Annotated in this window: 93 protein-coding genes, 1 tRNA gene and 2 pseudogenes (1 of these 96 running past the window's edge); 35 read left to right on the top strand and 61 right to left on the bottom strand. The window is 72.5% G+C overall.

Annotated elements, in window-relative coordinates; genetic code table 11:
* Positions 1–61 precede the first annotated feature (61 nt).
* The 13 genes from ACSDG8_RS22860 to glyA all read right to left on the bottom strand — a co-directional run bounded on the left by ACSDG8_RS22860 (position 62) and on the right by glyA (position 11,013).
* Positions 62–517 (bottom strand): DUF2550 domain-containing protein, encoded by a 456-nt coding sequence (locus ACSDG8_RS22860; RefSeq protein ID WP_210893828.1) that lies wholly within the window; start codon positions 515–517, stop codon positions 62–64.
* 12 nt (positions 518–529) lie between these two features.
* Positions 530–808, bottom strand: a complete 279-nt coding sequence (locus tag ACSDG8_RS22855) for a F0F1 ATP synthase subunit epsilon (protein ID WP_210893826.1) — start codon at positions 806–808, stop codon at positions 530–532.
* A 110-nt stretch (positions 809–918) separates the two neighbouring features.
* Positions 919–2,058 carry an LCP family protein gene (locus tag ACSDG8_RS22850; RefSeq protein ID WP_439428071.1) on the bottom strand — a complete coding sequence of 380 codons (1,140 nt, stop codon included), beginning with the start codon at positions 2,056–2,058 and terminating at the stop codon, positions 919–921.
* Between the two features lie 222 nt (positions 2,059–2,280).
* On the bottom strand, positions 2,281–3,726 hold the full coding sequence (atpD, locus tag ACSDG8_RS22845) for a F0F1 ATP synthase subunit beta (protein ID WP_439427232.1): 1,446 nt from the start codon (positions 3,724–3,726) through the stop codon (positions 2,281–2,283).
* A complete protein-coding gene (locus tag ACSDG8_RS22840) occupies positions 3,726–4,655 on the bottom strand; it encodes a F0F1 ATP synthase subunit gamma (protein WP_210893822.1) in 930 nt (309 codons plus the stop codon). Before ACSDG8_RS22840 ends, atpD begins: the two co-directional genes overlap by 1 nt.
* 4 nt (positions 4,656–4,659) lie before the next feature.
* On the bottom strand, positions 4,660–6,309 hold the full coding sequence (gene atpA, locus ACSDG8_RS22835; RefSeq protein ID WP_210893820.1) for a F0F1 ATP synthase subunit alpha: 1,650 nt from the start codon (positions 6,307–6,309) through the stop codon (positions 4,660–4,662).
* 85 nt (positions 6,310–6,394) lie between these two features.
* The gene (locus ACSDG8_RS22830) at positions 6,395–7,216 is read right to left on the bottom strand and encodes a F0F1 ATP synthase subunit delta (RefSeq protein ID WP_439427231.1); all 822 of its coding nucleotides are present in this window, start codon (positions 7,214–7,216) and stop codon (positions 6,395–6,397) included.
* Positions 7,216–7,743, bottom strand: a complete 528-nt coding sequence (locus tag ACSDG8_RS22825) for a F0F1 ATP synthase subunit B (RefSeq protein ID WP_210893816.1) — start codon at positions 7,741–7,743, stop codon at positions 7,216–7,218. The genes ACSDG8_RS22830 and ACSDG8_RS22825 overlap by 1 nt, the downstream gene beginning before the upstream one ends.
* A 29-nt stretch (positions 7,744–7,772) precedes the next feature.
* Positions 7,773–7,997 carry an ATP synthase F0 subunit C gene (gene atpE, locus ACSDG8_RS22820; protein ID WP_018789141.1) on the bottom strand — a complete coding sequence of 75 codons (225 nt, stop codon included), beginning with the start codon at positions 7,995–7,997 and terminating at the stop codon, positions 7,773–7,775.
* 93 nt (positions 7,998–8,090) lie between these two features.
* Positions 8,091–8,870 (bottom strand): F0F1 ATP synthase subunit A, encoded by a 780-nt coding sequence (gene atpB / locus ACSDG8_RS22815; RefSeq protein ID WP_073828662.1) that lies wholly within the window; start codon positions 8,868–8,870, stop codon positions 8,091–8,093.
* Between the two features lie 42 nt (positions 8,871–8,912).
* The gene (locus tag ACSDG8_RS22810; protein ID WP_210893812.1) at positions 8,913–9,134 is read right to left on the bottom strand and encodes a hypothetical protein; all 222 of its coding nucleotides are present in this window, start codon (positions 9,132–9,134) and stop codon (positions 8,913–8,915) included.
* Between the two features lie 158 nt (positions 9,135–9,292).
* Positions 9,293–9,730 (bottom strand): hypothetical protein, encoded by a 438-nt coding sequence (locus ACSDG8_RS22805; RefSeq protein ID WP_210893810.1) that lies wholly within the window; start codon positions 9,728–9,730, stop codon positions 9,293–9,295.
* Positions 9,727–11,013 (bottom strand): serine hydroxymethyltransferase, encoded by a 1,287-nt coding sequence (gene glyA / locus ACSDG8_RS22800; protein ID WP_210893808.1) that lies wholly within the window; start codon positions 11,011–11,013, stop codon positions 9,727–9,729. The genes ACSDG8_RS22805 and glyA overlap by 4 nt, the downstream gene beginning before the upstream one ends.
* 35 nt (positions 11,014–11,048) lie before the next feature.
* Between glyA and ACSDG8_RS22795 the strand changes: the two genes are divergently transcribed.
* Complete coding sequence (locus tag ACSDG8_RS22795) at positions 11,049–12,515, top strand: SDR family oxidoreductase (protein ID WP_210893806.1); 1,467 nt, start codon at positions 11,049–11,051, stop codon at positions 12,513–12,515.
* Here the strand turns inward: ACSDG8_RS22795 and ACSDG8_RS22790 are convergent.
* Entirely contained in the window at positions 12,512–13,354 is an 843-nt protein-coding gene (locus tag ACSDG8_RS22790; protein WP_439427230.1) for an SDR family NAD(P)-dependent oxidoreductase, read from the bottom strand. The two genes, ACSDG8_RS22795 and ACSDG8_RS22790, sit on opposite strands and share 4 nt — an antisense overlap.
* Positions 13,355–13,416: 62 nt before the next feature.
* Between ACSDG8_RS22790 and ACSDG8_RS22785 the strand changes: the two genes are divergently transcribed.
* Positions 13,417–14,043 (top strand): TetR/AcrR family transcriptional regulator, encoded by a 627-nt coding sequence (locus tag ACSDG8_RS22785; RefSeq protein WP_210893804.1) that lies wholly within the window; start codon positions 13,417–13,419, stop codon positions 14,041–14,043.
* Between the two features lie 10 nt (positions 14,044–14,053).
* On the opposite strand, the gene ACSDG8_RS22780 is transcribed toward ACSDG8_RS22785, so the two are convergent.
* The 4 genes from ACSDG8_RS22780 to prmC form a co-directional block, all read right to left on the bottom strand.
* Entirely contained in the window at positions 14,054–16,162 is a 2,109-nt protein-coding gene (locus tag ACSDG8_RS22780) for a transglycosylase domain-containing protein (protein ID WP_210893802.1), read from the bottom strand.
* A 112-nt stretch (positions 16,163–16,274) separates the two neighbouring features.
* Positions 16,275–16,886, bottom strand: coding sequence for an arsenate reductase/protein-tyrosine-phosphatase family protein (locus ACSDG8_RS22775; protein ID WP_210893800.1), 612 nt, complete (start codon positions 16,884–16,886; stop codon positions 16,275–16,277).
* Complete coding sequence (locus ACSDG8_RS22770) at positions 16,887–17,531, bottom strand: L-threonylcarbamoyladenylate synthase (protein ID WP_073829317.1); 645 nt, start codon at positions 17,529–17,531, stop codon at positions 16,887–16,889.
* On the bottom strand, positions 17,531–18,421 hold the full coding sequence (gene prmC / locus ACSDG8_RS22765; RefSeq protein ID WP_210893963.1) for a peptide chain release factor N(5)-glutamine methyltransferase: 891 nt from the start codon (positions 18,419–18,421) through the stop codon (positions 17,531–17,533). Before prmC ends, ACSDG8_RS22770 begins: the two co-directional genes overlap by 1 nt.
* 130 nt (positions 18,422–18,551) lie before the next feature.
* Between prmC and ACSDG8_RS22760 the strand changes: the two genes are divergently transcribed.
* A complete protein-coding gene (locus tag ACSDG8_RS22760) occupies positions 18,552–20,105 on the top strand; it encodes a GGDEF domain-containing protein (RefSeq protein ID WP_210893798.1) in 1,554 nt (517 codons plus the stop codon).
* Positions 20,106–20,172: 67 nt separating this feature from the next.
* Here the strand turns inward: ACSDG8_RS22760 and prfA are convergent, their stop codons facing one another.
* From prfA to argS, 12 genes are all read right to left on the bottom strand, one after another.
* Positions 20,173–21,261 carry a peptide chain release factor 1 gene (prfA, locus tag ACSDG8_RS22755; RefSeq protein WP_210893796.1) on the bottom strand — a complete coding sequence of 363 codons (1,089 nt, stop codon included), beginning with the start codon at positions 21,259–21,261 and terminating at the stop codon, positions 20,173–20,175.
* A gap of 88 nt (positions 21,262–21,349) precedes the next feature.
* Complete coding sequence (gene rpmE / locus ACSDG8_RS22750; RefSeq protein WP_046563792.1) at positions 21,350–21,574, bottom strand: 50S ribosomal protein L31; 225 nt, start codon at positions 21,572–21,574, stop codon at positions 21,350–21,352.
* A 382-nt stretch (positions 21,575–21,956) separates the two neighbouring features.
* Positions 21,957–25,409, bottom strand: a complete 3,453-nt coding sequence (locus ACSDG8_RS22745; protein ID WP_210893793.1) for a phosphodiester glycosidase family protein — start codon at positions 25,407–25,409, stop codon at positions 21,957–21,959.
* A 142-nt stretch (positions 25,410–25,551) separates the two neighbouring features.
* Complete coding sequence (rho, locus tag ACSDG8_RS22740; protein WP_210893791.1) at positions 25,552–27,735, bottom strand: transcription termination factor Rho; 2,184 nt, start codon at positions 27,733–27,735, stop codon at positions 25,552–25,554.
* A gap of 338 nt (positions 27,736–28,073) precedes the next feature.
* Entirely contained in the window at positions 28,074–28,976 is a 903-nt protein-coding gene (gene thrB, locus ACSDG8_RS22735; protein ID WP_210893789.1) for a homoserine kinase, read from the bottom strand.
* A 64-nt stretch (positions 28,977–29,040) separates the two neighbouring features.
* On the bottom strand, positions 29,041–30,285 hold the full coding sequence (locus ACSDG8_RS22730; protein ID WP_439427229.1) for an MFS transporter: 1,245 nt from the start codon (positions 30,283–30,285) through the stop codon (positions 29,041–29,043).
* Positions 30,286–30,294: 9 nt separating this feature from the next.
* Positions 30,295–31,113 (bottom strand): polysaccharide deacetylase family protein, encoded by an 819-nt coding sequence (locus ACSDG8_RS22725; RefSeq protein ID WP_439427228.1) that lies wholly within the window; start codon positions 31,111–31,113, stop codon positions 30,295–30,297.
* 116 nt (positions 31,114–31,229) lie between these two features.
* Positions 31,230–34,469 carry an efflux RND transporter permease subunit gene (locus tag ACSDG8_RS22720; RefSeq protein ID WP_439427227.1) on the bottom strand — a complete coding sequence of 1,080 codons (3,240 nt, stop codon included), beginning with the start codon at positions 34,467–34,469 and terminating at the stop codon, positions 31,230–31,232.
* Positions 34,470–35,591: 1,122 nt separating this feature from the next.
* Complete coding sequence (gene thrC / locus ACSDG8_RS22715) at positions 35,592–36,641, bottom strand: threonine synthase (protein ID WP_210893781.1); 1,050 nt, start codon at positions 36,639–36,641, stop codon at positions 35,592–35,594.
* Between the two features lie 112 nt (positions 36,642–36,753).
* Positions 36,754–38,058: a homoserine dehydrogenase gene (locus tag ACSDG8_RS22710; protein WP_210893779.1), complete on the bottom strand. Its 1,305-nt coding sequence runs from the start codon at positions 38,056–38,058 to the stop codon at positions 36,754–36,756.
* Entirely contained in the window at positions 38,055–39,440 is a 1,386-nt protein-coding gene (lysA, locus tag ACSDG8_RS22705) for a diaminopimelate decarboxylase (protein WP_210893777.1), read from the bottom strand. The genes ACSDG8_RS22710 and lysA overlap by 4 nt, the downstream gene beginning before the upstream one ends.
* A gap of 2 nt (positions 39,441–39,442) precedes the next feature.
* Positions 39,443–41,110, bottom strand: coding sequence for an arginine--tRNA ligase (gene argS, locus ACSDG8_RS22700; protein ID WP_210893775.1), 1,668 nt, complete (start codon positions 41,108–41,110; stop codon positions 39,443–39,445).
* 99 nt (positions 41,111–41,209) lie between these two features.
* On the opposite strand from argS, the gene ACSDG8_RS22695 reads away from it, so the two are divergent.
* From ACSDG8_RS22695 to ACSDG8_RS22675, 5 genes are all read left to right on the top strand, one after another.
* Complete coding sequence (locus ACSDG8_RS22695) at positions 41,210–42,046, top strand: DUF3105 domain-containing protein (RefSeq protein ID WP_439427226.1); 837 nt, start codon at positions 41,210–41,212, stop codon at positions 42,044–42,046.
* Positions 42,047–42,059: 13 nt separating this feature from the next.
* Complete coding sequence (locus tag ACSDG8_RS22690) at positions 42,060–42,734, top strand: DUF305 domain-containing protein (RefSeq protein WP_439427225.1); 675 nt, start codon at positions 42,060–42,062, stop codon at positions 42,732–42,734.
* A 610-nt stretch (positions 42,735–43,344) separates the two neighbouring features.
* A complete protein-coding gene (locus ACSDG8_RS22685; RefSeq protein ID WP_073828686.1) occupies positions 43,345–44,040 on the top strand; it encodes a winged helix-turn-helix domain-containing protein in 696 nt (231 codons plus the stop codon).
* 75 nt (positions 44,041–44,115) lie between these two features.
* Positions 44,116–44,190: transfer RNA gene (locus ACSDG8_RS22680), tRNA-Arg, on the top strand.
* 150 nt (positions 44,191–44,340) lie between these two features.
* Positions 44,341–46,368, top strand: coding sequence for a LuxR C-terminal-related transcriptional regulator (locus ACSDG8_RS22675; RefSeq protein ID WP_439427224.1), 2,028 nt, complete (start codon positions 44,341–44,343; stop codon positions 46,366–46,368).
* A gap of 44 nt (positions 46,369–46,412) precedes the next feature.
* Here the strand turns inward: ACSDG8_RS22675 and ACSDG8_RS22670 are convergent, their stop codons facing one another.
* Both ACSDG8_RS22670 and ACSDG8_RS22665 read right to left on the bottom strand, forming a co-directional pair.
* The gene (locus ACSDG8_RS22670) at positions 46,413–47,564 is read right to left on the bottom strand and encodes a cupin domain-containing protein (RefSeq protein ID WP_282100794.1); all 1,152 of its coding nucleotides are present in this window, start codon (positions 47,562–47,564) and stop codon (positions 46,413–46,415) included.
* Positions 47,548–47,892: a hypothetical protein gene (locus tag ACSDG8_RS22665; protein WP_439427223.1), complete on the bottom strand. Its 345-nt coding sequence runs from the start codon at positions 47,890–47,892 to the stop codon at positions 47,548–47,550. Before ACSDG8_RS22665 ends, ACSDG8_RS22670 begins: the two co-directional genes overlap by 17 nt.
* Positions 47,893–47,980: 88 nt before the next feature.
* Here ACSDG8_RS22665 and ACSDG8_RS22660 point away from each other — a divergent pair, with 88 nt between their 5' ends.
* Positions 47,981–48,712, top strand: coding sequence for a DUF1275 family protein (locus tag ACSDG8_RS22660; protein ID WP_439427222.1), 732 nt, complete (start codon positions 47,981–47,983; stop codon positions 48,710–48,712).
* Positions 48,713–48,724: 12 nt separating this feature from the next.
* Here ACSDG8_RS22660 and ligD read toward each other — a convergent pair whose 3' ends face one another.
* Entirely contained in the window at positions 48,725–49,684 is a 960-nt protein-coding gene (ligD, locus tag ACSDG8_RS22655; RefSeq protein ID WP_439427221.1) for a non-homologous end-joining DNA ligase, read from the bottom strand.
* A gap of 90 nt (positions 49,685–49,774) precedes the next feature.
* On the opposite strand from ligD, the gene ACSDG8_RS22650 reads away from it, so the two are divergent.
* On the top strand, positions 49,775–50,176 hold the full coding sequence (locus ACSDG8_RS22650) for a winged helix-turn-helix transcriptional regulator (RefSeq protein ID WP_210899493.1): 402 nt from the start codon (positions 49,775–49,777) through the stop codon (positions 50,174–50,176).
* A gap of 1 nt (position 50,177) precedes the next feature.
* Here the strand turns inward: ACSDG8_RS22650 and ACSDG8_RS22645 are convergent, their stop codons facing one another.
* Complete coding sequence (locus ACSDG8_RS22645; protein ID WP_439427220.1) at positions 50,178–51,356, bottom strand: FAD-dependent oxidoreductase; 1,179 nt, start codon at positions 51,354–51,356, stop codon at positions 50,178–50,180.
* A 56-nt stretch (positions 51,357–51,412) separates the two neighbouring features.
* Between ACSDG8_RS22645 and ACSDG8_RS22640 the strand changes: the two genes are divergently transcribed.
* The 3 genes from ACSDG8_RS22640 (at position 51,413) to ACSDG8_RS22630 (ending at position 54,850) form a co-directional block, all read left to right on the top strand.
* Complete coding sequence (locus ACSDG8_RS22640; RefSeq protein WP_439427219.1) at positions 51,413–52,003, top strand: PadR family transcriptional regulator; 591 nt, start codon at positions 51,413–51,415, stop codon at positions 52,001–52,003.
* Positions 52,004–52,095: 92 nt separating this feature from the next.
* Complete coding sequence (locus ACSDG8_RS22635) at positions 52,096–52,641, top strand: TetR/AcrR family transcriptional regulator (protein WP_439427218.1); 546 nt, start codon at positions 52,096–52,098, stop codon at positions 52,639–52,641.
* A 28-nt stretch (positions 52,642–52,669) separates the two neighbouring features.
* Positions 52,670–54,850, top strand: a complete 2,181-nt coding sequence (locus tag ACSDG8_RS22630) for an MMPL family transporter (RefSeq protein ID WP_439427217.1) — start codon at positions 52,670–52,672, stop codon at positions 54,848–54,850.
* 35 nt (positions 54,851–54,885) lie between these two features.
* Here ACSDG8_RS22630 and ACSDG8_RS22625 read toward each other — a convergent pair whose 3' ends face one another.
* On the bottom strand, positions 54,886–56,142 hold the full coding sequence (locus ACSDG8_RS22625) for an erythromycin esterase family protein (RefSeq protein WP_210899503.1): 1,257 nt from the start codon (positions 56,140–56,142) through the stop codon (positions 54,886–54,888).
* A 125-nt stretch (positions 56,143–56,267) separates the two neighbouring features.
* Here ACSDG8_RS22625 and ACSDG8_RS22620 point away from each other — a divergent pair, with 125 nt between their 5' ends.
* The gene (locus ACSDG8_RS22620) at positions 56,268–56,465 is read left to right on the top strand and encodes a DUF2795 domain-containing protein (RefSeq protein ID WP_210899505.1); all 198 of its coding nucleotides are present in this window, start codon (positions 56,268–56,270) and stop codon (positions 56,463–56,465) included.
* A 28-nt stretch (positions 56,466–56,493) separates the two neighbouring features.
* Here ACSDG8_RS22620 and ACSDG8_RS22615 read toward each other — a convergent pair whose 3' ends face one another.
* Positions 56,494–57,390, bottom strand: coding sequence for a Gfo/Idh/MocA family protein (locus ACSDG8_RS22615; RefSeq protein ID WP_210899507.1), 897 nt, complete (start codon positions 57,388–57,390; stop codon positions 56,494–56,496).
* 131 nt (positions 57,391–57,521) lie between these two features.
* Between ACSDG8_RS22615 and ACSDG8_RS22610 the strand changes: the two genes are divergently transcribed.
* A complete protein-coding gene (locus ACSDG8_RS22610; protein WP_374223585.1) occupies positions 57,522–57,935 on the top strand; it encodes a hypothetical protein in 414 nt (137 codons plus the stop codon).
* A pseudogene (locus ACSDG8_RS22605) lies at positions 57,928–58,409 on the top strand (hypothetical protein). Before ACSDG8_RS22610 ends, ACSDG8_RS22605 begins: the two are co-directional and overlap by 8 nt.
* Here the strand turns inward: ACSDG8_RS22605 and fabG are convergent.
* Both fabG and ACSDG8_RS22595 read right to left on the bottom strand, forming a co-directional pair.
* Entirely contained in the window at positions 58,382–59,140 is a 759-nt protein-coding gene (gene fabG / locus ACSDG8_RS22600) for a 3-oxoacyl-ACP reductase FabG (RefSeq protein ID WP_210899513.1), read from the bottom strand. The pseudogene ACSDG8_RS22605 and the gene fabG sit on opposite strands and share 28 nt — an antisense overlap.
* Positions 59,141–59,200: 60 nt before the next feature.
* Entirely contained in the window at positions 59,201–60,853 is a 1,653-nt protein-coding gene (locus tag ACSDG8_RS22595; RefSeq protein ID WP_210899515.1) for an alpha-amylase family protein, read from the bottom strand.
* A gap of 53 nt (positions 60,854–60,906) precedes the next feature.
* On the opposite strand from ACSDG8_RS22595, the gene ACSDG8_RS22590 reads away from it, so the two are divergent.
* Together ACSDG8_RS22590 and ACSDG8_RS22585 are read left to right on the top strand one after the other, a co-directional pair.
* Positions 60,907–61,500 (top strand): DUF1349 domain-containing protein, encoded by a 594-nt coding sequence (locus ACSDG8_RS22590; RefSeq protein ID WP_210899517.1) that lies wholly within the window; start codon positions 60,907–60,909, stop codon positions 61,498–61,500.
* 70 nt (positions 61,501–61,570) lie between these two features.
* On the top strand, positions 61,571–62,233 hold the full coding sequence (locus tag ACSDG8_RS22585) for a DedA family protein (RefSeq protein WP_210899519.1): 663 nt from the start codon (positions 61,571–61,573) through the stop codon (positions 62,231–62,233).
* A gap of 13 nt (positions 62,234–62,246) precedes the next feature.
* Here the strand turns inward: ACSDG8_RS22585 and ACSDG8_RS22580 are convergent, their stop codons facing one another.
* From ACSDG8_RS22580 to ACSDG8_RS22565, 4 genes are all read right to left on the bottom strand, one after another.
* Entirely contained in the window at positions 62,247–63,812 is a 1,566-nt protein-coding gene (locus ACSDG8_RS22580; RefSeq protein WP_210899521.1) for a cellulose binding domain-containing protein, read from the bottom strand.
* Positions 63,813–63,953: 141 nt separating this feature from the next.
* The gene (locus ACSDG8_RS22575) at positions 63,954–65,378 is read right to left on the bottom strand and encodes a carbohydrate-binding protein (RefSeq protein WP_210899523.1); all 1,425 of its coding nucleotides are present in this window, start codon (positions 65,376–65,378) and stop codon (positions 63,954–63,956) included.
* 76 nt (positions 65,379–65,454) lie between these two features.
* Positions 65,455–66,201 (bottom strand): YidC/Oxa1 family membrane protein insertase, encoded by a 747-nt coding sequence (locus ACSDG8_RS22570; RefSeq protein ID WP_210899525.1) that lies wholly within the window; start codon positions 66,199–66,201, stop codon positions 65,455–65,457.
* Positions 66,202–66,333: 132 nt separating this feature from the next.
* Entirely contained in the window at positions 66,334–66,609 is a 276-nt protein-coding gene (locus tag ACSDG8_RS22565) for a DUF6412 domain-containing protein (protein WP_210899569.1), read from the bottom strand.
* Positions 66,610–66,803: 194 nt separating this feature from the next.
* On the opposite strand from ACSDG8_RS22565, the gene ACSDG8_RS22560 reads away from it, so the two are divergent.
* The 3 genes and pseudogenes from ACSDG8_RS22560 to ACSDG8_RS22550 form a co-directional block, all read left to right on the top strand.
* Positions 66,804–67,952 (top strand): carboxylate-amine ligase, encoded by a 1,149-nt coding sequence (locus ACSDG8_RS22560; RefSeq protein WP_210899527.1) that lies wholly within the window; start codon positions 66,804–66,806, stop codon positions 67,950–67,952.
* 41 nt (positions 67,953–67,993) lie between these two features.
* Positions 67,994–69,367: an FAD-dependent oxidoreductase gene (locus ACSDG8_RS22555; protein ID WP_210899529.1), complete on the top strand. Its 1,374-nt coding sequence runs from the start codon at positions 67,994–67,996 to the stop codon at positions 69,365–69,367.
* A 125-nt stretch (positions 69,368–69,492) separates the two neighbouring features.
* A pseudogene (locus tag ACSDG8_RS22550) lies at positions 69,493–69,651 on the top strand (WGR domain-containing protein); the annotation flags it as partial.
* On the opposite strand, the gene ACSDG8_RS22545 reads toward ACSDG8_RS22550, so the two are convergent.
* A complete protein-coding gene (locus ACSDG8_RS22545; protein ID WP_439427216.1) occupies positions 69,633–69,944 on the bottom strand; it encodes a hypothetical protein in 312 nt (103 codons plus the stop codon). The pseudogene ACSDG8_RS22550 and the gene ACSDG8_RS22545 overlap by 19 nt on opposite strands.
* A 225-nt stretch (positions 69,945–70,169) precedes the next feature.
* Here ACSDG8_RS22545 and ACSDG8_RS22540 point away from each other — a divergent pair, with 225 nt between their 5' ends.
* The 3 genes from ACSDG8_RS22540 to ACSDG8_RS22530 all read left to right on the top strand — a co-directional run bounded on the left by ACSDG8_RS22540 (position 70,170) and on the right by ACSDG8_RS22530 (position 74,095).
* A complete protein-coding gene (locus tag ACSDG8_RS22540) occupies positions 70,170–70,913 on the top strand; it encodes an outer membrane protein assembly factor BamB family protein (RefSeq protein WP_307871214.1) in 744 nt (247 codons plus the stop codon).
* Positions 70,914–71,208: 295 nt separating this feature from the next.
* Positions 71,209–72,369, top strand: a complete 1,161-nt coding sequence (locus ACSDG8_RS22535; RefSeq protein ID WP_210943272.1) for a hypothetical protein — start codon at positions 71,209–71,211, stop codon at positions 72,367–72,369.
* An 853-nt stretch (positions 72,370–73,222) separates the two neighbouring features.
* The gene (locus tag ACSDG8_RS22530) at positions 73,223–74,095 is read left to right on the top strand and encodes an aminoglycoside phosphotransferase family protein (protein WP_210899533.1); all 873 of its coding nucleotides are present in this window, start codon (positions 73,223–73,225) and stop codon (positions 74,093–74,095) included.
* 1 nt (position 74,096) lies between these two features.
* Here the strand turns inward: ACSDG8_RS22530 and ACSDG8_RS22525 are convergent, their stop codons facing one another.
* The gene (locus ACSDG8_RS22525) at positions 74,097–74,906 is read right to left on the bottom strand and encodes an Fpg/Nei family DNA glycosylase (RefSeq protein ID WP_210899535.1); all 810 of its coding nucleotides are present in this window, start codon (positions 74,904–74,906) and stop codon (positions 74,097–74,099) included.
* 276 nt (positions 74,907–75,182) lie between these two features.
* On the opposite strand from ACSDG8_RS22525, the gene ACSDG8_RS22520 reads away from it, so the two are divergent.
* From ACSDG8_RS22520 to rocD, 5 genes are all read left to right on the top strand, one after another.
* Positions 75,183–75,929, top strand: coding sequence for a cellulose binding domain-containing protein (locus tag ACSDG8_RS22520; protein ID WP_210899537.1), 747 nt, complete (start codon positions 75,183–75,185; stop codon positions 75,927–75,929).
* 5 nt (positions 75,930–75,934) lie between these two features.
* Positions 75,935–77,392, top strand: coding sequence for an RICIN domain-containing protein (locus ACSDG8_RS22515; RefSeq protein ID WP_210899539.1), 1,458 nt, complete (start codon positions 75,935–75,937; stop codon positions 77,390–77,392).
* A gap of 134 nt (positions 77,393–77,526) precedes the next feature.
* Positions 77,527–78,399 carry a DUF4190 domain-containing protein gene (locus ACSDG8_RS22510; RefSeq protein WP_210899541.1) on the top strand — a complete coding sequence of 291 codons (873 nt, stop codon included), beginning with the start codon at positions 77,527–77,529 and terminating at the stop codon, positions 78,397–78,399.
* 286 nt (positions 78,400–78,685) lie between these two features.
* The gene (gene ddaH, locus ACSDG8_RS22505) at positions 78,686–79,501 is read left to right on the top strand and encodes a dimethylargininase (RefSeq protein ID WP_192900316.1); all 816 of its coding nucleotides are present in this window, start codon (positions 78,686–78,688) and stop codon (positions 79,499–79,501) included.
* A complete protein-coding gene (gene rocD / locus ACSDG8_RS22500; protein WP_210899571.1) occupies positions 79,501–80,715 on the top strand; it encodes an ornithine--oxo-acid transaminase in 1,215 nt (404 codons plus the stop codon). Before ddaH ends, rocD begins: the two co-directional genes overlap by 1 nt.
* Positions 80,716–80,770: 55 nt before the next feature.
* Here rocD and ACSDG8_RS22495 read toward each other — a convergent pair whose 3' ends face one another.
* Together ACSDG8_RS22495 and ACSDG8_RS22490 are read right to left on the bottom strand one after the other, a co-directional pair.
* Complete coding sequence (locus tag ACSDG8_RS22495; RefSeq protein WP_210899543.1) at positions 80,771–81,919, bottom strand: FHA domain-containing protein; 1,149 nt, start codon at positions 81,917–81,919, stop codon at positions 80,771–80,773.
* A gap of 120 nt (positions 81,920–82,039) precedes the next feature.
* Positions 82,040–83,092, bottom strand: coding sequence for a fatty acid desaturase family protein (locus ACSDG8_RS22490; RefSeq protein ID WP_210899545.1), 1,053 nt, complete (start codon positions 83,090–83,092; stop codon positions 82,040–82,042).
* Positions 83,093–83,378: 286 nt separating this feature from the next.
* Here ACSDG8_RS22490 and ACSDG8_RS22485 point away from each other — a divergent pair, with 286 nt between their 5' ends.
* The gene (locus ACSDG8_RS22485; RefSeq protein WP_210899547.1) at positions 83,379–84,158 is read left to right on the top strand and encodes an SDR family NAD(P)-dependent oxidoreductase; all 780 of its coding nucleotides are present in this window, start codon (positions 83,379–83,381) and stop codon (positions 84,156–84,158) included.
* A gap of 339 nt (positions 84,159–84,497) precedes the next feature.
* On the opposite strand, the gene ACSDG8_RS22480 is transcribed toward ACSDG8_RS22485, so the two are convergent.
* From ACSDG8_RS22480 to ACSDG8_RS22455, 6 genes are all read right to left on the bottom strand, one after another.
* Entirely contained in the window at positions 84,498–84,785 is a 288-nt protein-coding gene (locus ACSDG8_RS22480) for a DUF3027 domain-containing protein (protein WP_210899549.1), read from the bottom strand.
* A gap of 1 nt (position 84,786) precedes the next feature.
* On the bottom strand, positions 84,787–93,480 hold the full coding sequence (locus ACSDG8_RS22475) for a DUF5615 family PIN-like protein (protein ID WP_210943273.1): 8,694 nt from the start codon (positions 93,478–93,480) through the stop codon (positions 84,787–84,789).
* A 273-nt stretch (positions 93,481–93,753) separates the two neighbouring features.
* Positions 93,754–97,083, bottom strand: a complete 3,330-nt coding sequence (locus ACSDG8_RS22470; protein ID WP_439427215.1) for an SCO7613 C-terminal domain-containing membrane protein — start codon at positions 97,081–97,083, stop codon at positions 93,754–93,756.
* A 149-nt stretch (positions 97,084–97,232) separates the two neighbouring features.
* Positions 97,233–97,553 carry a divalent-cation tolerance protein CutA gene (gene cutA / locus ACSDG8_RS22465; RefSeq protein WP_073828716.1) on the bottom strand — a complete coding sequence of 107 codons (321 nt, stop codon included), beginning with the start codon at positions 97,551–97,553 and terminating at the stop codon, positions 97,233–97,235.
* A 55-nt stretch (positions 97,554–97,608) separates the two neighbouring features.
* Positions 97,609–98,631 (bottom strand): 1-acyl-sn-glycerol-3-phosphate acyltransferase, encoded by a 1,023-nt coding sequence (locus tag ACSDG8_RS22460; protein WP_210899555.1) that lies wholly within the window; start codon positions 98,629–98,631, stop codon positions 97,609–97,611.
* Positions 98,631–99,464, bottom strand: a complete 834-nt coding sequence (locus tag ACSDG8_RS22455) for a patatin-like phospholipase family protein (protein WP_210899557.1) — start codon at positions 99,462–99,464, stop codon at positions 98,631–98,633. Before ACSDG8_RS22455 ends, ACSDG8_RS22460 begins: the two co-directional genes overlap by 1 nt.
* A gap of 179 nt (positions 99,465–99,643) precedes the next feature.
* On the opposite strand from ACSDG8_RS22455, the gene ACSDG8_RS22450 reads away from it, so the two are divergent.
* The gene (locus ACSDG8_RS22450; RefSeq protein ID WP_210899559.1) at positions 99,644–101,098 is read left to right on the top strand and encodes a serine/threonine-protein kinase; all 1,455 of its coding nucleotides are present in this window, start codon (positions 99,644–99,646) and stop codon (positions 101,096–101,098) included.
* 4 nt (positions 101,099–101,102) lie between these two features.
* Here ACSDG8_RS22450 and ACSDG8_RS22445 read toward each other — a convergent pair whose 3' ends face one another.
* From ACSDG8_RS22445 to ACSDG8_RS22405, 9 genes are all read right to left on the bottom strand, one after another.
* Complete coding sequence (locus ACSDG8_RS22445) at positions 101,103–102,221, bottom strand: glycosyltransferase family 4 protein (protein ID WP_210899561.1); 1,119 nt, start codon at positions 102,219–102,221, stop codon at positions 101,103–101,105.
* Between the two features lie 82 nt (positions 102,222–102,303).
* Complete coding sequence (locus ACSDG8_RS22440) at positions 102,304–102,975, bottom strand: BON domain-containing protein (RefSeq protein ID WP_210899563.1); 672 nt, start codon at positions 102,973–102,975, stop codon at positions 102,304–102,306.
* A 135-nt stretch (positions 102,976–103,110) separates the two neighbouring features.
* Entirely contained in the window at positions 103,111–104,652 is a 1,542-nt protein-coding gene (locus tag ACSDG8_RS22435) for a S1C family serine protease (protein WP_210900146.1), read from the bottom strand.
* A 62-nt stretch (positions 104,653–104,714) separates the two neighbouring features.
* Complete coding sequence (locus ACSDG8_RS22430; protein ID WP_210900148.1) at positions 104,715–106,259, bottom strand: sensor histidine kinase; 1,545 nt, start codon at positions 106,257–106,259, stop codon at positions 104,715–104,717.
* A complete protein-coding gene (locus ACSDG8_RS22425; RefSeq protein ID WP_030271847.1) occupies positions 106,256–106,957 on the bottom strand; it encodes a response regulator transcription factor in 702 nt (233 codons plus the stop codon). The genes ACSDG8_RS22430 and ACSDG8_RS22425 overlap by 4 nt, the downstream gene beginning before the upstream one ends.
* 63 nt (positions 106,958–107,020) lie before the next feature.
* Positions 107,021–107,641 (bottom strand): PadR family transcriptional regulator, encoded by a 621-nt coding sequence (locus tag ACSDG8_RS22420; RefSeq protein WP_210900150.1) that lies wholly within the window; start codon positions 107,639–107,641, stop codon positions 107,021–107,023.
* Positions 107,638–108,477 carry a DUF4097 family beta strand repeat-containing protein gene (locus ACSDG8_RS22415; RefSeq protein ID WP_210943281.1) on the bottom strand — a complete coding sequence of 280 codons (840 nt, stop codon included), beginning with the start codon at positions 108,475–108,477 and terminating at the stop codon, positions 107,638–107,640. Before ACSDG8_RS22415 ends, ACSDG8_RS22420 begins: the two co-directional genes overlap by 4 nt.
* Positions 108,478–108,694: 217 nt before the next feature.
* The gene (locus ACSDG8_RS22410; RefSeq protein ID WP_307856300.1) at positions 108,695–109,627 is read right to left on the bottom strand and encodes a lysophospholipid acyltransferase family protein; all 933 of its coding nucleotides are present in this window, start codon (positions 109,625–109,627) and stop codon (positions 108,695–108,697) included.
* A gap of 146 nt (positions 109,628–109,773) precedes the next feature.
* A complete protein-coding gene (locus ACSDG8_RS22405; RefSeq protein WP_210900154.1) occupies positions 109,774–110,547 on the bottom strand; it encodes a GNAT family N-acetyltransferase in 774 nt (257 codons plus the stop codon).
* Positions 110,548–110,721: 174 nt separating this feature from the next.
* Here ACSDG8_RS22405 and ACSDG8_RS22400 point away from each other — a divergent pair, with 174 nt between their 5' ends.
* The 4 genes from ACSDG8_RS22400 to ACSDG8_RS22385 form a co-directional block, all read left to right on the top strand.
* A complete protein-coding gene (locus tag ACSDG8_RS22400; RefSeq protein ID WP_210900157.1) occupies positions 110,722–111,378 on the top strand; it encodes a hypothetical protein in 657 nt (218 codons plus the stop codon).
* A gap of 136 nt (positions 111,379–111,514) precedes the next feature.
* Positions 111,515–112,456, top strand: a complete 942-nt coding sequence (locus ACSDG8_RS22395; protein ID WP_374223588.1) for an ABC transporter ATP-binding protein — start codon at positions 111,515–111,517, stop codon at positions 112,454–112,456.
* Positions 112,453–113,277, top strand: a complete 825-nt coding sequence (locus ACSDG8_RS22390; RefSeq protein WP_210900161.1) for an ABC transporter permease — start codon at positions 112,453–112,455, stop codon at positions 113,275–113,277. Before ACSDG8_RS22395 ends, ACSDG8_RS22390 begins: the two co-directional genes overlap by 4 nt.
* 257 nt (positions 113,278–113,534) lie before the next feature.
* Positions 113,535–115,343, top strand: the 5' end (the start) of a protein-coding gene (locus ACSDG8_RS22385; protein WP_210900164.1) for a multifunctional oxoglutarate decarboxylase/oxoglutarate dehydrogenase thiamine pyrophosphate-binding subunit/dihydrolipoyllysine-residue succinyltransferase subunit. It continues 1,959 nt past the right edge of the window; the window shows 1,809 of its 3,768 coding nt (coding positions 1–1,809); its start codon is at positions 113,535–113,537; its stop codon lies beyond the right edge, outside the window.

The raw sequence follows: 115,343 nt of genomic DNA, 5'->3' as shown, positions 1-115,343 counted from the left end.
CAAGATCGGCGTCAAGCGACGGCGCCTGGCACCATCCCTCGACCGGGGAGGTGAGGCGGGGTCAGGCGGCGGGCCAGTCCTGGGAGGCCAGACGCGGCGAGGCCGCCCCGGGTGGGGCGGCCTCGAGCCAGGACAGAAATCCGGTGACCGTGGAACGCGCCATGGCGATCTCGACCGGCGCGTGGTGGCTGGTACAGCGCAGGATCACCCACTCGGCGGGCATCGACATGCGCTCCTGGCCCTCGGGCAGCCGGCGTCGCTCGACCGCCAGCCCTTCGCGGGAGAGCACCCGCTTGGGGCGCAGCGCGAAGCTGAACATGCGGTACCAGCGGAGCTCGTCGCCGACGAAGCGACCGAACCCGGGCGACCAGCCACGACCGTCAAGGATCGTGGAGACGCGGACGCTCAGCCGGATGGTGCCACCGCTACGGGTGAACAGTGCCCGCCGGATGAAGAGGATCAGAATGCCGACGACGATTACCGCTACGCCGATTCCGAACCCTTCGACGATCTCCATCGGCGGGTCGGCTCAGCGGGCCGGGGTGGCGGGGGTCGCGCTCTCGGCGAGCACCGTGACGCCCTCGCCGGTCACCGACAGGAAGCCGCCGGGTACGTCGTAGACGACCTGCTGGCCACCGGCCTGCTTGATGCGTACCTGGCTGGGCTCCGCGAGCTGGCCGAGCAGGGGTGCGTGTCCCGGCAGCACACCGAGCTCACCCTCGGTCGTCCGCGCGACGACCATTTCGGCCTCGCCGGTCCAGACCTTCTCCTCGACGGCTACGAGCTCGACGTGAAGCTGCTTTGCCACGCTGTCTCCTTGCTGCGGCGGCGGATTGCCGAAAGTCTAGTCGCGCCCCCGCGGCCCACCCAACGCGGGTGGTGAGAGCCGGACCACCCCCGGCCCCGCACCCGCTCAGGCTACTTGGTCTTCTGAATGAAGTCGGGGTGCTCCAGGAGGAAAGCGTCGAGCTGTTCGGTACGCAGGGCGGTGAAGAAGTCCTCCGCCGGTTCGAGCAGTTCCTCACCCCGGTACGCGCTGCCGGTGCCGATCGACCCACCCGGCAGCTTGATCGTCTCGATCGCGTTGGGGCGGATGTCCTTGAGCGCCAGCCCGAAGTCCACCACGCTGTTGCCGCGCCCGTTGAAGACCAGCGACTTGCCGGCCGCCCGCAGCACCCGGTCGAGCTTGACCGGGTTGGTGACCACGTCGGCGCTGAACGCCTGGCTCGCCATGGCCTTGACGAACTGCTGCTGGTGCCGCTGCCGGCCGTAGTCGCCGTCGGGCACGCCGTTCTTCGGGTAGCGCTGCCGGACGTAGTCCAGCGCCTGCCAGCCTTCGAGGTGGGCGTTGCCCTTCTTGTACACCGCCTGCGGCCCGAGGTAGCCGCCGCCACCGGGCCGGAGCCGGCGGGGCGTGCCGTCGGGCTGGAGGTGTTCGGAGCGCACCTCCCGCTCGATGTACATGTCGACGCCGCCCATGGCGTCGACGATCTTCTTGAAGCCGCTGAAGTTGATGATCGCGCCGGCGTCGAAGCGCTTGATGCCGGTGACGTCCTGGACGGTCTTGGCGAGCAGTTCGAAGCCCTGCGCGGTGCTCGGGTTCTGCCCCGGCACGTTGCTGCCGTGCGACATGGCGGCGTTGAGCCGGTCGTTGCCGCCGGAGTAGTCGGCCTTCGGGAACGCCGGGATGTCCACCCGCAGGTCGCGCGGGAGCGAGAAGAGGTAACCGCGGTCCATGGTGGCGGGGACGTGCAGCACCATGATCGAGTCGGCGAGCGGCCGGGCGGTCGACGTACGCGGGTCGACGCCGACGAGCAGGATGTTGAGCGGGCCCTTGATGTCGCTCTTCTTCTCGTTGGCGCCGGCGGCCTGGTCGCCGAAGAGGTCAGCCTTGCCGACCGATCCCTCGTAGCGGGCGACCAGGGCGCGGGAGCCGACCAGCACGGAGCCGCTGAGCACCAGCATGACGATGCCCAGGATCGTGCAGACGCGGGCCCACCTGGGCACGCCGCGCCATCGGGACCGCTTGCCGCGGTCAGTGCCGCCCTTACCGCCCACGAGCGTCTCCAATCGTCGCGCCCACGGGTAGGAAGACGGGCGCGGGGGTCCGTTTGGTTGCAGAGATCAACGGCCGGGATGTGAAGTCGTGTCAGGAACGGTACCGCGCGATCCGGCGAACCGCTTGCCGGAGAACCGGGCATCTGGTAGTGCAGTGGTCCGAAAACGGCGAGGGCCGCCCCGGCTTTCGCCGGGACGGCCCTCGTGGGTGTGAGCGGGCTCTCAGCCCTCCTCGCCCATCAGCTCCTTGGCCTTGGCCTTGAGGTCTTCCAGGCCGCCGCACATGAAGAACGCCTGCTCCGGGAAGTGGTCGAACTCCCCCTCGCTGATCCGGCGGAAGGCGTCGATGGTCTCGGCGATCGGGACCGTCGAGCCGGGCACGCCGGTGAACTGCTCCGCCGCGTACGTGTTCTGCGAGAGGAACCGCTCGATCCGGCGGGCGCGGCCGACGGTGAGCTTGTCCTCCTCGGAGAGCTCCTCGATACCGAGGATGGCGATGATGTCCTGCAGGTCCTTGTAGCGCTGCAGGATCCGCTTCACCTCGGTGGCGACGGCGAAGTGCTCCTCGCCGACGAACTCCGGGGCAAGGATCCGGGACGAGGACGCCAGCGGGTCCACGGCCGGGTAGATGCCCTTGTCGGAGATCGACCGCTCCAGGTTGGTGGTCGCGTCGAGGTGGGCGAACGTGGTGGCCGGCGCCGGGTCGGTGTAGTCGTCGGCGGGCACGTAGATCGCCTGCATCGAGGTGATGGCCTGGCCCCGGACGGAGGTGATCCGCTCCTGGAGCTGGCCCATCTCGTCGGCCAGGGTCGGCTGGTAACCCACGGCGCTCGGCATGCGGCCGAGCAGCGTGGAGACCTCGGAACCGGCCTGGGTGAAGCGGAAGATGTTGTCGATGAAGAGCAGCACCTCCTGCTTCTTCACGTCACGGAAGTACTCCGCCATGGTGAGCGCGGAGAGCGCGACCCGCAGACGGGTGCCCGGCGGCTCGTCCATCTGGCCGTAGACGAGCGCGGTCTTGTCGATGACGCCCGACTCGGTCATCTCAGCGATGAGGTCGTTGCCCTCGCGGGTGCGCTCACCCACGCCGGCGAAGACCGAGGTACCACCGAAGTTCCGGGCCACTCGGGTGATCATCTCCTGGATGAGCACCGTCTTGCCGACGCCGGCACCGCCGAACAGGCCGATCTTGCCGCCCTTGACGTACGGGGCGAGCAGGTCGATGACCTTGATGCCGGTCTCCAGCATCTCGGTCTTCGGCTCCAGGTCCGCGAAGGCCGGGGCCTTGCGGTGGATGCCCCACCGGTCGTCGGCCTGGATCGTCTCGCCCTCGGTGAGGTTGAGGCACTCGCCGATCGCGTTGAAGACGTGGCCCTTGACCGCGTCACCCACCGGCACGCTGATCGGCGCCCCGGTGTCACGTACGTCGGTGCCGCGGACCAGACCGTCGGTCGGCTGCATCGAGATGGCGCGGACCAGGTTGTCACCCAGGTGCTGGGCGACCTCCAGGGTCAGCGTCTTCTCACCGCCCGAGAGGGTCACGTCGACGTGCAGAGCGTTGAACAGCTCCGGCATGGCGTCGCGCGGGAACTCGGCGTCGACGACCGGGCCGATGACCCGGACCACGCGACCCGTGGCCGTCTTGGTCTCAACTGCGGATACAGTCATCACACTTCACTTCCCGACGCGGCCAGCGCGTTCGCGCCGCCGACGATCTCACTGATCTCCTGGGTGATCCCGGCCTGACGGGCCGAGTTCATCTCGCGCGTGTACTTCTCGATCATCTCTTCGGCGTTGTCGGTGGCGCTCTTCATCGCCCGCCGGCGGGCGGCCGACTCGCTTGCCGCCGACTCCAGCAACGCCGCGAAGATCCGCGTGTTGATGTACTTCGGCAGCAGGGCGTCGAGCAGCGACTCCGGCTCCGGCTCGAACTCGTACGCGGGCAGCGCGCCCTCGGTCCGCGGCCGGTCCTCGACCTGCATCGGACCGATGATGCGGGTCACCGGGTTCTGCGTCATCAGGGACTTGAACTCGGTGTAGACGATGTGCAGCTCGTCCACGCCGAGGATCCCGTCGGCGCCGGCGTCCCCGTCCACGTCGTCCGCGCCAGCGGTGAACGCCTTGATCAGCGTGTCACCGACCTCACGGGCGTCGGCGAACGTCGGCTGCTCCGAGAAGCCGGTCCAGCTTCCGGCGATCTGCCGGCTGCGGAACCGGTAGTACGCCACGCCCTTGCGGCCGATGACGTAGAGCACCGGCTCCTTGCCGTCGGCGCGCAGCCGGGCGATCAGCGACTCGGCGGTCCGGATCGCGTTCGAGCTGTAGCCACCGGCCAGACCCCGGTCGGCCGTCACCAGCAGGACGCCCGCCCGCCGCACCTGCTCGCGCGGGGTGAGCAGCGGGTGGTCGATCCGCGCGTTCGAGGCCAGCGCCGTCAGCACGCCGGTGATCGCCTCGGCGTACGGCAGCGAGGCCGCCACCTTGGCCTGGGCCTTGGCGATGCGGCTCGTCGCGACGAGCTCCATCGCCTTGGTGATCTTCTTCATCCCCTTGGCGGAACGGATCCGCTGCCGGAGAACGCGTACCTGGGCGGCCATCGGATCAGCTCTCGGCCGGGCGGTCGACGCCGTCGCGCAGGCGGGTCACCGTCTCGCGGGACTGCTCACCCTCCAGCGGCTTGGCCGGCGCCTCGTTGATCCGGACCTCGTCCTCCTTGCCCAGGAAGACCTGCTTGAACTCGGTGATCGCCGAGTCGAGCGAGGCGATGATGTCGTCGTCCCACTTGTGGTCGGCGATCGAGGCCAGGACGCCCTCGTGCTTGTGCCGCAGGTACTGCAGGAACTCCGACTCGAAGCGGCGCACCTCGCCGACCGGGACGTCGTCCAGCTTGCCCTCGGTGCCGGCCCAGACGGAGACGACCTGCTCCTGCACCGGGTACGGCGAGTAGTTCGGCTGCTTGAGCAGCTCGACCAGGCGGGAACCGCGGTCCAGCTGGGCGCGGGAGGCCCGGTCCAGGTCGGACGCGAAGGCGGCGAACGCCTCCAGCTCGCGGTACTGGGCCAGGTTCAGCCGCAGCGAGCCGGCGACCTTCTTCATCGGCTTCACCTGCGCGGCGCCACCGACCCGGGAGACCGAGGTGCCGACGTTGATGGCCGGCCGGACGCCCTGGTTGAACAGGTCGGTCTCGAGGAAGATCTGGCCGTCGGTGATGGAGATGACGTTGGTCGGGATGAACGCCGAGATGTCGTTCGCCTTGGTCTCGATGATCGGCAGGCCGGTCATCGAGCCGCCACCCAGCTCGTCGGAGAGCTTGGCGCAGCGCTCCAGCAGACGCGAGTGCAGGTAGAAGACGTCACCCGGGTAGGCCTCACGGCCCGGCGGGCGGCGCAGCAGCAGCGACACGGCGCGGTACGCCTCGGCCTGCTTGCTCAGGTCGTCGAAGACGATCAGGACGTGCTTGCCGCCGTACATCCAGTGCTGCCCGATGGACGAGCCGGTGTACGGGGCGAGGTACTTGAAGCCGGCAGGGTCGGAGGCCGGGGAGGCGACGATGGTGGTGTACTCCATCGCGCCCGCCTCCTCCAGCGTCCCCTTGATGGAGGCGATGGTGGAGGCCTTCTGGCCGATCGCGACGTAGATGCAGCGGACCTGCTTCTTCGGGTCGCCGGAGCGCCAGTTCTCGCGCTGGTTGAGGATCGTGTCCAGCGCGACGGTGGTCTTGCCGGTCTTCCGGTCACCGATGATCAGCTGACGCTGACCGCGGCCGATCGGGGTCATCGCGTCGATGGCCTTGATGCCGGTCTGCAGCGGCTCGTCGACCGACTTGCGGGACATCACGTTCGGGGCCTGGAGCTCGAGCTCCCGGTAGCCCTCGTTGGCGATGTCGCCGAGGCCGTCGATGGGCTCGCCGAGCGCGTTGACCACGCGGCCGAGGAACGCGTCACCGATCGGCACGGAGAGCACCCGGCCGGTGCGCTTGACGCGCTGGCCCTCTTCGATCCCGCCGAAGTCACCGAGGACGACGACACCGATCTCCCGGACGTCGAGGTTCAGCGCCACGCCGAGCGTGCCGTCCTCGAACTCCAGGAGCTCGTTGGTCATGGTCGAGGGGAGGCCCTCGACGTGTGCGATGCCGTCGCCGGCGTCGGCGACGGTGCCGACCTCCTCGCGGGAGACGTCGGCCGTGTAGGAGGAGACGTAGCGCTCCAGGGCGCCGCGGATCTCCTCCGTCGAGATGGTCAGCTCGGCCATCCTCTGCTTCCTTAAGTATCAGGGGCCCGGGATACCTAGTACCGACCGGTCCGATGGCATCGAATCAGGGCTGCTAAGACGCTGGTCAGCGCTTCGCGAGCGCGTTGCGGGTCTCGTTGAGGCGACGCAGGACGGTGCCGTCGTACAGGTCGGAGCCGACCTGCACGCGCGCCCCGCCGAGCACGTCGGGGTCGACCGTCTGCTTGACGGAGACCTCCCGACCGTACATCTCCGAGAGGCGGGCACCGAGGCGTCGCTCCTCCTCCTCGTTCAGCGGGGCCGCCACGGTCACGTACGCGACCTGACGGTCCCGCCGGTCGGCGGCGAGCTCGACCAGCCGGGTGAGCGCACCGGTGAAGGAGCGTCCACCGAAACCCGCGAGCGCGGCCTCGACGAGGCTGACGGTGACCGGCTGGGCCTTGCCGGCGAGCAGCTGCCGGGCCAGTTCGGCCCGCCGCTCGACCGACGCCATCGGGTCGGAGAGCGTGTTGGACAGCTCGGCGGAACCGGAGACGACCTGCCCGAAGCGGAACAGCTCGTCCTCGACCTCACCCAGGTCGCCGGACAGGTCGGCGCTGGCCAGCAGCGCCTCCACGCCGAGGCGCTCGACACCGTCGAGCAGCTCGGACGGGGCCGACCAGCGGCCGGACACCATCGACGCGAGCAGGTCGAGCGCTTCCGCGCCGACCCGGCCGCGCAGCATGTCGCCGAGCAGACCGGAGCGGTCGGAGCCGGTCCGGGCCGGGTCGGAGAGCGCCCGGCGCAGCCGCGGCTCGCGCCGCAGCAGGGCGGCGACGGAGAGGATGTCGTCGGCGGTGGCAGCCACCGCCGACGGCTCCGCGCCGCGGACGTACGCGTCGAGGCGCTCGGCCCCGGCCCGGTACGACTCCCGGCTGGCGGCCTGCATCAGCGGGCCCCCGTGCTCTCGAGACCGCTCAGGAACCGGTCGACGGTGCCCTTGCGACGCGCCTCGTCGGCGAGCGACTCACCGACGATCTTGCTGGCCAGGTCCACCGCGATGGTGCCCACCTCGGTGCGCAGCTCGCGCACGATGGTGGCCCGCTCGGCGGCGAGCTGCTCCTTGCCGGCGGCGATGATCCGGTCGGACTCCTCCCGCGCCTTGGCGAGGATGTCCTGGCGGATGCCGTCGGCGTCGGCCCGCGCGTCGTCGCGGATCCTGGCGGCGTCGGTACGCGCCTCCGCGAGCTGGGCCCGGTACTGCTCGAGCAGCTGGTTCGCCTCGGCCTGGGCCGCCTCGGCGCGCTTGATGCCACCCTCGATCGCGTCGACCCGCGCCTGGTACATCGCCTCCATGCGGGGCATGACGAACTTCAGCAGGACGAAGACGAGCAGGGCGAAGGAGATCGTTCCGACGACCATCTCCTGCCAGATCGGCAAGATCGGATTGTGCGCGCCTTCGGCGGCGAGATACATGTCAGACCTCCGGATCGGGGGAGCTCGCGTCAGCTAACGGCGAAGGCGAGCACCAGGCCGAACAGCGCCAGCGCCTCGACCAGGGCGAAGCCCAGCACCAGCCAGGTGCGGTTGTAGCCGGCGGACTCGGGCTGGCGGGCGCTCGACTGGATGTAGGCCGCGAAGACCAGGGCCACACCGATACCGGGGCCGATGGCGGCGAGGCCGTAGCCGATGGTGTTGACGTTGCCACCGATCTCGGCAAGAACGTTCATTGCGGGTATTCCTCCTAGTTCACACGTGAGGGCTCACGTGTACGCGGTCGGTACCAGATGCTTGGCCGGGCCGGGTGCCCGCCGAGCCGGATCTCAGTGCTCGTCGGCCAGCGACGTGCCGATGTAGTTGGCGCTCAGCGTGACGAAGACGTATGCCTGCAGCACCGCCACCAGCGCCTCGAAGAAGGCCATCACGATCGCCATCGCGAAGGAGAAGACCGAGGTCGCCTGGACGAAGACGCTGCTCGACCCGAGCATCACGAAGCCGCCGACGGTGAAGACCAGCAGGAGCAGGTGGCCGGCGAACATGTTGGCGAAGAGCCGCAGTGCCAGGGTGACCGGGCGGACGACGAAGTTCTGCAGGAACTCGATCGGAATCAGCAGGAAGTGCATCGGCCACGGCACGCCGGGCAGGATGAGGCTCTGCTTGAGGTACTTGCCGAGGCCGTGCTTGCGGATGCCGACGTAGTTGTACATGACGTACGAGATGGCGGCGAGCACGATCGGGAACGCGATGTGCGAGTTCGGCGAGATCTGCAGGCCGGGCACGATGCTGAAGATGTTGGTCAGCAGGATGAAGCTGAACAGCACGGTGAGGTAGGGCGCGAAGCGGATGCCCGCGTTGCCCATCTGCTCACGGGCGATGTTGTCCCGGACGAGCCCGTAGACGGCCTCGGCGGCCCACTGGCCCTTGCCGGGCACCAGCTTCGGCTTCCGGTACGCGGCCACGAAGAAGATGATCAGCAGCGCGACGGCGATCCAGATCATGATGCTGAACTTGGTGACCCAGGGGCCGGCCACGTCCGGCGGGTAGAAATCCCCGACGCTGGGGGGCCAGGGAAGGTCCTGGGCGACGACCAGCTGTCCGCTCACCGTGTCATCCTCCGCACTCAACAGACCCGCGTGTGCCGGAACTCAGGCACTGAGCCTCTTCATGATCAGGTAGATCGCCCCGGCCGCGCCGAGCATCATGCCGACGGCGACCCCGATGCCGGCTGGCAGACCGAAGAACCGTTCCGCCAACCAGCCGAGGCCACCCCACATCAGAATGCCCGCGAGCAGGTAACCCACGACGGCGCCTGCCACACCCTCCGACGAGTGCTCGTCGGACTTGCGGGAGTGGGGGTCATCGGCCATGACGTGGCGAACAATATCAGCAGGGGCGCGCGGGGATGTGCGGCACCCCCCACACTGCGGACAGCGTGCGGGCCTGCTGCGGGCGCGTCAACCTCGCGTCACGTTACTCCTGTCGCGCCCGTCCGGGCACCCGCCGTACCGGACACGATTCAGCAAAGTCACTCGCTGTCGTCGCGACGCTCGAATGTGGGCAGCGGGGACCTCATCGCCCAGGTCAGGTGGGCACCGGTCCACACCACCACGGCCGCGATGATCGCCACGCCCATGTCCGGCAGACCGGGCCAGCCGGTGGCCGCCACGGCGGCCATCACCACGCCCAGGATCACGATCTTGGTGGCGTAGGTGACCAGGCCGACCGACATGATCATCCGAGGGTGGATGGCGTCCGCCCAGGCCACCGAGAGGCTGGAGATCAGGTAGCTGACGATCACCAGCGCCACCCCGGCCGCGAAGCCGGCCGCCCCGGTCGCGCCGCGCAGCAGCGCCGCCGCCGGCACCCCCACCACCGCGAGGGCCGCGCACGCCAGCAACGGTAGCCGCAGGTGGTTCAGCCGGGACCGGATCGCGCCGGGTTCACCCGCCCGTGGCGCCGTCATCGGGGGTACGCCGGGAAGGCGGCGACCAGCTCGGTGACCTCGCGGGCCACCCCGGCCAGCGCGTCGGCGCCACCGGGGGCGCCGGGATCGGTGCGTACCGCGCGTGCGATCAGCCCGGCGATCCGGCCCATCTCCCCCTCGCGCATGCCCTGGGTGGTCACGCTCGGCGTACCCACCCGGATGCCGGAGGCGACGAGCGGCGGCTGCGGGTCGTACGGGATGGCGTTCTTGTTGAGCGCGATGCCGGCGGCCTCGCAGCGGGCCTCGGCCTCGGCGCCGGTCACGCCCGTCTCGCGCAGGTCGAGCAGCGCCAGGTGGGTGTCGGTGCCGCCGGAGACCGGTCGCAGGCCCTCCGCGGCCAGGCCGTCGGCGAGCGCCCGCGCGTTCGTCACCACCTGCGCGGCGTACGTGCGGAACTCCGGCTGCGCGGCCTCGCGCAGCGCGACCGCCTTCGCCGCGACCGCGTGCATCAGCGGGCCGCCCTGGGTGAACGGGAAGACCGCCTTGTCGATCCGCGCGGCCAGCGACTCCCGGCAGAGGATCATGCCGCCGCGCGGGCCGCGCAGCACCTTGTGCGTGGTCGCGGTGACCACGTCGGCGTGCGGCACCGGGGACGGGATCGCGCCGCCGGCCACCAGGCCGACGAAGTGGGCGGCGTCCACCATCAGGTACGCGCCGACCTCGTCGGCGATCTCGCGGAACCGGGCGAAGTCGATGAGCCGGGGGTACGCGGTCGCGCCACAGATGATCAGCTTCGGCCGGTGCGCCCGGGCCAGGTCGCGCACCTCGTCGTAGTCGATCGTCTCGGTGTCCGGCCGGACGGTGTAGCCGACCGGGTGGAACCACTTGCCGGAGAAGTTCACCCGGCTGCCGTGGGTCAGGTGCCCGCCGTGCGGCAGGTCCATGGCCAGCACCGTGTCTCCCGGCTGCGCCAGGGCGGCGTACGCGGCCAGGTTGGCGCTCGCGCCGGAGTGCGGCTGGAGGTTGGCGTGCTCGGCGCCGAACAGGTCCTTGGCCCGGGCGATGCCCAGCTCCTCGGCGCGGTCCACCTCGGCGCAGCCGCCGTAGTAGCGCCGGCCCGGGTAGCCCTCGGCGTACTTGTTGGTGAGCGTGGAGCCGAGCGCGGCCAGCACCGCGGGCGAGGTGAGGTTCTCGCTGGCGATCAGTTGCAGACCGCCGCGCAGCCGGTCCAGCTCCCCCAGCACCACCTCGGCGATCTCCGGATCGACGGTACTGAGCTGCTGGAAGTCCGGCCCCCAGAAGGTGTCCCTCGCGTTCTCCACAGCGAAGGAGTCTACGGAGCCGCAGACTGGAGGCCGTGAGATGCCTCGTCACCGGCGCGACCGGCTACATCGGCGGGCGCCTCGCGCCCCGGCTGCTGGCCGAGGGGCACACCGTACGCTGCCTGGCCCGCACGGCCGGACGGCTGCGGGACGTGCCCTGGGCGGCCGACGCGGAGATCGTCGAGGGCGACCTGCGCCGCCCGGAGACGCTGCCGTCCGCGTTCGAGGGCGTGGAGGTCGCGTACTACCTGGTCCACTCGCTCGGCCAGCGCGGCTTCGAGGCCGCCGACCGGGAGGCGGCGACCAACTTCGCCGAGGCGGCGCGCGCCGCGGGCGTACGCCGGATCGTGTATCTCGGCGGGCCGGAGCCGGCGGAGCGCGACGGCCTGCCCTCGGCGCACCTGCGCTCCCGGGCGGAGGTCGCGCGGATCCTGCTGGACAGCGGCGTGCCGACGGCGGTGCTGCGCGCCGCCGTGATCATCGGATCCGGCTCGGCATCGTTCGAGATGCTGCGGTACCTGACCGAGCGGCTGCCGGCGATGGTCACCCCGCGCTGGGTACGCAACCGGATCCAGCCGATCGCGGTCCGGGACGTGCTGCGCTACCTGGTCGGGTGCGCGCACCTGCCGCCGGAGGTGAACCGGGCCTTCGACATCGGCGGCCCGGACGTGCTGACGTTCACCGACATGATGCAGCGCTACGCCCGGGTGGCCGGGCTGCGGCCCCGGGTCATCCTGCCGGTGCGCCCGCTCACCCCGTCGCTCTCCTCGCACTGGGTCGGCCTGATCACCCCGGTGCCGAACGCTATCGCCCGGCCGCTGGTGGAGAGCCTGGTGCACGAGGCGGTGGCGCACGAGCACGACATCGCGGCGTACGTGCCGGACCCGCCCGAGGGGCTGACCGGCTTCGACCAGGCGGTCGCGCTGGCGCTGACGAAGGTACGCGACGCGCAGGTGGAGACGCGCTGGTCGAACGCGAGCGGCCCGGACGCGCCCGCCGAGCCGCTGCCGTCGGACCCGCGCTGGTCCGGCGGCACCGCGTACACCGACCTGCGGGAGCGGGCGGTGGACGCGCCACCGGCGGCGTTGTGGCGGGTCATCGAGGGCGTCGGCGGCGAGAACGGCTGGTACTCGTTCCCGCTGGCCTGGTCAGTGCGCGGCTGGATGGACCGCCTGATCGGCGGCGTCGGGCTACGCCGGGGACGGCGGGACCCGCACCGGCTCCAGGTCGGCGAGGCGCTGGACTTCTGGCGGGTCGAGGAGATCGTCCCGGGTGAGCTGCTGCGGTTGCGCGCCGAGATGCGGCTGCCCGGGCGGGCCTGGCTGGAGATGCGCGCCGAGCCGGACGGGGACGGGCGCAGCCGCTACGTCCAGCGCGCCGTGTTCCTTCCGCGCGGACTGCCCGGCCATCTCTACTGGGCCTCGGTGGCCCCGTTCCACGCCGTCGTCTTCGGCGGCATGGCCCGCAACATCGCCAAGGGCGCCGAACACCCGGCCGGTTAGGACGACGAGCCGCTCTGGAGTGCGGGGCCGAGGAGCAGTCCCCCGTCGATGACGTACTCGGCGCCGGTGATGAAGGCCGCCTGTGGCGACGTGAGGAACACCAGCAGCGCGGTGACGTCGGCGGGCTGCCCGAGTCGCGGGACGGCGAACGGCTCGGGCGAGTAGAAGTCGGCGATCGGGGCGTCGCTGCCGGCCGCCGGCTCGGTGATGAACGGAGTGGCGATCACGCCGGGGTGGATCGCGTTGACGCGGATGTTGTCGCGGCCCAGTTCAAGCGCGGCGGTCCGGGTGAGTCCTCGAACCGCCCACTTGCTGGCGACGTAGGGCGCGTAGAAGGCGGTACCGCCCATGCCCATGGTGGAGCCGATGTTGACGATCGCTCCTCCCCCGGCGCGCCGCAGCGCCGGGGCGGCTGCCCTGATGCCGAGGAAGGTGCCGGTGAGGTTGACATCGAGGATGCGAGCCCAGGTGGCCGGGTCGGTGGACTCGACGAGGGCCGGCGGGTTCTGCACCCCGGCGTTGTTGACCAGGATCGTGAGCCCGCCGAATGTCTTCTCGGTCTCGGCGACAGCGGCGGCCCAGGACTCCTCCCGGGAGACGTCCAGGCGGACGACCCGTGCCCGGTCTCCCAGCTCGGTGGCGAGGCCGGCGCCACGCTCGGCGTCGGTGGCAGCGATGACGACATTGGCGCCTTCGGCGTGCAGGGCGCGTACGTGGCTGGCCCCCTGCCCGCCGGTGCCGCCGGTCACGAGAACGGTCTGGTTGGCGAAGCGGGACATCGGATCCTCCGGTACGTGCGGGACGACACCCGGGGCCGGGTGGTGAGTCGGGCGACTCACCATGCCGACGCTACGCCCCGGTGAATGGTGAGTCAACCCACTCACCTCGCTATGATGGCCGCATGACCCCAGCGCCGTCGGCCTACCACCAGCGCGTGGCGCAGGAGAAGCGCGCGCTGATCGTGCAGGCCGCCACCGAGCTCTTCCTGGAGTTGGGCTACGACCGGGCGTCACTGGCGCGTATCGCCGACAGCGCCGGCGTGTCGAAGGCGACGCTGTTCAAGCAGTTCCCGACGAAGGCGGCGCTGTTCGACGCCATCGTCATCGACTCGTGGGCCCGCAACGACGTCTCCGACGTGCCGCCCGCCGGCGACCTGGCGGCCGGCCTGACGGTTCTCGGGCGGCGCTACGCGACGCTGTTGAGCCGGCCGGAGATGACCGACCTGTTCCGCATCGTGATCGCCGAACTGCCGCGCTTCCCCGAACTGGCCAGAGCGCACTTCTCCCAGGGCAAACTGCCGTACTTCGAGTCCGTCCGGCTCTACCTCGTGGCCGAGCACGAGGCGGGCGTGGCGGACATCGCCGAACCGGAGATGGCCGCCACGCAGTTCCTCGGGATGATCTCCAACTACCTGTTCTGGCCGCGCCTGGTCCTGCCGGACTGGACCGTCACCCCGGAGCGCACGACAGCTGTCGTCGACGAGGCCGTCCGAACCACGGTTGCGCGGTACGGCAGGCCGGCCGGCTGAGAAAGGGCCGCTAGTCGCCGGTGCGCGGGCTGGTGTGCTGGAAGGCGACGGCCTGGCCCGGCGGCACGAAGTCGCGTACCGGCTCGTCGCGCAGCGCCCACGCGAGGATGCGCCCCACCGCGGCGATCTGCCGCTTCTGCACGCCGCCGCCGACCGCGTCCCGGGGGTCGTCCGGGTTCGCGGCGATCGTCGCCACCGAGAGCTGCGGAGTGAACGCGACGACAGTCTCCGTGGCGTTCCGCTCCGAGCTTCCGGTCTTGCCGGCCACCGGACGGCGCAGGCCCGGGGCCAGTTCCTCGGCCGTGCCGCCGTCGCAGCGCCGGTACATCGACTGGTCGCCGACCGGGCAGCGGCTGGCGTCGGCCGCCGCGCGGGCCACCTCGGTGTCGAGCACCTGCCGGCAGTCGGTGTTCCCGGCGGCGACCTTCCGGCCGGACGGGTCGGTGATGGAGGTGACCGGCGTGGGCCGGCACCAGGTGCCCTCGGCGGCCACCGCGGCGTACGCGCCGGCCAGGTCGAGCGGCGTGGTGGCGGAGACGCCGAGCGTGAACGGCCCCCAGCTCTTCGCGCCGTCACGGGCCATCCGCGCGTCCTGCGGGGCGCGGAACACGATGCCCAACCGCTGGGCCATCTCGACCACCCGGTCCGCGCCGACCCGCTCGGTCAGCCACGCGAAGTACGTGTTCACCGACCGGCCGAACGCGTCCCACATGTCCCGGTCGCCGTCCATCCAGTAGGTGTTGGCGTTCGCCGGGCACCACCGGCCACCACAGCTCGCCGGGCCGGCGCCGACCGGGTACTGCGTCACGTAGACCTTCGGCGCGTCGAACACGGTGTCCAGCGGCAGCCCGGACTCCAGCGCGGCCAGCAGGGCGAACAGCTTGAACGTCGAGCCCGCCTGATAGCCGGTGATGCCGCCACCGCCGGCCACCAGCTGGTTGACCGTGTTCGGGTAGTTCTGCTGCCCGTCCTGATTCGCGGCCACGCCGTACGTGCGGTTCACCGCCATGGCCAGCACCCGCCCGTTGCCCGGTTGCACCACAGCGGTCGGCGCGGCGCGCGCGATCGTCTCCGGGTAGATCTCCCGCACCTGCTCGCTCGCCTTGGCCTGCACGTCCGGGTCGAGTGAGGACACGATCGACCAGCCGCCGCGGCGCAGCGTGCGCTGCCGCTCGTCCACCGACTTGCCGAACGCCGGCTGGGCGTTCCACCACTGCGTGAACCAGTCGCAGAAGAAGCCCCAGTCGTTGTGGTCCGCGGGCACCGCGGCGCAGTCGTTCGGGGTGGTGTTGGGCTTGAGGGCCAGCTCAGTGGCCTTCGCCGCCTCGGCGTCCGCAGCGCTCGCCCGGCCGGTCTCCACCATCCGGTCCAGCACGTACGCCCGCCGTTGCCGCGCCGAGTCGCCGTCGCCGTTGATCGGGTCGTCCGCCGGGGACCGGACCAGCCCGGCGAGCAGGGCGGCCTGGGCCAGCGTGAGCCGGTCCGGCGTGGTGGAGAAGTAGCGCTTGCTGGCCGCGGCGATGCCGTACGCCCCGGCGCCGAAGTACGCGATGTTCAGGTAGCGCCCGAGGATCTCGTCCTTACCGACCTGCCGTTCCAGCGTCAGCGCGTACCGCATCTCGCGGATCTTGCGGCCGACGGTGATCTCGGTGGCGGCGGCGCGCTGCTCCTCGGTCAGCCGGGGGTCCCCGGCCAGCGCGTTGCGCACGTACTGCATGGTCAGCGTGGAGGCGCCCTGGCGGGTGCCCTCGCGGCGGTTGGCGGTGAACGCCCGCGCGACGCCGCGCACGTCGACGCCGTGGTGCTCGTAGAAGCGCACGTCCTCGGCGGCCACGATGGCTTCGCGCATCACCGGCGCCACCTCGGCGACCGGCACGTCCACCCGGTCCTCGACGTAGAACGAGGTGATGAGCGTGCGGCCGTCGCTTGCGTATAGGTTGGACCGCTGCGCCGGCTGTGGCGCCTTGAGCGCCTCCGGCAGCGCGGTGTACGGCATCAGGTTCTTCAGGCCCAGCCCGAAGACCAGCGCGGCCGGCAGCGCCGCGACGGCCAGGACCAGCCCGGCGAGCACGCCGGCGAGCACAACGGTGAACAGCTTGTCGAGATAGGCCCGGTTCATCAGCTCTCCCCGCAGGAGCCGGCCGTACGGACCTGTTCAGAATGACCGGAATGTGCGCTTTGGCCGCCACCTTCCGAGAAAGGCGCAGAAAGTTCGCGAGGAAGGATGAATCTCAGGGCAACAGCGCGGCAGCCAGCGGCTGCACCGTCTCCTCGATCTCGTCCGCGACCCGGCTGAAGCACTGGTCGCCCCGGCCCCACGGGTCGTCCAGATCATCGGTGGGCAGCGCCGAGGCGTTCTGCCGGGCCACGTCGGCGGCCGCCACCAGCGCGACGCCGCGCGCGTACACGGCGTCCGGCGTGGGCTCGGCCGGCGGCAGGGCGGACCGGTCCAGCCCGCCGAGCAGGCGGCCGAACTCACCGAGCACGAACGTGCGCGCGGCGGCGTCCGGCCGCAACGCCACCACGTACTCCTGCTGGTCGGCGGTGGCGGTGAGCACCAGGTCCGCGGCGTCGATCAGGTCCGAGCGCAGCCGCCGCGCGGCGAACCCCTCGGTGTCGCCGCCGCGCGAGATCACCTGGCGGGCGGCCGGCGGGTTCATCTCCTCGCCCGCGTGCCAGCCGCCGGTGCCGGCACTGTGGCTGTGCACGAGCGCGTCCGACCCGGCCGCGTCGACGCCGAGGCGGGCCAGCCGCTCCCGGACCGCGAGCAGCAGCAGCCGCTCGGCCATCGGCGACCGGCAGATGTTGCCCATGCAGACGTGCAGGACGGTGAAGGGCGGCACTCAGACCCCCCGCTCGTCGAGGATGTCCGGCACGACCTCCCGCAGCTTCGCCAGCGTCACCGCGCCCTCGCGCAGCACCCGCGGCACGTCGCCGGTCAGGTCGACGATGGTGCTCGGCACCGGATCCACCGCCGGCCCGGCCTCCAGATAGGCCCGGACGCCGTAACCGAGCTGGTCACGCGCCTCCTCGGCGGTGAGCGCGGCCGGCTGGCCGACCTTGTTGGCCGAGGCCACTGCCATCGGCCCGGTCTCCCGCAGCACCTCCAGCGCCACCGGGTGCAGCGGCATCCGTACCGCCACCGTGCCGCTGCTGTCGCCCAGGTCCCAGGCCAGGCTCGGCGAGTGCTCCACCACGATCGTCAGCGCGCCCGGCCAGAACGCCTCGACCAGGTCGCGGGCCGCGCCGGGCAGCGAGAACACCAGGCCGTCGAGCGTGTGCCGGGAGCCGATGAGCACCGGGGGCGCCTGCCGGGCGCCGCCCTTGGTGTCCGCCAAGGCCTTCACCGCGTACGGCGTGAACGCGTCCGCCCCGATGCCGTAGACCGTGTCGGTCGGCAGGACGACGAGTTCCCCGTTCTTGACCGCCTCGATGGCAGCGGCGATGCCGCGGTCCCGGTCGGCGGGCGACCGACAGTCGTAGAGCATCACGAGGAGTCAGTCTGCCACGCCCGGGCGGTCTCGGCGTGGGTGCCGTCCGCCCGCCGGGACGCGCTCGCCCAGCGGGGCCGCCCGGCCAGGTCCCGGTGCTCCTCGACGCGGTCGTAACGGCCGTCGCCGCGCAGCAGCGCGGGCACCGCCGTCGCGTGCGTGTCGTCGTGCTCGATCCCCATCACGCCGCCCGGGCGCAGCAGCACGGCGGCCCGGCGCACCACCGGGCGGATCACGTCCAGCCCGTCCGCGCCGCCGAAGACCGCCTCGTCCGGGTCGTGCCCGGCCACCTCCGGCGGCACCGTCACCGACCTCGGCACGTACGGCGGGTTGCAGAGCAGCACGTCGACCCGCCCGGCCAGGTCGGCCAGCAGGTCCGCAGCGGTCACGTCGGCGGCCACCACCTCGACCGGCCGGTCCCCCGCGGCGGCCCGGCCGGCCGCGTTGCGCCGCAACCACGCCAGCGCGGCCGGGGACCGCTCCACAGCCACCACCCGGGCCGACGGCACCTCCTGCGCCACCGACAGGGCGATCGCGCCGGAGCCGCTGCACAGGTCGACCACGAGCGGCGCCGTACGCTCCCGGGCCCGCTCGATCCCCCAGCCGGCCAGCAGTTCGGTCTCCGGGCGGGGCACGAACACGCCCGGCCCGACCGCCAGCTCCAGCAGCCGGAAGCCCGCCGTGCCGATCAGGTGCTGCAACGGCTCCCGGGTCACCCGCCGTCCGACCAGCGCGTCCAGGCGGTCGAGCTGTGCCGGAGTTAAGCCGTCGGCCAACGCCAGCCGGCCGCGCGGCACCTGGAGGACGTACGCGGCCAACTGCTCGGCCTCGGCGCGGGGCGCCTCGACGCCCGCCGCCGCGAGCGCCCGGGCCACCCGGGCGATCACCAGCGAGGGCCGTTCGCGTTCTGTCCCTTCGGACGGGTGTTGCGGGAGTGCTGTCACGCAATAATCATGAAGCGTCGCGGCCCACCTCACGAACGGGTGCGTCCGGGCGCACACGGCAGGGAGGTCGCAGGTGGGCTGGCTCGACCAGGTCGAGGACCAGGTTGACGCTCTCCGACGCGCACGGTCACTGCAGGAGGCCAGCCGGTCCGCGGAGGCGTGCGCCCTGCTCGACCGCGTGATCCGCACCACCGGCGACCCGTACGCCCGCGCCGACGCGCTCGTGCAACGCCTGTCCGCGCTGATCAATCTCGGCCGGACCGCCGAGTTCACCCGCGCCGTCGAGGACGCCTCCGCCGCCGTACGCGACCTCGCCGAGCCCTACCTGCACGGGCACCTCAACGCGCTCGCCGCGCTCGCCGCCCACCACCAGGGCGCGCTGGACCGGTGCGTGATGCACCTGGTCCGGGCCGCCCGCGCGCTGGGCGCCGACGACACGCCCGACCGGGACACCGCGTGGGGCTGGCACGACCTCGCGATGGCGTACTCGTACCTGAGCTTCCACGGCCACGCGCTGGGCGCGATCGAACGCGCCCGCGAGGTGGGGCTCAGCGCCGGCATCCCGGAGGAGACGTTCGCCGCGCCCGGGATCCGGCTGCGCAACGCGGTGGCGCTGGACCACAACGGCGACAGCGACGGCTGCCTGCGGGTGCTGCGCGACGTCGCCGGTGACCTGGCCCGGTTCCTGCGCGGCGGGCGGGCCGCCGACCTGCGTCCCAGCAGCCTCGCCGCGTACGGCTACGCGGCCGCCCGGCGGGCCGCGCTCGGCGACCGGGTGGAGTCCGCCGGGGACGCCGACCCGAAACGGCTGCTCGGCCACGGCGGCGACAGCGCCCGCGCCCGCGACCTGCGCCAGCTCGGCCAGGTCTGCCTGGCCGTCGCCGCCGACCGCCCGATCGAGGCGGTCACCCGGCTGGACGCGCTCCAGGTCTCCGACGAGACGCTCGGCGCGGCCGAGGCGCCCCGGCTGCGCAGCGTCGCGCTGGCCCGGGCCGGCGACCACGCGGGCGCGCACCGGGCCGACCGGCACGCGTTCCGGCTGGCCGCGCGGCGCAGCGACCGGCTGCGGGACGTCTACATCGACGGCATCGCCGCCCGGATCGACCACGAGGAGATGCGCCGCGAGGCGGCCCGGTACGAGGGCGAGGCGCTCACCGACCCGCTCACCGGCCTGCCGAACCGGCGCCGGCTGGAGCGCTACCTGGGCGCCGTGGTGTCCCGGGGCGAGCGGGTGGTGATCGGCGTCTGCGACCTCGACGGCTTCAAGGCGGTGAACACCCGCCACGGCCACCACTCCGGCGACCTGGTGCTGCAACGGGTGGCCGGGGTGATCAACCGGGTGATGCGACGCGGCGATTTCGTGGCCCGCTACGGCGGCGACGAGTTCGTCGTGGTGCTGCCGGACACCGTCATGCCGGAGGCGGTCGAGGTGGCCCGGCGCATCGAGGCGGCTGTCCGCACCGAGGACTGGGAGTCCCTGGTGCCGGGCACCCCGGTCGGTGTGACCATCGGTTTCGCCGAGGTCGACGGCAGCACCACAGTGAGCGTGCGGGAGGCGCTCGGCACCGCGTTCGAGCTGGCCGACCGGGAGATGCTGCGCGCCAAGGCGCGACCCCGCGCGAGCTGAGCGGTAAGGAAGGGCCCCCTGTTAACGCCTCCGGTAGAGGAGGGGCCCCCGCTTAACACCCCGCCGGTCAGCGGCGGGACAGCTCCGTCTCGCCGGCCAGCCGGGCTGCGCGGTCCGCCTCGGCCAGCGCGTCGAGCACCCCGTCCAGCTCGCCGGCCAGCGCCAGGTCCAGGTTGTACGCGGTGTAGCCGATGCGGTGGTCGGTGATCCGGTTCTGCGGGAAGTTGTAGGTACGGATCCGCTCGGAGCGGTCCACGGTGCGGACCTGCGCCTTACGGGCGTCCGACGCCGCCGCGTCGGCCTGCTCCTGGGCCGCGGCGAGCAGCCGGGCTCGCAGGATACGCATGGCCTGCTCGCGGTTCTGCAGCTGCGACTTCTCGTTCTGGCAGGAGACCACGATGCCGGTCGGCACGTGGGTGATCCGGACCGCCGAGTCAGTGGTGTTCACCGACTGGCCACCGGGGCCGGACGAGCGGAACACGTCGATGCGCAGCTCGTTCGGGTCGATGGTGACGTCGACGTCCTCCGCCTCGGGCAGCACCAGCACGCCCGCCGCGCTGGTGTGGATGCGGCCCTGCGACTCGGTGACCGGGACGCGCTGCACCCGGTGCACGCCGCCCTCCCACTTGAGCCGGGACCAGACCCCGTTGCCGCCTTCCGGCACGCCCTTGCTCTTGATCGCCAGCGACACGTCCTTGACGCCACCCAGGTCGGAGTCCTGGGCGTCGATCACCTCGGTGACCCAGCCGTGCCGTTCGGCGTACCTGGTGTACATCCGCAGCAGGTCCCCGGCGAACAGCGCCGACTCCTCGCCGCCCTCGCCGGCCTTGATCTCGACGATCACGTCCTTGGCGTCGTGCGGGTCGCGCGGGATGAGCAGTTCCGCGAGCCGTTCCTCCAGCGCCGGCAGGGAGGCGGCGATGGCCTCCGCCTCGCCGGCGAACGTCGCGTCCTCGGCGGCCAGCTCGCGCGCGGCGGTCAGGTCGGCGCGGGCCTGCTCCAGCTCACCGGCCGCCTTGTGCAGCGGGACCAGTTCGGCGTACCGACGGCCGACCCGCCGGGCGGCGCCCTGGTCGGCGTGGATGGCCGGGTCGGCCAGCCGCCGCTCCAGCTCGGCGTACTCGTCGAGGAGGGCGGCCAGGCGCTCACTGCTCATGCTGCGGATGCTCCTTGGGGATTAAACCGGCGCAAACGGACGAACGCCCGTGCCCGGCAGGAGCCGGACACGGGCGTCGTCGACGGAGCTACTTGGCCTTCTTGGCCTGAACCTTGGCGTACTTCTGCTGGAACTTCGCGACCCGGCCGGCGGTGTCCAGCACGCGCTGCTTACCGGTGTAGAACGGGTGGCAGGCGCTGCAGGTCTCGACGCTGATGGCGCCGCCCTTGGCGGTGCTGCGGGTCGTGAAGGAGTTACCGCAGGAGCAGCGGACCTCGGTGGTCACGTACTCCGGGTGGATGTTGGGCTTCATGTCGCCTCGGTCCTTTCGTCGGTGGTCGCCGGGTCGCCGTCGGTGCTCCCCGTCGTCCGCGACGGGCTCGGGCGTGAACCGGAACCGGTGGCCGATTGACCAGTGTGCCATGGGGCTCGCCCTCCCGGCACAGGAGGTCCGCCACCCGCAACGCCCGCCCACACTCCGGCATTCCCACACCCACCCCACCCACACCCCACCCGCCCGTCCCACCCCGCCGGCCCGAGCCGTTGATCATGAAGTTGGCGGCATTTTCTGTCGCTTTTGTCCAGGTCAACTTCATGATCAACGGAGTGAGGCGGGCAGGAGCGCGGGGGCGGGCGGAGGCAGGCGGGGTTGGGGCGGGGCTCCTCCCCCAGGATGAGGAGCCCCGGCCCCGGGGTCAGGCCGCGGGGGCGCGGGCCGCCGCAACGGTGGTCACCGTCGCTTCGGCCTTCACGCCGTTGACGGTCACCGCCAGCAGGATCTGCGCGCCGGGACGCAGCGCGGTCAGCCGGCCGGTGGCCGGGTCGAACCGGGCCACGTGCCACGGTCGTACGCCCGCGGCGCCCCCGATGTGCAGGTTCGGCGAGCCGGACCAGTCGGCGCTGACCGGCGCGGCCACCGGCACCTGCCGCCCGCTGGGCTGGGTGAGCGTCGCCGTGACGTCCACCGGCGAGCCCTGGCGCGCCTGCGCGGGCACGGTCAGCGCGAGCCGGTCGACGTGGGCGTGCATTTCCGCGCTCACCCACCGCGGCCCCTCGACCAGCGGGTCACGCCGGGCCCGCTCGGCCTCGCCGGGCGTCACCGGGTCCACCCCGAACTCGGTCCAGCCGGTGAACCCGCCGAGGGCGGCCGGGGTGGACGGGTCCTTGCCCGAGTTGCCGTTGATCACGTACGGCACGCCGTCCACCCGGTCGGCGTGGAACGTGCCGACGTGGCCGTTGACCATCAGCGCGCCCTTGCCGGTGCGGTGCTGGAAGTCGGCCAGCCACTGCTCGACCAGCGCCGCCTCCTTCCGGTCGCCGAGCTGGCTGGCCTTGGCCGGGCTCGGGTCACGCGGCGGGTGGTGGAAGAACACCGCCACCGAGCCCACCGAGCGGTCGGCGGCGGCCTGGTCGAGCGTCCGGCGCAGCAGTTCCACCTGGTCGAACCCGCCTCCGCGCAGCGACCCGGTGGCGGTGCTCAGCGTGACGAAGCGGGTGCCCCGGTGGTCGAAGACGCGTGAGGTGTCCCCGAAGACGCTGCGGAAGTTGTCGATCGGCGCGCCCATGATCTCGTGGTTGCCGGGCACGTAGTGGTACGGCACCTCGCCGCCCAGTTCCTCGTCCAGGATGCGCTTGGCCAGCGCGAAGTCCGCCGGGTAGGCGGTGTCCACGAAGTCACCGTTGATGATCAGGAAGTCCGGCCGGGCGGAGCGGACCTCGCGCAGCGTACGGCGGGCCTGGGCGACCAGGTCGCTGTCCGGGTTGGCGGCGACGAACTGGGCGTCGGAGAGCACCGCGAAGCGCCAGGGCGCCCCGTCCACTGTGCCGTCGCGCAGCACCACCCGGTCGGTGCGGTTCGGCTCCGGCGGCGCCTGCACGTCCGGCGGCACCCGGGCCACCAGGTCGTCGATCACGACCTCGCTGCGGTACTGCTTCGCCGGGTCGGTCTCGGCCACGTAGAACCGGCGCACCCGCACCGGGTACTGCACGCCGGGCGGTACGGCGAACTCGACGTACTTCCAGCCGGTCCAGTCCAGGTACGGGCCACGCAGCACGAACTGGGTGTCCTGCGCGTCGTGCAGGTGCAGGCTGGGCCACTCGCCGGCGCCGTTGGCCTTGATCCACATTCCGAACGCCTGCGGCTGGCCGGGCACGTCGATCCAGGCGGGCGGGTCGGCGTACGCGGCCCGGGTACCGGTGGACTGGCTGAAGTCGTACGACATCCGCAGCCCGCCCCCGGTGTGCCCGTCGGCCGGGGCGACCGATCCGGAGGCGCGGGCCTGGCTGAACTTCCACGACGCGGCGTCGTCGAACCCGGCCACCGGCACGTCGGTGAGCCCGACGGTCACCGGCAGGACCGTGCTGTGGTTGCCAACGCGCACGGTGACCAGCGCCGAGCCGGTCTCGCGGAGCGCCTCGACGGACAGGTTGCCGTCGGCGGTGGGGGTGACCGAGAGCAGGTCGCTGTCGTACTCCAGCTTCAGGTCGGCCGGCTCGATCGGCGCGGTGTTGCCCTCGGCGTCGTAGCCGACCACGCCGAACAGGCCGCTGTCACCGGCCCGGTCCAGGCCGACCCGGTCGACGGTGCCGTCGATCCGCTGAAGCGGGCCGAGCACCGTCAGGTCGATCGTGCCCTGGGCGCGTCCGCGTGCGGCGGTGACGGTGCTGCGGCCGGGCACGGCGGCCCGGAACACGCCGTCGCCGTCGACCCGTCCGTGGGTGGCGTGCCAGCGCGGCTCGCCGGCGGCCGGGCCGTACGTCTCGTCGTATCCGGCGGCGGTGAGCCGGCGGGTGAGGCCGGGGAAGACCCGGTCCGGCCGGCCGCCGCGCACCGGCGCGACGCCCGGCGCGGCGGTCGGGTCGCTGGCGGTCTCCAGCCAGTAGCCGGTGAGCCGGCCACTGCCCTTCGGCGCGTAGACGGCGAGCCCGTTGGGCACCGGCCGCTCGCTGCCGTCGGACGGGCTGTTCTCCACCTGGACCGTGGCCGCGCCCGGCTCCCGGGCCAGCAGTGTGGACGAGCCGCCGCCGTCGAGGTTGAGCGCGTTGGCGGCGCCCAGCTCGGCCATCATGCGGCCCATCTCGGTCTGGGTGACGCCGCGGCTGTCCACCTGGCGGCCGTCCACCGTCAGCATGATCATCTTGCGCCCGTCGGCGGAGAAGCCGACGGCGGTGCGCGGGGCCAGCGACGCGTCGGCGATGCTCTGCACCACGCCGTCGCGCACCAGCACGTTGCCGCCGCCCACCGCGGCGCGCAGGTCACCGCCGTCGGAGGCCCGTGGCCGCCAGGACACGTCCACCGCGTCGCCGGGACGCAGCGCGGCGAGCGCGTCGGCGCCGGCCTCGCGGCCGAGCAGCACGGTGCTGCCGGCCGGGATCGGGCCCTCGCCCGCCGTGGTGGCCACGCTCGCCACCCGGCCGCCGGTCAGCGTCACCTCGACCGTCCGGGCCGCGCCCTCCACGGCCCGCTTGCGGGTGTACGAGCCCCAGAGTGGCGTGAAGACGCCCACGCCGTCGCGCTGCACCATGTTGTTGAACTGGGTGAGCGACACCGGCCCGGTGGGCAGCGTCGCGGCGCCCTCGAAGCCGACCTCGACGACCCGGCCGATGCCCTGGGCGCTGACGCCCACCGCGTTGGGGTGCCCGGCGATCGGCGACTGCACCAGCTCACCGGAGCGGATGCCGACGCCCTGGGCGGCGCCGGAGTTGTTGATGTCGAAGAAGTCGCCGTTCACCGCCGCGACCGCGCGGGACCGGTCCACCGCGGCGCGCAGCGGCTCGTCCTTGGTGACCTCTCCAGAGTTCACGTAGTCCACTGTCAGCCCACCGCCCAGGTCTGCGGTGAGCGCGTCGGCGCGCAGCCAGCCGGCCGCGTCGTACCTGTCGAAGGAGGTCAGGTTCAGGCCGGGCGCGACCGGCCGGGTGCTCTTGGCGGTCTCCAGGCCGTCGGCCGGCTCCACACCAGCGAGCGCGACGGCTGGGTCGGGACGGGACGAGGCGCGTGGCGCGTCCTCGGCGGCGGTGGCGCCCGGCGGCGCGACGGGTGACGGCCCGGCGGCCGTCGCGGCGGACGGCGTCGGCGCGGTGATGGTCAGCAACGGCGTCAGCAGCAGGACGCCGGCGAGGCGGGCGGGTCGACTGCGGGTTCGCATGGACGACAGTCAACCCGACGATGAACAGAAGTTTCAATACCTCGCGACTGAACCGTAGGAAAACTTCACCGTGGGCGGTGCCGGGTATGCGACGAGGGGCACGGCCGCGTTCGGCCGTGCCCCTCGTTCGTCGTCCGTCAGCTCACTCGCCCGGAGTGGACTTCGCGATCTGCATCAGGAACTCGATGTTGGTGCGGGACTGCTTGAGCCGGTCCAGCAGGAGGTCGAGCGCCGCCTGCGAGTCCAGCGAGTGCAGCACCTTGCGGAGCTTGTGGATGATCGCCAGCTCCTCCGGCGCGAGCAGGACCTCCTCCTTGCGGGTGCCGGAGGGGTTGATGTCGATCGCCGGGAAGACCCGCTTGTCGGCGATCTTCCGGTCCAGCTTCAGCTCGGCGTTACCGGTGCCCTTGAACTCCTCGAAGATGACCGTGTCCGCCATGGACCCGGTCTCCACCAGCGCGGTGGCGAGAATGGTCAGCGAGCCGCCGTTCTCGATGTTGCGCGCCGCGCCGAGGAAGCGCTTGGGCGGGTAGAGCGCGGTGGAGTCGATACCACCCGACATGATCCGGCCGCTGGCCGGCGCCGCCAGGTTGTACGACCGGCCGAGCCGCGTCACCGAGTCGAGCAGCACGACCACGTCGTGCCCCAGCTCGACCAGGCGCTTGGCCCGCTCGATCGCCAGCTCCGCCACGGTGGTGTGGTCCTGCGGCGGACGGTCGAACGTGGCCGCGATGACCTCGCCCTTCACCGAGCGCTGCATGTCGGTGACCTCTTCGGGCCGCTCGTCGACAAGCACCACCATCAGGTGGCACTCCGGGTTGTTGCGGGTGATCGCGTTCGCGATCGCCTGCAGCACCATCGTCTTACCGGCCTTCGGCGGCGACACGATGAGCGCCCGCTGGCCCTTGCCGATCGGCATGACCAGGTCGATCACCCGGGTGGTGAGGATGTGCGGCTCGGTCTCCAGCCGCAGGCGCTCCTGCGGGTAGAGCGGGGTGAGCTTGTAGAACTCCGGCCGGCGCTTCGCCTCGTCCGGCTCCATCCCGTTGATGGTGTCCAGCCGGACCAGCGGGTTGTACTTGTCGCGCCGCTGCTCGCCGTCCCGCGCGGCCCGCACGGCGCCGGTGATCGCGTCACCGCGGCGCAGGCCGTACTTCTTGATCTGGGACATCGAGACGTACACGTCGTTCGGGCCGGCCAGGTAGCCGGTGGTCCGGACGAAGGCGTAGTTGTCGAGCACGTCGATGATGCCGGCGACCGGGACGAGCACGTCGTCCTCGCCGACCTGCGGCTCGCGGCCGCCACCGCCACCGCTGTCGCCCTCGCCCCGCTCGCCACGGCCGCGACGGCGGTCCCGGAACCGGCTGCGCCGGCCGCGCCGGCCGCCGCCCTCGTCGTCGTCGCCGTCGTTGTCCCGCTCGGCGCGCTGACCCCGGTCGTTGCGGTCGTTCCGGTCACCGCGGTCGTTGCGGTCACCGCGGTCGTTGCGGTCACCGCGGTCGTTGCGCTCCGCGCGCTCGCCCCGGTCGGCACGCTCGTTGCGGTCGCCCCGCTCGGCCCGGTCACCACGGTCATTGCGGTCACCGCGCTCGGCGCGCTCGCCGCCGCGCTCGGCGCGCTCGCCGCCGCGCTCGGCCCGGTCACCGCCACGCTCGGCACGCTCGCCGCCGCGCTCGGCGCGCTCGCCGCCGCGCTCGGCACGCTCGCCGCCGCGCTCGGCCCGGTCACCGCCGCGCTCGGCACGCTCGGCCCGGTCACCGCCACGCTCGGCACGCTCGCCGCCGCGCTCACGGCCCCGGCCCTCGTTGCGCTCGGCACGCTCGCCACCGCGCTCGGCCCGCTCGCCGGTCTCGGCGGGAGCCTCCTCGGCGCGGGTCTCGGCCGGCCGCGCCTCGGCCGCCGGCGTCTCGGCCGGTCGGGCCTCGGTGGTCGCGGCGGCGGCCCGGGTACGGCGGCCACGGGTACGACCCTCGGTCGCCTCGGCGGGCGCCTGCTCGGCGGGACGCGCCTCGGCCCGCTCCTCACGGACCTCCGCGTGCACCTCCTCACGGGCGGGAGCAGCAGCCGCGGCCGCTACCTCGGCGCGCGGTCGAGGGGTCCCGGCGGCGGCGCCGCCCTGCTGCCGCTCGGTGATGGCACTGATCAGCTCGCCCTTGCGCATGCGGGCCGTACCAGAGATGCCGAGCGACGCGGCCAGGCTCTGCAGCTCCGGCAGCAGCATCGCCGACAGGCCGGTGCCGCTCCGGCGACGGCGCGTGGGGGCGGCGGTGGTGGCATCGCCAGCGACGTTGGAAACATCCGACGTCACGTCGGTGGTGTCGCTCAATGGATTCCTTCCCTCGATAGGCCGGAGCTGCCCGGAGTCGTGGAACCAGGTGGCCGGGCGGCCTCGGTGCACCCGCCTCGCATGGACGCGTCGCGGGAGTCTGTGACACAGCAGCCGGTGGTTTCCCGACTCACCACCGTCGGTGAGCAGGTCTCGCCGCCTGCGGCGACCTGTGGAAACTGCGGCGCGGCGTGGGCCTTGGGCAGGGGTGACGGGCTGACCGCCGAGAGCTTCGGGGGTGCGCCGAACCGCAGGAAGATCGCATGCTTCGCGGCTGTGCTAGGTCTAGAGCGTAATCAACTCTTCCGACCTGCGGCAACAGGGCCCCGCTCGGCGTGTCAAAGTCTACCCCGGATGACCCGGGCACCGCTGACATCTATCGGCAACTCCCACCGGCGCCAATCTGTTCCCGCCTCGAATCCCACCGGGACCTGGGAAAGCGCCAGCACTGTCGGCCCCGCCCCACTGACCACAGCCGCCACACCCGCCGCACGCAGCGCGCCGACGAGCGCCGCGGTGGCCGGCATCCCCGGCGCCCGCTGCTCCTGGTGCAGCCGGTCGACGGTGGCCGGCAGCAGCAGCGCCGGATCGGCACTCAGCGCGTGCACCAGCAGGGCCGCCCGGCCCGCGTTCAGCGCCGCGTCCGCGTGCGGCACGGTGGCCGGCAGCGCGGCCCGGGCCACCGAGGTCAGGCCCCGCTCGGCGGGCACGAAGACGGTCGGGCGCACGGCCGGCGCCACCGGCAGCGAGACCGCCCGCGCGCCGCCCGGCTCGGTCCAGGCGATCGTGAAGCCCCCGAGCAGGCAGGGCGCGACATTGTCCGGGTGCCCCTCCAGCTCGGCGGCCAGCCGCAGCGCGGCGTCGTCGTCCAGCCGCTGCTCGCCGTCGGCCACCAGCGCGCGGGCCGCCAGCACCCCGGCCACGATCGCGGCCGAGGAGGAGCCGAGCCCGCGGGCCTGGGGGATGCGGTTCTCGCACTCCAGCGCCAGGCCGGCCGGCTGCCCGCCGAGCGCGTCGAAGGTGGCCCGCATCGCGGTGACGATCAGGTGCCGCTCGTCCGCCGGCAGCTCACCGGCGCCCTCGCCGGTCACCGACACCCGCACGCCGCCGCCGGTCACCTCGGCCGTGACGTCGTCGTGGAGGCCGAGCGCAAGACCGAGCGCGTCGAAGCCGGGGCCCAGGTTGGCGCTGGTCGCGGGCACCCGGACCCGGACCGGGCCGGGGATGAAGGTCGTCGGCACCGGCTCATGCTAGGGCGTACGACCGACAAGCCGGCCGTACCGCCCGGAGCGTGAGACCGACGTGTCATCCCGCCCGGTCCGGCACCGGCGCGTCCACCGGGTCGGTGAGCGAGAGCCGCCGGGTCGCGAACCGCCAGCCGAGCGCGTAGACGACGGTGACCAGGCCGCAACCGGCCAGCACGGTGCGCTCGTCCACCCGGTCCACCACGAGCGCCACGACCAGCTGGCTCACCGCGATGGCGAGCGTGGCGAGCATCATGTCGGTGGCGAAGACCCGGCCGCGCAGCCGGTCCGGCACCTCGCCCTGCAACGCGTAGTTGGACAGCACCCAGTTGCTCCCGCCGCCCAGGTGGGCCAGGAAGACCAGGACCAGCACCAGCGGGAACCAGGAGACCGCCGAGGCGCCCAGGTAGGCCAGGCCGTACAGCGACATGGACAGCGCCAGGCCGGTGAGCAGCCAGGCCCGGTTGCTGAGCACCCGGCGCATCAGGATCGGGCCGACCAGGGCCCCGGCGCCCCGCGAGGCGAAGAGCAGGCCCGCACCGATCGCGCCGACGCCGTACACCCCGGCGAGCAGCGGGAAGACGGTCAGCACCCCGTTGCCCAGGCCGACCGCCGACTTCACGGTGACCAGCGCGAGCACGCGCGGGCGCTGGGCGATGTAGCGCAGCGCCTCCCGGATCGCCGCCCAGGTGCGCGGCACGGCCGCCGCCGGGTCGCGCGGCGCCTGCAACGGCCGGCGGATCGACGCGGCCAGGAAGAAGGCGGCGAGCAGGCCCGCGGCGGCCACCCAGAAGCTGACGTACGGGCCGGACGCGGCGCTCAGGATGCCGCCCAGCGAGGCGCCGACCACTGTCATCGTGCCCCAGGCCGAGCCGGCGACCGCGTTCGCCGCCGCCAGGTCCGCCGGGTCGACCACGTTCGGCAGCGCGGCCTGGGCGGCCGGCGAGTAGAACGCCTTCGCCACCGCCACCAGCGCGATCGCCGCCAGCGCCAGCCAGGCCGTCCCGGAGCTGCGCACCCCGAGCAGCAGCAGGACACCGGCCAGGGCGGCGACGTTCGCCCCCATCATCACCTTGCGGCGGTCGAACCGGTCGGCCACGGTCCCGGCGTACGGCAGCAGCAACGCGGTGGTGCCGGTGTCCACGGCCAGCACCAGCGCGCCCCACACCCCGCTGCCGGTCAGCTCCGGCAGCAGCACCAGCAGCGGCACCATGACGAACCAGTCCGCGCCGAACACCACCAGCTCGGCGATGAACAGATGGCGGAAGTCGCGGTTGCGGACGAGGACGGAGAGGGTGGGCGACACGCGGGCACCCTATCGGGCCGCTCCCCCGCCGGCAGCACGGCGCAGCAGCTCGGAGACCGTGACGAAGGTGTATCCCCGGGCCCGCAACCCGTCGATCATGTCGGGCAGGCCGCGCAGCGCCACGAGCCGCCGGTCGTCGCCCACGTCGTGCCCGAGCACGATCGTGCCGGGGCGTACCTCGGCCACGATCCGCCGGGCGTGTCCGGCCGGGTCGTGCGGGAACTCGCTCTCCACCATCTGCAGCGTCCAGAGCACCAACCGGTAGTCCAGCCGGGCCGACGCGTACAGCACCGCCCCGCCCAGGTGCCCCCAGGGCGGGCGGAGCAGCCGTGGGGCCGCGCCGGTGGCCGCCGCGATCGCGTCGTGGCTGCGCCGCAGGTCGTCGTAGACAGTCGCGGCGTCCATCCGGGCCAGGTCGCGGTGCGCCCAGCTGTGGTTGCCGACCTCGTGGCCGTCCATCCGGCCCCGGACCAGCGGGGCGTGCCGGCGCGCCCGCTCACCGACCAGGAAGAAGGTGGCCGGCACCCGGTGCTCGGCCAGCGTGTCCAGCACCATCGGCGTCCACTGTGGGCGTGGGCCGTCGTCGAAGGTGAGCGCGACCAGGGGTTCGTCGGTGCGTACGCCCCAGAGGACCTGGACGCCGCCGCGGCCGACGTTCTGGTGGCCGTTGCCGAGCGTGGCGCTGGCCGGCCCGCCCGCCAGCGGGAGGCGGCGGTCGGCCACCCAGGTGCTCTCGGCGGTGGCGGCGGAGCCGAGCGCGGCGCCGCCGAACAGCAGGGCGGACCGGCGCAGCACGGTGCGCCGATTCCACCGGCCCGCGACCCCCATCGCGCCCCCGCACCCAACGTAGGCATCAGCTTACCGAGCGTACCGCCGGATGGGGTTCCGGTGTGTCCCGCGCGCCGAGGTGCCGGGAGGGGCGACTCGGGCCCCTCCCGACACCGTCACTCGGTGGGGGGAAGCGGGGAACGGCGCGTCTTGGGCAGGCGGAGCACCTCGAACTGGTCCGTACCGTCGATCAGCGCGCCCGACGGGCGGGCCGGCGGCGCGGTCTCGGCCCGCTCCTCGGCCCGCTCGCCGCCGCCGACCGGCACCGGCACCGGATCGGCCGTCGGCTCCGGCTCCACCGGCTCCACCGCGCCCCGGCGCCGGGCCCGGAACGAGCCCTTGGTGTGCTCCACCATCGTGTAGAGCGTCGGCACCAGCACCAGCGTCAGCAGCGTCGAGCTGAGCAGGCCACCGATCACCACGATCGCCAGCGGCTTGGAGATGAAGCCGCCCTCGCCGGTCAGCCCCAGCGCCATCGGCAGCAACGCGAAGATGGTGGCGACGGCTGTCATCAGGATCGGCCGGAGTCGGCGGCGACCACCCTCGACCACGGCCTCGGTCACGTCCATGCCCTGGGCCCGGTACTGGTTGATCAGGTCCAGCAGCACGATCGCGTTCGTCACCACGATGCCGACGAGCATGAGCACGCCGATCAGCGCCGGCACGCCCAGCGGCGTCCCGGTGACCAGCAGCAGCCCGATCGCCCCGGTCGCCGCGAACGGCACCGAGATCAGCAGGATCAGCGCCTGGGTGAGGCTGCGGAACGTGGCCACCATGATCAGGAAGACGATCGCGATGGCGGCCAGCACCGCGAGCCCGAGGTCCGCGAACGCGTCCGCCTGGTCGGCGCTGACACCGCCGATCTCGTACGTGGCGCCCGCCACGTCCAGCCCGTCCAGCCGCTTCTGCAGCTCCTGCGTGGTGGCGCCGAGGTTCGAGCCGGTCGCCGTGCCGGTGACCGAGACGCTGCGCTCGCCGTCGATCCGGGTCACCTGCTGCGGGCCCTCGACCTGGTTGACGTCCGCGATCGCGTCCAGCGGCACCGCGCCGACCGGCAGCGCCCGCAGCTCCTCAACGGTCAGCGGCGGCCGGGCGCCGCTGCTCAGGACCACGGTCTGGGCCGTGCCGTCGAGCGTGACCTGGCCGAGCGGCGCACCCCGGTACGTCTGCGCGACGAGCTGCCCGACGGCCGCCTCGGTGAGACCCGCGCGGGCCGCGGCCAGCCGGTCCACAGTCACTTCGACGCGCGGCACCTGGGTGGCCAGGCTGGTGGTGACGTCCTCCACGCCCGGCGTGTCGGCCATCGCGGCCCGTACCGCCTCGGCGGCCCGGGTCAGCGTCTCCTGGTCGGCGGCCTGCACCACCACCTCGACCTGGTTGGCCGATGCGTTCTGCCCGCCGCCGAACGTCAGCTCGCCCACCTCCGGGCCGAGCGCGTCGAACTCCTTGCGCAGGCCCTGGCGTACCGTCGCGGCGTCCGTGTCGTCGGAGAGCGACAGCGACCAGGTGGCCCGGTCGCTGCCGCCGCCGGCGAACGGGTTGTCGCCACCACCGGCGCTGACCTGGTAGGTCTCCACCCCGGGGGTACGCCGCAGCACCTCCTCGATCCGCGCGGCGGCCCGGTCGGTGCCGGCGAGCGAAGTGCCGGCCGGCATGTCCTGCCGGATGGCGAGCGTGTCCTGGCCCGAGTCGTCCAGGAAGTTCGTCTCCAGCTTCTGCGCCAGCCCGAACGTGCCCAGGAGCACCAGCAGGCCCAGGCCGACGGTCGCCCACCGGGTCTTCCGGGAGCCGGTGGCGAAGTCGATCACCGGCAGGTACGCCCGCTGCAACGGGTTGCGCAGCTCCTTCTCCTCGGCGGCCCGCCGGGCGGCGGCGTCGTCAGCGCCGCCGCGCGGCCGCAGGAACCAGTACGCCAGCACCGGGATGACGGTCAGCGACACCAGCAGCGAGGCGAGCAGCGCCACCGTCACGGTGATCGCGAACGGGGCGAAGAGCTGCCCCACGAAGCCGCCCACCAGGGCGATCGGCGCGAACACGGCCACCGTGGTGAGCGTGGAGGCGGTCACCGCGCCGGCCACCTCGCGTACCGCGGTGAGGATCGCGTCCCGCTTCGGCTCGCCGTACTCCAGGTGCCGTTTGATGTTCTCCAGCACCACGATGGAGTCGTCCACCACCCGCCCGACCGCGATGGTCAGCGCGCCGAGGGTGAGCAGGTTCAGCGAGTAGTCGCCGGACCAGAGCACGATCAGCGCGACCAGCACCGACAGCGGGATGGAGACCGCGGTGACCACCGTGGAACGCACCGACAGCAGGAACACCAGGATCACCACGACCGCCATGACCAGGCCCAGCAGGCCCTCGGTCGTCAGGCTCTCGATGGACTTCTCGACGAACGGGGCCTGGTCGAAGACCACAGTCAGCTCGGCGCCCGCGGCGTCACCCAGCTCGTCCAGCCGGTCCTGGATGTCGTGCGAGATCGCCACCGCGTTGCCGTCCGGAGCGGCCGTCACCGCGATGCCGAGGCTGGGCTTGCCGTTGGTACGGGTCAACGAGGTCGCCGGCGCGAGCTGCTGCTCCACCGCCGCGACGTCGCCGAGGCGTACCGGGGCGGCGGGCGCCGTGGTGAGCACGATGCCGCGCAGGTCGTCGAGCGTACGGATCGGCGTGCCCACCTGCACCGGCAGCGACCGGTCACCGTCGGCGAGCGCACCGGCCGGCACCGCCACACCGTTGCTCTTGAGCGCCGACGCGATGGCTGTGGGCGCCACCTTGGCGGCGGCGAGCTTCGCCGGATCCGGCGTGATCGTCACGACCTGGTTCCGGGCGCCGGTGACGTCCACCGAACGGACGCCGTCCAGCGCCTCCAGCTCCGGCACGACCGCGGTGCGCAGCTTCTCCGCCAGCGCCCGCTCGTCACCGCCACCGGTCGCGGCGACCACCACGGCGGGCAGGTCGTCGGTGCTGCCGGCGATCACCTGCGGGTCGACGCCCTCGGGGAGCTGGGCGTCGATCCGGTTGAGCGCGGTCTCCATCTTGTTTACGACGTCGTCCAGGTCGGTGCCGAACTCGTACTGCACCTGGACCGTGGCCGCGCCCTCGCGCGAGGTCGAGGTGACCTTGTCCAGGCCAGGGATGCCCTTGAGGCTGTTCTCGATCGGCTCGGCGACCTGGGACTCGACGATCTCCGGCGCGGCGCCCGGGTACGTCGCCACGATGAACGCGGCGGGAAACTCCAGCGACGGCAGGAGCTGCTGCTTCAGCGACGGCACGGCGAACAGCCCGAACGCCGTCGTCACCAACGCGACGAGGGCGATCAGGCCCCGGTTGGCGAGACTGAATCTGGCGAGCAGCGACATCGGCGTTACTCACTCCTGAAGAGGGGTTTGCGGGGCCCTGAGTCTGCCGCACGCCCCGACACTCCCGGCATCCGCCCCAGCCGATGACATTGCCGCCTTTCGGGGTCGCCCGCGCCCGCCTCGATCGACTCCACTTCGCCGAGGTGGTTGCGTCCCACGAGCTCCGTTCCCGCTAGCTCCCCGAACTGGTGTCGATCGGGGTTTCAGCCGGAAGCGCGGATGCGCGAGGCGGGCGCGGATGCGCAAGGCGGGCGGTGGATGCGCAAGGCGGGCGCGGATGCGCGAGCGGGCGGGGATACTTTCACCGGGCTGACCCGCCACCACTCGGGCCTCGGCGCGGCGGCACGGCCACCCTGCCCCACCTCGACCGGCCGGCTGACCCAAGCTTTCCGCCCTCGGCCACCACCCCGCCCTTGATCGACTCAACCTCGCCGAAGTGGCTGCATCCCACCCACCCTGATCCCACCACCTCCCCGAACTGGAGTGGATCAAGACCGGGAATGCCACCACCTCCCCGAGCTGGTGCCGGTCAAGAGCCAGAGCTGTGCCGGCACTGCACGCCTGCCCCCAGGGCGGAGGCGCTGTGCGCTATTGCGTACCGGTTGTGGAAGCACGCCAGCGAGGCGAAGTGCGGGGCGCGGGAGACGGGCGGGATGCCATCGTCGGGCCAGCCCGCCATCACGCGGCACCCGATGCGCGGCACGGCCACCCCACCCCACCTCGATCGGCCCGCCCGAGCACATCACTTCCGGCCACGAGCCCACCCTTGATCGACTCCACCTCGCCGAAGCGGCTGCATCCCGCCCACCCTGATCCCGCCACCTCCCCGGACTGGAGTGGATCAAGGCCGGGGATGCCACAACTTCCCCGAGCTGGCGTGGATCAAGGAAGGGGAGACCACCACCTTGCCGAGCTGGAGTGGATCAAGGCCGGGGACGCAGCCACCTCCCCGATGAGGAGTCGATCAAGGCAGGGAAGGGCGCCACCTCCCCGAAGTGAGGTCGGGGAGGGGAAGCGCGGAGGCCCCGCGAGGTCCAGCGGAGCGCGTCACCCCAACGGCACCGGACAAAGGTGTGAGTCGGGGGCCGGACAACGTCCGGGGAAGCCGCAGGGACGGAGCGGTCAGACCAGGTCGAGGGAACGCGCGGCGGCCAGCGCATCGTTGGCGATGGTCACCGGCGCGGGCGCGGTCGAGATGGCCCACTCCGGGTCCTTCAGGCCGTGCCCGGTCACAGTGCACACCACCCGCGAACCCGCAGGCACCTTGCCGGCGGCGGCCTGCTGGAGCAGTCCGGCGACGCTCGCCGCGCTGCCCAGCTCGACGAAGACGCCCACCTCGCGGGCCAGCAGACGGTACGCCGACAGGATCTCCCGGTCGGTGACGGCGGAGATCAGTCCGCCGGAGGCGTCCCGCGCGTCGATGGCCTTGGTCCAGCTCGCCGGGTTGCCGATCCGGATGGCGGTGGCAATCGTCGACGGCTCCGGCACCACCTGGCCGGTGACGATGGGGGCCGCGCCGGCGGCCTGGAAGCCGTACATCCGGGGTGCCTTCGTGGCGTTACCGTCGCGCAGGTCCTCGGAGTAGCCCATCCAGTACGCGGTGATGTTGCCGGCGTTGCCGACCGGCAGGCAGTGGATGTCGGGCGCGTCGCCGAGCGCCTCGACGATCTCGAAGGCGGCGGTCTTCTGCCCGTGCAGCCGGTCGATGTTGACGGAGTTGACCAGCGCGACCGGGTAGTCCTGGGCGAGCTTGCCGGCCAGTCCGAGGCAGTCGTCGAAGTTGCCCTGCACCTGGAGCAGCTTCGCGCCGTGCACGAGCGCCTGGGCCAGCTTGCCCAGCGCGATCTTGCCCTGCGGCACCAGCACCGCACAGGTGATCCCGGCGCGGGCCGCGTACGCGGCGGCGGAGGCGCTGGTGTTGCCGGTGGAGGCGCAGATGATCGCCTTGTCACCGGCCTCTACGGCCTTGGAGACGGCGACCGTCATGCCCCGGTCCTTGAACGAGCCGGTCGGGTTGGCTCCCTCGACCTTGAGCCAGACGTCCGCGCCGACCCGGGCGGAGAGCACCGGCGCCGGCAGCAGCGGCGTGTTGCCCTCGTGCAGGGTGACGACGGGAGTCGCTTCGGTGACCGGCAGCCGGTCCCGGTACGCCTCGATCAGGCCCCGCCACATGTCGCGCTCCTCGCCTCTGTCGCCCCGCTCCGGGGCCTGCCAACAGCGTGGACCAGCCTGCCCGGCCGGCCATCGGCACACCCTGCCTTAACCATCAGGCGGGACGCGCGGGTTACGCGCCGCCCTCCACCCGCAGCACGCTCGTCACCGAGCGGACGATGTCCAGTCCGCGCAGCTCACGGACGGTGGCCGCGAGCGCGGCGTCGGGGGCGACGTGGGTGACGATAACCAGTTCCGCGTCGCCGCCGGCCGGGCCCTGCCGGACGGTGGCGATGGACACCTCGTGCCGGGCGAAGACGCCCGCCACCCCGGCCAGCACACCCGGGCGGTCGGTCACGTCGAGGCTGATGTGGTAGCGGGTGAGCGCCTCGCCCATCGGCCGTACCGGCAGGTCGGCGTACGCGGACTCGCTTGCCGCGCGCACCCCGGCGAGGCGGTTGCGGGCCACCGCGACCACGTCGCCGAGCACCGCGCTGGCGGTGGGCGCGCCACCGGCGCCCCGGCCGTAGAACATGAGCTGCCCGGCCGCGTCGGCCTCGACGAACACCGCGTTGAACGCGTCGCCGACGCCGGCGAGCGGGTGGGTCAGCGGGATCATCGCCGGGTGCACCCGGACGTTCACCGTCTCCCGGCCCTCCGCGTCGACGCCCCGGGCGGCGATGCAGAGCAGCTTGATCGTGCAGCCCATGGCCTTGGCGCTGGCCACGTCGGCGGCGGTCACCTCGGTGATGCCTTCGCGGTGCACGTCGGCGGCGGTCACCCGGGTGTGGAACGCCAGCGAGGCGAGGATGGCGGCCTTGGCGGCGGCGTCGAAGCCCTCCACGTCGGCCGTCGGGTCGGCCTCGGCGTACCCCAGCTCGGTGGCCTCCTCCAGCGCCTCGGTGAAGCCGGCGCCGGTGGCGTCCATGGCGGAGAGGATGAAGTTGGTGGTGCCGTTCACGATGCCGGTGACCCGGGTGATCCGGTCGCCGTGCAGCGACTCGCGCAGCGGGCGCAGCAGCGGGATCGCCCCGGCGACGCTCGCCTCGTAGTAGAGGTCGGCACCGCCCTCGGCGGCGGCGTCGTGCAGCGTCGCGCCGTCCTCGGCGAGCAGCGCCTTGTTGGCGGTGACCACGCTCTTGCCCGCGCGCAGCGCCTCGACCAGCCAGCCGCGGGCCGGCTCGATGCCGCCGACCACCTCGATCACCACGTCCACGTCGTCGCGTTTGACCAGCCCGAGCGCGTCGGTGGTGAACAGGGCCGGATCGACCGGCAGGTCGCCGCGGTCACGGCCGAGCCGGCGTACGGCGATCCCGGCGATCTCCAGCGGGGCGCCGATCCGGGCGGCGAGGTCGGCCGACTGCTCGTGCAGCAGTCGGACCACGTCGCTACCGACCGTGCCACAGCCGAGCAGCGCCAAGCGAACCGGTGAGGTCATCCCACATCCAATGCCAGCAGGTCGTCTTCGGTCTCCCGGCGGACGATCAGCCGCGCCCGACCGTCACGGACGGCGACGACCGGGGGCCGCGGGACATGGTTGTAGTTGCTGGCCATGCTCCGGCAGTACGCCCCGGTGCCGGGCACCGCAACAAGATCTCCGGGCTGCACGTCGGCGGGCAGGAATTCATCCTTCACCACGATGTCCCCGGACTCACAATGCTTTCCCACCACGCGGGCGAGCATCGGCTGCGCGGACGACGTGCGATTCGCCACGGTCGCCGAGTACGAGGCGTCGTAGAGCGCGGTACGGATGTTGTCGCTCATCCCCCCGTCCACACTCACGTAGGTGCGCAGGCCGTCGACGTCCTTGACGGTCCCGACCCCGTAGAGCGTGAACACGGCCGGGCCGACGATCGCGCGGCCCGGCTCGACCGACAGGTGCGGCACGGCGAGGTTCTCCGCCGCGCACTCCCCGTCGACGATCTTGCGCAGGCGCTTCGCCAGCTCGTGCGGCGACGCCGGGTCGTCCTGGGTGGTGTACGCGATGCCGAAGCCGCCACCCAGGTCCAGCTCGGGCAGTTCCACGCCCCGGGCGTCGCGGATCTGCGACTGTAGGGCGAGCACCCGGCGGGCGGAGACCTCGAAGCCGCTGGCGTCGAAGATCTGCGAGCCGATGTGCGAGTGCAGGCCGCGCAGCTCCAGCACGTCCTCGTCGAGGATCTTGAAGGCGGCCGCGGCGGCGGCCCCGCCGGCGAGCGAGAAGCCGAACTTCTGGTCCTCGTGCGCGGTGGCGATGAACTCGTGGGTGTGCGCCTCCACGCCCACGGTGACCCGGACCAGCACCTTCGGGCGTACCCCGCGCTCGCGGGCCAGCTCGGAGAGCCGGTCGATCTCGGTGAACGAGTCGACGATGATCCGGCCCACCCCGGCGTCGACCGCCCGGGTCAGCTCCGCCACCGACTTGTTGTTGCCGTGGAAGCCGATCCGCTCCGGCGGCATCCCGGCCGACAGCGCCGTGGCGAGCTCACCGCCGGTGCAGACGTCGAGGAACAGACCCTCCTCGGCGATCGTCCGGACCACCGCGCGGCAGAGGAACGCCTTGCCCGCGTAGTAGACGTCCGCGTCCGGGAAGGCCGCGCGGAACTCGCGGCAGCGCTCGCGCAGGTCGTCCTCGTCCAGCACGTACGCCGGGGTGCCGTACTCGGCGGCCAGGTCGCGGACGTCCAGGCCCGCGACGGTCAGCGCGCCGACCGGGCCGCGCGCCACGTTGCGCGGCCACAGCTGCGGCACCAGGGCGTTGACGTCGACCGGGGGACGCAGCCACGCCGGCCCCCGGGTGCCGATCTCGCCGTGCAGCGCTCCTGCCTCGTGTGCCCGCATGACTACATCCGCTCCGGCGCGGACACCCCGAGCAGGCGCAGGCCGTTGGCGATGACCACCCGGGTGGCGTCGTTGAGCCAGAGCCGGGCCCGGTGGGTGTCGCTGATCTTCTCGTCGCCCTGCGGGGCGATCCGGCAGTTGTCGTAGAACCGGTGGTACGCCTGCGCGACGCTCTCCTCCAGGTAGCGCGCCACCCGGTGCGGCTCGCGCAGCTCGGCGGCGGTGGCCACCACCGCGGGGAACTCCGCGAGCGCCTTGAGCAGCTCGTTCTCCTTGTCGTGGCCGAGCAGCTCGGGCTGGAACGCGGCGGCGTCACCCCGGGTCAGCCCGATCTCGGCCGCGTTGCGGGCCACCCCGGCGGTACGCGCCGCGACGTACTGGACGTAGTAGACCGGGTTGTCGTTCTTGGCCCGGGTCCACAGCTCCACGTCGATGTCGATGGGCGAGTCGGCCGAGTAGCGGGCCAGCGCGTACCGGGCCGCGTCCACGCCGATCGCGTCGACCAGGTCCTCCAGCGTGACCACGGTGCCGGCCCGCTTGCTCATCCGCACCGGGGCGCCGTCGCGGACCAGGTTGACCAGCTGGCCGATGAGGATCTCCAGGTTGTGCGCCGGGTCGTCGCCGAAGCACGCGGACATCGCCTTCATCCGGCCGATGTAGCCGTGGTGATCCGCGCCCAGCATGATCACGACCCGGTCGAAGCCGCGCTCCCGCTTGTTCAGGTAGTAGGCGCAGTCGGCGGCGAAGTACGTCCACTCGCCGTTGGACTTGCGCAGCACCCGGTCCTTGTCGTCGCCGAACTCGGTGGTGCGCAGCCAGGTCGCGCCCTCGGACTCGAAGACGTGACCCTGCTCCCGCAGCCGGGCCAGCGCCGCGTCCAGCGCGCCCTGGTCGTGCAGGTCCTTCTCGTTGAAGTAGGTGTCGAACTCCACCCCGAAGTCGCGCAGCGAGGACTTGATCTCGGCGAACATGAGCTGGACGCCCTCGGTCCGGAACACCTCCTCGGCGGCGTCCGGGGCGAGGTCGAGCACGTCCGGCCGGCGGCGGACCACCTCGGCGGCGATCTCGGCGATGTACGCGCCGCCGTAGCCGTCCTCCGGCGCGGGCTGGCCCTGCGCGGCGGCCAGCAGTGAGCGGGCGAACCTGTCGATCTGGGAGCCGGCGTCGTTGAAGTAGTACTCCGTGCCGACGTCGGCGCCGGTGGCGCGCAGCAGGCGGCTGAGCGCGTCACCGACGGCCGCCCAGCGGACCCCGCCGATGTGCACCGGGCCGGTCGGGTTCGCCGAGACGAACTCCAGGTTGATCCGCTGCCCGGCGAGGGTGTCGCTGCTCCCGTACGCCGGACCGGCCTCGACGATGACCTTGGCGAGCTGGCCGGCGGCGGCCGCGTCGAGGCGGACGTTCAGGAAGCCCGGGCCGGCGATCTCCACCGACTTGATCCCCGGCGCCTTGGCCAGCTCGTCGGCCAGCGCGGTGGCCAGCTCCCGCGGCGGTACGCCGACCTTCTTGCTGAGCTGCAGCGCCAGCGTCGAGGCGTAGTCACCGTGATCGGGATTACGGGGTCGCTCGACGGTGGTCTGCGCGGGCAGCGCGGCGCGGTCCAGCCCGCGCTCGTCGAAGACGGCGTGGGCTGCGGCGAGGACGACCTCGGCGAGTTCTGCGGGAGTCACTGATCCATGTTATCGGGGGTAGACTCGGGCACCGCGGCGGCGACCCAGCATGTGAACCGGCCCCGCGGTCCCCCTGACCGACCGACCTGACGAGGCACGATGAGCATCAGCACCCCGGGCGGCCCGGAGCGCCGTCCCACCGTGGTCAGCACCGGCAAGAAGCCGGCCGCCGGCCGGCCTGCGGCTGCCGACAAGCCCGCCGCGAAGGCCGGCGCGGGCAAGGCCGGGGGCGGCAAGGGCACGCCACGGCCCGGTGCCGGCGGCAAGGGCCGCAAGCCGATCGCCCCGGTCAAGGTGAGCCAGGGTCGTTCGTGGGGCCCGATCGCCCTGTTCGTCGCGGTCGGCGTGCTGGCCGTGGGCATCGTCGGCGTCGGCGCCTGGGCGGTCTACCAGGGCGGCCAGCCGTGGGAGAAGCGGGCCCAGGCGATCGACGGCATCGTGGACTACCGCGAGAAGGACAAGGACCTGGTCAAGGGCGGCAACCACCAGCCCGGCGCGATCAAGTACGACGTCCTCCCGCCGGTCGGTGGCCCGCACAACCAGGCCTGGCAGAACTGCATGGGTGACGTCTACGACGCCCCGATCGCCAACGAGCACGCGGTGCACAGCCTGGAGCACGGCACGGTCTGGATCACCTACCGCCCGGACCTGCCCGCCGACCAGGTGGAGAAGCTCAAGAGCAAGGTGCAGGGCAAGGAGAAGCTGATGCTCAGCCCGTTCGAGGGGCTGGACAAGCCGATCTCGCTGCAGGCCTGGGGCTACCAGCTCAAGGTCGACAACGCCGACGACGGCCGCATCGACGACTTCATCAAGACGCTTCGGGTGAACGCCTCCATCGAGGGCCCGAACGCGCTCTGCGACCAGGGCATCACGGCCCCCGGCACCGCTCCGCGCGACAACCCGCAGAACACCATGCCCCAGCAGCCCACCCAGTAAGGACGACGTCGCGATGACCGCTCCGGTGACCACCGACAGCGAGCTGGACGAGGCTTCGGCCGCCGGCCAGGGCGGCCGGGGCGCGATGCGCCGCTACGGCCTGCCGGCGGTGGTCGCCGCCCTCGTGGTCGGGCTGCTCCTCGGGTACGCCGGCGGTCTGCTCACCCCGACGCTGACCCGGCCGGGTGAGAACTCGGCGGAGGCCGGGTTCGCCCGGGACATGACCGCCCACCACAACCAGGCCGTGGCCATGGGCCTGCTGGCGTTCAACCAGGGCCAGGACCCGGAGGTACGCCAGGTCGGCGTGGACATCGCCACCGGCCAGCAGGGCGAGATCGGCACCATGCAGACCTGGCTGCGGTCCTGGAAGCTGGACCCGACCGGTGAGCAGGCGCCGATGGCGTGGATGTCGGACGGCGGCGGGCTGGTGAAGAACGGCCTGATGCCGGGCATGGCCACGCCGGAAGAGATGGCGAAGCTGCGCGCCGCGAGCGGCCGCGAGTTCGACGTGCTCTTCCTCCAGATGATGATCCGCCACCACATCGGCGGCGTGCACATGATCGACGGCATCCTCGACCAGGGGCGCGACGACGACGTGCTGGCGGTCGCGCAGGTCATGAAGAACACCCAGCAGAACGACCTGACCAACCTGAGCGCGGCGCTGAAGCGCCTGGGCGGCACCCCGTAACACCCACCACCCCGCTCAACCCCCGAGGCCCGGTCCCCTTCCCAGGGGCACCGGGCCTCACCGTCCCGCCTGCCCCGCCCCGGCCCGGCCCGCCCCGGCCCGCCCCGGCCCGGCCCGCCCCGGCCCGCCCCGGCCCGCCCCGGCGATCTTGCAGTTACTGCCCCGCAAATGCCGGATTCACCCGTTAAGAGAGGGCCACAAGTGCAAGATCGCGGGAGGATGGGCGAGGGCGGCCCAGGTCAGCCCGACACGGCATCCCCGCCCGCCTTGCGCGTCCGCGCTCCCGGGTCGGTGCTTGATCGACACCAGGTCGGGGAGGTGGCGGGGTCCCCCTCTTGATCCACTCCGGCTCGGGGAGGTGGCGGGGTCAGGATGGGCGGGATGCAGCCACTTCGGCGAGGTGGAGTCGATCAAGAACAGGTGAGGGTTCGGGCGGGGCGGGCCGATCCAGGCGGGACGGGGTGGCCACGTCGAGGATCGGGTGATCCGGGGCGAGATGTCCTGGCTTGGGGGTTTGTAACGGTTTGGGGTTAACGGGTCATTGTGGGGGTTGGAGAGTTTTCTACCCACATATCGTGACCAGTTGCGATTCGGGCTCGTTGCCCAAGACGTGGGGGTTGCACTCAGAGACGCAGGGCGGTCGGTGACCAGCTGGTGCCGACGCCACACCATCGGCGGTGACGGAGCGGTGGCAGCCGTCCGTCGCGGACTGCGGCAGGGCGAGCCGGGAACGCTCAGCCGCGAACAGGAACTCGAACTCATCGACGTGCTCCGGGGCGTCCACCCCGACGAGTTCGGCCTCGACGAGGAGCTCTGGACACGGCAGAGCCTGACCGCCCTCATCGAGCGCCGCTTCGGGCTGACGATGGACGCCGGCACCGTCGGGGCGTACCTGCGGGCCTGGGGGCTCGGGCCGCGCGAGCCGCGCGAGCGGGCCTGCGGCCTGTGCGTCAGCGCGGTCGAGCGCTGGGTACGCAGCGAGTACCCGGCGATCACGCGGGCGGCCCAGGAGCACGCCGCCGAGGTCTACTGGATCGGCCGGGTACGCCTGCGCGGCACCATGCCCGCCGCCGACGTGGTCTCGGCGGTCTCCTCGCGGGGACGGGTGCGGTTCATGGTCACCACGCCGTCGGTGGATCCGCCGCTGCCCCGGGACTTCGTGCTGCGGCTCAGCGGCGCCGAGGAGCGCACCGTGCACCTGATAGTGGACGGCTCGTGGCCGCGCAACGAGTGGCCCCGTCGGCTGCCCCGGCGCGTCGTGCTGCACCCGCTGCCGAGCTGCGGTCGCGCCGTCGCCGCCGCCTGATCCGACGAAGATCGACTCGCGGGATACCGATTCGGTGATCCGGGAGGGGGTTTGCTACTCTTCTCGGGTCGCTGAGCCCCCGTAGCTCAGGGGATAGAGCACCGCCCTCCGGAGGCGGGAGCGCAGGTTCGAATCCTGCCGGGGGCACCAGATCGGATCACCGCAAGGCCCTTGACCAGCCCGGTCAGGGGCCTTCGTCGTGTCCGAGGCGTGCTGAGCGGTGTCCCCGAATTCGGGAATGTACGGGTCACAAGCTGGCTAACCTCGCGGTGAACGGGTCGAACCCCAGCACCTGCGAAGGTGAGCCAGTTGCCCGAGACTCCGTTGACCAACCGCCCCAAGATGCACACGGGTGTTCCCTCCTCACTGACCACCGCGCAACGGTGGGTGCTGCGCGGCACCGCCGTCGCCGACGCCCCCTGCGGGCTGTGGTTCCTCGAAGCGGTGGCCACGCGTACCGGCACCACGCCGGACGAGCCGATCGACGCGACGGTGGAGGAGCTGATCTCTCGCGGCTTCCTCGTCGACACCGCCGCCGGGCTGCGGCTGGCCTCGATCGCGCTACGCGACGACGTCCTGCGGGACACCCCGCCCTCGGTACGGCAGGCGCTGCGCGAGGCGGCGGCCGAGGTGCTCGCCGACGCCGGGCGCCCGGCCCAGGCCGCCCGGCAGCTCCTGCGGGTCCTGCCGGCGGTGAGCCGGTCCGCCGGGGCGCTGGCCGCGCGGCTGGCGGTCGATCCGGCGGTCGGTCCCAGCCTGGCCGCGGATCTGCTGCTGGCCACTCCGGCGCCCGGGGCGGCGGACGCGCGCCTGACCTGGCTGGTCGACGTCGCCGACAACCTCTACCTGGCCGGCCGGGTGGACGAGACGCTGCGCATGCTGCACCGGGAGGTCGCCGCCGACCGGTACGGGCCACGTCAGCGGGCGATGCTGTTTGGGCGGCTCGGCGCCTACTACGCGACCCAGCGCCCCTCGCTGTCCCTGACGTACCTCGGGCGGGCGCTGAACCAGGAGCTGGACGTCGCGGGGCGGAGCTGGACGCTCACCATGCTGGCGTCGCTGGCGGCCCGGTTCGGGCATCCCGACGCGGCCGAGCTGGTGGCGGCGGCGGAGCGGGCCCACGAGCGCAGCCCCTCCCCCGGCGGCGCGATCCGCCTGGCGCTGGCGAACGCGGCCCGGGCCACCGCCACCGGCGACCTGCCGCGCGCCGCGCGGATCCTGCGGGAGGTGGACGCGGGCGAGCCGGCCGCCCGTACCCAGGCGATCTTCCTGCGCGTCGACCGGGTGGCGAACCAGATCGCGCTCGGCCGGCACGTCGACGCGGCGACCGCGCTGGACAGCGTCGCCGCGGAGATCGACATGCTCGGCGCGGTGGCGCAGCCGCTGGTGACGGCGCTGGACTGCGTCCTGCGGCTGACCACCGGGGAACTGGCCGAGGCCGAGGCCCGGGCCCGCCTCGCCCTGACCGAACGCGGTGGGGCCCTGCCGGCGCAGGCCCGGGCGGATCTGCTCGCCACGGTCGTGGAGGTGCTGCTGCGCCGCGGTGAGGTGGCCGCGGCCCGGGAGCTGCTGGCCCGGGAACGCGCCGTGGTGGGCTGGCCCGACGACATGCAGTGGTTCCGGCTCGGTTGCGCCGCCGCCGGGGACCCGGACCCGGGCCGGCACGCCGCGCTCCTGGGCGCCGCCTTCGCCGTGCCGGACCGCTCGATGGCGCCGTTGCTGCTGGTGCCGCACCACGGTCCGCGACTGGTCCGCGCGGCGCTGGCGCTCGGCGACCGGCGCCGCGCCGAGACTCTCGCCGATCATCTGAAGCGAGCCGCCGGCATGGCGAACAACGCGCTCTGGCGTGGGGTGGCGCACCAGGTCGACGGGCTGCTCACCGGCGATCCGGCGGCGCTGCGGGCGGCGGTGCGGTTGCTCCGCACCACCTCGGCCCGGCCGGCTCTGGCCGACGCGCTGCACGACCTGGCGCGGTCGCCCGGGCTGCCGTCGGCGGAGGCTCCGGGCCTGCTCGCCGAGGCCGCCGCGATGTACACCCGGATGGGCGCCGCAGGCGGCGGCGAGGGGACGCGGGACCAGGACGGCACGGCCGCGACCGCCGCGGGCGACGACGCCTGCCGCCCGGCCGTGGCCGCGCTGACCCCCGCCGAGGTACGGGTGGCCGAGCTGCTCGCGATCGGCATGACGAAGCAGGAGGCGGCCCGGGACCTGTTCGTCTCGTTCCACACCGTCGACACCCACCTGCGTTCGATCTACGCCAAGCTCGGCGTCCACAACCGGGTGGAGCTGGCGCTGGTCTGGGAGTCCCGCGACAACGACAACGGCTGAGCACGGACGCCACCGGGTCGTGGCGTCCGCGCTCAGCCGCGTTCTCAGTGCCGCTGCAACGGGCTCTTCGTCTTCGGAAGCGCCTCGATCAGCTCGCGTGGCATGTTGATCGTGTCCGCGACCACCTCCGGCGGGACGTTCGCCAGCCACTGGGCGAGCGACACGTCCTCGAACTTCGCGGTCCGGAACAGCTCCAGGTAGACGAAGGGCTTGTCGCCGATGTTCTCGATGTAGTGGCCCATCGAGATCGGCACGTAGCCGACGTCGCCGGTCTCCATATTGAAGGTGCGCGCGGTGCCGTGGTTGGCGAAGACGCCCATGCGTCCCTTGCCCGAGATCACGTACTGCATCTCCGCGCCGTTCGGGTGCCAGTGCAGTTCCCGCATCGCGCCGGGCTCGATCTCCACCATGGCGACGGTGGTGGTGATCGCCGCGGCGAAGTTGCTGGAGTCGGCGATGCGTACGCTGCCGCCCTCGAACTTCTCCGGCGTCTGGGCGAGCAGGCTGTGCTTGAACGTGCGGGGCACGTCGCCGGTGGGGCTGAAGACGCGGTCCTCGGCCAGCGGCGGCGGGCTCTGGCCCGGGAAGATGTAGCGCTCGGACTCGGCCGGGAAGTTGGCCATCTGCTGCATCGTCCAGCCGAAGTTCTTGGCGATGACCTCCTTCGGCACGTGCGAGAAGAAGTCGGTGAGCTGGAACGTCGCGTCTTCGGAGTAGCAGCCGTCGTCGAAGACGAGCAGGAACTCCACGCCTTCCTCGTGCGCCTGGATGTGGTGCGGGATGCCGGCCGGGAAGTACCAGAGGTCACCGGCCTTGACGTCCTCCAGGAAGTTGCGGCCCTCCTGGTCCACGGCGGCGATCCGGCAGCTTCCGGTGAGGACGAACGCCCACTCGGACTGGATGTGCCAGTGCAGTTCCCGGTACGCGCCGGGGTTGAGCTTCATGTTCACGATCGCCAGGTCGTGGGCGATCGGCAGGAGACGGTTGGTGACCTCCCGGGTCCAGCCGCCGCTCTCCTGACGGGTGTGCGCCAGCGAGAACGGGAAGACCAGGTTGGGCATGAGCCCGTTGTCGGTCGACGGCGGATTCACCAGGTCCGGGTGGGACTTGTCGATCGCCGGATTGCGCGGGACCGTGCCGACCATCTGGTGGTCCTTGGGCGTTCCCGATTCGCGGGGGTCAGTGGACCTGGGCATGACGAATTTCCTTCCGGGTGTGGGCCGTCGTATCGGCGGCCCGGGACGGGACGAACAACGCCCGCAGGTGCTCCGGGCTCTGAAAGGCCACCGCGAGCGGAATCGCGACACAGAGGAACAGCGACGCCGCAATGCTCCAGACCGGAGCACCAGTGGCGATTCCGGCGACGGCCAGCGCCGCGATCGAATAGAACGTGACGCGGAGTCTGGCGACAGGGAGCACGAACATGCGCTCGGCCTCCTTCGGCTTCGAGTCTCGCCGTCGAGACGCAATTGCGATGCTGCCGAACCGGATGCGAATGGTGAATAACGCGATCGCGCTATTCACCGGAAACGACAGAAAACACTTTTCCCGGCACTTCTGCGCATCGCGCGCCGCAGCGGTTTCACGGGCTCAACCAGGGGTAGGGAGGGCGATGTCCAATAACGCTGAGGATCGCTGGCGGGTGGGGGAATACGACTTCCACGTACCGTTTCTGGCGCTTGCGCTCGCCACCGGCCTCGCCGGCGTGGTCGACGCATTCTCGTTCCTCAAGTACAAGGTGTTCGTGGGTATTCAGACCGGCAACGTGGCGTTCGTCGGAATGGGTGCCGCCGATCACTTTCCGCCCTGGCCGGCCGCGGTGGCCTCGCTTGTCGCGTTCGGTCTCGGCGGCCTGCTCGGCGCCGGGATCCGCCGCCTGCGCCCGGCCGGACCGCTCACCCCGCCAGGCATGGAACTGCTCGCCATGCTGGCGCTGCTGGTGCTTTGGGGACTGGTGGACCGCTCCCTCGACTCGGGTCGCGACTCGCTGACCGAGCGCACGATCCTGACCGCGCTGCTGGCGTTCCCGGTCGGCATCCTCGGCGGGCTCATCGTCCGCACGTTCGGCGTGCAGACCGCCACGTCGTACCAGACCGGAACCGTGCTGCGTACCACGAAGGGCATCGCCGACTGGGTGTTCGAGCCGGAGGGCCGGGCCGCGGCCGGGCGGCTCGCCGCGACCGGCCTGCTCTGCCTGGTCAGCTACGCGATCGGCGGGTTCGTGGGCGCGGCCACTGAGACCCGCCCGATCTGGACGATGATCGTCACCTGGGGCCTGGCCGTGGTGCTCATCGCGTCCACCTGGGGAAAGCACCCGCCGGCGACGGCGACCCGGCGGCGCTGACGCGAACCGGGCTCACCCGGCCTCGCGGCGGGCCTTCGCACGCCGCTTGCCCTCGTGCATCGCCTGCACCCGGGCCACCGGGATGGTCCGCCCCTGCTCGACCAGGTCCGCCGGCAGCCGCTGCGGCGCGGGCAACGCCTCCGCCCAGGGATCCCGGTCGCCCAGCAGCGCGGGCACGGTCCGCACGGTGAAGTCGGCCGGGCTCGCGCTCTCCAGGTCGGTCCAGCCCACCGGGTACGACACCGGGGCGCCGGGCCGGATCCGCGGGCTGTAGGCGGCCACCACTGTCGCCCCGTACGCCCGGGTGGAGTCGACGAAGACGCGGCCGCCGCGGTCGGCGACGATGAACGCGGTGGTCGCGGCCGCCGGGTCGAGCCGTTCGGTACGGACGGCGAGCGCCCGGGTCGCGGCGGCGGCCTCCTCCGCCGTGGTGGCCGGGTCGACCGGCACGATCACGTGCAGGCCTTTCGCCCCGCTCGTCTTCACCGCGCCGGCCAGCCCGGCGTCGGCGAGCGCCTGCCGGACCAGCAGCGCGACCCGCAGGGCGGCCGGGAACGAGTCGCCCTCCGGCGGGTCCAGGTCGAGCACCAGGTGGGTCGGGTGCTCGGGCTGCCCGGCCCGGCCGAGCGTCGGGTGGTACTCGACCGCCCGCTGGTTGGCGAACCAGAGCAGCGTCCGCCGGTCGTCGCAGAGGGCGTACGAGATCCGCCGGTGCGACGCCTCGGCCCACACCTCGGTGCGGCGGACCCACTCGGGCGTGTACTTCGGCAGGTTCTTCTGCATGAACGGCTCCTGGCCGGGCCGGACCCGCAGCACCGACAGCGGCCGGTCACGCAGTTCCGGCAGGATCCGGTCGCGCATCGCGTCGAGGTAGTCGACCAGGTCGCGTTTGGTCGCGCCGGCGCCGTCGAACAGCGGCTGGTCGAGGTTGGTCAGCGACACTCCGGCCCGGGTCTCGTCGGCTGCGCCCATCGGACCACCTTCCCGGGCCGGGCCCGGCTCGGCAACCCCGACACGGTGGCCCCGCGCGCTTCGGCGGCCGGCACCTGCGACGATCGGGGCGTGGGCGAGGAAGAGGCGAACCGGTGCGGGTCCGGCCCGGCGGAGCAGGCGAGCGCCTGCACGGTGCGGGAGGCGCTGGACCGGGTGGGCGGGAAGTGGGCCATCGGCATCCTGATCGCCGCCTCGGCCGGCCCGGTCCGCTTCACCGAACTGGAGCGCCGGATCGAGGGGATCAGCCGCCGAATGCTCACGCTGACGCTGCGCAACCTGGAGCGGGACGGGCTGCTGCACCGGCACGTCCATCCCTGCGTGCCGCCGAAGGTCGAGTACACGGCCACTCCGATGGCCCGTGAGCTGCACGACTCGCTGGTGGCGCTGACCAGTTGGGCCGAGCGGCACCGGGAGGCGATCAGCGCGGCCCGGGCCGAGTACGACCGCAGGCACGGCGGCCCACCGGCCTGACTCAGTCCCGTACCCGTGTCGCCCAGTCGATGTGGTGGTCGAACAGCCAGGCCTGGGCGGCGCCGCCGTCGCGCGCCAGGTAGCGGGCGGCGAGCGGCATGCCCAGGTCCCGGACCAGCCGCCCGACCGGGCCGGCGACCTTCGTGGTGCTGGTCCGCCGCCCCTGGGCGACCACCCGCTCCACCCGGTCGCGGCGCAGCCGCTCGTAGGCGCGGAACGCGGCCGGCACGTCCGGCAGGTCGCGCAGGCAGCGGGCGAGCTGGACGGCGTCCTCGAAGGCCATGGCCGCGCCCTGCCCGGAGGAGGGGGCGGCGGTGTGCGCCGCGTCGCCGATCACGATCATGCGGTCGCGGTGCCAGACCGGCACCGAGGGCAGGTCGTAGGTGGGCCAGCCGTACTCGATCCGCGCGGTGTGGTCGAGGATCCGCGTCGCCGGTCCCGGATCGGCGGCGAGCAGCGCGCGCAGCCGGGACCGGGCCTCGTCCGGGCCGGTCGCGTCGAGTTGCTCCCGGGTCGGCTCGACCGGCTGCGGCGGGTTGGCGAACCACCAGACCTCGTCCTCCCCCACCACGATCCAGCAGAAGAAGCAGCGCCGGCCGAACGTCATCTGCATCACGCCGCGCTCATCGGGCAGGCGCAGCCCCCGGGCGAAGCCACCGGCGTTCAGCAGCGGCACGTAGCGCGGCGCGGGGGCGGCCGGGTCGATGAGCGCGCGGACCCGGGAGCGCAGCCCGTCGGCGCCGACGAGCAGGTCGCCGTGGGCGGTCCGGCCGTCGGCGAACCGAACGGTCACCCCGTCGTCCGTGGTGTCGGCGCCGGTCAGCCGCGCGCCGTGGACGAACTCGACGCCGCGGCGCAGCGCCTCGTCGCGCAGCGCCCGGTAGAGGTCGGAACGGCCGACGGTACGGCTGCCGGGGGCCCCGAACTCGGCGAGCCGGCGCCCCCTGTGGTTGTGCATGAGCATCCGGGGTGTCGGGTGTCCGAGCCCGGCCACCAGGTCGTCGAGGTCGATCGCGCGCAGCGCGTCGAGCCCGTTTGCCGAGAGCGTCAGGAACGCGCCGACCCCGACCGCGTCCCGCGGGTACGCCTCGTACACCGAGGCGTCGATGCCGGCGCGCCGCAGCGCCATGGCGGCGACCGGGCCGGCCAGCCCGGCGCCGACGACGACAGCTTTAGTCATGTCATGACTATACATAAAATGACTATGCCGCGACAGGGGGCACCTAGGGTGAGGGCATGACGGTTCGTCGCTCGCCGCTGGCGATGATGGTGCTGGCCCTGCTGGTCGAGGAGCCGATGCACGCGTACCGGATGCAGCAGCTCATCCGGGAGCGGGAGAAGCAGGACGTCGTGAACGTCGCGCAGCGCAACAGCATCTACCAGACCATCGACCGGCTGCGCCGCGACGAGCTGATCCGGGTCGCCGAGACCAGGCGCGAGGAGGGACGGCCGGAACGCATCGTGTACGCGCTCACGCCGGCCGGGCGCCGCACGCTCGACGGGTGGCTCGCCGACGCGCTCGCCACCCCCGCCCGGGAGTTCCCGGAGTTCCCCGCCGCGCTGTCGTTCCTGCCGATCCTGCCGCCTGAGGAGGCGGCCCGGCTGCTCGACCAGCGGGCCGGCGCCATCAAGGCACGGTTGCGCGAGCGTGAGGCGGCACTGGCCGGGGTACGACTGCCCCGGCTCTTCCTGATCGAGGACGAATACCAGCTCACAGCGCTCCGCGCCGAGCTGGACTGGGTACGCGGGCTCGTCGCGGACCTACGCGCCGGCACGCTCACCTGGTCCGGGGAGTGGCTGGCCGACTGGACCGGCACATCGCCCTGATCCCGCGGAAACGGGCCTTTGTGGCGAACACCACGCGGGCAATCTGACCGATCGGTCAGCACCTGACCGATCGGTCAGGCATGCTGGATGTCATGGCACGCCCGACCCCGGCCACCCACGACGAGCTGCTCACCGCCGCGGCTCGCCGGTTCGCCCTCACCGGCTACAAGGGCACCTCACTCCAGGACATCGCCCGCGAGGTCGGCTGCTCCAAGGCCACAGTGCTCTACCACTTCGCCAGCAAGGACGCGCTGCTCGGCGAGCTGATGGCCCCGGCCATCGCGATGCTGGAGGAACTCGACGCCCGGATCGCCGAGCACACCGGCGCGGACGCCCAACGCGTCGCGGCGGAAGGCTTCGTCGACCTGGCGGTCCGCTTCCGCCGCGAGATCGCGCTGCTCCGGGGCGAGTTCTCCGACCTGCTCCAGCAGCCCACGTTCATGCACATCCAGCAGATCTCCGAACGGCTCGTCGCGGCGTTCGCCGGCTTCTCCGACCGGCCCGAGGCCCGCGTCGCGGCGCTTGTCGTGCTCGCCGGCATCGCCGAGACCTGCGGCGAGTTCCTGGACATCCCGGACGAACAGCTCCGTCCCGCGCTGCTCGCCGTGGCATACCGCGCGCTCGAAGTCTCCATCTGATCCGAAACTGCGAGGACAAGGAAGGTCCATGGCGACCCTGCTGTACCGGCTCGGCCGGGCATCTCTGCGTCGACGGCGACTCGTCGCCGTCATCTGGCTCGTCGTACTCGTCGGCCTCGGCCTGGCCGCGGCCACGCTGCGGGGCCCGACGGCGAGCAACTTCACCATGCCGGGCACCGAGTCGCAGAAGGCGATCGACCTGCTCGCCGACCGCTTCCCGGCGGCCAGTGGCGCCACCGGCACGATCGCGATCAAGGCACCACAGGACGGCGCCCTCACCACACCCGCCGGCCAGGCGGTGGTCAAGCAGGTCACCGAGCAGGCGGCCACGCTGCCCGGCGTGGTCGGCGCGGTCGACCCGTACCAGGCGCAGGCGCTCACCCCGGACGGCCGGTACGCGCTGATCCAGGTGCAGTTCGCCGGCGGGGCCGACGAGGTCACCGACGAGCAGCGCGAGGCGTACGAGAAGGTCGGCGAGCAGGCCGAGGCGCAGGGCTGGCAGATCGCCCCCGGCGGCGAGGTGCTGAACGGTGAGCCGGAGGTCGGCTCGACCGAGGCGATCGGCGTGCTGGTCGCGGCGATCGTCCTGGTCATCACGTTCGGCTCGCTCGTGGCGGCCGGCATGACCATGCTGAACGCGCTGATCGGTGTGGGCGTCGGCATGGCCGGCCTGTACGCGCTCAGCGGCGCGATCGAGCTGACCAGCACCGCGCCGATCCTGGCGCTCATGCTCGGCCTCGCGGTCGGCATCGACTACTCGCTGTTCATCACCTCCCGGCACCGGCAGAACCTGCTCGACGGGCACTCCCCCGAGGAAGCGGTCGGCCGCGCGGTCGGCACCGCCGGCTCGGCGGTGGTCTTCGCCGGCGCCACGGTCGTGGTGGCGCTCGCCGGCCTGGCCGTGGTGGGCATCCCGTTCCTCACCGTGATGGGCCTGGCCGCGGCCGGCACCGTGACGGTGGCCGTGCTGGTGGCGATCACGCTGGCCCCGGCGCTGCTCGGCTTCGCCGGCAACAAGGCGCTGCCGCGCAAGCTGCGTGACCGCAAGGCGGTCGAGGACCCGGCCACCGGCTCGGAGGACCGCTCCGGCTTCGGCTTCCGCTGGGCGAACTGGGTCACCAAGCTGCGCATCCCGGTCATCCTCGTCGGGCTGCTCGGCCTCGGCCTGCTCGCGATCCCGGCCCAGGACATGCGCCTGGCGCTGCCGGACGCCTCCGCCGCCGCCGAGGGCACCCCGGCCCGGGTCAGCAGCGACCTGATCCGGGAGGGCTTCGGCCCCGGCTTCACCGGCCGGCTCGCGGTCGTCGTGACCGCCGACTCGCCGCAGGACACCCAGGCCGCCCTGCCGCAGGTCACCGCGCTGATCCAGAAGACCGACGGGGTGCTCGCCGTGGCTCCGCCGCAGGTCGACCCGTCGGGGCGTACCGCGCTGCTCGGCGTGATCCCGAAGACCGGGCCGACCGACGAGGCCACCGAGACGGTCGTGCACGACATCCGCAAGCAGGTCGCCGGCATCCAGAACGCCGACGTGCTGCTCACCGGCGTCACAGCGGTCGGCATCGACGTGTCCGAGAAGCTCTCCGACGCGCTGCCGGTCTACCTGCTGCTGGTCGTCGGTCTGTCGATCCTGCTGCTGATGCTGGTGTTCCGGTCGATCCTGGTGCCGGTCAAGGCGGCGCTTGGCTTCCTGCTCACCGTGGCCGCCACGTTCGGCATCACCGTCGCGGTGTTCCAGCAGGGCCACCTGGCCGACCTGGTCGGCCTGGACACCCCGGCCCCGCTGGTCAGCTTCCTGCCCATCCTGCTGATCGGCATCCTGTTCGGCCTGGCCATGGACTACGAGGTCTTCCTGGTCTCCCGGATGCGCGAGGACTTCGTGCACGGCGACACCGCGCAGCAGGCCACCATCAACGGCATGGGGCACGGCGCCCGGGTGGTCACCGCCGCCGCGCTCATCATGATCTCGGTGTTCGGCGGCTTCGTCTTCCTGGAGGACCCGATCATCAAGTCGATGGGCTTCGCGCTCGCGATCGGCGTCGCCATCGACGCGTTCGTGGTCCGGATGACCATCGTGCCGGCGGTCATGTCGCTGCTGAACAACGCGGCCTGGTGGCTGCCGCGCTGGCTGAACAAGATCCTGCCGAACGTGGACGTCGAGGGTGAGGGCCTGCGCGCCCACCTCGCCGACAAGCAGCACGCGCAGGTGTGAGCCGTACCGGGTGGGGTCCGACGGGCCCCACCCGGTCACACCCCCGCCGGGTACGTCTCCATCTCACCCGGCGTCACGTGCGCCGGCAGCGGGTGCAGCGCCGTGGTCTCGTCGCACCAGACGAGCGCGTCGTACCGCTCGCCGAGCCGGGTCGGCACGTAGTTGCCCCACGACTCGAAGCTCGGGTCGTACACCACCCCGATGGCCCGGTGGTCGGCCTCACCGGTCACCCACTCCGGCTGGTCGTCGCCGCCGAACACCAGCACGGCCCGGTCCGGCATCAGCTCGTGCAGCCGGTGCTCCACCGAGCCCTCCCGGGCCGGCGGCACCACCATCGCCTCGGCCGGGGAACCCCAGCGCGGTGCGGCTATCACGCTGCCGCGCCAGCTGCCGAAGCCGACGAGCGCCACCGCGTCCCGGCCGTGCCGTTCCCGGCCGAGCTGCCCGATGTTGACCATTCCGTCCGCCGCCATGTCGGTGGCCCGGGCGTCGCCCACGTGCGTGTTGTGCGCCCACACGATGCCCCGCGAGCCCGGCCCGTACCTGTCGAGCAGCCGGTCCAGCGTGTCGGCCATGTGGATGTCCCGGACGTTCCACGACTCGGGGCCACCGGCGACCATGGCCCGGTAGTACCGCTCCGCACCGGCCACCACCTCCGCGTTCTGCCAGGCCGAGAAGCGGTCCGGGCCGTCCGCGGCGGCCTGTTCCCGGGTACGCGCCAGCAGCCGGACCACCTCCTCCTCGCACCGGGCGGAGACGAACCGGCTGGCCATCCCGTACTCCTCGACCCGTTTGCCGTACGGCTCGAAGCAGCGGTACGCCTCCTGCGCCGCCTCCAGCGAGGCCGGGTCCTCCTCGCCCAGGTAGTCGAAGATGGCCTGCATCGACTCCCAGAGGGAATACACGTCCAGGCCGTGGAAGCCGGCCCGCTCCCGCTCCGGGCGTTCCAGGTTCCACGCCCGCAGCCAGCGGCAGAAGCGGGCCACCTCGGCGTTCGCCCACATCCAGGTGGGCCAGCGTTCGAACCGTTCCAGCGCGGCCAGCGGATCGGCCGACCCTCCGGGGGCGCCCACCACCGACCGGTGCACCCGGTCGCAGTCCGGCCAGTCCCCCTCCACCGCGACGAAGTCGAAACCCTGCTCGGCGATGAGCCGCCGGGTCAGCTGCTCCCGCAGCCGGTAGTAGTCGTAGCTGCCGTGCGTCGCCTCGCCGATCATCACCACGCGGGCGTCCCGGACGCGCTCCAGCAGCGGGTCGAAGTCGCTCGGCGCGCCGAGCCGCTGTACCAGCATGTCCGCGGCTACCCGGGGCCCGTCGGGGCAAACCGCCGCCGCTGGGTCCGGCGGCGGGCGTACGGCGGACGCGGCCCGGCCCCGGCGGCGGGCATGGCGCAGGGCTCAGTGGGTAGCCGGGCGGCATGACCGTCACCGGCGCGCAGTTGCAGGAGTTCCTGGCCGGGCTGGACTACCCGGTCTCCCGGGAGGACCTGGTCCGCTGGGGCCAGGAGAACGGCGCCAGCACCGAGGCGCTCCAGGCGCTGCGGTCCCTGCCGGCCGAGGAGTTCCACTCCCCCACCGAACTGGGCGAGGCGCTCGTCACGCTGGCCGGCGCCTGACCGGCAGGTGTTAAGAAGGGGCCCCTCCTTACAGCTCGACGGTGCGGGCTTCGGCCTGGGCGGTCTGCGCGGCGTCCAGCACCGCCACCACCTCGCGGCCGAACCGCACGTCGCAGCGGTGGTCGCGGGTGCCCGCGTCGATCTCCTCCAGAAGCTGGTCGAGCGCGGCGCCGAACGCCTGGAGCACGCTGCCGTCGCCGGGCGGGACGGTCTCGGTGCCGTTCTCGCCGAAGAAGACGAAGTCCCGGGTCACCGCCTCGGGCGGTGCGTCCAGGGTGAGCGAGAGCGAGCTGGTGGCGCCGCCGTCGTGGGTGAGCAGCAGGTGCACCAGACCGCTCGGGCCGTCCATCGCGGCGACCCGGGTGACCCGGCCGAGCACCGGCAGGATCAGCGACAGCGCGTGCGGGCCGATGTCCCAGAGCGCGCCGCGCTCCCGCCGCCAGGTCGAGTCGCCGTACGGGTTCCCCGGCTGGAAGATCGACGCGAACATGGTGGCGCGGGCGTGCTGCCAGCCGCCGGCCGCTGCGGTCGAGGCGAGGAACCCGGTGACGTTCGGGTGGAAGCGCTGGGTGAAGAAGACCACCGAGGCCACACCGGACGCCTGGGCCGCGTCGACGACCCGGTCGGCGCCGGCGAGGTCGAGCGCCAGCGGCTTGTCCAGCAGCAGGTGCCGCCCGGCGGTGGCGGCCCGGACGGCGATGTCGGCCTGCACGTCCGGCGGGAGCGCCACGGCGATCGCGTCGCAGGCGTCGATCAGCGCGTCGACCTCGGTGAAGGCCGGCACGCCGTGCCGGGTGGCCAGTTCCTCCGCCTTGGCGGGATTGCGCCCCCACACGCCCGCGAGCCGGGCCCGCGGGTGGGCCTCGATGGCCGCCGCGTGCGTCTGCGCCGCCCAGTAACCCGTGCCGAACAACCCGAACCGCACCCGGACCCCCTGCCGTCGACGTCCACCACCGGCGTACGCCGGGACCGTGATCCACGCTAGTCCTCCGGCCGGTCCGGCGCGCCTCGACCCGGCGGGCGGGCAGCTACTACACCGGTTAGTAGGCTGTGCCGGTGAACGACACTGTGTCGACGACCGTCGCGGCGGCCGCCGGATCCCCGGTGGACGGGCCGCTCGCCACGGTCGCGATCGTGATCTCGCTGGCGGTCGCGCTCTGGGCCCTGGTGGCTGCGCTGCGCCACCGGCCGCCGGACCGGATCCAGTTCGTCGGCCTGGCCGTGCTGGAGGTGGCGTTGATCGCGCTCACCGTGGTGGCGCTGGTCGCGCTCGGCGGCGGGGAGCGGCCGGGCGAGCCGGGCGCGTTCTTCGGCTACCTGGCGACGCTCGTCTGCCTGCCGCCGCTGGCCTGGGTGCTGGCCCGGATGGAGCCGACCCGGTGGGGCTCGGGCATCGTCTGCGCGATCTGCCTGGTCACGCCGGTCGTGGCGGTCCGGCTCCAGCAGACCTGGGAGGCCGTCGGTGGCTGACACCACGACCGCGCACGAGCAGCGCGCCACCAACCGCGGCCCGGGCCGGCTGCTGATCGCGGTCTACATCGTCTTCGCCATCGCCGCGACCTCGCGGGCCGGGTTGCAGATCGCCACGAAGTTCGACGAGGCGCCGGTGGCGTACGCGCTGTCCGCGGTGGCGGCGCTGATCTACATCGTGGCGGCGGTCGGGCTGGCCCGGGCCGGGCACGCCGGCCGCCGGGTCGCGCTGGCCTGCTGCGCCGTCGAACTGGTCGGGGTGCTCGGCGTCGGCGTGCTGAGCATCGCCGACAGGGAGCTGTTCCCGGACGAGACGGTCTGGTCCGGCTTCGGCAGCGGCTACGGCTACGTGCCGCTGGTGCTGCCGGTGCTCGGCCTGTTCTGGCTCTGGCGCACGCGGCGCGACCCCGCCTGAGCGGGATCGCGCCGGGAAGGGCCGGTAGCGGTCAGTCCTTCGGACCGCCGGCGACGTAGATGACCTGGCCGGAGACGAAGGACGCGCCCTCGCCGACCAGGAACGAGATGGTGTGCGCGACGTCCTCCGGGCGGCCGGGGCGGCGTACCGGGATCTCGGCGGCGGCGTGCTTCTGGAGGTCGTCGAAGTCGACCTTCATCCGGGCCGCGGTGGCGGCGGTCATGTCGGTCACGATGAAGCCCGGCGCGACCGCGTTGACAGTGACCCCGAACGGGCCCAGCTCGATCGCGAGCGTCTTGGTGAGGCCCTGGAGCCCGGCCTTGGCGGCCGAGTAGTTCGCCTGGCCCCGGTTGCCCAGCGCGGAGGTGCTGGACAGGTTGACGATCCGGCCCCACTTCGCCTCGACCATGTGCTTCTGCGCGGCCTGGCTGAACAGGAACGCGCCGCGCAGGTGCACGCCCATGACCGTGTCCCAGTCGCCGTCGGTCATCTTGAACAGCAGGTTGTCGCGGAGCACACCGGCGTTGTTGACCAGCACCGTCGGGGCGCCCAGCTCGGCGGCGACCCGCTCCACGGCGGCTTCGACCTGGGCCCGGTCGGACACGTCGGCGCCGACGCCGAGCGCCCGGCCACCGGCCGAGCCGATGGCGTCCACTGTCTCCTTTGTGGCGGACTCGTCGATGTCGACCACGGCGACGGCCATGCCGTCGGCCGCCAGCCGGCGTGCGGTCGCCGCCCCGATGCCGCGCGCGGCTCCGGTGACGATGGCGACGCGGGGCTCCTCCGACATGCTTACCTCCCGGTAACTTGTGGCTCGATCGAAGGAGCTTAACCCGCCGGTACGCCGCGCCTACCGCTCGTGGTCCCGGCAGAGCCGGATCCACCGGTAGCCGTACCCGCCGAGCTTGAGCCGGTCGAGCTTGCCCACGTCCTCGTAGTTGCGGTCGCTCAGCACGTCGATCGGCAGGTCCGCCTCCGGCGCCAGCGTGCTCAGGTCGACCTCCACGTCCTCGGTGCCGAGGTTGTGCAGGAAGACCATCGTCCCGGTACGCCCGTCGGCCCGGTGCGCGAGCACGCCCGGCGGCATCGGCACGTCGATGTGGGTGGTGCTGCCCGAGCCGGTCTCCGGCGCCTCCCGCAGCGTCCGGATCATCCGCTCGAACCAGCCGAGCAGCGAGCGCGGGTCCTTGCGCTGGGCGGTGACGTTGACCTTCTGGTAGCCGTACTCGCCCTTGTCGATGACCGGGCGGACGAGCTTCTCCGGCTCGGCGGTGGAGAAGCCGGCGTTGTCGCCGTAGGACCACTGCATCGGGGTACGGATCGCGTCGCGCCCGTCCAGCGACAGGTCCTCCCCCATGCCGATCTCCTCGCCGTAGCGCAGCACCGGCGTGCCGCGCAGTGAGAACTGCAGCGAGTACGCCAGTTCCATGTGCCGGCGGTCGTTGCCGAGCATGGGCGCCAGCCTGCGGCGGATGCCCCGGCCGTAGAGCTGCATGTTCTCGTCCGGGCCGAACTTCGCCAGCACGTCGTTGCGCTGGTCGGCGGTGAGCCGGGACAGGTCGATCTCGTCGTGGTTGCGCAGGAACGTCGCCCACTGGCCGCCGGTGGGCAGCTTCGGGGTGTCGCGCAGCGCCTCGATGATCACCTCCGGGTCCTCCCGGGCCAGGGCGAGCATCAGCCGGCCGTTGAGCATGAAGTCGAAGAGCATGTGGATCCGGTTGCCCGAGCCGCTGCCGTCGCCGAAGTAGACGGGCAGCTCGTCCGGCTCGACGTTCGCCTCGGCCAGCAGGACCGCGTCGCCGCGCCGCCACTGCACGTGCTGGCGCAGGTCGGTGATGAAGTCGAAGTCCTTGGGCGAGTTCGGGTTCCCCGGCTCGGTGCGCTCGATGATGAACGGCACCGCGTCCATCCGGAAACCGGCGACGCCGAGCTGGAGCCAGAACGACGTGATCTTCTTGATCTCCGCCCGGACCTTCGGGTTCTCGATGTTCAGGTCCGGCTGGAACTTGTAGAAGCGGTGGTAGAACCACGCCTTGGCGGTCCGGTCGTAGGTCCACGTCTCGTGCTGCTCGCCCGGGAAGACCATGCCCTGGTGGCGGTCGGCCGGCTCGTGGTCGGCCCAGACGTACCAGTCCCGGTACGGCGAGTCCGGCGAGGACCGGGCGGACTGGAACCACGGGTGCTGGTCCGAGGTGTGGTTGACCACCAGGTCGATGATGACCCGGATGCCCCTGTTGCTCGCCTGGTGCAGCAGCTCGGCGAAGTCGCCGAGCGTGCCCAGGCGCGGGTCGACGTTGTAGAAGTCGGTCGCGTCGTACCCGTCGTCCTCGTTCGGCGAGGGATGGATCGGGTTCAGCCAGAGACACGTCACGCCGAGCCGGGCCAGGTAGTCCAGGCGTCCGATCACGCCCTGGAAGTCACCCACCCCGTCGCCGTCGGAGTCCGCGAAAGTGTCGACGTCGAGGCAGTAGACGACCGCCTCCTGATACCACCTGTCACCCATGCGAGGACTACTTCTCCGAACGCGCGCGGCGGCAAACCCGGTACGGTGCCGGGATGAGCGAGGAGGCTTACGACTGGTCCGCCGGCACCTGGCTGAACCCGCCCGAGCGGGCCGAGCCGGACGGTGGCGGCCTGCTCGTCGAGCCGCGCGGCGGCAGCGACTTCTGGCGGCGCACCAGCTACGGCTTCGTGCACGACGACGGCTCGGCGCTGCTCGCGCCGTTCCCGGCGGGCAGCGCCGTGGAGGTGTCGTTCCTGCTCGACTACTCCGTCCAGTTCGACCAGGCCGGCGTGCTGGTGCGAGTGGACGAGCGGCGGTGGACCAAGGCCGGGGTCGAGGTGAGCGACGGCGCCCCGCAGGTCGGCGCCGTGGTCACCGACGAGTTCTCCGACTGGTCGGTGGCGCCGGTGCCGCAGTGGTCCGGCCGGGAGGTGACGGTCCGGGTGAGCCGGGCCGGCGACGCGCTGACCGTCCGGGCCCGATGCGAGGACGAGCCGTGGCGGCTGGTCCGCGTCGCGCCGCTCGACCCGGGGGCGCCGGCGACCGCCGGGCCGTACTGCTGCTCGCCCAGCCGGGGCGGCCTACTGGTCCGCTTCACCGGCTGGCGGCGGGGTCCGGCGGACGCCGCGCTGCACCCGGAGGGCTGAGTCACAGGTGTGACGGCCGCCGGTCCGGGTAACACTTTCGGATCTCCGGCTCTCGCGTGGAAGGACCGACATGGCCCTGGCCCAGGACGTCGACCCGAACCAGTTCACCGGGCTGACCGGCTGGGTGGCGGACGTGATCGACTCGTTCGGCGCGGTCGGCGTGGCGTTGCTGGTGGCGTTGGAGAGCATCATCCCGCCGATCCCGAGCGAGATCGTGCTGGCGATGGCCGGTTACCTGTCCGCCGAGGGCCGCTTCAACGTGGTGTTCATCGTGGTCGCCGCGACGGTCGGCTCGCTGCTCGGCGCGCTGGTGCTCTACTGGCTCGGCGCGGCGCTCGGCGAGGAGCGCCTCAAGCGCTGGCTGGACCATATCCCGCTGGTCGACCTGGAGGATCTGGAGAAGGCCGACCGCTGGTTCGAACGACACGGCCGGTGGGCGGTGCTGATCGGCCGGGTGGTGCCGGTGGTCCGCAGCCTGGTCTCGATCCCGGCCGGCGCGAACCGGATGCCGCTCGGTGAGTTCATCCTGCTCACCACGCTCGGCAGCGGGGTGTGGAACGCCCTGATCGTGGGCGCCGGGTTCATGCTCGGCTCGCGGTGGGAGGACGTCGACAGGTACAGCCAGTGGTTCAACTATGCGATCTTCGCCGTCTTCGGTTTCATGATCGTGAGCTGGGCGGTGAAGAAGGTGCGCCGGCGGCGCGCCCGGCAGTCGGTGACCACCGGGCGCTGACCGCCGCGCGGCCTCAGAAGCCGGCGGTGATGCCGGTGAACTCCCAGGTGTTCTGCGCGATGCCGGAGCAGTTGGCGACCACACCGCCGCCCGGGCAGGGCCGGTCGCGGTTGACCGACCAGAACGTGAACCGGGCCAGCCCACGGGCCTTCGCCCAGTCGCGGATCTGCGTCCAGGTGGCCGGCGAGGTCAGCTCCTGCTGGTCGGAGAGGCCGTTCATGCCGGACAGGCCCATGTGCGCGTACGCGGTGGCGTCGGACCAGCCGAACGCGTTCTTCAGCGCGGTCTTCAGGCCCTCGGCCGCGTTCACCGTGTTCTGGTACATGTTCGCGCCGCCGCCGAAGTCGAACGGCATGATGGTGAACACATCGATCCCGGCGCCCTTCGCGGCGGCCTGGTTGATCAGCCGGGTGCCGTAGTACGACGGCCCGGTGGTCGAGGTGCCGAACGTGATGATCGTCTTGATCCCCGGGTTGTTCTGCTTGACGATCTTCAGGGCGTCCAGGATGCGGTCCTGCACCACCTCGTTCTCGAACTCGTCGCTGTTCTCGATGTCGATGTCGATGGCCTTGAGCCCGTACGCGTTGATGACCTGCTGGTACGCGCCCGCGAGCGCGGCGGCGGACGAGCAGTTCGGGCCGAGCTTGTTGCCGCTCCACCCGCCGAAGGACGGAATGATGTCGCCGCCGGCCGCCTTGATCGCGGCGATGGTGGCGGCGTGCGTGCCGCCGGTCAGCGGGCCGTTGCCGTCCCAGGCCGGGGTGCAGCCGCCACCGGAGAGCACGAACGCGATGGTGAACCACTTGATCCCGGTCGCGCCCATGACGGTGGACGGCGCGGGCGGGTCGCCCCAGCCCGGGTAGAGGTAGGGAGCGGCGGCCATCGCGCCCCCGCCGCCACCGGTGCAGCCGCTGGTGGTGGCCGCGACCGCAGCCGACTTCGCCGACTCGCCGCTGCCGTTGTACGCGGTCACCGTGTAGCTGTGCCCGCTGCACGCGGCCAGCCCGGAGACGGTGGCCGAGGTGCCGGTGACTGTGGCCCTGACCGTGCTGCCCTCGTACACCCGGTAGCCGGTGACGGTGCCGGAGACCGCGTTCCAGGCGAGCGAGACCGACGACGCGGTGGTGCCGGTGACCCGCAGCCCGCCCGGCGTCGCCGGTGCGCCCGGGTTGCCGGGGTTGCCGCCGCCGGTGCAGGAGCCGCCGTTGACAGTGCAGTTCACCGGGTCGCCGGTGCCGCTGACGACGAAACCGAAGCTGGTGCTGGCGCCGGGGGCGAGCGCGCCGTTCCAGGACTGGTTGACGGCGGTGACGTGCTGGCCGGAGGTGGTCAGCCGGGCGTCCCAGAACGAGCCGAGCGTGCTGCCGGTGGGCAGGTCGAACTGGACGTTCCACGAGGAGATGGCGGCGGAGCTGTCGTTTGTGACGGTGAACCGGGCCTCGTACCCGCTGCTCCAGCTGGAGGTGCGGACGAAGGCCGCGGTGGCGGCGGAGGCGGGCGGCGCGGCCAGCAGGGCACCGGCGACCACGGCGGTGGTCAGCGCGGCGGCGAGCGTCGCCAGGCGGGGGCGGAGTCTCACGGCGTCCTCCAGGGGACGGGCGGGGGTGGAGAGGGATTCACAACCGTCGACGTGCGCCCATTATTAAGAGTGTTAACTGTTTCTGTCCAGCACCGGTTCGGCGCGACCCGGGCCGGGGCCCGGGTCGCGTCCCGACCGGGATCAGCGGCGGAAGGTGAACCAGTTGACGTTGACGAAGTCGGACGGCTGGCCGCTGCTGAACGTCAGGTAGACGGTGCGCCGGCCGGTCACCGCGCCGACGTTGCCCGGCACCGAGCGCCAGGTCTGCCAGCCGCCGGTGTTGCCTACCGCGAAACTGCCGATCGGCGGCGCGGTCGGGCTGTCCACCCGGACCTCCACCAGCCCGCTCACCCCGGATGCCGCGCCGGAGGCGACCCGGGCCACGAAGTCGCGCGGCGGCGTGGAGCCGAAGTCGACGTTGTCGTAGCGGGCCCAGTCGCCGTTGGCGAGCCAGCCGATGTCCTGCCCGCCCTCGGCGCACGTCTCCACCTGCACGCCGTTCTGCGCGTTGAACGACTCGGCCTGGATCGTCGCGTACGCGTCACGCACCCCGCCCTGCGGCGGCGTGGTCGGCGTCGGCGACGGGTTACTCCCGCCACCCCGGGTGTAGACGGCCACGTAGTCGACGAGCATCGACCGGCCCGGCACTGTCGACGCGGTGGGCGTCGCCGAGCCCGCCACGCCGTCCGGGAAACCGCCGCCCATCGCCACGTTGAGCAGCAGGAAGTAGCCGGCGTGGTTGGTCATCTGGCTCCAGTACGGCTCACCGATCTGGTTCTGCCCGACGGTGTGGAAGAGCTGGCCGTCGACGTACCAGCGCAGTTGCTGCGGGCTGACCGAGGCGTCCCACTCGAACCGGTAGGTGTGGAACGCCGACTGGCAGGTGCTGCCCGGGCAGGCCCGGGACGCGCCGATGCCGTTGAACTCCCCGCACGGGCCGCCCGGCGCGACGCCGCAGTGCAGCACGCCCCAGACCGAGTTGATCCCGTTGACGTTCTCCATCACGTCGAACTCGCCGATGCCCGGCCAGTTCTGGTAGTTGCCCCGGTACGGCGAGCCGAGCGCCCAGAACGCCGGCCAGTACCCGGACGCCGCCGCGCCTGTCACGTTCGGCATCTGGATCCGGCCCTCCAGGGCCAGCACGCCGCCCGACGGTGCCTTGAAGTTGGAACGCACCGTCTCGATCCGGGCCGAGGTCCAGCGGCCGGCCGAGTCCCGCAGCGGCGTGATGCGCAGGTTGCCCGAGCCGTCCTGGGACAGATTGGCGGTGCTGGACGTGTAGGTCTGGATCTCGCCGGTGCCCCAGTTGGCCGGTCCGCCCGGGTAGCTGGTGCCGGTGTCGATGATCCAGTTGGCGGACGAGGGCAGTGTGCCGGCCGAGCCGGTGAAGTCGTCGCTCCACACCAGGCTCCAGCCGGACGGCGTCGGGGGGACCGCGGCCTGGGCGGTCATCGAGACGCCCGCGAGCGCGGTGGTGAGCGCGAGCACGCCGGCCGCCAGGGCGAGGCGGCGGCGTGCTCGGGGCACGGTGGCGGAGGCGGCCGGAGCCGCCGGGATCGGGTTCATTCGGGGTGCCTCTCTGCGGGGACGGGTCCGGGAGAGCGCTCTCTGAGGCGATTTCTACGCCCCGACCCCGCACTTGTCAACGCTTGTCGATGGCTGCCGCCGGCTGCGGGCGACGCAGCACCACCTGCTCCAGCGCGGTCCACGCCGTGGTGGTGACCAGATAGAGCACCGCCGCCAGCGGCACCACCAGCGCGACGAGCACAGTGCCGTACGGCAGCAGCGGCAGCAGCCGCCCGAGCACCGCCGCGCCCGGACCCTCGGTCGGCGTCCCGGCCACGGTGCCGGTGGCGGCCGCCGCCCGGCGCATCCGCCGCGACGACCACCAGGCCAGCGCGAGCAACACGGCCAGCAGCACGCCGAACACCAGCGGCACCGGGCCGGACAGGCCGTCGCCGAGATGCCACCCCAGCGGTACGCCGGCCAGCCGCTCCCCCAGCAGCTGCGGAGCGCCGTCACCGGTGGCGAACACGCGGTACATGACCAGGAAGAACGGCGCCTGCAACAGCGCCGGCAGGCAGCCCGCGACCGGACTGGCCCCGGCGTTGCGGTAGAGCGCGAACACCTCGCTCTGGAGGCGGGCCGGGTCGTCGGCGTACCGGCGCTGGAGTTCCCGAACCTCGGGGGCGAGCGCGGTGCGACGCCGCTCCCCACGGACCTGGGCCACCGTCAGCGGCGAGATCAGCAGCCGGACGGCGACGGTGAACAGGACGATGGCGGCGGCCGTCGCGGCGCCGCCGGTGAGCGGGGCCAGGACGTCGGCGAGCCAGGTGACGACTGTGGCCGCGGCCGAGGCCGCGGAGTGCAACGGTGCGAAGGCGAGCATGGGTGGACCCCTCGGTGGCGATTCCGGATGTCCCGGACGGCGACGTGCCGCGCGGCGGGACGGATGACGACGGAATCGGCCGCGAAAGCCGGGGTGGAGGAACCGGCTGCCCGTCGACGCGGGCCGGGACGGCTACGCGGCCGAGGGGCGCAGGCCGGGCGCGCGAGGGCGCGGACGGCCCGGCGCGTCCGGGTCGACCTGCCGGGGCACCCCGCGACGGCGGGCCCGGGCCCGCAGCGCGGCGGCGAACCGGGTGCCGGGCGACGCGGGCAGCGCGCGGACCCGCAACGCGAGCAGGGTGGCGAGCAGCAGCGCGGCGGCGACGGCCGCGCCGGCGAGCAGCCCGGCCGGGCGGTCGGCGAACAGGGTGAGCGCGTACGCCCACGTGCCCGTCAGCACCGCCAGCATCCCCACCACGCGACCACGGTAGCCCGCCGTGTCACGCCCTGCTGCCCCGTTCGCGCACCGGCGGCGCGTGGCCGGACGACCCGAACGGGCGAACCGGCGCCGACACGCCCAGCGCCACGTTTCCCCAAACGGACACGGTGGGTAACAGGGCCTCGACCACGCGGCACGGTGCCGCGAGCGGTCCGGAGGAGACGGTGGTGACGATGAGCGGCTCAGTGGCGGAGCGGGAACGGAGCGCCGAGACCGGCGGGACCGACCTGCTGACAGTCGGCGTCGAGGAGGAGTTCCTGCTCGCCGACCCGCACACCGGCACCGCCGTGCCCGCCGTCGACCTGGTCATGGAGCAGGTGCCGGCGGAGCTGCGCGGCCAGGTGGAACGCGAGTTCCAGACCAGCCAGATCGAGATCGGCAGCCCGCCCGGGCTCGACCTGTCCTCGATCCGGCACTCCCTGTCGATGCTCCGCGCCGCGCTGGCCGACGCGGCCGAGCGGGCCGGCGTACGGCTGCTCGCGATCGGCACCGGACCGGTCGACGGGCCGGTGCCGGCGGTGGTGGACAAGCCCCGCTTCGACCGGATGATCGAGCGGTTCCGGCTGCTGGTGCCCGGTCCCGGCAACAACGGCATGCACGTGCACGTCGGCATCCCCGACCCGGACACCGGCGTGCAGGTGCTCAACCACGTCCGGCCGTGGCTGCCGATCCTGCAGGCGGTCACCGCGAACTCCCCGTTCGCCCGCAGCGAGGACACCGGGTACGCGAGCTGGCGCTCGGTCGAGTGGGAACGCTGGCCGTCGGTCGCGCCCACCCCGTACCTGGAGTCGCACGAGCACTACGAGCGGCTGATCCGTCAGCTCATCGCCAGCGGCGTGATGCTGGACGAGGGAATGCTCTACTGGTACGCCCGGCTCTCCGCCAAGTACCCCACCGTGGAGATCAGGATCGGCGACGTCTGCCCGACTGTGGACGACGCGGTGCTCGTCGCCGCGCTGGTCCGCGCGCTCGTGGCGACCGCGCTCACCGACATCGCCGCCGGCCGTCCCGCCGTCAACACCGACCACCACCTGCTCGTCGCGGCGCACTGGCGGGCCGCCCACGACGGGCTGGAGGGCGAGGGCGTCGACCTGACCGACGGTGAGCTGCGCCCGGCGTGGGAGCTGCTGGACCGGCTGGTCGACCGGCTGCGCCCGGAACTGGAGCGGCACGGCGACCTCGACCGGGTGACCGACCTGCTGGGCGGGCTGCGCCGGCACGGCAGCGGCGCGGCCCGGCAGCGGGCGGTGTTCGCGCGTACCGACAGCCTCGTCGACGTGGTCACGGACGTGGCACGCCAGACCCGTGGCTGAGCGACCGCACGGCCGGGTCCCGGCGTGACAGGATGAGCGGCGTGGCGGAGCGCATGATCGTCATCGGCGGCGACGCCGCCGGCATGTCGGCGGCGTCGCAGGCGCGGCGTCGCCGCGACCGGTCCGACCTGGAGATCGTCGCGTTCGAGCGGGGGCACTTCACCTCCTACTCGGCGTGCGGCATCCCCTACTGGGTCAGCGGCGTGGTGCAGGAGCGGGACCAGCTGGTCGCCCGCACCCCGGCCACCTTCCGCGACGAGTTCGACATCGAGGTCCGTACCCGGCACGAGGTCACCGCCATCGACCTGGACCGCCGCGAGGTGCTCGCGCGGGACCTGGACGGCGGCGGCGAGGTCCGCGCCGGTTTCGACACCCTGGTGTACGCCACCGGCGCGTCCCCCGTGCAACCGGACTGGACGCGCGACGACGTGGCCGGGGTGTTCGGCGTGCAGACGCTCGACGACGGCGCGGCGCTCATCGACTGGCTGGAGAGCGAGCCCCGGCCCCGGCGCGCGGTGGTGGTCGGCGGCGGCTACGTCGGCGTCGAGATGGCCGAGGCGCTCGTGCAGCGCGGGCTCTCCGTCCAGCTCGTCGAGCAGGCCGACCAGCCGATGGCCACTGTCGACCCGGACATGGGCGAGCTGGTGGCCGAGGCGATGCGCGCCACCGGCATCGGCGTCCGTACCGGCCTCACCGTCACCGGGCTGGAGGAACGGGACGGCCGGATCTCCGCTGTGGTCACCGACGAGGGGCCCGTCCCGGCGGACGTCGTGGTGCTGGGTCTCGGGGTACGCCCCAACACCGCGCTCGCCGAGGCCGCCGGCCTGCCGATCGGCCCCTCCGGCGGCGTCCGGACGGACCGCCGGATGCGGGTGCCGGGCGCGCCCGGCGTCTGGGCGGCGGGTGACTGCGTGGAGTCCCTGCACCGGGTCAGCGGCATGCCCGTGCACGTGCCGCTCGGCACGCACGCCAACAAGCAGGGCCGGGTCGCCGGCATCAACATCGGCGGCGGGTACGCCACCTTCCCCGGCGTGATCGGCACCGCCGTCACCAAGGTCTGCGATCTGGAGGTGGGCCGCACCGGGCTGCGCGAGCGGGACGCGCTGGAGGCCGGCTTCGAGTTCGTCACAGTGCTGGCGCAGTCGACGAACCGGGCCGGCTACTACCCCGGCTCCCGGCCGATGACCGTCAAGCTGCTCGCCGAGCGGCCCAGCGGGCGGTTGCTCGGGGCGCAGATCGTCGGCTGGTCCGAGGCGGCCAAGCGGATCGACGCGCTCGCCGTGGCGCTGTGGAACGGCATGACAGTGGACGAGATGACCGCGCTCGACCTAGGGTACGCGCCGCCGTACGCCCCGGTGTGGGACCCGGTGCTGATCGCCGCCCGCAAGGCCGTAGACGCCCTCGCCGCTGTGTAAGGAAGGGCCCCCTATTAACGCCTCCGGTAGAGGAAGGGCCCCTTCTTAACACCCGGAATTGTCGGTGCCCGGCGTTAGCGTGTGCGCGCTGCCGGTCCGGCACTTCCCCTTGGAGGTATACCCCCATGTCCCAGGAGACGACCTACCTCGAACTGTCCGAAGTGGACGGTGGAGCGCACAAGTTCTACGAGGTGGTGGTCGACGACACCGCGATGACCGTGCGCTACGGGCGCATCGGCGACCAGGGCCAGGTGAAGACGAGCACCTACCCGGACAACGCCCGCGCCCGCGCCGCCGCCGCGAAGAAGATCGGCGAGAAGGTCCGCAAGGGGTACGCCCCGGCGGTGCCCGGCGTACGCCAGAAGCGGACGGTCTCGCGCCGGCAGATCGTCAGCACCCGCTCCACCGCCCGCACCGCGCCGGTCCTCTGGCGGTACGCCTCGGGCGCCCCCGCCTTCGGCATCTTCGTCGACGACCGGCACTGCATGGTCGGCAACGAGCACGGCGTGATCACCACGCTCGACCACGAAGCCCGGCTGGTCAACCAGGTCCGGCTGCCCGACGGGGTGAAGTGCATCGTCGCCGACGACGCCTGGGTCTACGCCGGCTGCGACGACGGAAACGTCTACGACCTGTCCGGCAAGGTGCCGCGCGCGGCGTACGCGATCGCGCCCGAGATCGACATCTACTGGCTGGACATCCACGACGGCGTGCTGGGCGTGTCCGATCGCGACGGCGGCATCTCGGCGGTCGACCACGAGGACGAGTTCCTCTGGCGCCGGCCGGGGCGGGGCCGGTCCGCGTGGATGGTGCGCTGCGACGCCGATGCGATCTACCACGGCCACTCGCAGGGGTCACCGGCTACGACTGGCGTACCGGTCGGGAACTGTGGCACACCGGCACCGGGGCGGTCCTGTTCGGGTGGCAGGAACGCGACGCCGTGTTCGCCGGCACCGGCACCCGCGAGGTGGTCCGCCTGCGCAAGGACGGCCGGGCCGAGCAGGTCTACCGCTGCGACTCGGCGGTCTTCTCCTGTGCCACCGCCGAGGGCGGCCGGTACGTGTTCGCGGGCGACAGCGCGTCCTCGATCTACTGCTTCGACCAGGCCGGCAACCGGCTGTGGAAGCTGGGCACCGGCTGCGGCTCGGCGTACTCCATGCAGTACCACGACAACCGGCTCTACGTGGTCACCACGAGCGGCCATCTGGCCTGCATCGACGCCAGCGAGACGGCGATCCGGGCGGCCGAGGCGGGCAACGTGCCGGACGTGGTCGACGTCAAGGCACCGGCCCGGATGCCCGAGCCGGCCGCCTGGACGTCGGTCGAGGTGACCACCGACGACCGCGACGGCGTGCTGGTGCAGTGCGTCGAGCAGGGCGGCCGGCTGCGCGTCCACGTCCTGGCCGACGGCTACCGGCGGGACTGGCCGGTGCAGTTCCCCAAGGGCATCCGCGAGCCGGGCGCACGCTTCCTGGTCACCGAGGTCCGCGAGTCTGGCCGGGGCGGCTTCTACCGGGCGTACGGGGACATCCGCCGGCTGCGGTGAGCCGCCGGCCGATCATCCCGGCAAATCGACCGGCCGACGGGGCAGCCGGCATCGCATCGACGGAGTACGGTGCCGATAAGACGACTCTCCGTTGCGGATCGTCCTCGGAAGGGGCACCGACATGCGAGTGTGGCGCGTGGCTGCGACGGCCCTCCTCCTGCTGCCCGGCGGCGCCCTCGTCGCCGCGCCGCCCGCAACCGCCGCGCCTCCTCCGACCGCCACACCTTCCCCGACCGCCACACCTTCCCCGGCCGCCACGCCTTCCCCGGCCGCCGCGGCGGACCAGACGCCACCGGTGCTTGTGGACGTCACGGTCTCCCCCGACGCGGTCTCCGTCGCGGGCGTCGACCTGGTGCCGGTGACGGTGAGCGCGCACCTGACCGACGACACCGGTGTCATCCGGGCCTCCGAGATGGCCAACGGCAACATGCCCTACGTCGGTCTGCGCCTCGTCGGCACGGACCGCACCGACGGCGCCGAGTTGTCGCTCACCGCCGGCACCCCGCAGGACGGCACCTGGAGTGCGACGATCCACGTGCCGTCGACCTGGAACGGCACCTGGGAGGTCCACCATCTGGTGGCGACGGACGCCGCCTGGAACCGGCTCGACGTCGACCCGTCCGCCTCGGCGGACACCAGGCTGAAGGTCACCGGCACCCACCGGCCCGCGGTCACCATGCGTTTCACCCCGAACCCGCTGGTCGGTGACGGGCCGCTGACCGTGGCGGGAAGGTTCTACTACGAGGACACCGGCGAGGGCATCGCCAACCAGCCGATCTTCTTCGGCACCGACAACCTCTGCGTCGAGTATCACAGCGAGCCCAACGGCACCACCAAGGCCGACGGCACGTTCTCCCGGACCTATCCGAAGGGCGACCGCTATCTCAAGTGCGTCGGCATCATCCGTCCGTCCCCCTCGGAGATCTCACCGCGCTACATCGTCGTCGCGGCCGACCATCCCCGGGTGAAGCCGACAGTCACGGCGAAAGCGAACCGCACCACTGTCAGGCCCGGCACCACAGTCACCTTCACCGGCGTGGTCAAGCCCGACGACAGCATCGACATCGAACTCCAGCAACTCCAGGGCAGGACGTGGCGGAAGGTAGCCGCCGGCTGGGCGCACGGCGATAACAACGCGTACCGCATCGCCATCGTGCTGAAGACGCCCGGCACCTTTCGCTACCGCGTGGTCGTCCCGAACGGAGACCCGGCGCTGGTCGGCGTGTCCGAGGTGGTCACCGTACGCGTGGCGGCACCCAGCAGCGAGCCCTCGCCGGGCGGTGGCGGAGGCGGTGGCACCGTCGGAGGCGGAGGCACCGGAGGGCTGCCGATCACAGGTCCCGCCACCGCGCCGCTGGTGGCCGGCGGTACGGCTCTCCTGGTCGTCGGTGCCGCTCTGATGCTGCTGGCCCGCCGGCGCCGACCGACCCCGACCCCGACCCCGACCAGGCGATAGACCAACGGGCGGTAGGCCGGGCAGGACGACTGTCCCGGACGGACGGACGGACGGACGGGCGGACGGAAGGCCGGGCGGACGGACGGGCGGGCGAAAGGCCGGGCGGACGGAAGGCCGGACAGGCAGAATGCCGACGGGTACCGGGCCGGGCACGACGACTGCCCCGGCCCGGCTCCCCGGCGCCGAGTCACACCGTCGCCGGTCCGCAAGCTAGCGAGGATCTCGGCGTCGACTCAGCTGGCGCGGCACGGCCAGCACCGAGCGCGGCACCCCTCGCCCCCGCCCGCACCCGCACCCGCACCCGCACCCGCACCCGCACCCCTCAACGCCGGCCCGCTGATCAAGGAGTTAGGGGCAGATTCCTGGCGCTCCGGTGACACGAACTCCTTGGTCAACGCCGGTGCCGAGTGGTGCCCGCAGGCCGACAGCCGCGATCCAGCTTGATCAACACCAGCTCGCCGGAGTGGCGGCATCAACAGCTCTGCGATACCACCATCTCGGCGAGCTGGTGTTGATCATGGACGATGATGCCGCCACTTCGGAGAGATGCAGTCGATCAAGCCACGGCGGGGGTCTTCTGTTCGGCTTGTCCGCGTCCAGTGAGCGCGCTGATGGGGATCTTGGAGGATTCAGGCCCACCGGGGACGTTCCGGGAGTCGAAGACGCTGACACGATCACAGTCGGGCTGATCTTGCCTCGCCGGTCACGCCGGCGATGGCCGGGCGGCCGCGAGCGGCGTCTCCTCTGCGTGCGCGTCGCACATGCCGCGAAACGTCCTCGCCAGCGAGCAGGTTCGGCGCACCCGGGAGAGGGCCGGGCGGCGCCGGGTGCTTCGCTCGGCCAGGATGACCGGATGCGGTGTGACATTCCCGAGAGCCTGCGCTGGGTCGAGCGGACGGAGACCGGGCGGGCGTGGCTCGCGGAGCTGCCGGACCAGCTCGCCACGTGCGTCGCGCGGTGGGAGCTGACGGTCGGGCCGCCGTTCGGGTACGCGTTCGCGTCCCTGGCGCTGCCCGCGACGCTGCCCGACGGGACGCGAGCGGTGCTGAAGCTCCAGTACCCGGACGACGACAGCCGTCACGAGGCCACCGCGTTGGCGCACTGGGACGGCCGGGGCGCGATCCGGCTGCTCGCCCATGACGCGAGCCGGCGCGCGCTGCTGGTCGAGCGCTGCGACCCCGGCACCCCGCTGTACGGCCTGCCGCTCGACGCCGCGCTGGACGTGGCGGTCGGTCTGCTGCCCCGCCTCGGGGTGCCGGCCGGACCGCCGTTCACTCCGCTCGCCGAGGAGGCGGCCGGCTGGGCGGAGCGGATGCCGGGCAACTGGCAGCGGGCCAACCGCCCGTACGAGCGGCGGCTGCTCGACGCCGCGCTGGGGCTGCTCGCCGACCTGGCGCCGAGCCAGGGTGAGCAGGTGCTGGTCAACCAGGACCTGCACGCCGGCAACGTCCTGGCGGCCGGACGCGAGCCGTGGCTGGTCATCGACCCGAAGCCGCTGGTCGGCGAGCGGGAGTTCGCGGTGGTGCCGCTGGTGCGCGGCGCCGAACTGGGCCACTCCCCCGCGGCGGTCCGGCACCGGCTCGACCGTCTCAGCGCCGAGCTGGGCCTGGACCGGGAACGGGTACGCGGCTGGGCGATCGGCCAGACGGTGGCCTGGAGCATCGGCGGCGACCAGGTCTTCCCCGGCAACGTCGAGGCGGCCCGCTGGCTGCTCGACGAGATGTGAGTCAGCCCGCCTGGCAGGTGGGGCACCAGTACAGGTTGCGTCCGGCCAGCGTGCCACGCCTCACCTCGGTGCCGCAGACGTGGCAGGGCGCGCCGGGGCGGCGGTAGACGTACACCTCGCCACCGTGCCGGTCGACGCGCGGTGCCCGGCCGGTGACCTCGGGCAGGTCGGCGTCGCGCACCGTGTCGATCCGGCCCCGCTCGACCGCGCGGGTCATCAGCGTCACCAGGTCCGCCCAGAGTTCGGCCCAGCCGCCCGCGCTCAGGTCGCGGCCGGGCAGCAGCGGCGGCAGGCCGGCCCGGAACAGCGCCTCGGTCACGAAGATCAGGCCGGTGCCGGCCACCACCGACTGGTCCAGCAGCAGTGCGGCGAGCGGGGTGGGGCTGCGCCGGATCCGCGCGTACGCCCGGTCGGGGTCGGCGTCGGCGCGCAGCGGGTCCGGTCCGAGCCGGTCGCGCAGCGCCGCCACCTCGGGCGGGGTCAGCAGTTCGCAGGCGGTCGGGCCGCGCAGCTCCAGCCAGTTCCGGTCGCTGTGCAGGCGCAGCCGCACCTGCCCGACCGGGGCCGGCGGATCCCCGGGCCCGTCGGCGAACTTCCCGTACAGACCCAGGTGTACGTGCAGCGTCATCTCGCCGGCGTAGTGGTGCAGCAGGTGCTTGCCGTACGCCTCGGTGCCGTCCAGGACGGTGCCGCTGAGGCGGGCCGCGCCTTCGGCGAAGCGCCCCTGCGGGCTGTCTGCGTGCACCTTGTCGCCCACGAACATCTCGGCGTGCCGGGCGGCGAGGCGGTGGATGGTGTGTCCCTCTGGCACAACGGCCAAGCGTAGCCAGCGGATCGTACCGCCGGCGACTTCGGGTCCTGGGACGACATTGAATCGATGTTCGTCGACTGAAAGACTGGCGGCGGTAGCGCTCGGGAGCCAGTGCGAGCTGCTCGATCTCGCCGGAGGGACAAGCGCGGGGTGATGTGCCACCCCGGTGCCGGGCAGTCGTTCCGGCATTCCGCCGTGCCGCTACGGCGGCGACATCGCGGTCCACCACCACTCCGGCGCCGACCGCCCCCGGCGCCCCCAGCTCGGGAGAAACAGATGCTCCGTACGCTCGGCGCGACACTGGCCGCCGCCCTCGCCCTCACCGGCCTGGCCGCCTCGGCCGGCGCCGACCGGTCGCCCGCCACCACGACGATGACGCTCACGGCGGCGACGCCGACCCCGACGCCCACGTTCGCGTGCCCGCCGGCGCTGCCGGTGACCGGCCAGGTGACCGGGGCCACCACGACCAGCGTCACCATCACCTACTGGATGGTGCTCAGCCCGCCCTGCGGCTACGACCCGCCGCTCCTCGTCAGCCTCTTCGCCAGCCGGGAGGACGCCACCGCGTGGCGCGACCCGGTGGCCGAGGCGGTCACCGGGCCGGAACGGTCGGGGAAGGTGACGATCGACGGCCTGACCCCTGGTACCGAGTACTGGTTCCGCTTCGGCGACACCAAGGGCGGGCGGGACCCGTACGTGATCGGCGGACCGGCGCGCACGCTGTCGCTCTGCTCCGCGACGGCCACCATCGACAGCAGGTGGGGCAGCGGCTTCGTGGCCACGGTGACGGTCCGCAACGACGGCGCCGAGCCGGTACCAAGCTGGCTGGTCTCGTGGCGGTGGTCCGGTGACGAGCGCATCCAGTCGATCTGGGGCGGGGTGGCCGAGGGCGCCGGCCAGGACGTCGCGGTCCGCAACGCCTCCTGGAACGGGACGCTGGCACCCGGCGCTTCGACCACGTTCGGCCTGCTCGTGGCGGCCGGCGTGACGCCCGCCGCCATCACACCGGTCTGCGGGCGGTGACCGCCATGGGGTGGACGACACGGCCCGGCGGCAGCGGCCGTCTGCTGGCGGCAGGGCTGGGGCTCGTCGTGGCCCTGGCGGCGACGGTGCTGGGACCGGCGGCGGGCGCGCTGGCGGCGCCGGTGACAGTCACGAACGGCACCCAGTTCACTGACACCACCGGCGCCGTGGTGCACGCCCACGGCGGCGGCGTGCTCAAGGTCGGCGACTACTACTACTGGTTCGGCGAGAACCGCAACCCGGACAACACGTTCCGGGCGGTCTCCGTCTACCGGTCGACGGACCTGCGCACGTGGGAGTTCCGCAACAACGTGCTCACCCAGGCGTCGGCCGCCGAGCTGCGGGTCGCCAACATCGAGCGGCCGAAGGTCATCTACAACGCCGGCACCGGCCGGTTCGTGATGTGGATGCACAAGGAGAACGGATCCGACTACAACGAGGCGCGGGCGGCGGTCGCCTCGTCGTCCACCGTGGACGGCAACTACACGTACCACGGCAGCTTCCGGCCGCTCGGGCAGCACATGTCCCGGGACATCACGCTCTACAACGACAACGGCACCGCGTACATGATCTCGGCGGCCGACGACAACTACGACCTGAACATCTACCGGCTCACGTCGGACTATCTCAACGTGGCCACCCTGGTGGGCAACTTCTGGGACGGCGCGCATCGCGAGGCGCCGGCGATGTTCAAGCGGGGCAGCACCTACTTCCTGCTGACGTCTGGGGCGACGGGCTGGAGCCCGAACCAGGCCCGGTACGCCACCGCGCCGAGCATCTCGGGCCCGTGGAGCGGCTGGACGGACGTGGGCAACGGCACCACGTTCAACTCCCAGCCGGCGTACGTGCTGCCGATCCAGGGCACCTCCGGCACCAGCTACCTCTATCTGGGTGACAGGTGGGCCGGGGCGTGGGGCGGCCCGGCCAACGACTCCCAGTACGTCTGGCTGCCGATCAGCTTCCCGACCGCCACCAGCATGAGCCTGACCTGGTATCCGTCCGTCACCATCGACGCGGCGGCGGGCACCGTCACCGGCAACTCCCCGGCGTACTACCGCGTCACGGCCCGGCACAGCGGCCGGGTGCTGGACGTGATCAACGGCTCCACCGCGAACAACGCCGAGGTCAAGCAGTGGAGCTGGAACGGCGGCGGGAACCAGAGGTGGGAGTTCCAGGACGCCGGCGACGGCTGGTTCCGCCTCGTCAACGCGGCGAGCGGAAAGTGTCTCGACGTCGCCAACGCGAGCACCGCCGACGGCGCCAACATCATCCAGTACACCTGCGGCAGCGGCGCCAACCAGCAGTGGCAGTGGGCCGCGCGCGACGGCTGGTTCCAGCTACGGGCCCGGCACAGCGGCAAGTGCCTGGACGTCGTCAACGCCGGCACCGGCGACGGCGCGGACGTCCAGCAGTACACCTGCGGCGCCGGCACCAACCAGCAGTGGTCACGCACCGTGTCCTGACCAGAGGCGATCTCCGCACGCTCCGGCCGGGTCGCCGGAGCGTGCGGAGCGGGTCGCGGGTGTCGATTTCGGCACACCTGGGTACTTCCTGCATGTCATGCGCGGCCTCCGCGCCTGGATCAGGAGGTGCCATCGTGAAGATCTTGTCCCGCCGGAACTCTCCGGCGACCAGTACCGATACCAACGGCGACGGCGTCGTCGACGAGCGCGACCGGACTGCCGAGCAGCCGGCCGACCGGCCCGTGGTCACCGACCGCGACGAGGAGCGGACCACGTACCGCAGCGCCGCCACCGCCACCGACGACGAGCGCGCCCGGGACGCGGCGACCGACCGGGACGCACGCGACCTCGGCGCGGCCACCGACGGCCGGACGGCGACCACCACGACCGACGGCCGGATCGCGGCGGCCGACGACGAGCGGGACGCGGAGGCGCGGCGGCGGGCGGCGGACCGGGGCGCGGCAGCGCGTGCGGTCACCGGCCGCCGGACCGATGCCGACACGCGGACCGTTCCGGTGACCGACGCGCGGACCGCCGGCGCGGCGCCGGTCGCCGAGCGCACCACCGACCTGGACCGCGACGGCCGCACCGACCGCACCGACCTGGACCGGGACGGCCGCCCCGACGGTACGGACACCGACGGCGACGGCCGGGTGGACCGCCCGGAGCCGTACACCACGAAGCGTCCCCGGGCCAGCCTGCTCGCCACGCTCGGCCTGATCGTGTCGGTGGTCGGCGCGCTGTTCGTGCTCTCCGGCACGCTCGCCGGGTACGGCATCGGCGTCGGCGCGGCCGGCGCGGTGCTGGCCGTGCTGGGTCTGATCGCCACCCGTCGCCGGCACGTGGCGGGCAAGACCGACGCGCTCATCGGCATCGCGGTCGGCCTGGCCGCCGTGGTGCTCGGCATCGTGGCGATGACCGGCCAGTTCGACTGGCCGACCACCGACGGCGACTGGGTGGGCCGCTTCCGCGAGTGGCTTGATTCACAGTTTGGCAGCTGGTTCTGACGGGCACTGTCCCGATCGCCGGCAGGGCCGGCCAGCCCGATCAGTTCTGGTGGTTCACCGGCCGGGCAACACCTCTTTCGGGGGCGGCGGTTCGCCGCCCCCGAAGTGTGTCCGGCGTCGACGCAATGATCGTTCGCTGCTGACCGGTTCAACGCAACGATTCGCTGCCGAACGCAACTTCTCGCGGTGGATATCGTCTACCCGGGCCGCATAACGTTGGACCACGGCGCCAGCCCGTGGGCCGACGGTGGCCGGGCGCGCCCGACTCTGGGAGCACGACATGACGATGGACGCCATCCGCCAGCGCTTTCTGATGTGCCGGCCGACGTACTTCGCCGTCGACTACGCGATCAACCCGTGGATGGACCCCACCGCCCCGGTCGACGCCGACCTGGCGATCCGGCAGTGGGAGCAGCTTCGCCGCACGTACCTCGACCTGGGCCACGAGGTCGAGCTGATCGAGCCGGTCGCCGGCCTGCCGGACATGGTCTTCGCCGCCAACGGCGGCACCGTGATCGACGACAAGGCCATGGCGGTGCAGTTCCGCGACCCGCAGCGCGCCGACGAGGCGCCCGCGTACCGGGCCTGGTTCGAGGCCGCCGGCTTCGAGATGTACGACCCGAAGCACGTCAACGAGGGCGAGGGCGACGTCCTGCTGGCCGGTGACCACCTGCTCGCCGGCACCGGGTTCCGCACCGCGCACGCCTCGCACGCGCAGCTCCAGGAGACCTTCGGCTATCCGGTGGTGACCATGCAGCTGGTGGACCCCCGCTTCTACCACCTGGACACCGCGCTCACCGTGCTCGACGAGCGCACCGTGGCGTACCTGCCGGAGGCGTTCTCCCCCGGCAGCCGGGCGGTGCTGCGCCGGCTGTTCCCGGACGCGGTCCACGCCACCATGGCCGACGCCGAGGTGCTGGGGCTGAACGCGGTCAGCGACGGCCGGCACGTGGTGCTGCCCGCGCAGGCCACCGACCTCGCCGCGAAGCTGCGCGACCGGGGCTACGAGACCATCGGGATCGACCTGTCCGAGCTGCGCAAGGCCGGCGGCGGACCGAAGTGCTGCACGTTGCGACTCCGTCAGGGAAAGGCGAGCAAGTGATCATCGACGACATGCTGCGGACTCCGTCCGCGGTCCGGGACGCGGAGCGTCACACGGCGCACAACTACCACCCGCTGCCCGTGGTGATCTCGTCGGCCGAGGGCGCCTGGCTGACCGACGTGGACGGCCGCCGCTACCTGGACTGCCTGGCCGGATACTCGGCGCTGAACTTCGGCCACCGGCATCCGAAGCTGATCGAGGCCGCGCACGCGCAGCTCGACCGGCTCACGCTCACCAGCCGCGCGTTCATCCACGACCAGTTCGCCGACTTCTGCCGGGAGCTGGCCGCGCTCTGCGGCAAGGACCTGGTGCTGCCGATGAACACCGGCGCCGAGGCGGTGGAGACCGGCATCAAGGTCGCCCGCAAGTGGGGCTACCAGGTCAAGGGCGTCACGCCGGGCCAGGCCAACATCGTGGTGGCGGAGGGCAACTTCCACGGCCGTACGACCACCATCGTCAGCTTCTCCACCGACGAGGACGCGCGGGCCGACTTCGGGCCGTACACCCCGGGTTTCACAGTGGTCCCCTACGGCGACCTGGCCGCGCTGACCGCGGCGATCGACGAGAACACGGTGGCCGTGCTGCTGGAGCCGATCCAGGGTGAGCAGGGCGTCGTGGTGCCGCCGGAGGGCTACCTGCCGGGCGTGCGCCGGGTCTGCACCGAGCGCAACGTGCTGTTCGTGGCCGACGAGATCCAGTCGGGTCTGGGGCGCACCGGCGCGACGTTCGCCTGCGAGCACGAGGGCGTCGAGCCGGACATGTACCTGCTGGGCAAGGCGCTCGGCGGCGGCATCGTGCCGGTGTCGGCGGTCGCCGCGAACGCCGACGTGCTCGGCGTGCTCCAGCCGGGCCAGCACGGCTCGACGTTCGGCGGCAACCCGCTGGCCTGCGCGGTCGCGACCGAGGTGGTCCGGCTGCTGGCCACCGGCGAGTTCCAGCGGCGCTCGGCCGAGCTGGGCGAGCGGCTGCACGCCGGCCTGCGCGGCCTGATCGGCAAGGGCCTGGTGGCGGTACGCGGGCGCGGCCTGTGGGCCGGGCTGGACATCGACCCGGCGCTGATGACCGGCCGGCAGGCGTGCGAGCTGCTGATGGAGCGGGGTGTGCTGGCCAAGGACACGCACGGCTCGACCATCCGGCTCGCCCCGCCGCTGGTGATCACCGAAGAGGAGATCGACCACGCGGTGGCGCAGCTCGCCGCCGTGCTGGCCGCCTGAGGCCGTACGCGAGAAGGCGCCGGGACCACGACGGTCCCGGCGCCTTCGCGTGCGGTCACTGGCGTGGCAGCCGCATCGCCATGGTCGGCGCCTCGGCCATCACCGAGTTCGGGGTGTACGTGGCGTCGCTGCTCATCTGGGCGGCGCGACCCACCTGCACGCCCGGGTACAGCTCGATCAGGTCGCCCTCGGCGAGCACCCGGGACTGCTGCGGCGGCAGGGCGATCCGCTCGTTCTCCGCCATCGAGCCGCCCGGTCGTACGCCGGAGCCGTTGGTGCTGGTGTCGGTCACCACCACCTCGCCCACGCGCAGCTCCAGCCGGATGTGGCTGCGGCTGATCCAGCGCCGCGCCTCGTCGTTGAGCCACTGGCCCAGGGTCACCGCGCCCGGCCCCTCCGGCGCCCGGCCGACCGGCACCGGCTCGGTCTCGGTGAGCACGAACCGCTTACGCACCAGCCCGCCGATGCGCACCGCGAGCACCTCGGTACGCGGGCGCGGACCGGCGTCGGAGAGCCGCGCGCCGTGCCGGGGGCAGGTCGGCGCGCCGGTGCGCAGCGTGGGCGGCGGCTGCTCGGCCGGCACCCGGTCCACTGCCGCCAGGTCGGCGAACGCGCCGCCGCCCCCGCCGCCGCCGAACAGCGCGCAGCCCGGCTCGGGGCAGCGCCACTTCCGGGAGAGCAGCTTGACGCCCGCCGGTGAGCGGCTGCCGGTGGCCGGGTCCTGGCCGCCGCCGACGTGCGCGATGAAGACCGGCCCACCGGCGCCGGGCACCGGGGCGAGCACGCGCCCGGCCTGCCCGAGCCACGGGTACCGGCCGACCAGCCCGTCCAGCCGGGCCCGGGTGAGCACCGGCAGGCCCAGCAGGTCGGCGACCTCCAGCATCCGGTCACCGGGCTGGTCGAGCACCTCCACCAGGCCGTCGTCGGCCCAGCGGCGCACGACCATCCGCTCGTTGGAGGTCAGGTCGGCGTCGGACAGCAGCGCCCGGTGCACGATCGCGTAGACCGGGACGCTGTCCTCACCGATCTGCCGGGACAGCGCGTCGATCACCATGCCGAGCCGCAGCAGGCTGGCCGGCCGACCGCCGTCCAGGTTCTGCCAGCGGATGACCTCGGCCAGGTCGACCACGGCCCGGGCCAGCGACGGATCGGTGCAGACCCGTCCCTCGATGGCGTCGAGCACCTTGCTGATCTCGAATCTCATGCCGCAGCTCCGCACGATGTCGTCCCGTGACGCGGCCGGGGCGGTTCGCCCTGCCGCGCCGCGCGCCACCACCGTGGCGCGCCCTCCACCATGCGACGACCCTACCGGCAGCCGGCCGGGTCAGCCCGCGCGCAGCGGGCGGCCGACGTCGTGCAGGTGCGCCAGCGCCTGCCGGTACGACTCGATCAGCCCGGTTTCCGCGTACGGGACGCCCTGCTCGGCGCAGTACGCCATGACCAGCGGCCGGGCGCGGCGCAGGTTGGCGCGGGGCATGTTCGGGAAGAGGTGGTGCTCGATCTGGTAGTTCAGGCCGCCGAGCGCCAGGTCGACGATCCGGCCACCGCGTACATTGCGCGAGGTGAGCACCTGCTTACGCAGGTAGTCGAGGTCGTCCTCGTCGGTCGGCATCGGCATGCCCTTGTGGTTCGGGGCGAACGCGCAGCCCATGTAAAGCCCCCACAGTCCCTGGTGCACGGCGGCGAACAGCAGCGCCTTGCCCGGTGACATCACCGCGAACAGCAGCCCGAGGTAGCCGGCGGCGTGCGCGGCGAGCAGCAGTCCTTCCACCGCGCGGTGCCGCATCGGCACCCGCCACCGCCCGTCCGGCTCCCGGCCGACGAGCGCCCGCACGCTCGCCACGTGCAGCGCCAGCCCTTCCAGCAGCAGCAGCGGGAAGAACAGCCACGCCTGGCGGCGGGCCATCCACCGGCTCAGGCCGCGCGTGGCGGTGGCCTGCTCGTACGTCCAGACCAGCGCGCCCGCGCCGACGTCCGGGTCCTCGTCGGCGTGGTTCGGGTTGGCGTGGTGGCGGTTGTGCTTGTCCACCCACCAGCCGTAGCTGAGCCCGACGGCGAGGTTGCCGGCGACCAGCCCGGCCGCCTCGCTGGGCCCGCGCCGCCGGAACATCTGCCGGTGCCCGGCGTCGTGGCCGAGGAACGCCACCTGAGTGGTCGCCACCGCCATCACCACTGCCAGCGGCAACTGCCACCACGAGTCGCCGACGAGCGCCACCACGACCCAGCCGGCCACGAAGGCGCCCAGGGTGAGCGCGATCCGCAGCGCGTACCGGCCGGGCCGCCGCTCGAGCAGTCCCGCCCCGGCGATCCGGCGGGACAACCGCGCGTAGTCGCTGCCCCGCCGTGCCGCGGGTTCCGTCGACGTGGGAGAAGTCATGTCGCCCCCGATGCCGCGAGCCACGCCTCGTACGCGACTCTCCGTCACCGATTCTGCCAATGACGGTCGCGGTGGGTAATCCCGCATACCCCCGACTCGAAGGTGGTGCTGTCCCTACCCCTCCGGGCCGGAGCAGGGCAAACGATCTTCGTCACACCGCGGCGAGCCCGTGCAGCGGTGGGCGCACCCACTCTGAGCAGCTAATCTGTACGTAAAGATGAGGGCCATTCATCCGAACGGTCAGGTGCGCAGGGCGCACGGTCATCGACAGACGGGAGACATCGCGGTGCGTGGATTGACAGACAAGGTGGTGCTCGTGACGGGCGGCGGCTTCAGCCCCGACCAGGTCGGCTCCGGACTCGGCATGTCCATGTGCGTCGAGCTGGCCGCCGAGGGCGCGAAGGTCGTCGTCTCCGACCTCTCCCTGGAGCGCGCCGAGGCGACAGTCACACGCGTCAAGGAAGCCGGCGGCGACGCGGTGGCGGTGGCGTCCGACGTCACCGACGAGGACTCGGTACGCGCCATGGTGAGCGCCGCCCTCGACGCGTACGGGCGCATCGACGTGCTGGTGAACAACGCCGGCGTGTTCGGCGCGTACGTGCCGCTGCTGGAGATTGAGAACAGCCAGTGGGACCGCGTCATGGAGGTCGATCTGAAGGGCGTCTTCCTCGCCACGAAGGCCACGCTGCCGCACATGCTGGAGCGCGGCAAGGGCGTCGTGATCAACGTGTCGTCGGCGTCCGGCCTGGTCGCCAGCGAGGTCGGCGCGGAGTACACCACCGCCAAGCACGGTGTCATCGGGCTCACCAAGCAGATCGCCTACGACTACGGCCACAAGGGCATCCGCGCGGTCGGCATCGGCCCCGGCGTCATCAAGACCGCCGCCTTCGAGGGCGCGGAGATCACCAGCGACTTCCCGTTCTACGACCTGACCATGCAGGCCCCCGCCGGCCGGTACGGCGAGCCGCACGAGATCGCCCGCGCGGTCTGCTTCCTCGCCAGCGACGACGCGTCGTTCATCCACGGCCACACCATCCCGGTCGACGGTGGTTCGCCGATCAGGTGAGACGAACGGGCCGGCCCGGGCACCGGCCCTTGTGACAGACGGACCGCCTGCGCCGACCACCGCGATGACTGCACGTACCAGTTGCACCAGATGGACGGCGGCAGCGCTCTTACCTGATCCGAGTCCGAGCTCCCAGCCGATGTCGAGTCCTCGGTCAGACCCTCTCTTCCCCAGGCCACCGAGAGCACCCGCGGCGAGCCTCAGGGCGACTTCCAGGTCCAGTTGACATCGGGGGTGGTGGTCGTTCGATCGGGCACCGCGGCAGCTGGTCCCCGGGCAAACGGCGGGACGGCCTGCTGGAGGCAGACCGTCCCGCTACGGCAGTGACCTGTGTGGGAGCTAGACCGACTCGGGTGTCACCCAACCACCCGCGTCTTCGAACTCGTCACAGCCGTCATGCTCGAACTGCACTCGACCATCGAATGGGGATTCACCATTGGCGCAGGCACCGTAATCAGAGCCCAGCTCACCCGCCAGAGGAAACCAGAACCGGCATGACCCGCATTGCTCGTCATACCATCTCTCCAGGTAGCCGGCCGCCGCGGTGTCGCGGTTGCGACGGGCTACCCACCTCCGATGTATCTGGTCAAGAATCTTCGCATCGTGTGCCACGTGCCGCTCGGTCATCTCACCCACCGCCCAGAATACGAGCAATACCGCTGGAGGTCGTGACCCTTCTGTCGATGTTAATTGCCGCCTGCCCGAATCCTCCGTCCATTTGACGGCCTCGGTCTCGGGTGATTACCCGGGCATCGAGCTGCTGCGCGAGCTGGTTCAGCTGAGGATCCTTGGTGCCGTTCAGACCCATCTCGTCCACGCTTCGCACATTGAACCCCTGCTGACGTAGTTGCCCCGCGAACTTTGGCGACATGTTCTCGTCAAGGATATAGCGTTGTCCGCCACCACTGAACCCTGCCTTCTTGGCGAGAAGATCCCGCATAGCGCCGGACATTTCAGCTGGGCCACAGTTGTGGACAAGTACAGCGGCGGAACCGGCGAGCACATAGTACGTGTGAATGTCCTCGACAGTGAGGTTGTGGACCGTGGCGTGCTCGGTCCACTGACGCGTACCCACCACCCTGAGCTCGCGGCCGTCGTCGGTGATCACCTGGTCGCCGCCGAGCAGCTGTCCGGCCTCGATGTACCGCTGCTCGTCGTCCACCCAGAACGGGTGACCCGCGGTCGCGGTGATGTCGGCGGTCTCGTCGCCGTCGGCACCGTCCACGTCCACCGTGACGGCCACGAGGTCACGCTGACCCTCGCCCTCGATCAGCCTGGTCACCGGTTTGGCTGCGGTCTCTCCCGTCTCCGGCGAACTGGCCAGCACCAGATCATCGAGGGTGACGTCCTCGATCGCCTTGGTGCTGCCGTCGGCCATCAGCACCTGGGTGCCCGGCACGAAACTGTTGTTCAGGCAGTTCCCGCCAGCCCGAGAGGCACCGCCACCGGCCTCGGCCCGGGCACCGCCCTTGCCGGCGCCGGTTCGTACGCCGCCCTTGGCCAGGTCACCGGCGCCCGCTCCGCCGGCACCCTTCGCGCCGCCGGCACCCTTGGCCCCGCCGGCCCCGCGGCCGCCGGCCGCGATGCTGAAGGCGTCGAACAGCAGGTGACCGGCCGCCCTTCCGGGATGCCCTGACTTGACATCGTTTGTCAGCCCGTCCGCCCAGTCCTGGACGGCCTGACCCGGGTTGCTGAACGTCTTCTTAGCCGCGTCGCCGCGGGCCTTGCCCCGACTCTGCGCCGCCTCGCTGGTGTCCTTGTCGACCAGTGGGTTGCCACCGACCGCGGTGTCGTAACCGATCTGCGCGAAGGTCTCGGCAGCTCCCTTGACGTCCGAGCCGATCGCCGACGCGGCGTCCTTGACGAAGTCACCGACCTCGTCGGCGGCATCCGAGAGCCAGTTGTGACCGTCCAGCTCCACATTGCTGATCGGGTTACCACCGGCGAACGCGTACCGGTTGCCCGTGTACGGGTCGACGGCCAGCCCCAGGTCGTCCAACGCCCCGTTGTACGAGTCCCGGGACAGGAACTGGTTGATCCCCGGGTCGTAGTCGCGGAAGCCCATGTCGTAGTCGCCCGTGGACTGGTCGAACCGCTTGGACTGGAACCGGTAGGAGTTGTAAGGGACCTTGTCCGGGTTCTCCGGGTTGCCCGCGTCCGGCTTGTCCACCCCGGTGAACTGACCCGCGTCGTTCTTGCCGTACGCGGTGTAACCGTAGGTCGCCCGGCCGTCGCCCTTGTCGTCGGTGATCTGGCCGATGTCGGAGGACCCGTCGTAACCGGCGTACGAGTCCTCCTGGGTGTTGTCGGTGTTGGTCTTGACCTGGGACAGCAGATCGCCGCCCGGGCCCCGCTGGTAGGACTTGACGACCTTGGTGCCCTCCAGTTCGGCGGAGATGTCCCCGGTCAGCCCGAGGTACGCGTACGTAGTCGTCTTCCCGCCGTAGGTGCGGGTCGCCTGCCGGTCCAGCGGGTCGTACGTGTAGGTGGTGGTCTTGCCGCCCGGGTTCTTGGTGTTGCTGACGACGTGGTCGAAGCCGTCGTAGGTGTAGCTCTCCACCGTGGTGCCGGCCGAGGTGACAGTCTTGAGCCGGCCGTACGGGTCGTAGGCGTAGCTCGCCGAGACGCCGCTGGCGGTTTCCTTGGCCGTCGTCAGCCGGTTCTTGTCGTACGTGAACTCGGTGGGGATCCCTCCGACGGTCTGGGTGACCACGTTGCTGTTGGCGTCGTGCACGTAGCTCTCGGTGCCGGCGCCGCTGCCGGTCTTGGTCACCGACCGGATGCGGTCCTGCGGGTCGTAGGCGAAGGTGCTCGTGGTGTCGAGGTACGCGGTGCGGTTGTCCGCGTTCTGCTTGCGCGACACGTCCTTCGACTTCTGCCCGTTGGCCGTGTACTCGTAGGTGTGCTGGTTGACCACCGCGCCGCCGGACTTCTTCTCCACCTGGCTCTGGACCGAGCCGTTGAGGAAGTAGTCGGTGGTGACGACGTTGCCGTTGCCCTTGGTCTCCGTCGCCGTCTGCCCGCGCTTGGTGTAGCTGTAGCGGGTGTACTTGGGTTTCGGGTCGGTCGGCGACGTCATGTTCTTGATCTCGGTGGCCAGGTCCCGCTCGGCCTCGTACGTGTACTCCGAGATCTGCGTGTCGTGGGTGCGCTTCTTGAGCAGGTCGTTCGGCTCGTACGCGAAGGTCGTGGTGTTCTTGACCGTCGTGCCGCTCTTCTCCTCCACGCTGGCGACGCGGTTGAGCGGGTCGTAGGACACGACGTAGTTGTCGATGGTCGCCCCGGTGCTGGTGTCCAGCATCTTGACGAGGTTGGCGTTGACGTCGTACTCGTAGGCGAAGTTCTTGCTGGGCGTGCCGGAGCCGGCGCCGTTGTCGGCCTGGCTCTTCTTCTTCCCGTCCGGGAAGTACGTCCAGCTCATCTGGCGCGGCGTGCCGCTTGCGCCGGTGACCGACCGCGACGTCTGGGCACCGTTGTCGTCGTAGCCGTAGCTGGTGGTGATGTTCCAGCCGACATCCTTCGAGGTGCGGATCCAGCCGTTGTCGAAGAACGTCTGCACGGTGTCGTTGCGGGTCGACTGGCCGTTCGACGGCGGCGCGGAGATGCGCTCGAGGTTGCCCACCGCGTCGTAGGCGTAGGTGGTCACCGGCGGAGTGGTGAACCGCACGTCGTCCCGGTCGTACGGCTGCTGGACCTCACGGACGCGGTTCAACGCGTCGTAGAGCGTGACGGTCGCGAAGTCGTCGGGGTCGTCGGTGGTGTCCATCCCCCGCGGGCTGATCTGCCGGGTGAGGTTGCCGACCTCGTCGTACTCGTACCTGGTGGTGCGGTGGGTGATCGTGCCGTTCACCGACTGGTACGGCACCTTCTCCTCGGTAAGCGCCGACCGCTCGTCGTACGTCAACAGCGCACGGTTGCCGTCCTGGTCGATCGAGACGGTCGGGTTGCCGTCCCGGTCGTACTCGACGCCCGTGGTGTTGCCCTTGGCGTCGACGGTCGTCTTGATCCGGTGGTTGAGGTCATAGAGGAACTGGGCGGTCCAGTCGTTGGTCTGCGCGGTCGCGTTCTTGCGCTGGTCGGTCTGCTGCCTGACGTTGCCGGCCAGGTCGTAGTCGATGCTGACCCGGCCGGTGAGCGCGTCCGTGGCCTCGGTCGGCCGGTTCAGCTCGTCGTAGACGTAGACGGTCGTGTAGTCGGTGACGTCGGCCGGAGTCAGCATGCCCTTCGGCTCGGTCACCTTGATGACGTTGCCGACCTGGTCGTATTCGTACTTGGTGGTCGGCGCGTCGGCGGTCGCCGTGTCCTTCGGAGTGGTGACTGTGCTCGGCCGGTCCAGCGCGTCGTAGACGGCGGTGGTCACCGCCCCGGTGGGCGTGGTCTGCTGGGTGACGTTGTCGTTCTTGTCGTAGACCGGCGCCGGGGTGGTGATGTAGACGCCGCTCGCGGAGTCCTTCGGCACCCGCTGGGTCAGCGGCCGTCCGAGACTGTCGTACGTGTAGGTCGCGGTGTGTTGGTTCGGGTCGGTGACGCTGAGCACGCTGCCGATCGACGAGTAGGTGTACGTCGTGACCTTGGTCAGCGCGTCGGTGAGTGTTCTCGGGTAGCCGACCGGGTCGTAGTCGGCGTAGCGGGTGACGTGGTCGTTGGCGTCCGTCGCCGTGATCATCCGTCCGACAGCGTCGTACGTGTAGCTCGACGTGTAGTCACCGGCGGTCGCCGTGGCGGTGCCCTTCGGATCGGTCACCGAGGTCAGGTTGCCGACCGCGTCGTAGCCGAAGTTCCAGTGCCGGCCCTCCGGCGAGTACTTGTCGGTCAACTCGGCGGTGTGCCCGGACAGCCCGTACCGGTAGTCCATCCGCAGACCGGCGGTGTTGTTCTTGTTGGCCTCCGGATCCTTGATCTCCAGCGGGTAGCCGGTCACCTGATCGAACCGCCAGGTGCTGACGGCGCCGCCGGCCTCCTCCAGCCGGGTGACGTTGTTGTCGGCGTCCCAACCGAGGATGGTCGCCTGGTTCTTGGCGTTGGTGATCCGGGTGGCCCGCCCGAAGCCGTCGATCATGCTCTCGGTGGCCCGCCCCTTGGGGTCGGTCACCGTGGTGATCACCGCGTCGCTGGCGTCGCCGTCCGGGTCCTGGTAGTCGACATAGGTGATCTTGTTCAGCCGATCGGTGACGGTGGCCACCTTGCCCTGCAGGAAGGCGTCGCCGGCATCGTTGTAGGCGACCTTCGTGCTGGCGGCACGCGGGTCGGTGATCCGGTTCAGGCGAGCGTTCTGCGGACCCTGCGCCTCGTCGTACGCGAAGCCGAACACCTTCGCCTCGGCGGTGCCGGACCCGTCGGTCACCTCGCGGAGCAGGCCGCTGTCGCTGTACACGAAGGACAGCACCCGGCCGCTCACGTCCGTGATCGACCGGACCTGGTGGATGATGCGCGAGTTCTGCAGGTTCGTCAGTGACTGCTTCGTGCCGTTGACAAACGCGGTGTAGCTGTCACCGGCGGCGTAGTAGTCCAGACTCAGCGTCCGCCGGTTGTCCGGATCGGTCAGGTAGCGCAGGACCGCGGTGTTGCGGTTGCCGACCTGCATCCGTTCGTAGGTGAACAGCAGCTGGTTGCCGTTACGGTCCCGTACCACGCTCTGGTAGCCCTGCTCGTCGAAGACGAACTGGCTACGGTCCGGCCGGGTCATCGTCCACGCCTGGCTGGTGTCACCGCTGTTCGTGCGCTGCAGGTAGAGGTGGACCCCGGCGGGCTGCACGTACCGCCAGTCGGCCGGGTTGCCGCTGCCGTGCTTGTCGAGGTTGAACAGATGGGTGGTGCCGTCCCCGTCGGTCATCGCCACCTGCTGCGGCCAGGTCGCGTCGCCGCCGCGGAACTCCAGCGGCGAGCCGAGGCGGACCGTGCTCGACGTGGACAGGGACCAGCCCTGCCCCGTCGACGAGGTGGACGTGTCCTGACTGTTGTAGGTCAGCCGCACGAAGGTCGACACACCGCGGCTCGGGTTGGACAGCGGGTTGTAGCCGACGACCGCGTTGCCGGAGAACTGGTTGACCATCAGCGAGGCGCCGGAACCTGCGCTGCCTCCGGTGTACTGGTAGAACTTCTCCAGGCCGAGCTGGTCGGAGGTCGGGTCCTCCACGGCGACCGACTGGTCCAGCGGGTCGATCTGGGCGGTCTGCGACAGCCACTGGTTCGTGGTCTTGTTCCGCAGCTCCCACTTCAGCACGTACGGCTCCCGGCGGTCACCGTCGCTGCCGGACGTCGGTGCCTTCACCGTGCCGTTGACGGTGACCACGCCACCGGGCGCCTGCGCGGACGGCAGCGGGGTCTCGATCGGGTCCGCGCTCACCGCGGTGCCGTCCTGCCGGGTCCACTTGTACGACAGCACCCAGTCCGACGGCGACCACACCGACGACGTGGTGTTCGTGACGGTGACCGGCACCAGGTACTGGTCGCCCGGGACCATCCGGCCCGGGGTGGTCGGCGCGTAGTAGGTCCGGTCGCTGGTCGGCGCGGTGAAGATGACCCGGAGCCGGGGACGCAGCGACGGCTCGGCCGCCTCGGCGGAGAGGAACAGCATCCGCTGCTCCGCGCCGGCCTCGTCGGCCTGCCGGATCAGGACGCCCTTGTTGGTGGTGGCGTCGTCGATCCAGCGTTGCACCAGCGGTCCGGCCTCCCAGTTCGTCCACCCCGGATCCCCGTTGAGGGAACCGACGGTGGACCGGACCGTCGACTCGGCGTCACCGCCCGGCGTGGTCCAGGCGGTGCCGGTCTGGGCGCTGTTCCACGTCGAGGTGGTCTCGCTGAAGTCGCGGGTCAGCCCGCGTAGCTGGAACTGCTGCTGGCCGACGCCCGTACCCTCGCTGTACCAGCCCCAGAGCCCGACCTGGGCGTTGATCACCTTGGTCTTGGCGGGCAGGCCCGTGATGGTGGGGAACTTCAGCACGGCGCGGCTGGTGCCGTAGATCGAGCCCTTGTTGCCGACCTGGAGTTCGCCGCCGGCATCCAGCGTGTCCCAGTTGTTGTTGGGCTTGGCGCTGGTCAGCGTGTTGTCGTCGGCTCCGGTGAAGAACTTGATCACCTGGCCGGCCTTGGGGAGCCGCACCATCTGGGTCTGCGCCGGAAGGACCGTGCCGTCACGCAGTCGGGCCGCGACCATGTAGAAGTAGGCGTCACCGAACTGGCCGGACGAGTTCGCCGGGGTCGGCGTCGCGTGCGTGTCGGCGTAGCTGGTGCGACCCGGCCGTACCGGCGCGACGAGCGTGGCCGCGCTCGGCATGAAGTTCTGCGTCCGGCTGGCGTGCACCTGGTATTCGAGCAGGTCGTCGTCGGGTGACGAGGACGGGTCGGCGTAGGTGGACCAGGACAGGTCGGCGCCGGTCGCCCGCACCGTCGTGACCGGGCTCAGGGCCACGCCGGGGCGCCCCCAGGTGAGCACCAGCTTCGGGCCGTGGTCGTCCTCGCCGCCGTAGGAGAAGTCGCCGGACTCGTAGCGCGGGCCGCCGTTCTTGTTCGACTCATCCTTGCCCTTGACCATGAAGCCGTGGTTGGTCGCGGGGTCCCCCAGCCAGCCCTGCACGATCGACCGGACGCTGTAGCTGTGCCAGGCGTTTGTCTGGTGCAGCGGCTTCGTCACCTCGGCGCGCTTGACGAAGCGCACCCCGTCGGCCACGACCGTCTTGCCGGCCACGTCGCCGAGGACCACCTTGTGGGTGGTGCCGGCCTTGAACGCGTACGAGCCGATCGACACCCACGCGCCGTTGCCGGAGCCGGTGGTCTGGTTGACGGTCTTCACCACCGACCCGCCGTCGTAGTGGACGGTGTACGGGGCGTTCGTCGCCCGGTTGCTGCCCGGCACGTAGTGCACGAACACCTCGTACTGGCCTGTCTCGGTCAGCCGGGGCACCCAGGTGAACGTCTGGCCCGTGGTGGCGTCGGCGTTGTAGCGGTAGGCGCCGTTGAGCGCCTGGCTGCGGTCCGTGCCGGTGGCTCCGGCCCACTCGCCGCTCGCGCTGACCTTGGCGGCGTCCGCCTCGTCGATCTGCTCGCGGTTCTCGCCCACCTCGGCGAACTTGCTGCTCATGCTGTCCCACGTCGCGGTGCTCTCGTTCCACGCCGCGGTCACCCGGCGCGCCTCGAACGCCATCGAGTAGGCGTCGGCGCCGCCGTGGGTCTGGTCGAAGTACATCTCGAGCTGCGCCGAGTCCAGCACCGTGTTCGCCGGGACCTTCGACAGGTCGAACTTCGTCAGTGACCGGAAGGTGCCGCCGCTGGACGCGCCGGCGGACAGCCGCCAGGTGCTGTCGAAGTTCTCCGCCGGGCCGCCGGAGGCGAGCATGACGTCCTGCGCCTGGCCGAGCGTCGGCTGGATCTTGATGGTGGGGTCGATGACCACCGGATACTTCCGGTCCGGGCTGCGCAGCCAGGCATCGTCGGCGCTCACCGTCACCACGGTGCGGCCGTCCCGCTGCTCGATGCGCTGGGTGACCTGGTAGCTGACCCGCTTGCCGACCACCGAATCCGGGTCGTCGGCGCTGTCGTACATGTACGGCCGCGGCATCGTGAACAGCGGCGGGCCCTCGCGGTCGGTCGCGTAGAACGACACCGAGCCGTCGGCGTGCGCGACCGGCCGCACCTTCTGCGTGTCCAGCGTGAACGAGTACGTCGCCGGTCCGCTCGGCGGCGCCGCCAGCACGATCTGTTCCTTGACCGCCGAGCGGGTCACCTCGTAGACCAGGTCGGCTCCGCCCACGGCGCCCCGGTAGCTGACCCGGCTGCCGGTCGCGGTCGGCCGCAGCTCACGCCGGTCTCCGGCGAGCCCGAGCGTCAGTCCGTGCGCGCCGGTCGAGTAGGACAGCACCCGGTCGCTGCGGTCACCGAACCGGGTGACGAACGCGTTGCGTGTGGCGGCGTACGGATATCCCGCCGTGGTGCCGGCCGCGATCGTGGGCCGGATGTCCTGCCAGCGGCCGTTCCGGTCCCGGTAGTGCACCGGCTCGCGGCTGACCTCGGCCTGCGTCCGGCCGTCGGCGAGTTGGAAGACCTTGCCGGTGGCGGTACGACGGTCCGTGAGTTCGCGGACCCGGCGGGCCGCCGGTATCGGGGCGGCGGGCACCGGCCGGGCCACCGACGGCAGCACCTTGGCCGGGCCGGGTGGGGTCGCCGGCAGGTCCCGGCCTTTCACCGCGGGCGGGCGGAGCACCGTGCCGGGACGTGGTTCCGGCTTCACCTGCCCCGGCGGGCGGGCCTGTGCCGGGGCGCCGGAGACGACCAGGACGGCACCGATCACCGCCGCGAGCAGACGGCGGGCATGACGTTGACGCATGCGTTGTCCTCCATGAGGAGCGCGCGAAAAGGGCGTGACGAATCCCGGCACGTGGCGTGCCGTTCGTACTGCCGCGAAAGAGAATCCGCGCACGCGCATGCGTGTGCCGACACCGCGACCAAGCTCTGTGAGCGAGTCGGTTCAGCGCCCCCCGTGGGTGCCGGATAGGAATCTAACAACCTTCTATGTATTGGAGCAATAATTGTCGTCTATCAATTTTTTACGCGACGAAGCCCTCTCACCACTGAGGGTGAGAGGGCTTCGTTGCGTCTGTCAGCCGAGCCGGGCCACGGCGTCGCGCAGCCGGACCAGGTCTCGCCGACGTCGCTCGTAGGTGGCGGCCAGCCCGATCAGCAGCAGCCCGCCCGCGCCCAGGAAGATCCAGCGGGGCATCAGGTCCCAGCCTCGGGCCAGCTCGTGCAGCGCCAGCGGCACCAGCGTGGCCGTACCCAGCACCACCGGCGCCTGCCAGCGCCGGGCCGCCCCGGCGAGCACCACCGCCACCGCCGCCGCGCCGAGCGCCAGCCGCCGCCATGGCTGCGGCTCACCGAGGACCAGCACCGACACGAGGCTCGGCAGCAACGCCGCGCCGAGCCCGGGGCCGAGCGCCAGCCAGCTGGTCAGTCCGGGCCGGCGCCGCAGCGCCAGCACCCCGGCGCCCAGGGCGAGCGCCGCCGCCGGCAGCGTGTACGCCTCCAGCACGACCACTCCGCGCGCGGCGAGCACCAGCCAGGCGCCGATCAACTCGCTGCCCGCCGCCACCGCGGCCAGCACACGACGCCCCTGCGGCGACTCGCCCCGGCGCAGCACCCGCACCGCGACGGCCACGCCCCACAGCACACAGACCGCCGCCGCGTGCCGCAACGAGCCGCTCGCGAGCAGCAGCGCGAGCAGCGCCACGGCCTGCGCCGCCGCCTCCAGCGCCCACGCGCCGGCCCGCCCCGCGCCGACGCCACCCGGTCGGACCACGCGCAGCAGCGGCGCGGCGTGCAGCGTCACCGCCGCAACGGCCAGGACCGCGAACGCCCCGGTACGCAGCGACTGCCCGGCCGTGAGCGACGCGACCAGGGCGAACCCGGTGGCCGCCGCGACAGCGCCCAGCCACCCCCCGATCCGTGCCACCGCCGGCCGTCCGGCCACCCCGGCCACCGCACCGGCCACCACCAGCACACCGAGCGCGGCGAGCGTCCCGGCACGGGTGGCGAGCAGGCCACCGAACCCGGGTGCGGCCAGCACCACGCCCAGCGGCACGAGCACCGCCCGGCTCGCGCCGGTGAGCGCGGCGGCCAGCAGCGCGGCCAGCCCGATCCCGAACGCCGTCGCCGTCGCCGTCGGCCAGGGCGCGCCGGCCGCCGTCGCCAGCACCGGCAGCGCCAACGCGCCGAACGGCGACGCGGCGACCCACCACGCGAGGCGGCGATCCGTAGCGGCGTACGCCCCGGTGGCGGCGCCCAGGAGCAGCAGCACCAGCCCGGCGCGGGCGGTCTCGGCAGAAGCCGCCACGGCCGCGGGCACCCCGGACCCGGGCCGCACCGGCAGGTCCGCGAACACCAGCAGCACGGTCCGCGCGGTGGCCAGCAGAGCGACCCCGGCCAGCCCGGCTCCCACCGCTCGCAGGGCGGCCGCCGGCCGGGAGCCGACCCCGGCGGCGAGCGCCAGCAGGACCCCCGCCGTGGCGTACAGCGCCACCGGTTCCCCGCCCGGCGCGACGATCGGCACGAGGCCGACCCCGGCGAGCGCCACGGCGAGCCCCGTCGAGGCGTACCCGCTCAGGTCGGTCCACAGGCGACGGACCGCGAGCACGACGACGACCGGCACCACGACGGCGGTGACGGCGCCCCGCAGTTGCCACCACAGCGGCGCGCCCAGGCCGAACAGCGCGACGGCCACCGCCGCCGGTACAGCGACCAGCGCCACGGCCAGCGCGACGCCGCCGACCACCGGCTGCGCGCCCAGCCCGCGCCGGCCCAGCCCGGCCACCGCCACGCCGAGCAGCGCCGTCACGGCGAGCACCGCCACCGCTCCGCCGGGCGCGGCGAGGCCGACCAGCAGCGCGTGCCCGAGCAGCAGCGCACCGGCCGACGCGGCGACCGGCACGGCCAACCGGCCCGGACGTGGCCGGGCCACCGCCGCCAGCAGCAGCGCGGCGGCCGTCGCGAGGTCCACCACCAGCACCAGCGGCCACGGCGTCGCCGTCACGGCCGGAGCGGCGAGCGCGAGCAGCCCGGCGGCGATCACGCCGACCAGCGGCCGACCGCCCCGGGGCGTCAGCAGCGCTACCGCGCCGGCAGTCAGCAGCAGGGCCGCCGGGAGCTGCCAGCCCCAGGACGGGAGCGGTACGTCCCGCCCGCCCTGCCAGGCCGGGAACGAGGCGCTCGCGGTGGCCGCGCCGACGAGGCCGGTGAGCACGACCGCGACCTGGCCCAGGACGGCGGCCACCACGAGCGCGCCCACCCGCGGGCCGGTCCGGACCGACGCCGGCAGCGCCCGTACCGCGCCGGCCAGCACCGCGACCACGAGGCCGGCGGCGACCAGCAGCAGGCCGGGACGCAGCTCGGCGACCGGCCGGACCAGCGCGGCCGCGAGCACCAGTACCAGCAGCCCAGTGGTGGTCGCGCGCCAGAACCAGCCGGCCGCGACCCCGCCGGCGACCAGGACCAGCGCCACCACCAGCAGCGGGCCACCGGCCAGCAGCGGCATACCCGCCGCGTGGCCGACCGCCAGCGGCACCAGCGCGCAGCCGGCCGCCAGGACCAGCGCCACGCCGTGCCCGATCCAGCCCAGCACCTGCCCGGCCGTCAGCGCGCCGCGCCGGTCCGAGGTCCGGCGGCGCAGCACCGCCACCACCGCGAGGTCGCCGAGCGCCACGGCGGTCAGCGTCAGCGCCCAGCCGGCCGCGGTGGGCCGGGACGCGGCCACGGCCAGCGGCAGCACCGGCTGCGCCAGCAGCCACGCCGCGAACCAGGGCGCGGTGAGCCGGCTGATCAGCGCATACCCGGCCGCGACGGCCGCGCCGGTGGCCGCGACGAGCGCCGCGTAGCGGCTGCCCGGCAGGCCGGTCACCCCGAACAGGTCCACCGACCAGGCGGCGTACCCGTCCAGGACCACAAGCAGCAACCCCACCGAGGCGAGCGTCTCGGCGGTGCCGCGCAGCCCGCGCGCCCGGGCGACGAGCGGCGCGGCCAGGGCCAGCGCGGTGACCGCGAGCAGGACCAGCGCCCGGCCGGTCACGCCGAACGTGGCCCAGGCGACAGCGGTGAACACCACGGCGGCGGTCCCGAGCAGCAGTCCACCCAGGACGAAGAGCAGCCCTTGCACCGCCCGGGTGGAGGTTTCCGCGCCGCCGGGGCGTACCGGGGCGGCGGGCGGAACCACACGCGGCGGCGGCGCGGGCGCGGCGACCGGGAGCGGCGCGGGGCCGGCGGCCTGCGGCACGGGCGCGGCGACCGGGCCCGGCACGGGGATCTCCTGACGGATCCGGGCGGCCAGCGCCGCCCGCCGCTGCCGGGCCGTGGACAGGCGGCCGGACAGATCCTGGTACGCGAGCCGGGCCGCCTCGACGCGCGGCACCAGCTCGGTGATCTCCCGGTCCAGCCGGATCACCTCGGCGGCGGGCGGATAGGGCGGGCGGCCGCAACCGCGGCATCCGGCCGTGAGGTCGGCCGGAGCGCCACATCCGGGGCAGGGGTAGCCGGTGTTCTCCACCCGGCCAGCTTCGCGGGCGGCGGGGCGGGCGGACAGAGTAGGAGTACCTAGGGCCGGGTCTGCTCGTGTACCCAGGCGGTGTACCCGGGGTTGCCGCTGCCCTCCCGGCTGACCAGGATCTCCGGCACCTCGTACGGGTGGTTGGCGCGGAGCTGGTCGACCAGCGCGTCCACCCGGTCCGGCGCGGTCTTGAACCGCACCTGCCACTCGGCCGTGGTCTGGATCGCCGACTGCCACCAGTAGGTGCTGTCCACCGGCCCGCCGACCTGGGCGCAGGCCGCAAGCCGGCCGGCGACGGCCGCGGCCGCCAGCACGTCCGCCACCCCGCGGGCGTCCACCACAGTCGTCACCACGCAGATCTGGTCCACCAGCGCACCTTACGTGCCGCGCCGCCGGCGCGCTGAACAGGCGCGGAGAATCGGCTCAGGCGTCGACGGTGCCGTTGCGGTTGTCCGCGATCCACCTGTCGATGCGGGCCCACCAGTCGAACAGCCAGTCGATGCGCTCCTGCTTGCCCGCCGGGATCTCCTCCGGCGGCACCGACCAGAACCGCATCACGATCCGCTTGTCCATCGGCAGCTCGCGCCACACGTCGGCGACGGTGAGCATCTGGTCCAGGCCGGTGTGCGCCACGAAGATCACACCGGCGTCCGGCGCGGCGTCGAGCGCGGCGAGCAGCCCGCCCGGCTGCGGGGCGAGCACGTGCCGCATCCGCTCGGCGCGGCGCGCCATCCGCTCCAGCCCGAGCCCGCGGAGCCGGTTGATCGCGCGCAGCCGCCGCGACGGGGTGAAGTTGCCTCCCTCCGGGAAGATCACGAACGCGTCGTCGTCGTCCAGCCCGGTGGCCAGGTGCCCGATCTGCCGCACCACCGAGTCGCGCCCGTCCGGACCGGCCGCGATGAACCGGTTGGGCAGCCGGTTGAGCAGCACGTCGATGGCCGGATCCCACTGGAGCGTCTCCTTGAGCACGATCCGGGGTTCCCGGTTGAACCAGTTCACCAGCGCGTGGATCAGGATGAACGAGTCGCCGGGCCCGGCGTGCCGGCAGACGACCAGCTCGGGACGGCCGGGCAGGGCGGTGTCCGGGTCGGTGCCGACCACGTCGATACTCAGCCGCAGCGTCCACCGGGCCTGCCAGAACATCACCCGCAGGAACCACCCGGCGAGCACGTAGTGGGCCCGCTGGAAGGCCGGCGCGCGCTTGTACACGCCGAAGCCCGAGGCCAGCCAGAGCAGGAAGAGGGCGAGCAGCGCGGCGGCGTCCCAGACCAGGTAGACGGTGCCGATCCAGAGCAGCCGCAGCGGGCGCAGCCGTCCCGGCACCAGCGGCGACGCGGCGAGCGCGAGCAGCGCCCAGCCGGGCAGCGTGGTCACCACGAAGAAGGCGAGCAGCACCACTCCGGGCGCGAGCACCAGCCGGCGGAGCCAGCGGGGCGGCAACGGCATCAGCGCTCCAGCGCGGTGTCCAGGTATCGGCGGGAGGCAGTGTACGCGCGACTGATCCGCCGTCCCACCGCCGCCGTGTCCCGGTACGCCCACGGGCTGTCGTCGCGCGGCTCCAACCCGCCGGTGGGCAGCACGTGCACCTCCACGTCCTCGGGCAGCGCCGCCATCTCCCGCGCGAACCGGTGCCGGCGGGCGATCTCGAAGGCCACCTGGGCGATCTCCCAGGGGCGGCGCGGCGGGCTCAGCTCACGCTCTATCCGGCCCACCTGGAGCACGAAGATCTGCTTCGCGCCGAGCAGCACCGCCTCGCCGACCGGGATCGAGTTGACCACCCCGCCATCGATGTAGTGCTGGCCGTCGATCTGGGTCGGGGGCAGCAGCCCCGGCACCGAGGCGGAGGCGAGCACCGCGGGCACCAGCGGTCCGCTGTGGAACCAGTGCTCGGCGGCGCGCTCGATGTTCGCGGCGCAGCAGCGGAACGGCACGGCCAGGTCGGCGAAGGTGGTGTTCTCGCCCAGTGTGCTCTCCAGCAGGCGGTACAGCGGCCGGGGCGAGTGCAGGTGGGTACGGGCGGCGAACCGGCGCAGCTGCCGGGCGACCGAGTCGCCGTACACCTCGCTGGCCTCCGGGGACGCCCAGAGCCGGACCAGCCGGTCGGTGACCGCCTCGGTCGGGTCGGCGGCGACCAGGGCGCCGTTGACCGCGCCGATCGAGGTGCCCAGCACCAGGTCGGGCTTGATCCGGGCGCGGAACAGGGCGCGCAGCATCCCCACCTCGACCGCGCCGAGCACTCCCCCGCCGCCGAGCACGAACGCCACCGGACCTGCTGCCATGACGTTCATCCTGGCACGCGGCCCACAACCGGCCGGGGCGGACCGTCCCCGCTGGTCCCGGCGGTGACCGCGAGCCATCACGGATGCGCGCCCCGCAATCGGCGCCGCGCGGACTGTTGACAGGTAAGACACATTCACGCAACCTGATAGCGCTCCCGAGCCCAGGCAGGTGCGAGCTGATGGCGACACTCCAGGCCGGCCGTCTGCTGGCCCGTCGGTACCGGCTCATCGACCGGATCGGCGCCGGTGGCATGTCGGTGATCTGGCGCGCCCGGGACGAGGTGCTCGACCGGGTGGTGGCGGTCAAGGTGCTCGCGCCCTCACTCGCCGCCGACGCCCGGTTCCGCGACATGGTGCGCGAGGAGGCCCGCTCCGCCGCCCAGCTCGACCATCCACATGTCACGGCCGTGCACGACTACGGCGAGACGGTGGCGCCGGACGGCTCGATCACCTCGTTCGTGGTGATGGAACTGCTCGCCGGCGAGGAGCTGGAACACCGGCTCACCGAAGGGCCGCTGCCCTGGCCGGAAGCGGTGGAGACCGGCGCCCAGGTGGCCGAGGCGCTCGCCGCGGCACACCGGCTCGGCATCGTGCACCGGGACGTGACCCCGGCCAACGTGATGATGACCCGCACCGGGGCGAAGGTCCTCGACTTCGGCATCGCCACCCGGATCGGGACGCCGGACGACGACGAGGACGGCGGCACGTTCGGCACCCCGGCGTACGTGGCGCCGGAACGACTGGACGGGGCGCCGGCCCAGCCGGCCACCGACGTCTACTCGCTCGGTGTGCTGCTCTTCGAGACGCTCACCGGGCAGCCGCCGTACCCGGCGGAGACCTGGGAGCAGCTCAGCGCCGCGCTCGCGGAGAGCCCGGAGCCCAGCCTGGACGGCGTACCGGGGCTGCCCGGACCGGTCGCGGAGATCTGCCTGCGCTGCCTGGCCCGCGACCCGCGACGGCGGCCCAGCGCGCACCGGGTGGCGGCCGTGCTGCGCGACCAGATGCTGCCCGCCGACCCGCAGGCCGCCACCATGCTGGCGCCGACCATGACGTTGCCCGCGCTGCCGCCCCCGCCCGCTCCCCCGCCACCCGGACCGGCCGCGGATCCGCTCCCGCCGGACAACCCGGCCGCCGCGCCGGGCCGGCGGCGCGTCCTCGCGCTGGCGGCGGCCGGCGTGGCGGTGGTCGCCGCCGCCGCGCTGCTCGTGCCCATGCTGACGCCGGACCGGCCGGACGACCCCCGGGTGCTGCCGACCGCCGGGCCGGTCCAGCCGCCGACCACCGTCGCGCCCGCACCGGAGCCGCCGGTCACCACGGCGCCGGCCGCGCCGTCGAGCGCGCCCGCAACCGCCGGCGACCGCCCGCCCGCGACCGGCCAGGCCGACGCCGCCGAACGGGTCGACGGACTGATCGAGGCCGGACTGGCGGAGGGTCAGATCCGCGAGGACGTCGGGGTGGACCTGCGCAACCTGCTGCGCAACGCGGTCGCCGCGAGCGGTGAGGGCGAGGTGACCACCGCCGTGGACCGGCTCCGCGCCAAGATCGACGAACGTCGGCGCGAGGGCAGCATCACCCCCGGGTACGCGCGGCGACTCGACGCCGCCGCCGCGGAACTCGTGGCCGGGCAGACCTGACCGCTCAGCCCGCGACTGCGGGCGCGACGGCCCGGTGCGCCCGCGTGCCCGCTCGCGCGGCCAGGAAGCCCCGGTAGACCGCCTCGTAGTCGGCGGCCATCCGCTCCACCGAGAAATTCTCCGCGACGTGCGCGACGCAGTCGGCCGGATCCAGGTCGGCCGCCGCCAGCAGTGCCGCCGGCAGCTCGTCGGCGTCGTCGCAGACGAAACCGGTGACCCCGGAGCGGACCAGCTCCGGCACCGCGCCCCGGCGCAGCGCCACCACCGGCGTGCCGGTCGCCATCGCCTCCACCATCACCATGCCGAACGGCTCCGCCCACTGGATCGGCATGATCAGGCAGCGGGCCTCCACCAGCAGCCGCCACGCGGCCTCGCGGTCGGCGTTCAGCACGAGCGTGACGTCCTCGCCCAGCAGCGGCCGCACCACCTGCTCCAGGTAGCGGCGCTCGCCCGGCTCGTTGCACTTGCCGGCCAGCGTGAGCGGCAGCCCGGCCGCCCGGCACGCCGCGATCGCCACGTCCGGGCCCTTGTCCGGGCTGAACCGGGCCAGCCAGAGCACCGGGCCCGTCCCGGGCGCCCCCTTGCGCGGCACGTCCCGCAGCGGCATCGCGTTGTGCACGGTGCCGGCCCAGGGCAGCCCCGGGTTCGCCCGGCGCTGCGCGTGCGAGATCGCGACCAGGCCCACCCCCCGGTCGGTGTTGCCGAGCACCGTGCCGTACTCGCCCACCGGATTGCCGTGCACAGTCGCCACTGTGGGCACCCGGCGGCGTCCGGCCACCAGCGGGCCGATCGTGCTGTGGTCGTGCACCAGGTCGAAGTCCGCCGGGCCGATCAGGCGGTCGACGTGGGCCAGATGCGCCAGCTCGGGCAGCGACTCGCCCATCCGCTCGTACTGCAACTCGTCGCAGGTGGAGACGAAGTCGGCCGAGGTGCCGTGCCCGGTCCCGGCCCCGAACAGCGTCACCGCGTGGCCCCGCTCGACGAGCGCGTCAACCAGCCCGGCGACCAGCGTCTCCAGCCCGCCGTAGCCGGGCGGCGGCACCGACAGCCACGGCGGCACCACCATCGCGATCCGCAGCGGCCCGACCCGCCCGCGCTCCGAGGACTGCTGGTTCACGGCCACGAGTCCTCCCCGCTCGGTCCCCGGCGTACCCGCTGGGCCGCGGGTTCCCGGCCCGGCCCGCGGTAAACGACGCCCCGGCGGCTCAGCCAGACACCACGATCCCGACGTGCACCTCGCGTACGCCCGGCAGGGCCCAGGCGGCCCGTTCCGCCTCCTCGCGCTGCCACCAGGCGCCCACGACGCCGTCGAGCACCACCGTGTCGCCGTCGACCCGGGCGTCGATCCGCTCGGTGCCGGTACGCCGCAGCAGCAGGCGGCTCAGGTCGAGGCGCTGCTGCTCGTCGCTGGGCGGCGTCGGGGGCCGTACCTCGATCAGGTTCGTCAGCCCGCGTACGCCGCGCAGCCGGCGCAGCTCACGTTCGGCGGTACGGCGCTGGAAGCCGAACTCGACCTCGCCCCGGAGCATGACCCAGCCGTCGGCGACCGTGACGTCCAGCCGCTCGGCCGGCACGAAGCTGTCCCACTCCAGCGCCCGGCTGGCCGCGATCGCGATGTCGGCGTCGGTACGCCGATCAGTGGCGGTCAGGTCGACCTCCAGGTCACTGGCGACCGCGCGCACCCCGCGTACCCGGTGGGCGCAGCGCTCGACGGCCCACCGCCGCGCGTAGCTGTCCACCCGCCCGGCCAGCGTGACCACGCCCCGGTCGACGGTGACGGCGACCTCGGTGGCCCGGGTCTGCGCGTCCCAGTCCAGTTCGGCGAGGACATCGCGCTGGATCTGCCGGTCGGTACGCACGGCGGACGTGGTGGTCATGCCCGTAAGCGTGGCCCCGGCCCGGGTGAGCCGGCCTCACCCGCGCCGGGTGAGAAAGAGGAGGGGCGGCGGGCGACGGAGCCAACCCCCTTGGCTCCGTCGCCCGCCGCCCAGGAGGGAGGCAGGTCTTGGGGACTATGACGTCTCGGCGAGCGTCACGGTTGCGGTCTCGGCGGATCCGTTTCGCTTGTACTCGACCTCGACCCGGTCGCCGACCTTGCCGGCCTGAACCGCGCCGACCAGATCGTTCGAGTCGTTGATCACCTTGTCGCCGAACTTGGTGATCACGTCGCCGCGCTGGATCCCGGCCTTCTCGGCGGGGCTACCCGGGGTGACGGCGGCGACGAGCGCGCCGCCGTCCTCGGCGCCGTTCACGCTCACCCCGAGCGAGGGGTGGCTGATCTTCTCGCCGCGCTGGAGCTTCTCGGCCACGTCCTTGGCCTTGTTGCTCGGGATGGCGAAGCCCACGCCGATGTTGCCGGTGCTGCCCTGACCGGCGGTGGCGATGGCGGTGTTGATGCCGATCACCTCGCCCCGGGTGTTGACGAGCGCGCCGCCGGAGTTGCCCGGGTTGATCGGCGCGTCGGTCTGGAGCAGGCCGGAGATCGAGCTGGCGCCCTGCTGCGGGTTCTGCTGGCCGCTGCCCGCCTGGATGGTGCGGTCGCGGGCGCTGAGGATGCCGGCGGTGACCGAACCCTGCAGGCCGAGCGGGCTGCCCAGGGCGAGCACCTGGTCACCGACCTGCATGGCGTCGCTGTCGCCGAACTTCGCCGCCTTCAGGTCGCTGACCCCGCTGGCCTGGACCACCGCGAGGTCGGTCTTCGGGTCGGTCCCGACGATCTTGGCGGACGCGCTCTTGCCGTTGGCGAAGACCACCCGGACGGTGTCGCCGCCGGCGCCGGCGACCACGTGGTTGTTCGTCAGCACGAACCCGTCGGCGCTGAGGATCACCCCGGATCCCTCACCGCTGCCCGTCATGATCGTGACGATGCTGTCCTGGACGGAAGCCGCGATCTTGGGCAGGTCGGCGCTGTTGATGATCGGGGCCGCGGAGTAGGTGCGGGTCGGGCCGTCCCCGTCGAGCGCGAGGGCCAGCGCGCCGCCGGCCACGCCCGAGCCGAACATCAGGGCCAGCGCCAGCGCGCCGGCGCCGATGAACTTCCCGGCCCGACTGGGCCGCGCCGGCTGCGGCGCGCCCCACGGCGGGGTCGGCTGCCCGGCCTGGTACGGCTGGTAGCCCTGCTGCGCGTGCTGCCCGTGCTGTCCCTGGTACGGCTGCGCCTGGTACGACGGGACCGGGCCGCCGCTGTGCGGCGCCGACGGGTAGCCCGAGCCGCCCTGCTGCTGGGCCCAGCCGTGCTGCTGCTGGTGCTGCTGGTGCTGCTGGCCGTACCAGGGGTGCTGCTGCTGCGCGGCGGCCTGGTACGGCGTCCCGCCCTGCGGCGGGTACGGGCCGGCCGGCGCGGCGGCCGGGTTCGTGGTTCCGGCCTGCGCCGTGGTTCCGGCCTGCGCCGTGGTTCCGGCGGCCGGGGCGTCGGCCGGAACCGGCGCGGCGGCCGGGGTGTTCGAGGAGTCCGACGTCCCGCTCTCGACGCGGGGCAGCTCGGCGGTGTGGTGCGACGGCTCGGCGTCGGCGGGGGCCGGCGACCGCTGCGGATCGGTCTCGTGGTCGGTCATGCCCCCAGCTTTCCCCGTGGCACTGTCATCAGCCTGGAATCCGCCTGGAAGTTTTCTGAACGTCACTCGCCCGGCTCCGGCGCCTCGGGCAGCAGCGGCAGCTTCACCCGGAACGTCGCACCGCCGCCGGGAGTCTCGTCCACCTCGACGGTGCCGTGGTGCGCGGCCACGAGCGCGGCCACGATGGCCAGGCCGAGGCCGGTGCTGATCGGCCCGCCCGCCCGCCGGGTACGCGCGGCGTCCACCCGGTAGAACCGCTCGAACACCCGCTCGGCCTGCTCCGGCGTGAGGCCGGGGCCGGTGTCCGCCACCTCCACCACGGCGAGGTTGCCCGCCTCCGCGCGCAGCCGCAGCGTCACCGAGGCGTCCGACGGGGTGTGGGTGAGCGCGTTCGTCATCAGGTTGCCGATCACCTGGCGCAGCCGGGCGTCGTCGCCGAGCACCACCAGCGGGCCGGCGCCCGGCTCCCGCTCCAGCTCGATCCGCCGGTCCGGGTCGACCACCCGGGCCGCCTCCACCGCGTCCGAGGCCAGCACCGGCAGCTCGACCGGGGCCAGCGCGATCGGCCGTTCGCGGTCCATCCGCGCCAGCAGCAGCAGGTCCTCCACCAGCAGCCCCATCCGGGACGCCTCGTCCTCGATGCGGCGCAGCAGATCGGCGGTCTGCTCCGGCGCGCGCGCCGCGCCCTGCCGGTACAGCTCGGCGAAGCCCCGGATGGTGGTCAGCGGCGTCCGCAGCTCGTGCGAGGCGTCGGCGATGAACTGCCGCATCCGCTCCTCGGACCGGCGGGCCCGCGCTTCCGACGCCTGCGCGTACGCGGCGGCGTCCCGCGCGCCCGCCTCGGCGCTGCGCGCCGCCGCCTCGGAGGCGGCCCGCGCGGTGAACGCGGCCTCGATCTGGGCCAGCATCGCGTTCAGCGCCCGGGACAGGCGGCCCAGCTCCGAGGTCGGGCACGGACGCCCCATCTCCGGGTCGGGCACCCGCCGGGTCAGATCGCCGCCCGCGATGGCAGCCGCCGTACGCTCTATCTCCACGAGCGGCTTCAAGCTGGTACGCACGATGCCGGCGCCCACCGACGCCAGGATGATCAGAACCGCGCCACCGACGAGCACGTCTATCCAGAGCAGTTGCCGGACCGAGAGGTCGACGTCGTCGAGGTTCTGCCCGATTGCCAGGTAGGTGTTCTCGTCGACCTGCCGCACCATCAGGCGCCACCGCACCTTTTGGTCCGCGCCGTCGTCGGTGAAGGCCGCCGCGCCTGCGTGTCCGAGGTACCAGTTCGCGTCCTTGAGCCCCGCGGGCAGGTCGTCCGCTACCAGCGAACTGTCCCGAAGGACCACCGCGACCTGGGTGCGGCGGTCCCACTCACTGAAGAGGTAGTCGGTGGGCAGGTTGTTGGCGTTGGCCTGGTTGACCACCACGTCCTTGTTGAACTGGTCGCTCAGCTCGCCGTCGATCCGGTCGACCAGGTAGTTGTGCAGGAAGTAGGCGGTGGAAACGCTGATCACCAGCAACGCGCCGGCCACCAGGGCCAGGACGGCGGTGACCAGCTTGAGCCGCAGCGGAATCCCGCGCAGCCTGCCCTTGGCGTCATGGACGAGGTTCACGCCGCCGGCTTGCGTAGCACGTAACCCACTCCCCGGAGCGTGTGGATCAGCCGGGGCTGAGTGTTGTCGACCTTGCGGCGCAGGTAGGAGATGTACGACTCGACGATGTTGTCGTCACCGCGGAAGTCGTAGTTCCAGACGTGGTCGAGGATCTGCGCCTTGCTGAGCACCCGGTTGGCGTTGAGCATCAGGTAGCGCAGCAGCTTGAACTCGGTCGGCGAGAGCTGCACCCGCTGACCGGCGCGGTGCACCTCGTGCGTCTCCTCGTCCAGCTCCAGGTCGGCGAAGGTGAGCCGGGACGGGGCCTGCTCGCCGGTCGCGGTACGCCGCAGCACGGCCCGGATCCGGGCGGTCAACTCCTCCAGGCTGAACGGCTTGGTGACGTAGTCGTCGCCGCCCAGGGTGAGCCCGCGGATCTTGTCGTCGGTGGCGTCGCGCGCGGTCAGGAAGACCACCGGGGTACGGGTGCCGCCCTCGCGGAGCATCCGGATGACCTCGAAGCCGTCCAGGTCGGGCAGCATCACGTCCAGCACGACCAGGTCGGGCCGGTGGTCCTTGGCGGCGTTCAGCGCGGCGCTGCCGCTGGTCGCGGTGGCCACGTCGAAGCCCGCGAAGCGCAGGCTCGCGGAGAGCAGTTCGAGGATGTTGGGATCGTCCTCGACCACGAGCAGTCGAGCCTCCGTCTGGGTAGCCGCCATGGGCCCATCATCCGCGCTCCGGCTGCGGCCGCGCTGGGTGGACCCTGGAAACAACCTGTGAGATCAGCGGAACAGCCGCCGCAGCCCTTCCAGCGCTCCGTCGAGCATACGGATCGCGGTACGGAGCTGGTTGTCGCTGAGCCGCCGCGCCCGTACCAGCGCGCCCACCTCGACTGTGAACGCGGCCAACCGCTTGTCGAACTCGGCGAGCAGCGGCGAGTCGTCCGGCCGGGCCGGGCCCCCGTCGCTCGCGGGCCGGGCCGTGGCGGAGGCCGTCCACGCCCCCTGCCGGGTCTGCCGGGCCACCTCACGCAGTTCGCGCTTCAGGTCGCGGACCGAGCCGCGTACCTCGTTGTGAATCTCACCGGCCAGCGCGGACAGGTCCTCGACGGCGGCGCCGATGTCGGCCTCCAGGGTCGACAGCTCGTCGGCGCGCTGCCGCAGCTCGGCGCGGCCCGCCTCGGTGATCTCGTAGACCTTGCGCCCGCCCGCGGCGGTGTGCGTGACCAGGCCCTCCGCCTCCAGCCGTTGCAGCCGGGGGTAGATGGTGCCGGCGCTGGGCGCGTACAGGCCGAGGAAGCGGTCCTCCAGCAGGCGGATCAGCTCGTATCCGTGCTTCGGGCCGTCGTCGAGCAGCTTCAGCAGGTAGAGCCGGAGCCGGCCGTGGCTGAACACGGCGGTCACGGCAGCTCCTCCACGTCCTCGGCGGTCGCGACCGGGCGGGCGAGCAGTGCGATGCTCCCGGAGGTCGCGGAGGCCCAGAGCCTACCCGTACCGCCGCCGAGCACGCCGTGGCTGTCCTTGATCGAGCCGAAGCCCCGCTGCCCGCCGTCCACCTGCGGGAAGCCGCTGGTGATCTTGCCGGCGGTGGTGTGCAGGTGCACGGTGAGGTCGCTGTCCTCGCGGACCCGCACGGTGATGCTGCCGGAGATGGCGCTGAGGCGAATCTCGCTGCCTCGCGGGTTGTCCAGGTCGCAGGTGATCGAACCGGAGACGGCGTGGGCGCGGACCCGCTCGGGCGCACTGTCGGCGAGGATCAGCTCACCGGAGACCGTCTCCAGGTCGAGGTCGCCGCCGATGCCGAGCGCCTCGACCGGCCCGGAGATCACCTTGGCGCTGGTGCGCCCCCGCAACCCCCGCAGCGTGACCTCGCCGGACGTGACGTCGACCCTGGTGTCCCCGCGCAGGCCGGAGGCGACGAGCGTGCCGTCCACCAGGTGCAGGTCGGCGAGGACCTCGGCCGGCACGGCGATCGAGACCTCGGCGCGATACCGGCGGTGGAAGCCGCCGAAGGACCAGAGCACGCCCGGCCACCGGGTCGGCCGCTCGTGCTGCACGGTCAGCCGGCCGTCGCGCATCTCGACCAGGAGTGGCCGCCGGCCGATCCGGGTGACGTCGACCCGCGCCGGGCCGTCGGTGGCGACAACGTTGAGCCGGCCGCTGATCAGCCGGACGTCGAGCCGGGTGACCGGCTCGTCCACAGTGATCCGCTGCGGGCTGTCGACAGTCCAGTTGGCCATGGCGTCCTCCCCTCGACGACGTACCGACCGACGGCACGTCGAGTGACGCGAGGAGCATAACGCGATACATCGCGACTGAACAAGAGCCTATCGCGACTGTGTCGCGTCTCCGACGCATAGCCGATAGATCTTGGAAGCAAAAGGCCCTCATAGGGGCCGTTTGCTTCCAAGATCTCTGGCGGTTCAGCTCGACGAGACGCGCGCGCCGGTCAGGCCGTCAGGTCCAGCCCGGAATCGGCGGGCGCCGGGCACGTGAGCGGAGGGCGGGCGCGGGCGCGAGGGCGGGTGCGGGCCGGGGGTGGGGGCGTGACGACGAGGGCGGGGCCGGGCGGATCGCCGATTCGGCCACCCGCGCCAGCGCCCTCCGGTCCGCGCCCGGCGCCGGGTACAGCGCGGCCCGCACGGTCACGAACACGGTCAGGTCCCGGGCGGCGAGCACCCGGCGTACCGAGGTCCACAACGTCTCCTCGCCGAGGAAGGCGGCGAGCGTGCTCGGGTCACCGCCGTACCGGTAGGCGAGTTCCAGCGGCACCACCGGCGTACCGGTGGCCACGGCGGCCTGGAACATCGCCGGGCGGAAGCCGCGCGCCGGGCGGCAGTCGGTGGCGGCGCCGCACCAGGTCGTACCCTCCGGGAAGACCGCCACCGGCCGCCCGGAGCGCAGCGTCTCGGCCACGCGCGCGACGGTGGCGGGCAGGTCACGCGGCCGGGACCGGTCCACGAACACGGTGCCCGCCGCGGCGGCGAGCGCGCCCACCACCGGCCAGCGCCGGACCTCGCGTTTGGCCAGCATCCGGGCCGGCGAGACGGCCAGCACCGCCAGGATGTCCAGCCACGAGACGTGGTTGGCGACCAGCAGCGCGCGACCGCGCGGCGTCCGGCCCCGGGCCACCAGCCGCACCCCGAGGGTACGCAGCGTCCACCGTGCCCAGCCGCGCGTCGCGGCGCGCCCACGTGCCACGGGCAGCAGCGGCAGGAGCGCGGCCAGGCCGGCCCCGGCCAGCAGCATTCCGAGTACGCCGAGCAGCCGCCCCGCGCGGCGCAGGCGCGACACGTCCGGGGTGGCGGGCGGCGGCAGGCACTCCGGCCCGCAGCCCGACACGGGCCGCCACAGGCCGTCGTCCGGCACGCCACCGGCAGGACCGGACACGCCCCCGGCTCGACCGCTCACGCCCGGGGCAGGACCGACCACGCCCCGGGCTCGACCGAGCACGCCCCCGACGGGAGCGGCCACGCCCCCGGCTCGACCGATCACGTCCCCGCCGGGCGCAGGAGCAGCGGCGGGCCGCTCGGCGGTCACGAGACTCCGCCGAGGAAGTGCCGCAGGTAGCGCGGGTTCATCCGGTCGAGCGCGAACAGCACGTAGAAGTCCGCGCAGCCGAAGTCGCTGTCGTACGCGGGCTCGCCGGCCACCCAGGCGCCGAGCCGCAGGTAGCCGCGGAGCAGCGGCGGCACGAGCGCCCGGCGCTCGGCGGGGGTGAGCGTGCCCGGGTCGGCGGCCGGGGCCTCGGCGAACCAGGGCCGGCGCGGGGTCACCCGCAGCGCCGGCGGGGCCAGGTGCCGGGCGCTGACCTCGGCCCACACCGCAGCGGCGGCGACCCCGCCGTCGGTGACCGGCACCGAGGCGCAGCCGCCGAGCCAGCGGGAGCCACGCAGGTGCAGGTAGCGGCAGATCCCGGCCCACATCAGGTTGATCACGGCACCGGTCCGGTGGTCCGGGTGGACGCAGGAGCGGCCCGCCTCGACCAGGTCGTCGCGGAGCGGGGCCAGCGGGCGCAGGTCGAACTCGCCGTCGGCGTACCGGCGGGCGGTGCGGCCGGGTGGCAGCAGCCGGTACGTGCCGACGACCTCGTCGGTGCCTTCGCGCAGCACCACCAGGTGGTCGCAGTGCGCGTCGAACTCGTCGGAGTCGAGCCCGGCGCCGGCGCTCGGCAGAGTGGCGCCGAGTTCGTCGGCGAACACCTCGTGGCGCAGTCGTTGCGCGGCCGCGACCAGTGTCGGGTCGTCGGCGATCAACAGGGTGTATCCGCTGGTCGTGAGCGGTGCGCCAGCGGCGTGCAGAACGGCCATGACTCCTGTGTAGGTGGCGTGGGTTGCCACCGGGCGGGATGAGGGGTGTCGATCCGGTGAACGCCGGCCGGCGGCGTCGTGCGAACCGGGACGGCCGGTGCGGGGCGGGTGTGTGCGAGGCTGCCGGGCGGACCGCCGGCGAGGGCGCCGGCGGAGCTGAACCCGGAGGTGCGCATGCTGGTCGAGGCCCGTTTCCAGGGACCGGACGGTTCGGGCAACGGCGGCTGGAGCGCCGGGATCTTCGCCGCGCTGATCGACGACCGGGGGCCGGTGGAGGTCACGTTGCGCCGGCCGCCGCCGCTGGACACCCCGCTGACCGCCGCCGACGGCGAGGTACGCGACCCGGACGGCCAGTTGATCGCCCAGGTACGCCGGGTGGAGCCGGTCGAGGCGGTGGTGCCACCGGTGGACCGGGCGACGGCGGAGGACGTCGCGCGGGCGTACCCCGGTCTGCTGGACCACCCCTTCCCCCGCTGCTTCGTCTGCGGCCCGGCGCGCCCGGACGGGCTGCGGATCTTTCCGGGACGCCTGCCGGACGGGCGGACCGCCGCGCCGTTCGACGCCCCGGCGGAGGTGACGCCCGCTACGGTGTGGGCGGCGCTGGACTGCCCGGGTGGCTGGGCGGTGCTCGCGCCCGGCCGCCCGTACGTGCTGGGGCGGATCGCCGCGCAGGTCACGGCGCTGCCACGGCCCGGCGACGAGTGCGTGGTGACCGGCCTCGCGGTCGGCGGCGAGGGACGGAAGGCCGAGGTGCACACCAGCCTGTACGGTGCGGACGGCGCGTTGCTCGGCCGCGCCCGGGCCACCTGGGTGGCGTTGCCGACCGCCTGATCTCCTCCTTGAGGAGGACGGCGCGTACGCGTCCCGCCTGATTGACCCCCTTGCGCCGGGTTGGAAGGCTGTTGCCGGGTGCCCCCGCAACGGCGCCCCACCGGCGCGCGTCACGCCCGCCGGGCAGGAGAGGAGAATGATGTCCGACGGGCAGCCACGCCCCAGTGCCGGGACCGGCCAGATCATCGTGTCCGGCCTGACCAAGCAATACAAGACCGTCCGCGCGGTGGACAACCTGTCGTTCACCGTCGAGCCGGGCCGGGTCACCGGCTTCCTCGGCCCGAACGGCGCCGGTAAGACGACCACGCTGCGCATGCTGCTCAACCTGGTGACGCCGAGCGCCGGCACGGCGACCATCGGCGGCAGCCGGTACGCCGACCTGACCGACCCGCTGCGCACGGTGGGCGCGGTGCTGGAGGCGTCCAGCGCGCACAAGGGCCGCACCGGGATCAACCACCTTCGGGTGATCTGCGCGGCGGCCGGGCTGCCGAAGGAGCGCGCCGACGAGGCGCTGGCCCTGGTCGGGCTCTCGCCCGCGGCGAAGCGCAAGTTCAAGGGCTACTCGCTGGGCATGAAGCAGCGGCTCGGCATCGCCGCCGCGATGCTCGGCAACCCGCAGGTGCTGATCCTGGACGAGCCGGCCAACGGCCTGGACCCGGAGGGCATCCGCTGGATGCGCGGCTTCCTCAAGGGTCTCGCCGCCGAGGGCCGTACGGTGCTGGTCTCCAGCCACCTGCTCTCCGAGATGCAGCTGCTCGCCGACGACGTGGTGATCATCGCGGCCGGCAAGCTGGTCCGGCAGGGCCCGGTCGACCAGGTGATGGCGTCGATGACACACGGTGTCCGGGTGCGGGTGCGCACCCCGCAGGCCGACGAGCTGGTCTCGGCGCTGCGCGAGCAGTCCGCCACCGTCGACACCGACCCGCACGGCGTGCTGCTGGTCAGCGGCGTGGACGCGCCGACGGTGGGCCGGGTCGCGCTGGCCGCCAAGGTCGAGCTGCACGAGCTGACCACCGAGCGACCCGACCTCGAAGGGGTCTTCCTGGAGCTGACGGCCGGAAAGGCGGAGATCCGATGACGCTTGTCCGATCCGAACTGCTCAAGATCCGTACCACCAGCACCTGGTGGATCTTCGGGCTGATCAGCCTGCCGCTCTGGGTGCTGGCGCTGCTGTTCAACTGGCTGCAGACCGACGCGCTGGCCAGCGGCGACCTGGGCGAGGTTCCGGCCGACCAGGCCGACCAGGTGCAGGCGATCTCCAGCGCCGACAGCATCGCCGCCAACCTCTACACGAACGGCCAGTTCTTCGGCCTGCTCATCGTGCTGCTGCTCGGCATCGTGGTGGTGACCAGCGAGTTCTTCCACCAGACGGTGACCACCACGTTCCTCACCGCGCCGCACCGCACCGCGGTGATGCTGGCCAAGCTGGTCGCGGCCGGCGTGCTGGCGCTGCTGTTCTGGATCGTCACCACGGTGCTGAACCTGATCTTCGCGCCGATGATCCTGAAAGCCTCGGACCTCGGCAGCCAGCTCGGCAGCGGAGAGGTCTGGACGTCGGTCGCGCTCAACGGGCTGGCCTACCTGCTCTGGTCGGTGCTCGGCGTCGGGCTCGGCGTGCTGATCCGCAGCCAGATCGGCGCGACGGTGACCGGCATCCTGCTCTACCTGGGCGGCACCATCGGCGCGGCGATCGCCATCGGCCTGCTGGCCGGCCGCTTCGGCGACTGGATCAACCAGCTCCAACTGCTGGTGCCATCGCTGGCCTCCAGCCTGATGGTGGCCGGGACCGAGATCCCCGGCAACCCGCCCCGCTGGGCCGGCGCCGCGGTGCTGATCGGGTACGCGGTGGTGACCGGCGCGATCGGCATCGCCACCATCCGCAAGCGCGACATCTCCTGACCTCGCCGTCAGGCGGACCCCGGCCGGTGACACTCGTCACCGTCCGGGGTCCTCGTCGTCTAGCAGGAGTCGGTGGATCACGCAGCGTTTGCCGAACTTCTGGCATCTTCTGTGAATCGGACCACCAGCCGGAGGCGAGAATGCCTGCGCGCAGCGCACGGCGTAGCCTTGGCATCGGTTTACCCAGCGTCGGCAACCGGGTGTCACCGGGGGCCACCGTGACATTCACAACCGCGTGAAAGAGGCGATTAGCGGCCGTGTCGACCCAGCAGACTTCGCAGGAGAACCCACTGGCGGGTTTCGGCCCGAACGAGTGGATCGTCGAGGAGATGTACCAGCGTTACCTCGCCGACCCCTCGAGCGTCGATTCGGCCTGGCACGACTTCTTCGCCGACTACCGGCCGGCCCCGGGCGCCGCCACACCGCGCCCGGAGGCGCAGGCCAAGCCGGCCGCGAAGCCTGAGCCGGCCGAGCAGCAGGAAGCAGTGGCCACGGTCAAGGAGCAGCCCGCCAAGGCGGAGCCCACGGCCACCCCCGCCAAGGCCGAGCCGAAGGCCGCCCCGAAGGCGTCCGCCCCGGCCAGGCCGGCCGCCAAGCCGGCGGCGAAGACCCCCGAGCCGGCGAAGAAGTCCGCCCCGGCCAAGCCGGCCGCGAAGGCACCGACCGCGAGCGCCGCCGGCACCACGACGCTGCGCGGCGTCGCCGCCAAGATCGTCCAGAACATGGACGCGTCGCTGTCGGTCCCGACCGCCACCAGCGTGCGCTCCGTCCCGGCCAAGCTGCTCGTCGACAACCGCATCGTGATCAACAACCACCTCACCCGGGGTCGCGGCGGCAAGGTCAGCTTCACCCACCTGATCGGGTACGCGCTGGTACGCGCCGTCGTCGAGCACCCGGAGATGAACAACTCCTTCGCCGAGGTCGACGGCAAGCCGGCGATGGTCCGCCCGGAGCACGTCAACCTGGGCATCGCGATCGACCTGGTCAAGCCGGACGGCTCCCGCAACCTGGTGGTGCCGTCCATCAAGGGCTGCGAGCAGATGGACTTCCGGCAGTTCTGGCAGGCGTACGAGGACGTGGTCCGGCGCGCCCGCCGCAACGAGCTGACCATGGAGGACTACTCCGGCACCACGATCTCGCTGACCAACCCGGGCGGCATCGGCACCGTGCACTCGATCCCGCGCCTGATGCAGGGGCAGAGCGCCATCATCGGCGTCGGCGCGATGGAGTACCCGGCCCCCTACCAGGGCATGAGCGAGGCCACCCTGGCCGAGAACGCGGTCAGCAAGGTCATCACGCTGACCAGCACGTACGACCACCGGATCATCCAGGGCGCACAGTCCGGCGAGTTCCTGAAGGTCATGCACGAGCTGCTGCTCGGCGAGCGCGGCTTCTACGACGACATCTTCACCTCGCTGCGCATCCCGTACGAGCCGGTGCGCTGGATGCGCGACGTGGCCGTCGACAGCGAAGGCCAGATCAACAAGACCGCGCGGGTGCACGAGCTGATCCACGCGTACCGGGTGCGCGGCCACCTGATGGCCGACACCGACCCGCTCGAGTTCAAGATCCGTAAGCACCCGGACCTGGACGTCCTCCAGCACGGGCTCACGCTCTGGGACCTCGACCGCGTCTTCCCGGTCAACGGCTTCGCCGGCCAGCAGCGGATGAAGCTGCGCTCGATCCTCGGCGTGCTGCGTGACTCGTACTGCCGCCGGGTCGGCATCGAGTACATGCACATCCAGGACCCGGAGGAGCGGCGCTGGATCCAGGAGCGGGTCGAGCGCAAGTACGAGAAGCCGAGCCAGGACGAGCAGAAGCACGTGCTGAACCGGCTCAACGCCGCCGAGGCGTTCGAGACGTTCCTGCAGACCAAGTACGTCGGCCAGAAGCGCTTCTCGCTGGAGGGCGGCGAGTCGCTGATCCCGCTGCTCGGCGAGGTGCTGGAGTGCTCCGCCGAGGCCGGGCTGGACGAGGTCGTCATCGGCATGGCCCACCGCGGCCGGCTCAACGTGCTCGCGAACATCGTCGGCAAGCCGTACGAGAAGATCTTCTCCGAGTTTGAG

Origin of the sequence: Micromonospora sp. LA-10 (assembly GCF_051853095.1) — a bacterium.
GTDB classification, from domain to species: Bacteria; Actinomycetota; Actinomycetes; order Mycobacteriales; family Micromonosporaceae; genus Micromonospora; species Micromonospora echinospora_A.
Note: the sequence above shows the minus strand (reverse complement) of the source record. Positions and strands in the feature narration are given on the sequence as shown.

Coding starts and splice junctions, on each gene's coding strand:
- ACSDG8_RS22860 (WP_210893828.1), bottom strand. CDS start 517: ATGGAGATCGTCGAAGGGTTCGGAATCGGCGTAGCGGTAATCGTCGTC.
- atpD (WP_439427232.1), bottom strand. CDS start 3,726: ATGACTGTATCCGCAGTTGAGACCAAGACGGCCACGGGTCGCGTGGTC.
- ACSDG8_RS22840 (WP_210893822.1), bottom strand. CDS start 4,655: ATGGCCGCCCAGGTACGCGTTCTCCGGCAGCGGATCCGTTCCGCCAAG.
- atpA (WP_210893820.1), bottom strand. CDS start 6,309: ATGGCCGAGCTGACCATCTCGACGGAGGAGATCCGCGGCGCCCTGGAG.
- ACSDG8_RS22830 (WP_439427231.1), bottom strand. CDS start 7,216: ATGCAGGCCGCCAGCCGGGAGTCGTACCGGGCCGGGGCCGAGCGCCTC.
- ACSDG8_RS22825 (WP_210893816.1), bottom strand. CDS start 7,743: ATGTATCTCGCCGCCGAAGGCGCGCACAATCCGATCTTGCCGATCTGG.
- atpE (WP_018789141.1), bottom strand. CDS start 7,997: ATGAACGTTCTTGCCGAGATCGGTGGCAACGTCAACACCATCGGCTAC.
- ACSDG8_RS22810 (WP_210893812.1), bottom strand. CDS start 9,134: ATGGCCGATGACCCCCACTCCCGCAAGTCCGACGAGCACTCGTCGGAG.
- ACSDG8_RS22805 (WP_210893810.1), bottom strand. CDS start 9,730: ATGACGGCGCCACGGGCGGGTGAACCCGGCGCGATCCGGTCCCGGCTG.
- ACSDG8_RS22785 (WP_210893804.1), top strand. CDS start 13,417: ATGACCCCAGCGCCGTCGGCCTACCACCAGCGCGTGGCGCAGGAGAAG.
- ACSDG8_RS22780 (WP_210893802.1), bottom strand. CDS start 16,162: ATGAACCGGGCCTATCTCGACAAGCTGTTCACCGTTGTGCTCGCCGGC.
- ACSDG8_RS22770 (WP_073829317.1), bottom strand. CDS start 17,531: ATGCTCTACGACTGTCGGTCGCCCGCCGACCGGGACCGCGGCATCGCC.
- prfA (WP_210893796.1), bottom strand. CDS start 21,261: ATGAGCAGTGAGCGCCTGGCCGCCCTCCTCGACGAGTACGCCGAGCTG.
- rpmE (WP_046563792.1), bottom strand. CDS start 21,574: ATGAAGCCCAACATCCACCCGGAGTACGTGACCACCGAGGTCCGCTGC.
- ACSDG8_RS22745 (WP_210893793.1), bottom strand. CDS start 25,409: ATGCGAACCCGCAGTCGACCCGCCCGCCTCGCCGGCGTCCTGCTGCTG.
- ACSDG8_RS22725 (WP_439427228.1), bottom strand. CDS start 31,113: ATGGGGGTCGCGGGCCGGTGGAATCGGCGCACCGTGCTGCGCCGGTCC.
- ACSDG8_RS22720 (WP_439427227.1), bottom strand. CDS start 34,469: ATGTCGCTGCTCGCCAGATTCAGTCTCGCCAACCGGGGCCTGATCGCC.
- thrC (WP_210893781.1), bottom strand. CDS start 36,641: ATGTGGCGGGGCCTGATCGAGGCGTACCGGGACCGGCTGCCGGTCACC.
- ACSDG8_RS22710 (WP_210893779.1), bottom strand. CDS start 38,058: ATGACCTCACCGGTTCGCTTGGCGCTGCTCGGCTGTGGCACGGTCGGT.
- lysA (WP_210893777.1), bottom strand. CDS start 39,440: ATGCGGGCACACGAGGCAGGAGCGCTGCACGGCGAGATCGGCACCCGG.
- ACSDG8_RS22695 (WP_439427226.1), top strand. CDS start 41,210: ATGAGCATCAGCACCCCGGGCGGCCCGGAGCGCCGTCCCACCGTGGTC.
- ACSDG8_RS22690 (WP_439427225.1), top strand. CDS start 42,060: ATGACCGCTCCGGTGACCACCGACAGCGAGCTGGACGAGGCTTCGGCC.
- ACSDG8_RS22670 (WP_282100794.1), bottom strand. CDS start 47,564: ATGCCCAGGTCCACTGACCCCCGCGAATCGGGAACGCCCAAGGACCAC.
- ACSDG8_RS22660 (WP_439427222.1), top strand. CDS start 47,981: ATGTCCAATAACGCTGAGGATCGCTGGCGGGTGGGGGAATACGACTTC.
- ligD (WP_439427221.1), bottom strand. CDS start 49,684: ATGGGCGCAGCCGACGAGACCCGGGCCGGAGTGTCGCTGACCAACCTC.
- ACSDG8_RS22645 (WP_439427220.1), bottom strand. CDS start 51,356: ATGACTAAAGCTGTCGTCGTCGGCGCCGGGCTGGCCGGCCCGGTCGCC.
- ACSDG8_RS22640 (WP_439427219.1), top strand. CDS start 51,413: ATGACGGTTCGTCGCTCGCCGCTGGCGATGATGGTGCTGGCCCTGCTG.
- ACSDG8_RS22635 (WP_439427218.1), top strand. CDS start 52,096: ATGGCACGCCCGACCCCGGCCACCCACGACGAGCTGCTCACCGCCGCG.
- ACSDG8_RS22630 (WP_439427217.1), top strand. CDS start 52,670: ATGGCGACCCTGCTGTACCGGCTCGGCCGGGCATCTCTGCGTCGACGG.
- ACSDG8_RS22625 (WP_210899503.1), bottom strand. CDS start 56,142: ATGCTGGTACAGCGGCTCGGCGCGCCGAGCGACTTCGACCCGCTGCTG.
- ACSDG8_RS22620 (WP_210899505.1), top strand. CDS start 56,268: ATGACCGTCACCGGCGCGCAGTTGCAGGAGTTCCTGGCCGGGCTGGAC.
- fabG (WP_210899513.1), bottom strand. CDS start 59,140: ATGTCGGAGGAGCCCCGCGTCGCCATCGTCACCGGAGCCGCGCGCGGC.
- ACSDG8_RS22595 (WP_210899515.1), bottom strand. CDS start 60,853: ATGGGTGACAGGTGGTATCAGGAGGCGGTCGTCTACTGCCTCGACGTC.
- ACSDG8_RS22590 (WP_210899517.1), top strand. CDS start 60,907: ATGAGCGAGGAGGCTTACGACTGGTCCGCCGGCACCTGGCTGAACCCG.
- ACSDG8_RS22585 (WP_210899519.1), top strand. CDS start 61,571: ATGGCCCTGGCCCAGGACGTCGACCCGAACCAGTTCACCGGGCTGACC.
- ACSDG8_RS22575 (WP_210899523.1), bottom strand. CDS start 65,378: ATGAACCCGATCCCGGCGGCTCCGGCCGCCTCCGCCACCGTGCCCCGA.
- ACSDG8_RS22570 (WP_210899525.1), bottom strand. CDS start 66,201: ATGCTCGCCTTCGCACCGTTGCACTCCGCGGCCTCGGCCGCGGCCACA.
- ACSDG8_RS22565 (WP_210899569.1), bottom strand. CDS start 66,609: ATGCTGGCGGTGCTGACGGGCACGTGGGCGTACGCGCTCACCCTGTTC.
- ACSDG8_RS22545 (WP_439427216.1), bottom strand. CDS start 69,944: ATGCACTTCACCCCGTCGGGCAGCCGGACCTGGTTGACCAGCCGGGCT.
- ACSDG8_RS22530 (WP_210899533.1), top strand. CDS start 73,223: ATGCGGTGTGACATTCCCGAGAGCCTGCGCTGGGTCGAGCGGACGGAG.
- ACSDG8_RS22520 (WP_210899537.1), top strand. CDS start 75,183: ATGCTCCGTACGCTCGGCGCGACACTGGCCGCCGCCCTCGCCCTCACC.
- ACSDG8_RS22515 (WP_210899539.1), top strand. CDS start 75,935: ATGGGGTGGACGACACGGCCCGGCGGCAGCGGCCGTCTGCTGGCGGCA.
- ddaH (WP_192900316.1), top strand. CDS start 78,686: ATGGACGCCATCCGCCAGCGCTTTCTGATGTGCCGGCCGACGTACTTC.
- ACSDG8_RS22495 (WP_210899543.1), bottom strand. CDS start 81,919: ATGAGATTCGAGATCAGCAAGGTGCTCGACGCCATCGAGGGACGGGTC.
- ACSDG8_RS22490 (WP_210899545.1), bottom strand. CDS start 83,092: ATGACTTCTCCCACGTCGACGGAACCCGCGGCACGGCGGGGCAGCGAC.
- ACSDG8_RS22480 (WP_210899549.1), bottom strand. CDS start 84,785: ATGACCGAGCGGCACGTGGCACACGATGCGAAGATTCTTGACCAGATA.
- ACSDG8_RS22475 (WP_210943273.1), bottom strand. CDS start 93,480: ATGCGTCAACGTCATGCCCGCCGTCTGCTCGCGGCGGTGATCGGTGCC.
- ACSDG8_RS22460 (WP_210899555.1), bottom strand. CDS start 98,631: ATGCCGTTGCCGCCCCGCTGGCTCCGCCGGCTGGTGCTCGCGCCCGGA.
- ACSDG8_RS22455 (WP_210899557.1), bottom strand. CDS start 99,464: ATGGCAGCAGGTCCGGTGGCGTTCGTGCTCGGCGGCGGGGGAGTGCTC.
- ACSDG8_RS22450 (WP_210899559.1), top strand. CDS start 99,644: ATGGCGACACTCCAGGCCGGCCGTCTGCTGGCCCGTCGGTACCGGCTC.
- ACSDG8_RS22440 (WP_210899563.1), bottom strand. CDS start 102,975: ATGACCACCACGTCCGCCGTGCGTACCGACCGGCAGATCCAGCGCGAT.
- ACSDG8_RS22435 (WP_210900146.1), bottom strand. CDS start 104,652: ATGACCGACCACGAGACCGATCCGCAGCGGTCGCCGGCCCCCGCCGAC.
- ACSDG8_RS22425 (WP_030271847.1), bottom strand. CDS start 106,957: ATGGCGGCTACCCAGACGGAGGCTCGACTGCTCGTGGTCGAGGACGAT.
- ACSDG8_RS22415 (WP_210943281.1), bottom strand. CDS start 108,477: ATGGCCAACTGGACTGTCGACAGCCCGCAGCGGATCACTGTGGACGAG.
- ACSDG8_RS22405 (WP_210900154.1), bottom strand. CDS start 110,547: ATGGCCGTTCTGCACGCCGCTGGCGCACCGCTCACGACCAGCGGATAC.
- ACSDG8_RS22400 (WP_210900157.1), top strand. CDS start 110,722: ATGCTGGTCGAGGCCCGTTTCCAGGGACCGGACGGTTCGGGCAACGGC.
- ACSDG8_RS22395 (WP_374223588.1), top strand. CDS start 111,515: ATGATGTCCGACGGGCAGCCACGCCCCAGTGCCGGGACCGGCCAGATC.
- ACSDG8_RS22390 (WP_210900161.1), top strand. CDS start 112,453: ATGACGCTTGTCCGATCCGAACTGCTCAAGATCCGTACCACCAGCACC.